The organism is Pseudomonas sp. Q2-TVG4-2, assembly GCF_013620795.1.
GTDB lineage: Bacteria > Pseudomonadota > Gammaproteobacteria > Pseudomonadales > Pseudomonadaceae > Stutzerimonas.
In genome coordinates, this window is record NZ_LGLW01000002.1 from 170749 (window position 1) to 272523 (window position 101775).

Annotated in this window: 103 protein-coding genes (1 of these 103 only partly in view); 65 read left to right on the forward strand and 38 right to left on the reverse strand. The window is 62.8% G+C overall.

The genetic code is table 11. From position 1 onward, the window contains the following. A protein-coding gene (gene argA, locus H3028_RS05830; RefSeq protein ID WP_181296118.1) for an amino-acid N-acetyltransferase crosses the window boundary here: on the forward strand, positions 1 to 39 show its 3' portion. It extends 1263 nt beyond the left edge of the window; only the last 39 of its 1302 coding nucleotides appear in the window; its start codon lies beyond the left edge, outside the window; its stop codon occupies positions 37 to 39. Between the two features lie 36 nt (positions 40 to 75). Here argA and H3028_RS05835 read toward each other — a convergent pair whose 3' ends face one another. The 4 genes from H3028_RS05835 to H3028_RS05850 all read right to left on the reverse strand — a co-directional run bounded on the left by H3028_RS05835 (position 76) and on the right by H3028_RS05850 (position 6459). Further along, entirely contained in the window at positions 76 to 1821 is a 1746-nt protein-coding gene (locus H3028_RS05835) for a CocE/NonD family hydrolase (RefSeq protein ID WP_181296119.1), read from the reverse strand. 228 nt (positions 1822 to 2049) lie between these two features. After that, a complete protein-coding gene (gene gshA / locus H3028_RS05840; RefSeq protein WP_181296120.1) occupies positions 2050 to 3627 on the reverse strand; it encodes a glutamate--cysteine ligase in 1578 nt (525 codons plus the stop codon). A 117-nt stretch (positions 3628 to 3744) separates the two neighbouring features. After that, entirely contained in the window at positions 3745 to 4134 is a 390-nt protein-coding gene (locus H3028_RS05845) for a PaaI family thioesterase (protein ID WP_181296121.1), read from the reverse strand. A 3-nt stretch (positions 4135 to 4137) separates the two neighbouring features. Further along, entirely contained in the window at positions 4138 to 6459 is a 2322-nt protein-coding gene (locus tag H3028_RS05850; RefSeq protein WP_181296122.1) for a Tex family protein, read from the reverse strand. 228 nt (positions 6460 to 6687) lie between these two features. Here H3028_RS05850 and ompR point away from each other — a divergent pair, with 228 nt between their 5' ends. Further along, a complete protein-coding gene (gene ompR / locus H3028_RS05855; RefSeq protein WP_181296123.1) occupies positions 6688 to 7422 on the forward strand; it encodes a two-component system response regulator OmpR in 735 nt (244 codons plus the stop codon). Positions 7423 to 7667: 245 nt separating this feature from the next. Continuing rightward, positions 7668 to 8987 (forward strand): ATP-binding protein, encoded by a 1320-nt coding sequence (locus H3028_RS05860; protein WP_181296124.1) that lies wholly within the window; start codon positions 7668 to 7670, stop codon positions 8985 to 8987. A gap of 60 nt (positions 8988 to 9047) precedes the next feature. Here H3028_RS05860 and rimK read toward each other — a convergent pair whose 3' ends face one another. Next, entirely contained in the window at positions 9048 to 9953 is a 906-nt protein-coding gene (gene rimK, locus H3028_RS05865) for a 30S ribosomal protein S6--L-glutamate ligase (protein WP_025243607.1), read from the reverse strand. Then, positions 9950 to 10447 (reverse strand): ATP-dependent zinc protease, encoded by a 498-nt coding sequence (locus H3028_RS05870; protein ID WP_168422601.1) that lies wholly within the window; start codon positions 10445 to 10447, stop codon positions 9950 to 9952. The genes rimK and H3028_RS05870 overlap by 4 nt, the downstream gene beginning before the upstream one ends. Positions 10448 to 10521: 74 nt before the next feature. Between H3028_RS05870 and H3028_RS05875 the strand changes: the two genes are divergently transcribed. From H3028_RS05875 to H3028_RS05890, 4 genes are all read left to right on the forward strand, one after another. Continuing rightward, positions 10522 to 10917 (forward strand): RNA-binding S4 domain-containing protein, encoded by a 396-nt coding sequence (locus tag H3028_RS05875; protein ID WP_181296125.1) that lies wholly within the window; start codon positions 10522 to 10524, stop codon positions 10915 to 10917. A 135-nt stretch (positions 10918 to 11052) separates the two neighbouring features. Next, entirely contained in the window at positions 11053 to 11946 is an 894-nt protein-coding gene (gene hslO / locus H3028_RS05880; protein WP_181296126.1) for an Hsp33 family molecular chaperone HslO, read from the forward strand. A gap of 164 nt (positions 11947 to 12110) precedes the next feature. Then, complete coding sequence (locus tag H3028_RS05885) at positions 12111 to 13652, forward strand: phosphoenolpyruvate carboxykinase (RefSeq protein ID WP_181296127.1); 1542 nt, start codon at positions 12111 to 12113, stop codon at positions 13650 to 13652. A gap of 194 nt (positions 13653 to 13846) precedes the next feature. After that, positions 13847 to 14449: a nitroreductase family protein gene (locus tag H3028_RS05890; RefSeq protein ID WP_181296128.1), complete on the forward strand. Its 603-nt coding sequence runs from the start codon at positions 13847 to 13849 to the stop codon at positions 14447 to 14449. Positions 14450 to 14514: 65 nt separating this feature from the next. On the opposite strand, the gene H3028_RS05895 is transcribed toward H3028_RS05890, so the two are convergent. Further along, entirely contained in the window at positions 14515 to 14763 is a 249-nt protein-coding gene (locus H3028_RS05895; protein WP_181296129.1) for a DUF2790 domain-containing protein, read from the reverse strand. Between the two features lie 309 nt (positions 14764 to 15072). On the opposite strand from H3028_RS05895, the gene H3028_RS05900 reads away from it, so the two are divergent. After that, complete coding sequence (locus H3028_RS05900; RefSeq protein ID WP_181296130.1) at positions 15073 to 17013, forward strand: ATP-dependent DNA helicase RecQ; 1941 nt, start codon at positions 15073 to 15075, stop codon at positions 17011 to 17013. Between the two features lie 69 nt (positions 17014 to 17082). Here H3028_RS05900 and H3028_RS05905 read toward each other — a convergent pair whose 3' ends face one another. Beyond that, positions 17083 to 17319, reverse strand: a complete 237-nt coding sequence (locus H3028_RS05905; RefSeq protein WP_181296131.1) for a hypothetical protein — start codon at positions 17317 to 17319, stop codon at positions 17083 to 17085. Between the two features lie 289 nt (positions 17320 to 17608). On the opposite strand from H3028_RS05905, the gene H3028_RS05910 reads away from it, so the two are divergent. Then, a complete protein-coding gene (locus H3028_RS05910) occupies positions 17609 to 18526 on the forward strand; it encodes an aldo/keto reductase (RefSeq protein ID WP_181296209.1) in 918 nt (305 codons plus the stop codon). Positions 18527 to 18604: 78 nt separating this feature from the next. Here the strand turns inward: H3028_RS05910 and H3028_RS05915 are convergent, their stop codons facing one another. The 6 genes from H3028_RS05915 to H3028_RS05940 all read right to left on the reverse strand — a co-directional run bounded on the left by H3028_RS05915 (position 18605) and on the right by H3028_RS05940 (position 22396). After that, positions 18605 to 20494, reverse strand: coding sequence for a DUF4105 domain-containing protein (locus H3028_RS05915; protein WP_219919942.1), 1890 nt, complete (start codon positions 20492 to 20494; stop codon positions 18605 to 18607). Between the two features lie 65 nt (positions 20495 to 20559). Beyond that, positions 20560 to 20880 carry a DUF2388 domain-containing protein gene (locus H3028_RS05920; protein WP_181296133.1) on the reverse strand — a complete coding sequence of 107 codons (321 nt, stop codon included), beginning with the start codon at positions 20878 to 20880 and terminating at the stop codon, positions 20560 to 20562. A 25-nt stretch (positions 20881 to 20905) separates the two neighbouring features. Next, complete coding sequence (locus H3028_RS05925) at positions 20906 to 21199, reverse strand: DUF2388 domain-containing protein (RefSeq protein WP_181296134.1); 294 nt, start codon at positions 21197 to 21199, stop codon at positions 20906 to 20908. A gap of 86 nt (positions 21200 to 21285) precedes the next feature. After that, entirely contained in the window at positions 21286 to 21603 is a 318-nt protein-coding gene (locus tag H3028_RS05930; protein ID WP_181296135.1) for a DUF2388 domain-containing protein, read from the reverse strand. A gap of 108 nt (positions 21604 to 21711) precedes the next feature. Next, positions 21712 to 21912 (reverse strand): DUF1127 domain-containing protein, encoded by a 201-nt coding sequence (locus H3028_RS05935; RefSeq protein WP_181296136.1) that lies wholly within the window; start codon positions 21910 to 21912, stop codon positions 21712 to 21714. 169 nt (positions 21913 to 22081) lie between these two features. Further along, the gene (locus H3028_RS05940; protein WP_181296137.1) at positions 22082 to 22396 is read right to left on the reverse strand and encodes a putative quinol monooxygenase; all 315 of its coding nucleotides are present in this window, start codon (positions 22394 to 22396) and stop codon (positions 22082 to 22084) included. 157 nt (positions 22397 to 22553) lie between these two features. Here H3028_RS05940 and H3028_RS05945 point away from each other — a divergent pair, with 157 nt between their 5' ends. After that, entirely contained in the window at positions 22554 to 23138 is a 585-nt protein-coding gene (locus tag H3028_RS05945) for an NAD(P)H-dependent oxidoreductase (RefSeq protein ID WP_181296138.1), read from the forward strand. A gap of 62 nt (positions 23139 to 23200) precedes the next feature. On the opposite strand, the gene H3028_RS05950 is transcribed toward H3028_RS05945, so the two are convergent. From H3028_RS05950 to H3028_RS05960, 3 genes are read right to left on the reverse strand one after another with little or no spacing between them, the layout of a single operon-like run. Next, positions 23201 to 24652: an NAD(P)(+) transhydrogenase (Re/Si-specific) subunit beta gene (locus tag H3028_RS05950; RefSeq protein WP_181296139.1), complete on the reverse strand. Its 1452-nt coding sequence runs from the start codon at positions 24650 to 24652 to the stop codon at positions 23201 to 23203. After that, positions 24649 to 24969, reverse strand: a complete 321-nt coding sequence (locus tag H3028_RS05955) for an NAD(P) transhydrogenase subunit alpha (RefSeq protein WP_021209089.1) — start codon at positions 24967 to 24969, stop codon at positions 24649 to 24651. Before H3028_RS05955 ends, H3028_RS05950 begins: the two co-directional genes overlap by 4 nt. Before the next feature lie 12 nt (positions 24970 to 24981). Further along, positions 24982 to 26103 (reverse strand): Re/Si-specific NAD(P)(+) transhydrogenase subunit alpha, encoded by a 1122-nt coding sequence (locus tag H3028_RS05960; protein WP_181296140.1) that lies wholly within the window; start codon positions 26101 to 26103, stop codon positions 24982 to 24984. A gap of 524 nt (positions 26104 to 26627) precedes the next feature. Between H3028_RS05960 and gspE the strand changes: the two genes are divergently transcribed. The 10 genes from gspE to H3028_RS06010 are packed head-to-tail and all read left to right on the forward strand — an operon-like array spanning position 26628 to position 34275. Then, entirely contained in the window at positions 26628 to 28142 is a 1515-nt protein-coding gene (gene gspE / locus H3028_RS05965; protein WP_181296141.1) for a type II secretion system ATPase GspE, read from the forward strand. Positions 28143 to 28146: 4 nt separating this feature from the next. Then, positions 28147 to 28302 carry a hypothetical protein gene (locus tag H3028_RS05970; RefSeq protein ID WP_181296142.1) on the forward strand — a complete coding sequence of 52 codons (156 nt, stop codon included), beginning with the start codon at positions 28147 to 28149 and terminating at the stop codon, positions 28300 to 28302. Beyond that, the gene (xcpS, locus tag H3028_RS05975; protein WP_181296143.1) at positions 28302 to 29516 is read left to right on the forward strand and encodes a GspF family T2SS innner membrane protein variant XcpS; all 1215 of its coding nucleotides are present in this window, start codon (positions 28302 to 28304) and stop codon (positions 29514 to 29516) included. Before H3028_RS05970 ends, xcpS begins: the two co-directional genes overlap by 1 nt. Before the next feature lie 5 nt (positions 29517 to 29521). Next, complete coding sequence (gene gspG / locus H3028_RS05980) at positions 29522 to 29956, forward strand: type II secretion system major pseudopilin GspG (RefSeq protein WP_019341373.1); 435 nt, start codon at positions 29522 to 29524, stop codon at positions 29954 to 29956. A gap of 3 nt (positions 29957 to 29959) precedes the next feature. Then, a complete protein-coding gene (gene gspH / locus H3028_RS05985) occupies positions 29960 to 30535 on the forward strand; it encodes a type II secretion system minor pseudopilin GspH (RefSeq protein WP_181296144.1) in 576 nt (191 codons plus the stop codon). After that, positions 30532 to 30936 (forward strand): type II secretion system minor pseudopilin GspI, encoded by a 405-nt coding sequence (gene gspI / locus H3028_RS05990; protein ID WP_181296145.1) that lies wholly within the window; start codon positions 30532 to 30534, stop codon positions 30934 to 30936. Before gspH ends, gspI begins: the two co-directional genes overlap by 4 nt. Further along, a complete protein-coding gene (gene gspJ, locus H3028_RS05995) occupies positions 30936 to 31640 on the forward strand; it encodes a type II secretion system minor pseudopilin GspJ (RefSeq protein WP_181296210.1) in 705 nt (234 codons plus the stop codon). The genes gspI and gspJ overlap by 1 nt, the downstream gene beginning before the upstream one ends. Next, complete coding sequence (gspK, locus tag H3028_RS06000; RefSeq protein ID WP_181296146.1) at positions 31637 to 32620, forward strand: type II secretion system minor pseudopilin GspK; 984 nt, start codon at positions 31637 to 31639, stop codon at positions 32618 to 32620. The genes gspJ and gspK overlap by 4 nt, the downstream gene beginning before the upstream one ends. 3 nt (positions 32621 to 32623) lie before the next feature. Then, positions 32624 to 33766, forward strand: a complete 1143-nt coding sequence (gspL, locus tag H3028_RS06005) for a type II secretion system protein GspL (protein WP_181296147.1) — start codon at positions 32624 to 32626, stop codon at positions 33764 to 33766. After that, positions 33763 to 34275 (forward strand): type II secretion system protein M, encoded by a 513-nt coding sequence (locus tag H3028_RS06010; RefSeq protein ID WP_181296148.1) that lies wholly within the window; start codon positions 33763 to 33765, stop codon positions 34273 to 34275. The genes gspL and H3028_RS06010 overlap by 4 nt, the downstream gene beginning before the upstream one ends. Before the next feature lie 58 nt (positions 34276 to 34333). Here H3028_RS06010 and H3028_RS06015 read toward each other — a convergent pair whose 3' ends face one another. The 3 genes from H3028_RS06015 to H3028_RS06025 all read right to left on the reverse strand — a co-directional run bounded on the left by H3028_RS06015 (position 34334) and on the right by H3028_RS06025 (position 38812). After that, positions 34334 to 35737, reverse strand: coding sequence for an aminoacyl-tRNA deacylase and HDOD domain-containing protein (locus tag H3028_RS06015; RefSeq protein ID WP_181296149.1), 1404 nt, complete (start codon positions 35735 to 35737; stop codon positions 34334 to 34336). A gap of 74 nt (positions 35738 to 35811) precedes the next feature. Continuing rightward, entirely contained in the window at positions 35812 to 37887 is a 2076-nt protein-coding gene (recG, locus tag H3028_RS06020) for an ATP-dependent DNA helicase RecG (protein ID WP_181296150.1), read from the reverse strand. A gap of 4 nt (positions 37888 to 37891) precedes the next feature. Continuing rightward, on the reverse strand, positions 37892 to 38812 hold the full coding sequence (locus H3028_RS06025) for a hydrogen peroxide-inducible genes activator (protein ID WP_181296151.1): 921 nt from the start codon (positions 38810 to 38812) through the stop codon (positions 37892 to 37894). A gap of 168 nt (positions 38813 to 38980) precedes the next feature. Between H3028_RS06025 and H3028_RS06030 the strand changes: the two genes are divergently transcribed. The 4 genes from H3028_RS06030 (at position 38981) to H3028_RS06045 (ending at position 43479) form a co-directional block, all read left to right on the forward strand. Then, positions 38981 to 39841 carry an SDR family NAD(P)-dependent oxidoreductase gene (locus H3028_RS06030; RefSeq protein WP_181296152.1) on the forward strand — a complete coding sequence of 287 codons (861 nt, stop codon included), beginning with the start codon at positions 38981 to 38983 and terminating at the stop codon, positions 39839 to 39841. Between the two features lie 519 nt (positions 39842 to 40360). Continuing rightward, positions 40361 to 41533, forward strand: a complete 1173-nt coding sequence (locus H3028_RS06035) for a zinc-dependent alcohol dehydrogenase (RefSeq protein ID WP_181296153.1) — start codon at positions 40361 to 40363, stop codon at positions 41531 to 41533. A gap of 190 nt (positions 41534 to 41723) precedes the next feature. After that, a complete protein-coding gene (locus tag H3028_RS06040) occupies positions 41724 to 42248 on the forward strand; it encodes a transcriptional regulator (protein WP_181296154.1) in 525 nt (174 codons plus the stop codon). Positions 42249 to 42546: 298 nt separating this feature from the next. After that, positions 42547 to 43479, forward strand: coding sequence for an AEC family transporter (locus H3028_RS06045; RefSeq protein WP_181296155.1), 933 nt, complete (start codon positions 42547 to 42549; stop codon positions 43477 to 43479). Positions 43480 to 43539: 60 nt separating this feature from the next. Here H3028_RS06045 and H3028_RS06050 read toward each other — a convergent pair whose 3' ends face one another. Together H3028_RS06050 and H3028_RS06055 are read right to left on the reverse strand one after the other, a co-directional pair. Further along, positions 43540 to 44487, reverse strand: coding sequence for a class I SAM-dependent methyltransferase (locus H3028_RS06050; RefSeq protein ID WP_181296156.1), 948 nt, complete (start codon positions 44485 to 44487; stop codon positions 43540 to 43542). A 33-nt stretch (positions 44488 to 44520) separates the two neighbouring features. Beyond that, entirely contained in the window at positions 44521 to 45966 is a 1446-nt protein-coding gene (locus H3028_RS06055; protein WP_181296157.1) for an iron-containing redox enzyme family protein, read from the reverse strand. A 188-nt stretch (positions 45967 to 46154) separates the two neighbouring features. On the opposite strand from H3028_RS06055, the gene H3028_RS06060 reads away from it, so the two are divergent. Both H3028_RS06060 and H3028_RS06065 read left to right on the forward strand, forming a co-directional pair. Continuing rightward, positions 46155 to 46373, forward strand: coding sequence for a hypothetical protein (locus H3028_RS06060; RefSeq protein ID WP_181296158.1), 219 nt, complete (start codon positions 46155 to 46157; stop codon positions 46371 to 46373). A 175-nt stretch (positions 46374 to 46548) separates the two neighbouring features. Next, on the forward strand, positions 46549 to 46881 hold the full coding sequence (locus H3028_RS06065; RefSeq protein WP_181296159.1) for a PilZ domain-containing protein: 333 nt from the start codon (positions 46549 to 46551) through the stop codon (positions 46879 to 46881). Positions 46882 to 46915: 34 nt separating this feature from the next. Here the strand turns inward: H3028_RS06065 and H3028_RS06070 are convergent, their stop codons facing one another. Further along, the gene (locus H3028_RS06070) at positions 46916 to 48232 is read right to left on the reverse strand and encodes an MFS transporter (RefSeq protein ID WP_181296160.1); all 1317 of its coding nucleotides are present in this window, start codon (positions 48230 to 48232) and stop codon (positions 46916 to 46918) included. 254 nt (positions 48233 to 48486) lie between these two features. Here H3028_RS06070 and H3028_RS06075 point away from each other — a divergent pair, with 254 nt between their 5' ends. Both H3028_RS06075 and H3028_RS06080 read left to right on the forward strand, forming a co-directional pair. Beyond that, entirely contained in the window at positions 48487 to 48924 is a 438-nt protein-coding gene (locus H3028_RS06075; protein ID WP_181296161.1) for an AAA family ATPase, read from the forward strand. 107 nt (positions 48925 to 49031) lie between these two features. Then, positions 49032 to 49727 carry a dienelactone hydrolase family protein gene (locus H3028_RS06080; protein ID WP_181296162.1) on the forward strand — a complete coding sequence of 232 codons (696 nt, stop codon included), beginning with the start codon at positions 49032 to 49034 and terminating at the stop codon, positions 49725 to 49727. A gap of 219 nt (positions 49728 to 49946) precedes the next feature. Here the strand turns inward: H3028_RS06080 and H3028_RS06085 are convergent, their stop codons facing one another. From H3028_RS06085 to H3028_RS06115, 7 genes are read right to left on the reverse strand one after another with little or no spacing between them, the layout of a single operon-like run. Beyond that, on the reverse strand, positions 49947 to 52043 hold the full coding sequence (locus H3028_RS06085; protein WP_181296163.1) for a flagellar biosynthesis protein FlhA: 2097 nt from the start codon (positions 52041 to 52043) through the stop codon (positions 49947 to 49949). After that, complete coding sequence (flhB, locus tag H3028_RS06090) at positions 52040 to 53179, reverse strand: flagellar biosynthesis protein FlhB (protein WP_181296164.1); 1140 nt, start codon at positions 53177 to 53179, stop codon at positions 52040 to 52042. Before flhB ends, H3028_RS06085 begins: the two co-directional genes overlap by 4 nt. Further along, positions 53172 to 53951 (reverse strand): flagellar biosynthetic protein FliR, encoded by a 780-nt coding sequence (gene fliR / locus H3028_RS06095; protein WP_181296211.1) that lies wholly within the window; start codon positions 53949 to 53951, stop codon positions 53172 to 53174. Before fliR ends, flhB begins: the two co-directional genes overlap by 8 nt. Before the next feature lie 20 nt (positions 53952 to 53971). Next, entirely contained in the window at positions 53972 to 54244 is a 273-nt protein-coding gene (locus H3028_RS06100) for a flagellar biosynthetic protein FliQ (protein ID WP_181296165.1), read from the reverse strand. 10 nt (positions 54245 to 54254) lie between these two features. Continuing rightward, a complete protein-coding gene (gene fliP, locus H3028_RS06105) occupies positions 54255 to 55010 on the reverse strand; it encodes a flagellar type III secretion system pore protein FliP (protein WP_181296166.1) in 756 nt (251 codons plus the stop codon). Then, positions 55007 to 55378, reverse strand: a complete 372-nt coding sequence (gene fliN / locus H3028_RS06110) for a flagellar motor switch protein FliN (RefSeq protein WP_181296167.1) — start codon at positions 55376 to 55378, stop codon at positions 55007 to 55009. The genes fliP and fliN overlap by 4 nt, the downstream gene beginning before the upstream one ends. Beyond that, positions 55375 to 56214 carry a FliM/FliN family flagellar motor C-terminal domain-containing protein gene (locus H3028_RS06115; RefSeq protein WP_181296168.1) on the reverse strand — a complete coding sequence of 280 codons (840 nt, stop codon included), beginning with the start codon at positions 56212 to 56214 and terminating at the stop codon, positions 55375 to 55377. Before H3028_RS06115 ends, fliN begins: the two co-directional genes overlap by 4 nt. Positions 56215 to 56646: 432 nt before the next feature. On the opposite strand from H3028_RS06115, the gene H3028_RS06120 reads away from it, so the two are divergent. From H3028_RS06120 to H3028_RS06200, 17 genes are all read left to right on the forward strand, one after another. Beyond that, positions 56647 to 58032 carry a sigma-54-dependent Fis family transcriptional regulator gene (locus H3028_RS06120; RefSeq protein WP_181296212.1) on the forward strand — a complete coding sequence of 462 codons (1386 nt, stop codon included), beginning with the start codon at positions 56647 to 56649 and terminating at the stop codon, positions 58030 to 58032. 41 nt (positions 58033 to 58073) lie between these two features. Further along, positions 58074 to 58394, forward strand: coding sequence for a flagellar hook-basal body complex protein FliE (gene fliE / locus H3028_RS06125; RefSeq protein WP_181296169.1), 321 nt, complete (start codon positions 58074 to 58076; stop codon positions 58392 to 58394). 20 nt (positions 58395 to 58414) lie between these two features. Beyond that, on the forward strand, positions 58415 to 60091 hold the full coding sequence (gene fliF / locus H3028_RS06130) for a flagellar basal-body MS-ring/collar protein FliF (protein WP_181296170.1): 1677 nt from the start codon (positions 58415 to 58417) through the stop codon (positions 60089 to 60091). Beyond that, positions 60063 to 61130, forward strand: coding sequence for a FliG C-terminal domain-containing protein (locus H3028_RS06135; protein ID WP_045160130.1), 1068 nt, complete (start codon positions 60063 to 60065; stop codon positions 61128 to 61130). The genes fliF and H3028_RS06135 overlap by 29 nt, the downstream gene beginning before the upstream one ends. Before the next feature lie 6 nt (positions 61131 to 61136). Next, positions 61137 to 61835, forward strand: a complete 699-nt coding sequence (gene fliH, locus H3028_RS06140; protein ID WP_045160131.1) for a flagellar assembly protein FliH — start codon at positions 61137 to 61139, stop codon at positions 61833 to 61835. A gap of 1 nt (position 61836) precedes the next feature. Continuing rightward, the gene (gene fliI / locus H3028_RS06145; RefSeq protein ID WP_168422552.1) at positions 61837 to 63168 is read left to right on the forward strand and encodes a flagellar protein export ATPase FliI; all 1332 of its coding nucleotides are present in this window, start codon (positions 61837 to 61839) and stop codon (positions 63166 to 63168) included. After that, positions 63165 to 63590, forward strand: coding sequence for a flagellar FliJ family protein (locus H3028_RS06150; RefSeq protein ID WP_168422551.1), 426 nt, complete (start codon positions 63165 to 63167; stop codon positions 63588 to 63590). Before fliI ends, H3028_RS06150 begins: the two co-directional genes overlap by 4 nt. A gap of 200 nt (positions 63591 to 63790) precedes the next feature. After that, positions 63791 to 64066, forward strand: coding sequence for a flagellar biosynthesis anti-sigma factor FlgM (flgM, locus tag H3028_RS06155; protein ID WP_168422550.1), 276 nt, complete (start codon positions 63791 to 63793; stop codon positions 64064 to 64066). Then, a complete protein-coding gene (gene flgN / locus H3028_RS06160) occupies positions 64063 to 64503 on the forward strand; it encodes a flagellar protein FlgN (RefSeq protein ID WP_168422549.1) in 441 nt (146 codons plus the stop codon). The genes flgM and flgN overlap by 4 nt, the downstream gene beginning before the upstream one ends. A gap of 459 nt (positions 64504 to 64962) precedes the next feature. Continuing rightward, on the forward strand, positions 64963 to 66285 hold the full coding sequence (gene fliD, locus H3028_RS06165; protein ID WP_181296171.1) for a flagellar filament capping protein FliD: 1323 nt from the start codon (positions 64963 to 64965) through the stop codon (positions 66283 to 66285). Beyond that, positions 66282 to 66680, forward strand: coding sequence for a flagellar export chaperone FliS (gene fliS, locus H3028_RS06170; RefSeq protein ID WP_181296172.1), 399 nt, complete (start codon positions 66282 to 66284; stop codon positions 66678 to 66680). Before fliD ends, fliS begins: the two co-directional genes overlap by 4 nt. Beyond that, positions 66664 to 66987: a hypothetical protein gene (locus tag H3028_RS06175; RefSeq protein WP_168422546.1), complete on the forward strand. Its 324-nt coding sequence runs from the start codon at positions 66664 to 66666 to the stop codon at positions 66985 to 66987. Before fliS ends, H3028_RS06175 begins: the two co-directional genes overlap by 17 nt. After that, a complete protein-coding gene (locus tag H3028_RS06180; RefSeq protein ID WP_181296173.1) occupies positions 66984 to 68165 on the forward strand; it encodes a flagellar hook-length control protein FliK in 1182 nt (393 codons plus the stop codon). The genes H3028_RS06175 and H3028_RS06180 overlap by 4 nt, the downstream gene beginning before the upstream one ends. Positions 68166 to 68201: 36 nt before the next feature. Beyond that, positions 68202 to 68663, forward strand: coding sequence for a flagellar basal body-associated protein FliL (gene fliL / locus H3028_RS06185; protein ID WP_181296174.1), 462 nt, complete (start codon positions 68202 to 68204; stop codon positions 68661 to 68663). Positions 68664 to 68673: 10 nt separating this feature from the next. Beyond that, the gene (locus tag H3028_RS06190; RefSeq protein WP_168422543.1) at positions 68674 to 69408 is read left to right on the forward strand and encodes a FliA/WhiG family RNA polymerase sigma factor; all 735 of its coding nucleotides are present in this window, start codon (positions 68674 to 68676) and stop codon (positions 69406 to 69408) included. Between the two features lie 4 nt (positions 69409 to 69412). Beyond that, the gene (gene motA, locus H3028_RS06195) at positions 69413 to 70285 is read left to right on the forward strand and encodes a flagellar motor stator protein MotA (RefSeq protein ID WP_168422542.1); all 873 of its coding nucleotides are present in this window, start codon (positions 69413 to 69415) and stop codon (positions 70283 to 70285) included. Further along, positions 70282 to 71193 (forward strand): OmpA family protein, encoded by a 912-nt coding sequence (locus H3028_RS06200; RefSeq protein WP_181296175.1) that lies wholly within the window; start codon positions 70282 to 70284, stop codon positions 71191 to 71193. Before motA ends, H3028_RS06200 begins: the two co-directional genes overlap by 4 nt. A 331-nt stretch (positions 71194 to 71524) precedes the next feature. On the opposite strand, the gene H3028_RS06205 is transcribed toward H3028_RS06200, so the two are convergent. From H3028_RS06205 to flgA, 4 genes are all read right to left on the reverse strand, one after another. Next, a complete protein-coding gene (locus tag H3028_RS06205) occupies positions 71525 to 72007 on the reverse strand; it encodes a hypothetical protein (protein ID WP_181296176.1) in 483 nt (160 codons plus the stop codon). After that, positions 72004 to 72873 carry a transcriptional regulator gene (locus tag H3028_RS06210; RefSeq protein WP_181296177.1) on the reverse strand — a complete coding sequence of 290 codons (870 nt, stop codon included), beginning with the start codon at positions 72871 to 72873 and terminating at the stop codon, positions 72004 to 72006. Before H3028_RS06210 ends, H3028_RS06205 begins: the two co-directional genes overlap by 4 nt. A gap of 344 nt (positions 72874 to 73217) precedes the next feature. Next, positions 73218 to 74096 carry a lateral flagellin LafA gene (gene lafA / locus H3028_RS06215; RefSeq protein ID WP_181296178.1) on the reverse strand — a complete coding sequence of 293 codons (879 nt, stop codon included), beginning with the start codon at positions 74094 to 74096 and terminating at the stop codon, positions 73218 to 73220. A gap of 463 nt (positions 74097 to 74559) precedes the next feature. Continuing rightward, entirely contained in the window at positions 74560 to 75294 is a 735-nt protein-coding gene (gene flgA, locus H3028_RS06220; protein ID WP_309109528.1) for a flagellar basal body P-ring formation chaperone FlgA, read from the reverse strand. A gap of 169 nt (positions 75295 to 75463) precedes the next feature. On the opposite strand from flgA, the gene flgB reads away from it, so the two are divergent. From flgB to H3028_RS06280, 12 genes are all read left to right on the forward strand, one after another. After that, positions 75464 to 75829 carry a flagellar basal body rod protein FlgB gene (flgB, locus tag H3028_RS06225; RefSeq protein ID WP_181296180.1) on the forward strand — a complete coding sequence of 122 codons (366 nt, stop codon included), beginning with the start codon at positions 75464 to 75466 and terminating at the stop codon, positions 75827 to 75829. A gap of 4 nt (positions 75830 to 75833) precedes the next feature. Next, positions 75834 to 76262: a flagellar basal body rod protein FlgC gene (gene flgC, locus H3028_RS06230; RefSeq protein ID WP_168422535.1), complete on the forward strand. Its 429-nt coding sequence runs from the start codon at positions 75834 to 75836 to the stop codon at positions 76260 to 76262. Continuing rightward, positions 76262 to 76942: a flagellar hook capping FlgD N-terminal domain-containing protein gene (locus H3028_RS06235; RefSeq protein ID WP_168422534.1), complete on the forward strand. Its 681-nt coding sequence runs from the start codon at positions 76262 to 76264 to the stop codon at positions 76940 to 76942. The genes flgC and H3028_RS06235 overlap by 1 nt, the downstream gene beginning before the upstream one ends. 50 nt (positions 76943 to 76992) lie before the next feature. Beyond that, on the forward strand, positions 76993 to 78183 hold the full coding sequence (gene flgE, locus H3028_RS06240; protein ID WP_181296181.1) for a flagellar hook protein FlgE: 1191 nt from the start codon (positions 76993 to 76995) through the stop codon (positions 78181 to 78183). A gap of 9 nt (positions 78184 to 78192) precedes the next feature. Next, positions 78193 to 78921: a flagellar basal-body rod protein FlgF gene (gene flgF / locus H3028_RS06245; protein ID WP_181296182.1), complete on the forward strand. Its 729-nt coding sequence runs from the start codon at positions 78193 to 78195 to the stop codon at positions 78919 to 78921. A gap of 14 nt (positions 78922 to 78935) precedes the next feature. Continuing rightward, positions 78936 to 79721, forward strand: a complete 786-nt coding sequence (flgG, locus tag H3028_RS06250; RefSeq protein WP_181296183.1) for a flagellar basal-body rod protein FlgG — start codon at positions 78936 to 78938, stop codon at positions 79719 to 79721. 9 nt (positions 79722 to 79730) lie between these two features. After that, positions 79731 to 80393, forward strand: a complete 663-nt coding sequence (flgH, locus tag H3028_RS06255) for a flagellar basal body L-ring protein FlgH (RefSeq protein ID WP_181296184.1) — start codon at positions 79731 to 79733, stop codon at positions 80391 to 80393. Between the two features lie 25 nt (positions 80394 to 80418). Then, positions 80419 to 81519 (forward strand): flagellar basal body P-ring protein FlgI, encoded by a 1101-nt coding sequence (locus tag H3028_RS06260; RefSeq protein ID WP_181296185.1) that lies wholly within the window; start codon positions 80419 to 80421, stop codon positions 81517 to 81519. A gap of 78 nt (positions 81520 to 81597) precedes the next feature. Next, complete coding sequence (locus H3028_RS06265; protein ID WP_181296186.1) at positions 81598 to 82629, forward strand: transglycosylase SLT domain-containing protein; 1032 nt, start codon at positions 81598 to 81600, stop codon at positions 82627 to 82629. Next, complete coding sequence (flgK, locus tag H3028_RS06270; RefSeq protein ID WP_181296187.1) at positions 82626 to 83993, forward strand: flagellar hook-associated protein FlgK; 1368 nt, start codon at positions 82626 to 82628, stop codon at positions 83991 to 83993. Before H3028_RS06265 ends, flgK begins: the two co-directional genes overlap by 4 nt. 37 nt (positions 83994 to 84030) lie before the next feature. Continuing rightward, positions 84031 to 84945, forward strand: coding sequence for a flagellar hook-associated protein FlgL (gene flgL / locus H3028_RS06275; RefSeq protein ID WP_181296188.1), 915 nt, complete (start codon positions 84031 to 84033; stop codon positions 84943 to 84945). Positions 84946 to 84959: 14 nt separating this feature from the next. Then, complete coding sequence (locus tag H3028_RS06280; protein WP_181296189.1) at positions 84960 to 85991, forward strand: hypothetical protein; 1032 nt, start codon at positions 84960 to 84962, stop codon at positions 85989 to 85991. A 15-nt stretch (positions 85992 to 86006) separates the two neighbouring features. Here the strand turns inward: H3028_RS06280 and H3028_RS06285 are convergent, their stop codons facing one another. After that, on the reverse strand, positions 86007 to 87185 hold the full coding sequence (locus tag H3028_RS06285; protein WP_181296190.1) for a lactonase family protein: 1179 nt from the start codon (positions 87183 to 87185) through the stop codon (positions 86007 to 86009). A gap of 229 nt (positions 87186 to 87414) precedes the next feature. On the opposite strand from H3028_RS06285, the gene H3028_RS06290 reads away from it, so the two are divergent. From H3028_RS06290 to H3028_RS06315, 6 genes are all read left to right on the forward strand, one after another. Next, complete coding sequence (locus H3028_RS06290; protein WP_181296191.1) at positions 87415 to 88578, forward strand: acyl-CoA dehydrogenase family protein; 1164 nt, start codon at positions 87415 to 87417, stop codon at positions 88576 to 88578. Between the two features lie 23 nt (positions 88579 to 88601). Continuing rightward, entirely contained in the window at positions 88602 to 91415 is a 2814-nt protein-coding gene (locus H3028_RS06295; protein ID WP_375154395.1) for a response regulator, read from the forward strand. 117 nt (positions 91416 to 91532) lie between these two features. After that, the gene (locus tag H3028_RS06300) at positions 91533 to 91889 is read left to right on the forward strand and encodes a YciI family protein (protein WP_168422521.1); all 357 of its coding nucleotides are present in this window, start codon (positions 91533 to 91535) and stop codon (positions 91887 to 91889) included. 72 nt (positions 91890 to 91961) lie between these two features. Next, positions 91962 to 92414 (forward strand): nuclear transport factor 2 family protein, encoded by a 453-nt coding sequence (locus H3028_RS06305; RefSeq protein ID WP_181296193.1) that lies wholly within the window; start codon positions 91962 to 91964, stop codon positions 92412 to 92414. 100 nt (positions 92415 to 92514) lie between these two features. Continuing rightward, on the forward strand, positions 92515 to 92871 hold the full coding sequence (locus tag H3028_RS06310) for a YciI family protein (protein WP_181296194.1): 357 nt from the start codon (positions 92515 to 92517) through the stop codon (positions 92869 to 92871). Positions 92872 to 92932: 61 nt separating this feature from the next. Then, entirely contained in the window at positions 92933 to 94150 is a 1218-nt protein-coding gene (locus H3028_RS06315; protein ID WP_181296213.1) for an RNA polymerase sigma factor, read from the forward strand. 240 nt (positions 94151 to 94390) lie between these two features. Here H3028_RS06315 and H3028_RS06320 read toward each other — a convergent pair whose 3' ends face one another. Then, on the reverse strand, positions 94391 to 95755 hold the full coding sequence (locus tag H3028_RS06320) for a sigma-54 dependent transcriptional regulator (RefSeq protein ID WP_181296195.1): 1365 nt from the start codon (positions 95753 to 95755) through the stop codon (positions 94391 to 94393). A gap of 27 nt (positions 95756 to 95782) precedes the next feature. Continuing rightward, entirely contained in the window at positions 95783 to 97546 is a 1764-nt protein-coding gene (locus H3028_RS06325; RefSeq protein WP_181296196.1) for an ATP-binding protein, read from the reverse strand. 379 nt (positions 97547 to 97925) lie between these two features. Between H3028_RS06325 and H3028_RS06330 the strand changes: the two genes are divergently transcribed. Together H3028_RS06330 and H3028_RS06335 are read left to right on the forward strand one after the other, a co-directional pair. After that, a complete protein-coding gene (locus H3028_RS06330) occupies positions 97926 to 99413 on the forward strand; it encodes a SulP family inorganic anion transporter (protein ID WP_181296197.1) in 1488 nt (495 codons plus the stop codon). A 14-nt stretch (positions 99414 to 99427) separates the two neighbouring features. Next, positions 99428 to 100279, forward strand: coding sequence for a universal stress protein (locus tag H3028_RS06335; RefSeq protein ID WP_181296198.1), 852 nt, complete (start codon positions 99428 to 99430; stop codon positions 100277 to 100279). A 50-nt stretch (positions 100280 to 100329) separates the two neighbouring features. Here H3028_RS06335 and cfaB read toward each other — a convergent pair whose 3' ends face one another. After that, positions 100330 to 101511: a C17 cyclopropane fatty acid synthase CfaB gene (gene cfaB / locus H3028_RS06340; RefSeq protein ID WP_181296199.1), complete on the reverse strand. Its 1182-nt coding sequence runs from the start codon at positions 101509 to 101511 to the stop codon at positions 100330 to 100332. Positions 101512 to 101775: the final 264 nt, after the last annotated feature.

Below are 101775 nucleotides of genomic sequence, written 5' to 3' on the forward strand. Positions count from 1 at the left end.
TTTCAGCGCAACTCGAAGATTTTCGAGAAGGCGCTTTGAAGCCGAGTGGCGGGCGCAACGCCCGCCATGGCTTCTTCAGTGCAACGGCAGCTGTACGGTGCCGCGCAGGCTGACAGCGCTGGGCAGTCTGGAAAAGCTCAGGGTGTACTGCGGATGGAAGCCGTAGAGCATCAACCCCACCTCATCTCCATGCTGCAGGCGCGTGCTGATACCGATCAGTTCCGTGCTGTGCGTACCGACGCCCCGCAGCGGCAGAATTTGATCCTGGAGCAGCTCGGTGCGTCCGCTGCCCAGGCGCTTGATGCCAAGACCGACGAACACGCGTGGGTCAAGAGCCGCTTCACCATCCAGGGTCAAATCTGCCAACGGTAGGCCGGCCAGGGTTTGTTCGCCGATGGCGCGATACAGCGGGACGAAGCGCGGCGCGCTGCCCAACTCGGCGATCAGTTGCGGAGGCAGTGTGGCGACCAGCTCGGTGAGGATGGCGCTCACCTGGTCCGGGTCAGCCTTGCCCAGGCCACTGAGCGCGCCGAGCAGGATTTTCACGCTGCTGGCGGACAGGCGGCTGAGCACCTCGGATAATCTGGCCGGCTCCAGCTTGGCCAGCAGGTTCAGCACCAGGTCGATAGACGGCGGGCCGACCAGAAAGTCGCCGCTTTCCACGTTCAATTGCAGCCCTCCGCGCGGCATCTGGTCGACAACGATGCCGTGGTGCTCGCTCTGCGTCAGGCACACTCGCGGCATGTCGATGCTGCGTTGCAACTGGCGAAGCTTGCCGTCGAGGAAGTTGTAGGCCAGATCAGTGATCCGATAGCTGCTAACACCGCATTGGACGTCGGCATCCACCGAGCCGAGAGCACCTTGTTGCATGCCCGGCAGCAGGTGGCCGCCGGTAGATACCAGCAAGTAGGCATCGTTGCCGGCCTGGCGCAAACACTGGTAGTTCCAGGCCGCTTCATTCGCGTTGAACAGCGTGTCATTGGCGCCCTGAATGAAGAACGCATCGACCCGCGGCGCTTGGCCGTCTGGGCCGCAGAAGGCGCCCAGGCCATGGCCGGCAAGGCGCTGTGTCGCTTGTGCATCGACACTGCCCGAGAGGGACTGCGCATAGGCTTCGGTGACCCAGGGTGCCTGGTCATTCAGGGCGAGCCCGCTGAGCAGCGACAGCCAGAGACTTTTCGGTACGCCATTTGGGGTCAAGCTGTAGGACAGGTCATGCCAGGTAATCATCGGCACCAGCGCATCGAAGCGCGGATCGATGCTGGCGCCGACGAGCTGGAAGCCCCCGCCGTAGCTGAGGCCGATGCCGCCGATCAAAGGATCGCCGCGCAGATAGGCCAGGTGCGGTGTCAGGGTGCCTTCGGCCCAGTCCAGCAGGGTCTGGATATCACGCCCCTCGATCGCCGGGTCCTGAACGTTGGCCTTGCCGCCGCTGTCGCCGAAGCCGCGCTGATCGAACGTCATCACGAAGTAGCCAGATTCCCAGGCGCGCCGCGCAGTTACCGTAAGCGAGTCGCTTTCAGTGAGTTCGGTGGAGCGGCTTCCACCCCAGCCATGGCTGTACATCAGCAGCGGCGCCGCCTGGCCTTTAGCCAAAGAAGGCTGAAACACCGTCACTGCGATTGGCGTGCCGTCGAACGAGGTAAGAGTCAGGTCATAGCGCAGCTGCGACAGCGCAGGGCCGCCGCCGCTGATGGCGCCGGCGATCGGGGCAGCAATCGCACTGTTGGTCAGCAGGACCAGACCGACCAGTAGGCCGATGGTAGCCGCCATCGCCAGGGTGCCCCTTCGGGCCGATATCAACATGTCGAGCAAGGACATAGTGCACCTCTCTTTTTATTGTTCTGGTGGCCAACCCAGGCGGCCGGGATGCCGCCGCCTGGGAAGGACGAACAGTTAGAGTGGTGCGCCGACGGAAGATTTCCCGGCTCGCGCGGGCTGGCGGCGTTACGGCACCGCCTGCAAGGTGCTAGAGCGCCTATGACGCCCTATAAATATCAGTGATGGCGTTCTGTAAGCGCCGACATGCGCAGCGAAACGGCAACAGCTTCAGGCGCTGAGGCTGCGCTGGTACTCGGTGACGAAACTATCGAAGTCCAGCTCGTCGCCCGCTTCCATCACTTCCTGCTGTGCCAAGGATTCGCGCGCGGCCTCGTCGAAGAGGTGGATGTCGTCCGCCGACAGCAACTGGTCGCGGAAGTAGGCGGCATGGCTTCGGGTCTGGCGCAGGGCGAACTGACTGAAGCTTTCGCCGTTGCTGCGCAGCTCATGCAGGACGCGTGCAGAAGGGGTCAGGCTACTGTCGTCGATCTTTGCCTGCTGGACGGCCACAGCCTGGGCGTGATGCTCGCCGCGATGGCTCCGGTCCAGCAGGGCTGCCACCTGGCCGATCTCGCCGAGCAGCTCGCTGGCCCAGGCCTGCAGCGTGATGTTTTCGCCGCAGCGCCGTAGTTCCAGCCCCGGCTTACGGCCTTCCTTGACCACTTTGAGAAAGTTGTCGTTGCTGGCGCTGCATTCGCCTTCGGCCAGGCAAGGGCTCTGCTGAAGCGCGCAGAACAGCAGGAAGGCATCGAGGAAGCTGGCCTCAGTGACATCGATGCCCAGCGGCAGGAAGGGGTTGATGTCCAGGCAGCGTACTTCGATGTACTGGATGCCGCGCGCGCGCAGTGCGTGCAGCGGACGCTCGCCTGTAGCGGTGACACGCTTGGGGCGGATGTTCGAGTAATACTCGTTTTCGATCTGTAGCACGTTGGTGTTGAGCTGTTGCCAGTTGCCGTTCGCGTCTTTGATGCCCTGCGCCGCGTACTCGGGGTAGGGCGTCGAGACGGCCTTGTGCAGACTGCTGGTGTAGCTCGGCAGGTCGTCGTAGCAGGGCGTCAGGCCGGCCTGAGCGTTGCTCTGATAGCCCAGATCGCTCATGCGCAGGCTGGTGGCCCAGGGGAGATATAGGGTGTCGTCGTCGAGCTGCTCGAGTTGGTGCGAACGGCCGCGCATGAAGCTCGCATCCAGCGCCGGTGAGGCGCCGAACAGGTACATCAGCAGCCAGCTGTAGCGGCGAAAGTTGCGGATCAGCGCGATATAGCGCCAGGACTGATAGTCCTGCTGCGGGCGGTCGTCGCCCTCGTCGGCCTGGAGTACCGACCACAACGCCTCTGGCAACGAGAAGTTGTAATGAATACCGGCGATGCACTGCATGGTCTTGCCGTAGCGCAGTGCCAGCCCTTGGCGATAGACATACTTGAGCCGGCCAATGTTGGAGCTACCGTACTCGGCGATGGGGATCTGCGACTCTTCCGGCAGGTGGCCGGGCATCGACGGGCTCCAGAGAAATTCGTCACCGAGCTTGCTGTAGGTGTAACGATGGATCGCATCCAGCTCGGCCAGTGTTCTCTGTGGGTCGGTTTCGGTGCCGGTAATGAACTCGAGCAGCGCCTCGGAATAATCAGTGGTGATCTTCGGGTGCGTCAGCGCCGAGCCCAGCGCGCGGGGATGCGGCGTCAGCGCCAGCTGGCCGTGGCCATCGACGCGCAGGCATTCGCGCTCGATCCCGTGCAGGCATTGCGAGAGCAGCGGAAGGTGGGTGTGCTCGGCCAGCAATGCCAGGCGGTGGGAGAGGAGGTCGCTCAAGTTTGAATTCCTTCACGCATCAGTCGGCACAATATGGGGCGGCGAGCGACAAGCTTCAAGCTGCAAGAGAGGGCTCAGTGTGCTTACTTGGCGCTCGTAGCGTGCTGCTTGCCGCTTTCAGAGGCAGGCGAAAGTCGATTGCGCCTTGGCCACTAGCTTTTCGCCCTGGTGGACTTCGGCTTCGAGCACCTGGGTGCGGCGCCCGCCATGCACCACCCAGGCGCGACAAAGCAGTTCGCCGTCGGTCACCGGACGGATGTAGTTGACCTTGCATTCGAGAGTCACGCTGTTCGGTGAACCATCGCCCAGGCTGTGGCTGGCCTGACCCATGGCCGTATCGATCAGCGAGAACAACGCGCCGCCGTGCAGCTTGCCGTGCAGGTTGCGCAGGCCGTCATGCATCTCCAGGCTGAGGACGGCTTCGCCGCCTTCCGCCTTGAGAATTTCGAGGCCCAGCAGACGCCCGAAGGCGCTGCTGCTGCCGATCGCTTCGACTTTCACACTCACGGCTTATTTCCTCATGCTCTTGGCATTGGCGAACAGTGCGGCCATGGCGTTGTTGACCGGTGCCGGCTTGGTCTCCGGTTTGGCCGGCTTGCGCTCGCCGCGCGCCTGGCCGCCACGGTTGTTGCCACCGCCGCGCATGTTGTCGGCCTTTTCGCCAGGCGTGTCGCTCATGCGCATGGACAGACCGACGCGCTTGCGCGGAATGTCCACTTCCATGACCTTGACCTTGACGATATCGCCGGCTTTGACCACCTCGTAGGGATCCTTGACGAACTTCTCTGACAGCGCCGAGATGTGTACCAGACCATCCTGATGCACGCCGATGTCGACGAAGGCACCGAAGTTGGTCACGTTCGTTACCACACCTTCGAGCACCATGCCGGGCGTCAGGTCGCTGAGCTTTTCGACGCCTTCCTGGAACTCGGCGGTCTTGAACTCGGGGCGCGGGTCGCGACCGGGTTTTTCCAATTCCTGCAGGATGTCGCTGACGGTGACCAGGCCGAAGCTTTCGTCGGTGAACTGCTTCGGGTCCAGGCGTTTGAGAAACGTCGAGTCGCCGATCAGCGAACGGATGTCACGGCCGGTATCGGTGGCGATGCGCTTGACCAGCGGATAGGTCTCCGGATGCACGGCCGAAGCATCCAGCGGATTGCTGCCGTTCATCACGCGGAGGAAGCCGGCGGCCTGTTCGAAGGTCTTGTCGCCCAGCCGCGGCACTTTCTTCAGCTCGCTGCGCGCCGCGAAGGCGCCGTTGGCGTCACGGTAGGCGACGATGTTCTGCGCCAACGTGGTGTTCAGGCCGGAGATGCGTGCGAGCAGCGCCACCGAGGCGGTGTTGACGTCGACGCCGACGGCGTTCACGCAGTCCTCGACGACCGCGTCCAGCGAGCGCGCCAGCTTGAGCTGCGAGACGTCATGCTGGTACTGGCCGACGCCGATGGCCTTCGGTTCGATCTTCACCAGCTCGGCCAGCGGATCCTGCAGGCGTCGAGCGATGGACACCGCGCCGCGAATCGAGACGTCCAGGTCCGGGAATTCCTTGGCGGCGAGTTCCGAAGCCGAGTACACCGAGGCGCCCGCTTCGGAGACCATCACCTTGGTCAGCTTAAGGCCCGGCATCTGCTTGATCAGGTCGGCGGCCAGCTTATCGGTCTCGCGGCTGGCCGTGCCGTTACCGATGGCGATCAGGTCGACGGCATGCTTGGCGCAGAGCTTGGCCAGCACGGCGAGGGTGCCATCCCAATCATTGCGCGGTGCATGCGGGTAGACGGTGGCGGTGTCGAGCAACTTGCCAGTGACATCGACCACCGCGACCTTGCAGCCGGTGCGCAGGCCCGGGTCCAGGCCCAGGGTGGCGCGCGGGCCGGCCGGTGCGGCCAGCAATAGATCATGCATATTGCGGGCGAAGACGCCGATGGCATCGTCTTCGGCTTTTTCGCGCAGCTCACCGAGCAGATCGGTTTCCAGATGGGTGTAGAGCTTGACCTTCCAGGTCCAGCGCACCACTTCGCCGAGCCACTTGTCCGCCGCGCGGCCGCGGTTGGCAATGCCGAAGCGCTCGCCGATCATCACTTCGCCCGGGTGCATGGTGCCCGGCGCCTCGTCACCGACTTTCAGGCTGACGCTGAGCACGCCTTCGTTGCGCCCGCGGAAAATCGCCAGCGCGCGATGCGATGGTGCGCTCTTGAGCGGTTCGTCGTGCTCAAAATAGTCGCTGAACTTGGCCCCTTCGGTTTCCTTGCCCGGTACCACGCGCGCGCTGAGGGTCGCGTTGTGGGTAAGAAAGTCGCGCAGCTTGGCCAGCAGATCGGCGTCTTCGGCGAAGCGTTCCATGAGGATGTACTTGGCGCCTTCGAGTACCGCCTTGGTATCGGCAAAACCTTTCTCGGCATCGACGAAGCGTGCAGCCTCGCTTTCTGGGTTCAGCTCCGGATCGGCGAAGATCGCATCAGCCAGTTCGCCAAGACCGGCTTCCAGGGCGATCTGGCCCTTGGTGCGGCGCTTCTGCTTGTAGGGCAGGTAGAGGTCTTCCAGGCGGGTCTTGGTGTCGGCGAGGTCGATCTCATGCTTCAGTTCGGGGGTCAGCTTGCCCTGTTCCTCGATGCTGGCGAGGATCGAGGCGCGGCGGTCATCCAGCTCACGCATATAGCGCAGGCGCTCTTCCAGCAAGCGCAGCTGGGTGTCATCCAGACTGCCGGTGACTTCCTTGCGGTAACGGGCGATGAAGGGCACGGTGGAGCCTTCGTCGAGCAGCGCCACGGTGGCGGCGACCTGTTGCGGGCGCACGCCCAGTTCTGCGGCAATGCGGGAGTTGATGCTGTCCATGAACCTACCTGGGTCAGTCAAACCATGCAGGCCGGGCCTGCGCGAAAGGGCGCGATTATAAAGGCAGCGGACCGCTTGAGGCTGGAAGCTGGACGAAAAAGCCGACGGTGAACTGTCGGTTCATCCTTTCGACCCTCGGCTTACCACCGCAAAATCTGCTAACAATGGCTTTCAGTTGCGTTTATCCACTGCGCGCATAATGCGCCGTCGATCATTCGGGGAGTTTCCATGAGCAGCACTGCGCCCGCCAGCGAAGGCGAAAAGATCCTGATTGTTGACGATGACGCCCGTTTGCGGCGTCTGCTCGAGCGCTTTCTCGACGAGCAGGGCTATCGCGTGCGAACCGTGGAGAGTGCCGAACAGATGGATCGTCTGCTCAGCCGGGAGTTGTTCCATCTGGTCGTGCTGGACCTGATGATGCCCGGCGAGGACGGCCTGTCCGCCTGCAATCGGCTGCGCACCGGTGGCAACCAGATCCCGATCATCATGCTGACGGCAAAGGGGGACGAGGCCAGCCGGATTCAAGGCCTGGAGCAAGGCGCCGACGACTACCTGGCCAAGCCCTTCAACCCCCGCGAGCTGCTGGCACGGATCCGTGCGGTGCTGCGTCGCCAGGCACCGCAGGTCCCCGGCGCACCGGGCAGCGAAGACCAGACGGTAACCTTCGGCGATTACGAGTTGTTTCTGGGAACCCGCGAATTGAAGAAGGGCGATCAGATTCACATGCTCACCACCGGTGAATTCGCCGTGCTCAAGGCGCTGGTTCAGCACGCCCGCGAGCCGCTGACCCGAGACAAGCTGATGAATCTGGCCCGCGGCCGGGAGTGGGATGCCCTGGAGCGCTCCATCGACGTGCAGATTTCCCGCCTGCGCCGCCTGATCGAGCCGGACCCGTCCAAGCCGCGCTACATCCAGACGGTCTGGGGCGTCGGCTACGTCTTCGTACCTGATGGCAACAAATAGCATCCGGTAATGCACTCGAGACTGAACGGGATTGTGGTGCCGCGCTTTTTTCGCTCCGCGTCGCAAGGTGGGCCGGGCGGCGCTCAAAGATGTCATGGTCAATCGCCAGGGCCGTAGAGTGGGCTTCAGCCCACCACGCCCGCTCGCATTGGTGGGCTGAAGCGGAGCGCCGCCCGACTCACTCTACAAAATGAAGCCCACATCGCTGTTTTTTTTTGCTTCTAGCGCTCTTAATCGGCTTTTTTATGAAAACCCCGCTCTGGTTTCCGCAAAGTTTCTTCGCTCGCACCCTGTGGATGGTGCTGATCGTCGTGTTGTTCTCCAAGGTACTGATGTTGGTGTACCTGATGATGAACGAAGACGTCATGGTCGATCGCCAGTACAGCCACGGCGCGGCGCTGACGCTGCGTGCGTACTGGGCAGCCGACGACCAAAATCGCGAGCGCATCGCCGAGGCCGCCGGGCTGCTGCGGGTCACCGCCGAGGAAGTGCCGCCCAGCGAATACCACTGGCCCTACACGGAGATCTTCCAGCGGCAGATGCAGGCCGAACTCGGTGAGGATACCGAGGTACGAGTGCGTATCCAGCCTCAGACGGCGATCTGGGTGCGGGCGCCGAGCCTGGGCTCGGACTGGCTACAGGTGCCGCTCTACGCGTATCCGTTGCGCGGGCAGCGGATCTGGAGCGTGTTGGGCTGGTTCCTCGGGATCGGTCTGCTGTCCACCGCGGCCGCCTGGATTTTCGTCAGCCAGCTCAACCTGCCACTCAAGCGCCTGGTTTACGCGGCCCGACAGATCGGCAAAGGCCGCCGTGTGCGGCTGCCCATCAGCGACACGCCAAGCGAGATGACCGAGGTCTACCGCGCGTTCAATCAGATGGCCGAAGATGTCGAACAGGCCGGGCGCGAGCGCGAACTGATGCTCGCCGGTGTCTCCCATGATCTGCGCACGCCGCTGACCCGTCTGCGCCTATCGCTGGAGCTGATGAGCAGCGATTCTGAACTCACCGAGGACATGGTGCGCGATATCGAGGACATGAATGCGATTCTCGACCAGTTCCTCGCCTTTGTTCGCGACGGCAGCGACGAGCCGGTGGAAAGCGTCGACCTCGGCGAGCTAGTGCGAGAGGTCGTGGCGCCCTACAACCAGTTCGGTGAAACCGTGCGCCTGTGTGTCGAGCCGATGCCGCCGCTGGCCCTGCGCCGGGTATCGATCAAGCGCCTGCTGGTCAACCTCATCGAAAATGCCCTGCGCTACGGTGGTCATGGCGTGGAAGTCGCCGCCTACGTTTCCGGCGACGGCAGCGCGCCCTATGTGGTGCTCAGCGTGCTAGATCGAGGGGCCGGGATTGATCCGAGTGAGCTGGGGGAGATCTTCAATCCCTTCATCCGTGGCGATCGCGCTCGCGGCGGCCAGGGGGCTGGCCTCGGTCTTGCCATCGTCAAGCGCATCGCCTCGCAGCATGGGGGGGTGATCGAACTACGCAACCGCGAGGGTGGTGGGCTGGAGGCCAGGGTCAGTCTGCCGTTAGGCTTGCTGCTGCCAAGGGATGCGAGAAAGCTTTGAAGCCGCTGTAAACATTCGCTGTAGCAGGCGCGGCGGTACTGACGGCTGGATAGGGGCAGCTCAACCCTTCCCCTTGGTTCTCGTCAGGTGTGGGCCGGCGTTCTTTTCGAGATACTGGATGATCAGTCCCGCGACATCCTTGCCGGTGGTTTCTTCGATGCCGGCCAGGCCCGGCGAGGAGTTCACTTCCATCACCAGCGGACCGTGATTGGATCGCAGGATATCGACGCCGGCCACGCTCAGGCCCATGACTTTGGCCGCGCGGATGGCGGTCATGCGCTCCTCGGGGGTGATCTTGATCAGGCTGGCAGTGCCGCCGCGATGCAGGTTCGAGCGAAATTCACCAGGCTTTGCCTGACGCTTCATCGCGGCGATGACCTTGTCGCCGACCACAAAGCAGCGGATGTCCGCGCCGCCGGCTTCCTTGATGTATTCCTGAACCATGATGTCCTGCTTCAGACCCATGAACGCTTCGATCACCGACTCGGCGGCGGTGGCTGTTTCGCACATGACTACCCCGATACCCTGAGTCCCCTCGAGCACCTTGATTACCAGGGGCGCGCCGTTGACCATCCGGATGAGGTCGGCGATGTCGTCGGGCGAGTGCGCAAAACCGGTCACCGGCAGGCCGATGCCGCGGCGCGCCAGTAGTTGCAGCGAGCGCAGCTTGTCGCGCGAGCGGGCGATGGCCACCGATTCGTTGAGCGGGAACACCCCCTGCATTTCGAACTGACGCAGGACCGCGCAGCCGTAGAAGGTGACGGAGGCGCCGATCCGCGGAATCACTGCATCGAAGCCTTCCAGAGGGCGGCCGCGGTAGTGAATCTGCGGCTTGTGGCTGGCGATGTTCATGTAGGCGCGCAGAGTATCGATCACAACCACTTCATGGCCGCGCTGTTGGCCTGCCTCCACTAAGCGGCGGGTCGAATACAAACGTGGGTTGCGCGACAGCACGGCGATTTTCATTGGGCACCGGGAGAGGTAAGGGTCTGGGGTTTTTCCTGCACGTAAGTGCGCGCAGGGTCGACCAGCCATTTGCCGTCCATCAGGGCTTTTGATCCCAACAGCAGGCGATAGCGCATGGTCTTGCGACAGGTAAGGGTGAATTCCACGGGCCACAGATGAGTGCCCAGCGCCAGCAATGTGCGTACCACATAGCGGGTCTGCACATGGCCGTTGGAGCTTTTGATCGTCTTGCGTGCGATTACCGGCGCCTCACAGCGATGGCGCCGCTGTACGAGGGTGCCCAGGTGGGCGGTAAAGCGAACCCAGCGTTTGCCGCCGCGCTCGAATTCGCTGATATCGGTGGCATGCAATGCGGACGTGCTGGCGCCGGTATCGATTTTTGCGCGCAGGCCGACCACGCCGAGCTCAGGCAGGGCGATCCATTCGCGCAAACCGATGACTGTCTGAGGGTCGGGACTGTTCAACAAAAGCGTATCCAGTAGATTTCCGCGCATTCTAGACGGGGTGCATGACAACCGCATCTACCTGTACGACTCTATGACAACACGACGGCTGGCTGAGTTGACCGATGAGCGAAAAAGACGACGGCAAAGTCCGGTTGGACAAGTGGTTATGGGCCGCGCGCTTCTTTAAGACGCGGGCGCTGGCGAAGGCCGCCATCGAGGGCGGCAAGGTGCATTGTCGCGGTGAGCGCTGCAAGCCGAGCAAGGAGCCGAAACTCGGCGAAGAGCTGGTGATTCGCGCTGGTTTCGACGAGCGCACGGTGGTGATTCGAGCGTTGTCTGCTGTGCGCCGAGGCGCGCCGGAGGCACAGTTGCTCTACGAGGAAACTGCTGAAAGCCTGGCACGTCGCGAGAACGCTGCGGCGATGCGCAAGGCAGGAACCTTGGGCGTGGAAACCGACGGTAAACCGAGCAAGAAGCAGCGTCGAGCCTTGCAGCGCTTCCGCTCCGACGCCGGCTGAGCATCGGCAGTTGGACCGTTGCCACTTTCGACCTAGAATGCGGTCCCTTCTTTCAGGCGCCGTGCGTGATGGTCGAGTCGATGAGCTCGGCATCTGCGCAGCGGCACCGGCCTTCAATCTGCTCTGGTTATGCTAATGCTCGATTCCGATTACACCCAGCGATTCCTCTTCGATGACACCGATGTGCGTGGCGAGTGGGTCGGGCTCGAACGCAGCTACGCCGAGGTGCTGGCCAAGCACGACTATCCGGAGCCGGTTGCGCAGCTGCTGGGCGAATTGCTGGCGGCGGCGGGGCTGCTGGTCGGCACGCTGAAATTCGATGGCCTGATGGTCTTGCAGGCGCGTTCGGCCGGAGCGGTACCGCTGTTGATGGTTGAATGCTCGAGCAACCGCGAGGTGCGCGGCATCGCCCGTTATCACGAAGAGCAGCTGACCCCGGGCTCCACCCTGGCCGAGCTGATGCCCGAAGGCGTGCTGGCTATGACCATCGATCCGACCAATGGCCAGCGCTACCAGGGTATCGTCGCGCTGGACGGCGCCAATCTGGCTGACAGTCTGTCGAACTATTTCGCCTCGTCCGAGCAGCTGCCGACGCGTTTCTGGCTCGCCGCCGACGGTCGCCGTGCCTGCGGCATGCTGCTGCAGCAGCTGCCGGCCGATCGCATCCGTGACGGCGAAGCGCGTGAGGCCAGCTGGCAGCATCTGCGCACGCTGGCCGATACCCTGTCGGCCGAGGAACTGCTCGGCCTGGACACCCAAACCGTCTTGCACCGGCTCTATCACGAGGAACAGGTGCGGCTGTTCGAACCACGTCCGATCACCTTCCGCTGCAGCTGTTCCCGTGAGCGTTCGGCCAACGCGATCGCGAGCCTGGGCCAGCACGACGCCGAGTTATTGCTTGGCGAGCAGGGTGGCGTGATCACCATCGACTGCCAGTTCTGCAACCACAGCTACCGCTTCGATGCGGCGGACGTCGCCCAGCTGTTTGCCGGTGCGGGTATCGAAGGCCCCTCCGGCACCCGACACTAACTCGGGTTAAGGTCTCGGGGGGCTAGGAACCTTTTCGCCATCACGGGCTCATACCCAGCGCAGCGTCATTTCTGTCATAATCGCGCGCACTTTTTTCGGTGTAGCCCACTCTACGGAGGGCTACAACAGCATGGAGGAATCGGCCCAGAGCCGACGGGGAACTCATGACGCAAGCCAATAACACCGTGTATACCGATATCAGCACCGCTCAACTGATCGAAGAAGCCATCAAACGCGGTGAGGGTGAATTGGCCGCCAATGGTGCGCTCGTCGTGAAAACTGGCCACCGGACCGGTCGTTCGCCAGCTGATCGCTATATCGTCGAAGAGCCCAGCACTCAGGATTCCATCGCCTGGGGCCCGATCAACCGTCCGTTTCCGGCCGAGAAGTTCGATGCCCTGTGGGATCGCGTCGAGACCTTCAACAAGGCTCAGGATCATTTCGTTTCCCACGTCCATGTAGGCTCGTCCGAAGGTCACTACCTGCCGGTGAAAATGTCCACCGCAACGGCCTGGCAGAACCTCTTTGGCCGCCAGCTGTTCATCAACCCGGCGCAGTACAACCCCGCGGGCAAAGACCAGTGGCAGGTGCTCAACGTCGCCAACTTCGAGTGTGTGCCCGAGCGCGATGGCACCAACTCCGATGGTTGCGTGATCATCAACTTCGCTCAGAAGAAGGTGCTGATCGCCGGCATGCGCTACGCCGGCGAAATGAAGAAGGCGATGTTCTCGGTGCAGAACTACCTGCTGCCCGAAGCCGACGTGTTGCCGATGCATTGCGCCGCCAACATCGGCGAAGAAGGCGACGTCACTTTGTTCTTCGGTCTGTCGGGCACCGGTAAGACCACCCTGTCGGCCGACGAGTCGCGCTACCTGATCGGCGATGACGAGCATGGCTGGGGCACCGGTGTGGTGTTTAACATCGAAGGCGGTTGCTACGCCAAGTGCATCGACCTGTCCGAGAAGAACGAGCCGGTAATCTGGAAAGCCATCCAGTTCGGCACCGTGCTGGAAAACGTTGTGCTGAACGACGAGCGCGTCGCCGATTACACCGACGACAGCCTGACTCAGAACAGCCGCGCCGCCTATCCGCTGGAGTACGTCGAGAAGCGTTCCGAGAAGAACCTCGGTGGTGAGCCGAACGCGGTAATCTTCCTCACCTGTGACCTGACTGGCGTGCTGCCCCCGGTATCGGTCTTGAACAACGAACAGGCCGCGTACCACTTCCTGTCGGGCTACACCGCATTGGTGGGTTCCACCGAAATGGGTTCCGGTAGCGGTATCAAGTCGACCTTTTCCACCTGCTTCGGCGCACCTTTCTTCCCGCGCCCGGCCGGTGTCTACGCCGAGTTGCTGATCAAGCGCATCCAGGCGTTCGGCTCCAAGGTCTATCTGGTCAACACCGGCTGGACCGGCGGTGGCTACGGTGTTGGCAAGCGCTTCAACATTCCAACGACCCGTGCGGTGATCGCCGCGATCCAGAGCGGCGCGCTGGTGGGTGCCGAAACTGAGCATCTACCAATCATCAACCTGGACGTGCCAAAGGCCGTCGAGGGCGTCGATACCCAGTTGCTCAATCCGCGTAACACATGGGCTGACCAGAACGCCTACGACGAAGCGGCCAAAGAGCTGGCGAACAAGTTCATCGACAACTTCAAGAAGTTCGATGTATCCGAGGCCATCAAGGCCGCCGGTCCACAGCTGTAACACCCGCTATATCGAAACAGCCGCCTGCGGGCGGCTTTTTCGTGGGCGACCGCTTCTCGGTCGGCGCCATTGTCGACGTGCTATCAGGTGACGGATCGACGCGGCCGATGAATAACATCGATGAAGGTGCATGGATTCGATCAGTTCAGGCGCATAGCATGGCGTCCACCATTTTTACCAAGCGGAGCCACCCTATGCAGATCGAAGAAGCCATCCAGACCCGCCGCGCCGTGAAGGCCTATGACACCAGCTTCAAGCTCAGCCGCGAAGAGAAGGATGAGCTGCTGCAAATGGCGCTGCTGGCACCTTCGGCCTTCAACCTGCAGCATGTGCGCCTCGTCGAAGTCGGCGATCCGGCGCTGCGTGCGCAGATACGCGAGGTGGGCTGGAACCAGGCGCAGATGACTGACGCCTCGATGCTGGTGGTGGTCTGCGCGCAGCTGGATAGCTGGGAAAAGAATGTTCGCCGCGTCTGGGAAGGCGCACCGAACGAAGTGCAGGAGTACATGGCCGGCGCCATCGACAACTACTACCGCGGCAAGGCGCAGGTACAGCGTGACGAAGCCATGCGCAGCTGCGGGCTGATGGCACAGACGCTGATGCTCGCCGCGCGTGGTAAGGGCCTGGATTCCTGCCCCATGGATGGTTTCGATTTCGATGCGGTTGGCAAGCTGATCAATCTGCCGGACAACCACGCCATCGCCATGATGGTCGCGGTGGGCAAGCGTACCGTCGAGCCGAAGCCGCGAGTCGGCAAACTACCGTTCGATGAGGTCATCATTCGCGACCGGTTCTGAGCGCCCTCAGAGACGCTCAGTCGAGCGTCTCTTTGCGGATTGGCCAGCGCCGGCTGATGGCCTTGTCAGTTCTGATTCTTGCAGCTGTCGGATAGGGTCCGATACGAGAGTTTGCGCAGCTCACCCGAGGAGTCCCGATAGGTCATCACCGCGTCGGTTACTTCACAGTAGGGTGTGGGCTCCAGCTTGATTGAGGCCACCGACGCGACGTCGAGTTTGGTGCCGTAGGTGTAGGGCTCGGGTTCGGCGCTGTTGGCATGGGTGAGCGAGGCAGTGGACAACAGCAGGGCAGTGATAGCGAGAGTAACGCGCATGGTGGGTGGGGTCCTGTTCGGGTTCGTGAGTATTTCCTGGTTCGCGAGCCGTATCACCTGATCCGGCTTCGCTTATGGTTCTTCTCAGGAGCCCGATCATCGTATTGTTAGTAAGCTCACTAACGATAATTGCCGATCTCAATGGCTCTGATTGACTGAACCTCTGCTCCCTTTTTTGTCCGTTTCGCGAGGCTGCGCTTGTCTGCCGGGCCCCGGGCCGACGGCTGGCCGTGCCTCGGCGACTGCCATGCATTACCGTCTCCCTCCTTTTGCTAACCTCTGGCTCCCCAGTCAAAGGAGTGACTCACGATGATCGAACAAACCCTGGCCCGGACCTTCGGCTACGACGGCTTCCGCGCCGGACAGGAACAGGCCATCCGCGCCGTGGTGGCGGGGCGCTCGGCCGCAGCGATCTTCCCTACCGGTTCCGGGAAATCGCTGTGTTACCAGTTGCCCGCGCTGCTGCTGCCACACCTGACCCTGGTGGTTTCGCCGCTGTTGGCGCTGATGCAGGACCAGCTGGCATTCCTGCACCGACACGGAGTCGCCGCCGCCAGCATCGATTCGGCGCAGAGTCGTGAGCAGCTCAGCGAAACCATGAGCCGCGCCAAGTCCGGCGAACTGAAGATTCTGATGATCTCGGTGGAGCGCCTGAAGAACGAGCGCTTCCGCACCTTCATCGCCCAGGTGCCGATTTCTCTGCTGGTGGTGGACGAGGCGCACTGTATTTCGGAATGGGGCCACAATTTCCGCCCGGACTACCTCAAGCTTCCCGACTACCAACGCCAGTTCAACATCCCCCAGGTGCTGCTGCTGACCGCCACGGCTACACCCCCGGTCATTACCGATATGCAGGCCAAGTTCGCCATCGACGCAGGGGACGTGGTGACCACGGGCTTCTATCGCGCCAACCTGAATCTGCTGGTCGAGCCGGTTGTCGGCATGAACAAGCAGCGCCGGCTGGTGGAATGGCTGGCGGACAAGACCGGGCAGCCGACCATCGTCTACGTCACCCAGCAGAAGACGGCCGAACAGGCCGCCGAACATCTGGCGCAGCGCGGCTTTCCGGCGAGCGCCTATCACGCCGGGATGAACCATGAGCTGCGTGAATCGATACAGCGGCGCTTCATGGCCGGCGAGCTGAACTGCATCGTCGCCACGATCGCCTTCGGCATGGGGATCGACAAATCCGACATCCGCAACGTGGTGCACTACGACCTGCCGAAATCGGTGGAGAACTACAGCCAGGAGATCGGTCGCGCCGGCCGCGACGGTCAGCCGTCCGACTGTCTGGTGCTGGCCAATCGCGACAGCCTCAACGTGCTGCAGAACTTCGTCTACGGCGATACGCCGGAGCGTGAAGGTATTCGCTGCGTGCTCGACGAGCTGTTGCAGTCAGCCCCGAGTGGACAATGGGAGCTGATGCTCAACCAGCTTTCCGATCAGAGCAACATCCGCCAGTTGCCGCTGAAAACACTGCTTGTGCAGCTGGAGCTGCGCGGCATCATCGCGCCTCGCTTCGCTTATTTCGCAGAGTATCGCTTCAAGTACCTGCTCGAACCCGAAATGCTGCTTTCGAAATTCGAAGGCGAGCGACGGCAATTCGTCGAGGCCATCGTGCACACCTCGGCGCGCGCGAGAACCTGGTGCACGCTGGATTTCGATGCGCTCTATCAGCAGCACGGCGCCGATCGCGCACGGGTGGTCAAGGCGCTGGACTATTTTCAGGAGAAGGGCTGGATCGAGCTGGAGAGCAAGCAGATGACCGAGGTCTATGCGCTGCTGAATTCGGGCTTCGACCCGCAGCTGCTAAGCGGCGAGCTGCACGCCTATTTCAAGCAACACGAAACGAGTGAGATCACTCGCATCAACAACATGCTCGGGTTGTTTGAATCCGATGAGTGCCTCAGCCAGCGTCTGGCTGCCTATTTCGGCGATGCGCAAGCACCACAGCAGTGCGGGCATTGCTCGGTATGCCAGGGGCGAGTCGCACAACTGCCCGAGCCGCCTGCACTGACGCCTTTGAATGAACAGGACATGGTGGCTCGCTGCGTCCAGTTCAATCAACGTTATCGACAGCTCAAGGACCGCGCGCCCAGCACCGAATGCCTGACGCGTTTCCTCTGCGGCATCAGCGTGCCGGTGTTCACCAAGCTCAAGGCTCGCAGTATTCCAGGATTCGCGTCGCTGGAAGCCTATCCCTACGCCGAGGTGCGTGAGCGGGTCGTGACGGCACGAGAGAGCCGCTAGCACGGCCGCAGCCCTTGGCCTGCCAGGCTCTGGATGGAAGCCGGGGACGTTGCGTGGCGCTCCGCCAAGTCACAACGCCTGGCGTACACCCTCGTCTTCACCCCACAACAGTTTGCCGAGGCCGGTGTCGGCGGGCAGCAGGAGCAGGCTGAGGATGAAGACCAACAACAGGCCCAACACATAGGCCAGGCTGATTAGCCTGTGGCGTCGATGCCGCTGCGCCTTGGGCCGCCGGGCGGCTTGCTCCGTGCGCTCTCGCGGGTTGGACGGCGACTGCTTGGTGGGCTTGGGCGAGTGATTGGACATGCTGTCTCGATCTGTTGCGAGCCTGCGACGCTTCTCTGGACGCGATGCAATGGGCGGTAGCCATACGGCTGCGCGAAGTAGAACCGAAATGGAGGCCTTTTGCCAGTACGTCGCGTCGACACGCTGCATTGCCCGTTGCGTAGCGTCCCTCTGCACCTGCACCTGCGCAGCGGCATGCTGGCTTCATCTGAAACAAACGGAAAAGCTCTGCTAGGGCGATGCGCCGAAGAGTCGGATGAAGTCGACCATACTCAAGCGTCGCTGTGCCACCGACCTGGAGAACCCATCCATGCAGACGCGCCGCCAGCTGCTTCACCGTACCGCCTTATTGGCGGCGATAACTGCCCTTGGGTCTCTGGTCCCGGGCGCTGCCAAGGCTGCGGAGCCACTGCGCCTGCGCAAGATTCCGTCCACTGGCGAATGGCTCCCGGTGATCGGGCTGGGCACCTCGCGCACGCATGACATCCCCCTCGATGATGCCGAAATGCAGGACTTGCTCAAGGTGTTGCGGGTCTTCGTCGAAGGTGGTGCCAGCCTGATCGACACCGCTCCGAGCTATGGCAACGCCGACCGGGTGGTGGGTGAGTTGGTCCAACGACAGAGGGCGCGCGCGCAGGTCTTTCTCGCCACCAAGGTATCCGCCACCGGGCGCGAACGTGGCCTGGAGCAGATCGAGGACAGCTTCGAGGCTCTACAGACCGACGTCATCGACCTGATCCAGGTGCATAACCTGCAGGACACCCGCACACAACTTGGCCTGCTACGCGAGCTGAAGGAGCAAGGCCGCATTCGCTACATCGGGGTGACGCACTATGTCGAATCCGCGCACGACCGGCTGCTTGAGGTGCTCAAGCAGGAGCCCGTCGACTTTGTCCAGTTCAACTATTCGGTCAGCGAACGCAACGCCGAGAAGCGCCTGTTGCCATACTGCGCCGATAACGGTATTGCCACGCTTATCAACCGCCCCTTCACCCGGGGCAGTTTGCTATCGCGGGTCAAGGACACACCGCTGCCAGCCTGGGCGGGCGAGATCGACGCCAGTTCCTGGGCGCAGTTGCTGCTCAAATTCATCCTCGCCGAGCCCGCGGTCACCACGGTGATTCCTGCGACCTCCAATCCGCGATACATGGTCGATAACGTCTTGGCCGGGCAGGGCCGTTTACCGGATGAACGCCAGCGGCGATTGATCGTCGAGGCGTTTCGCTGAACGCCTCGCAATGCGTCGGGGATTGAATGACCACCCGCACACCGGACATACCGTTGTACGCTCGAACGCTGCCGACAATCAGGGTAGCTGCAGGCCGCCGGCTGCCCTGTGCAGGCCGCGCAGGTGCTGGCCGATCTGCGATAGGTTGGCTTCGATGCTCTCCAACTCCCGCCGGCGCTCGTCACCTAGCAGCAGTCGAACCTCAGCGTTCAGTGCCTCGGTGAGCTGGCTCAGGCGCGCTTGGCGCTGGCTGCTTTCTTGCTCCAGGCGTTGCCACTCGCTGGCCTGCGGCAGGCCGTAGCCGACGCCATCGAGCAGCTCGGCCGGACGGCTGAGATAACCGCTGTTGGCGAGAATGTCCTGCAGGGTTTCGTCAGCCTTGGCCAGGCTGGTATCGCCGCGCTTGCGGTCGCCCAGATAACGCTTCTTGAGCTCCTCCTGAGCCAGCAGCAGATGTCGGCGCAACGCTGCTTGCTCCACCAGCAGCAGGGCGGCGCTGGCGCGCAGATCGGCTTTGTCGATCCATGGACGGCGCTCCTCGGCGTCGAGCTCAAGCCATTGCTCGACATCGGCCTGCGGCAGACCCAGACGCTCACGAAGCACGGCGAACATCGCCTGGTAACGGTCGCGGTAGGAGTCGAAACGATAGCCCAGGCGCAGCGCCTCGCGTGGGTTGTCCAGCACGCTGGCATCGGCCAGGCCGCGCTTGATCAGCATTTCCAGCAAGCCGCTGGGCAAGATGCTATCCAGTGCCGTCAGCTCGGGGCGGGCCGTGCCGCTGCGCAGCAACTTGAGCGTTTCCACCGCGCAGTTGTTGGACAGGAAGTAGTAGTCGCCGTCATAGCTCCAGTGCATCTCCGCGCTGCGCTCGACCAGTCTGTCGATCTCGTCGCGCTGTAGCTTGAGCGGGATCGAGGCGAGGCTGCGCAGCTCGACCTTGGTGTACTCGTCGATTACCTGGCCCAGTGGCAGAACGAACAGTCGCGAGGGGTAGACGCCGGTCAGGCCATCCCAGCTGGACAGTTGCACATCTCCGACGAAGGCGCGGAAGGACAGCACCAGATGATGGTCGAGATCCAGCCGGCAATCCGGCCCGCGCGGGCGGCCCGGTGCGCAGATCACCAGGCGCAGCATGCTATGGCCCCAGCGGCTGACCCAGGCATCGTTGGCTTCGGCGAACAGGTAATCGACCTCATAGATCCGCTGTGGATCGAGTTTGACCAGGGGCGTGCGGGCGAAATCATGTCCAGCATTGAGAATCGGCAGTCCGGTATTACAGACGGTGACGTCGGCTGGCTGCCAGCCGAAATGCTCGCGGAAATAGCGATGCAGCGAAGGACGCCGGCAGGCATAGCTGGGGTCCAGGACAAAATACTCCAGGTTCACCGCGACGAATTCCAGCGGATTGGTCAGCTCATAGGCGTCCGGACTACGGGCAGCCTGGGCATTGCTGACCTCCCGCTCGCCTCGCTGGCCGACGCGCTGGGGCCAGCCGGCAAGATCGAGCAGGCGCGGGTCGTCGCTGAGGGTGAAGCGGCGTTCGGTCTGGCCGCGGCAGCTGTCCGGCAACCCAACCAGGCCGAGGCTGGCGGCTCGCTGGCTGCAGAAGGCGAGCTGGCGGTGGCTCTCTGGCGACCAGAGCCGAGACCGGTCGTAGAGGTGTCCCACTTCGTGAATCAGCGTCGCCAACAGCTCGCGGCGAACGCTGCCATGCGGACGACTCGTGAGCTTGCTCGTCGCGGAGCCATCGGTCAGTGTCGGGAGCAGACGCCGGTTGAGCAACAGAACACTGCCGCCCGCGCTGCCATAGACATCATGGGTCAAGCCATCATGCCAGCGAACGTGGACTTCACGGTCGAGCCGCTCGATGACCCGCGGCGGCAGGGCGGCGACGGCTTCGTCCAGCAGCTGCTGGCTGGCCGCGCGTTCGGCCTGCTGCAGATCGCTAGCGTCCAGCGTTAGGCGCAGGTCGGCCTGACAAAGGTTGACGAGCGTGGTGAGCGCAACGGCTGCCCACCAGGGGCGAGGCGATTTCACTGGGCGAGAATGGTTTCAGCCAGCACCCGATCGCCGGCGCCGCGGACGTCTGGAAACTCGTTACGCAGACTGGCGAAGGCCGCTTCCAGGCGTGCGCCACGAATGGCTCCGCCGCTCGCGACAAAGCCGGCGGCCTCGTCACGGGCTTCGCTGACGACCTTCATATCGCTGATGCGGCTGGTGACGTCGGACGTGAAATTGATGCTGCGATCCAGCGCGTTGACCACGATGTTGCTGGTGGCAACCAGCGTTTGTGCCTGGGCACCGCTGGCGAGCAGGGTCAGTGCGAGCGGCACGGCAAACAGCTTCAGTTTCATGTGAGAACTCGTAAAGAGGGATGGGTTATTGGACGAGGATGGCTGCGGCCAGTTCCAGGTCGCTTGCGGCCAGTTGCGGCTGATGCTCGTGCAGCCAGCGCAGGGCCGCCTCCAGCCGTGCGCCACGGACTTTGCCTTGGCTGGCGACGAAACGGGCCGCGTCATCGCGCGAGTCGAGGATCCGCTTGTTATCGAACGGGGCGCTGGTCACCTGACTGGCGACATAGGTGGAGGCAACGGAGCCGGCGACAGTGGTGTCGAATGCCTGGGCGCTACCGCAGAAGCAGCAGCTGGCGAGTACAAGGTAAAGCGAACGCATGTAAATCCTGGAGCTGAAAAGTCAGCCGCCAAGGCTAGCGAAACGCCAGCGCCAGGGCCAGCGTCGCGCTTGATGAAGCCTGTAAATCAGCGCGTCAGGATGGCGCTGGCCAGCTCAAGATCGCTGGTGTGCAGGTCTGGCGCCTGAGTGCGAATGTAAACAAGCGCTGCCTCCAGCTGTGCACCGCGCGCTTCGCCATCAGACGCAACGAAGCGGGCTGCGTCGTCGCGTGCTGCGCGTACCAGCTTGTTGTCGCCCAGATTCGAGGTGATGTCGGAGGTGCCTTCGACGGTGTTGACCAGCGAGGCGCCGATGGCGTCGATGGTGCCGGTGACGCTTCCGGCCGATGCGCTACCGGCGGCCAGGCAGGCCGCCGCGGCAACGGACATTAGAAATTTGTTCATAGACTTCTCCCAGTGCTAGACGCGGCTACCTGCCGACTTCCGGTTCGACCATCGGACAGGCTATGCCGTTCAGCTTAGGCCCCACGGTCCCGGCTGGGAAGCACAACGTCAGCGCCAGAAGGGTCTGCCCACCTCGGCCATGCGCTCGCTGCGGCTGATGCCGATGTCCGACAGCTGATGGTCGTCCAGTGTCGCCAACTGGCGACGTGTGCGAGACCGCTGACGCCATAGTCGTACAACTTGAACCAATCGGCCCAGCGATAGCCGGCTGATGCCGAGCGTGAGCGTGCGTGGCAGTACGCGTTCCATCTGCCTCTCCTTCCCGCCGGTTCGCGGGGATGGGTTATGGGCAGATAGGGTCGCGCGCCGGGCTGTTGCGTAACAGTCACAGGGGCTGTGGATTGTGCCGGTTCAGTTACGGTCGATGGCAAACTGTACCGCTGTTGCGCCTGGCAAACTGTTCGGCGCTGTCCGGCCTTCAGCGTATGGCGAATGAAGGGCTGAGCATCTCGATCGGACGAATCTCGAAGTCGCGGGTCAGGAAGTCCATGCGCTGTTCATGGAAGCGCTGCATGTGTGGCAGCGCGCTGTGCACGTGCAGATGCTCGGCCGACTGCCAGACCTCATAGAAGATGAACAGCGTCGGGTCCTCGCGGTCGCGCAGCATGTGGTACTCAATGCAGCCGTCCTCGGCCCGGCTTGCATCGACGTAGCGGCTGAACAGCGCTTCGAACTCGGCGGACTTTTCCGGCCGGGTGTAGGCGTATAGGAGGAAGGCATAGCGTTCGCTCATCAGGTGCCTCCTATGGATTGATGCATGCAGCCTAAGGCATGAACGAGCCTAGCATTCGTGACTTGAAGTCAAATCGCTTTTGCCTGAGGCGCTCTGTTTTGCCGCGATGAAGATCGTTAGGCTGCTCGCCATTCTCACTTGCTGGATGCGACGCCCCATGAAAAAAGTCCTGCTGTTGAACGGCGCTAAGCAGTTCGCTCATTCCGATGGGCGCTACAACACCACCTTGCACGAGGCCGCACTGAGCTTCCTCGACCGCGCCGAGTTCGATGTCAAGCAAACCCAGATCGATGCTGGCTACGACCTGGCCGAGGAAGTCGCCAAGTTTCTCTGGGCCGACGTGATCATCTACCAGATGCCCGGCTGGTGGATGGGCGCCCCCTGGACCGTGAAGAAGTACCTCGACGAGGTGTTCACCGAAGGGCATGGCAGTCTCTACGCCAACGACGGTCGCACGCGCTCCGATGCGTCGCAGAAGTACGGCAGCGGCGGTTTGTTGCAGGGCAAGCAGTACATGATCTCGGCGACCTGGAATGCACCGCAGCAGGCTTTCGACGACCCGACCGATTTCTTCGAAGGCAAGGGCGTCGATGCGGTGTATTTCCCTTTTCACAAGGCTAACGAGTTCCTCGGCATGAGCGGCCTGCCGACCTTTCTCTGCGTCGACGTGATGAAGCGGCCTTCGATCGAGGCCGATATCCAGCGCTACGAAGCGCATCTAGCGCAGGTCTTCGGTTTCTAGCGTCTAGAAAAACAAAACCCCTCGCGGCGATGCCGGAGGGGTTCTGGTGGCGCCGGGTGCGGTTATTCCACAGCTTTGACCATGTCCTCGACGACCTTCTTGGCATCACCGAAGACCATCATGGTCTTGTCCATGTAGAACAGCTCGTTGTCCAGGCCGGCATAGCCGCTGGCCATGGAGCGCTTGTTGACGATGACCGTCTTGGCCTTGTATGCCTCGAGAATCGGCATGCCGGCGATGGGCGACTTGGGATCGTTCTTCGCCGCCGGGTTGACCACGTCATTGGCGCCGAGCACCAGCACCACGTCGGCCTGGCCGAACTCGGAGTTGATGTCGTCCATCTCGAAGACCATCTCGTACGGCACCTCGGCCTCGGCCAGCAGCACGTTCATGTGCCCGGGCATGCGGCCGGCAACCGGGTGGATCGCGTACTTCACGGTCACGCCCATGTGGGTCAGCTTCTCGGCCAGCTCCATCAGCGCATGCTGCGCGCGAGCCACCGCCAGGCCGTAGCCGGGGACGATGATCACGGTGTCGGCGTTCGACAGCAGGAAGGCGGCGTCATCGCTGGAGCCGGATTTGACCGGGCGCTGTTCCTTGCTGCCCGTCGCCGGGCCAGCATCGGCGTCGCCACCAAAGCCGCCGAGGATGACGTTGAAGAACGAGCGGTTCATCGCCTTGCACATGATGTAGGAAAGGATCGCGCCGCTCGAGCCCACCAGCGAGCCGGCGATGATCAGCATCGAGTTGTTCAGCGAGAAGCCGATCCCGGCCGCCGCCCAGCCCGAATAGCTGTTGAGCATCGAGACCACCACCGGCATGTCGGCGCCGCCGATGGGGATGATGATCAGCACGCCGATGACGAAGGCCAGCGCCACCAGAATCATGAACGCAGTGAAGTTGCCGCTGAAGGTATAGATCAGGCCCAGTACCAGAATCGCCACGCCAACGGCGAGGTTGATTTTGTGCTGGTTAGGAAACGACACAGGCGCGCCCTGGAACAGGCGGAACTTGTACTTGCCCGACAGCTTGCCGAAGGCGATCACCGAACCGGAGAAGGTGATGGCGCCGATGGCTGCACCAAGGAACAGCTCCAGGCGGTTACCGGCCGGGATCGGGTAACCGATGGCCTGGACGATGCCCAGCGACTGCGGCTCGAGCACTGCGGCGATAGCGATGAACACTGCCGCCAGGCCGATCATGCTGTGCATGAAGGCGACCAGCTCGGGCATCTTGGTCATTTCGACGCGCTTGGCCATCAGCGTGCCGATGGTGCCGCCAATCAGCAGGCCGAGGACGATGAAGCCGAGGCCGCTCCAGGCACTGGCGCTCTCAGCCAGCTGCTCGCCGAGCTTGAACACCAGGAACACCGTGGTGACCACAGCGATGCCCATGCCGATCATGCCGAACAGGTTGCCGCGGCGTGAGGTGGTAGGGTGCGACAGGCCTTTCAAAGCCTGGATAAAACTCACCGAAGCGATGAGGTAGAGCAGGGTGATCAGGTTCATGCTCATGGCTTGGACTCCGCCTTAGCGCCTGCGCGCTCCTTCTTCTTGAACATTTCCAGCATGCGCCGGGTAACCAGGAAGCCACCGAAGACGTTCACGGCGGCCAGGGTCACCGCCAGGGTGCCCATCAACTTGCCCATCGGGGTGACGGTCAGGGCGGCGGCCAGCATGGCGCCGACGATGACGATCGCCGAGATGGCGTTGGTCACCGCCATCAGCGGGGTGTGCAGCGCGGGGGTGACATTCCAGACCACGTGGTAGCCGACGTAGATCGCCAGCACAAAGATGATCAGGTTGTAGATGCCATCAGAAATCATGTCCATGTTCGGGCTCCCTTAATCGTTGGTGCGCACGACCTGACCGTCGCGGCACATCAGGCACGCGGCGACGATGTCGTCTTCGAGATTGAGCTGAAACCTGGCTTCGCCATCGATCACCAGCTTGAGGAAGTCCAGCAGGTTGCGGGCGTATAGCGCCGAAGCATCCGCCGGCACGAGGGTCGCCAGGTTGGTGTAGCCAACCAGGGTCACGCCATGCTTGACCACCACCTGGTCGGCTTCGGTCAATGGACAGTTGCCGCCCTGGGAGGCGGCGAGGTCGATCACCACCGAGCCGGGCTTCATCTGCTGCACGGTTTCTTCCTGCAGCAGCGTCGGCGCCTTGCGGCCCGGAATCAGCGCGGTGGTGATGATGATATCGGCCTGCTTGGCACGTTCGTGCACGGCTTGGGCCTGGCGCGCCATCCAACTCGCGGGCATGGGACGGGCATAGCCACCGACGCCTTCGGCGCATTCGCGCTCCTCGTCGGTCTCGCACGGCACGTCGACGAACTTGGCGCCAAGGGACTCGATCTGTTCTTTTACCGCCGGGCGTACGTCCGAGGCTTCGATCACCGCGCCCAGACGCTTGGCCGTGGCGATGGCCTGCAGACCGGCGACGCCTGCACCGAGGATCAGCACGCGAGCGGCTTTGACCGTACCGGCGGCGGTCATCAGCATCGGCATGAAGCGCGGGTACTGGTTGGCGGCAACCATCACCGCCTTGTAGCCGGCGATATTGGCTTGGGATGACAGCACGTCGAGGCTCTGCGCGCGCGAAGTGCGCGGCGCTGCCTCTAGCGCGAAGGCGGTGATGCCGCGTTCGGCCATGCGGGCGATGTTGTCGTTGTCAAAAGGGTTGAGCATGCCGACCAATACCGTGCCTGGCTGCATCTGCGCCAGCTCGGTTTCGCTCGGTGCGTTCACCTTCAGCAGGATCTCTGCTGCGAACGCCGCAGCGGCATCGGCGATGGTTGCGCCTGCCGCCTCGAAGGCACTGTCCGGGATACTGGCCTGTACGCCAGCCCCGCTCTGCACCGTCACCCGATGCCCTTGCCCGATCAGCTTCTTGATGGTTTCCGGTGTCGCGGCGACGCGCGTTTCACCGGGCCTGGTTTCGAGAGGAACACCAATGTGCATTGTTCTTATTCTCCTGCTTGATCGTAACCAGCGGGCTGCCCGGCCACCCGGGCAAACGCACCACTGGCGTTACTTTTCGCCCGACCACTGTAACGGCGGTCGAGCGTGGATCGGCTAAGGCCCTTGCACCGCGGCTTGAAGCCTGGTGCGGCGCGGCATTCTGCAAGGGCTGAAAAAATCAAACAACTGTTTTAATCAGAACGCGAAGCTGCCGCTTCGTTCGCGACGTGACCGTTAGGTTGATTTGTATCGTTGTAGGCTGCGTCAGTATTGGGTTCGACCTTCGTCTAAGGTTCCGTGCCGGATTATGCGAGGCGCAATCATGAATGACCGGCCATAGACGCGGTATTCCTCTGCAGCCTTGGCTATATTCGACCTTGGTGCCGGTTTGTCGACGGCCCGTAGCGATACGGAAAAAACTGCCAGAGGTTTGCAATGTCATGCATTCCTTGTAGTCCAAAGCGGTTGGTCGCGCTGGCTTCAGAGCGACCTCCTTCGATTGAATGTCCGCAGGAAAATTCAGCATGGCCGAACTGGACGTGAACGAGATAACCACTCTGCTGGACGAGCCGGCGCAGCGGCGGTTGCCTTTCGCCTTTGCCCGGCGCCATGGAGTGATACTGCTGGAGCGCCCGGACGGGCTGCGCTTGTGCGCGCGCGAGGGCGCGCCATTGACCGCGCTACAAGAGGCGCAGCGTTTCGCTGGCGGCCCGCTGGCGATGCAGTGGCTGGCTCAGGACGAGTTCGAACAGGCGCTCAGTGCGGCGTACCAGCACGATTCTTCGGCGGCGATGCTGATGGTTGAAGGCCTGGGCGATGAGATGGATCTGCACAGCCTGGCCGACCAGATCCAGGAAACCGAGGATCTGCTGGAGCAGGAGGATGACGCGCCGATCATTCGCCTGATCAATGCCATCCTCGGTGAGGCAATCAAGGAAAACGCCTCCGATATCCACGTCGAAACCTTCGAGAAACGCCTGGTGATTCGCTTCCGCATTGACGGCATCCTGCGCGAAGTCGTGCAACCCAAGCGCGAGCTGGCGGCGTTGCTGGTGTCGCGAATCAAGGTCATGGCGCGGCTGGACATCGCCGAGAAGCGCGTCCCCCAGGACGGCCGGATTTCACTGCGGGTCGGTGGTCGTGAGGTCGACATCCGCGTCTCGACGCTGCCGTCCGCCAATGGTGAACGCGTGGTCTTGCGGCTGCTCGACAAGCAGGCCGGTCGCCTCACCCTTCGCCACCTCGGCATGAGTGACCGTGATCGCAAGGTGATGGAACATGCGGTGCAGAAGCCTCACGGGATCATTCTGGTCACCGGCCCGACCGGGTCTGGTAAGACCACCACGCTGTATGCCAGTTTGGTCACGCTCAACGACCGCACGCGCAATATCCTCACCGTCGAAGACCCGATCGAATACAACCTCGAGGGCATCGGTCAGACCCAGGTCAACACCAAGGTCGATATGACGTTCGCCCGTGGCCTTCGCGCCATCCTGCGTCAGGATCCAGATGTGGTGATGGTCGGCGAAATCCGCGACCAGGAAACCGCCGACATGGCCGTGCAGGCCTCGTTGACAGGCCACCTGGTGCTATCGACGCTGCACACCAATAGCGCCATCGGTGCGGTAACACGCCTGGTAGACATGGGCGTCGAGCCATTCCTGATTTCATCGTCGCTGCTCGGCGTGCTGGCCCAACGCCTCGTCCGCGTGTTGTGTAATGACTGCAAGCGCGCCTATGTCGCCGATGAAGCCGAATGCGCGCTGTTCGGCCTCGATCCGAGCGAGGCGCCGACGCTGTACCACGCGGAGGGTTGCGATGTCTGCCGCCAGCTGGGTTATCGCGGGCGGACCGGCATCTACGAGCTGGTGATATTCGATGACACCCTGCGCAGCATGACCCATACCCGCGCAGCCGAACAGGATATGGTCCGCCATGCTCGCCGGCTGGGCCCGAGTATCCGTGAGGACGGCTTGCGCAAGGTACGTGAAGGCGTGACCACCATCGAAGAAGTGTTGCGCGTGACCCGCGAGGAATAAGCGCATGAGTTGTACCGGCAGAAGGATCGCTACCCTGGCCATGACCGCCTTTGAATACCGCTTCGTTGTTGCTGACCACGGCAATCCGGCCGTCTCCATGACCTGGTCTTTCCAGGTTGGCGCCGCGCTGTGGCGGCCGACGCGAATGGCAGAAGGCTGATGGCGGCGTTCGAATACATCGCCCTCGATCCTCGTGGTCGTGAGCAGAAGGGCTTGATCGAGGCTGACAGCCCGCGGCAGGCGCGTCAGCTGCTGCGCGAGAAGCAGTGGTCGCCGCTGGAAGTCAAGCAGGCCAAGGCCAAGGAAGACAGCGGTGGCGGCGGCTTCGCCTTCGGGCGTGGACTGTCGGCGCGGGATCTGGCATTGGTGACCCGCCAGCTCGCCACGTTGGTGCAGGCCGCGTTGCCCATCGAGGAAGCCCTGCGCGCCGCCGCGGCGCAATCGACGTCGCAGAAGATCAAATCGATGCTGCTGGCCGTGCGGGCGCGCGTGATGGAAGGCCACAGTCTGGCTGGCTCGTTGCGCGAATATCCGTCCGCCTTTCCCGAGTTGTATCGCGCGACCGTCGCCGCTGGGGAGCATGCTGGCCACCTCGGGTTGGTGCTCGATCAGCTGGCCGACTACACCGATCAGCGCCAGCAGTCGCGGCAGAAGATTCAGCTGGCGCTGCTGTATCCGGTGATCCTGCTGGTGGCGTCGCTGGCCATCGTGGTGCTGCTGCTGGGTTACGTGGTGCCGGACGTGGTCAAGGTGTTCGTCAACACGGGCCAGCAGCTGCCAACGCTGACCACCGGGCTCATTGCCGTGAGCGAGGCGGTACAGCGCTGGGGCTGGTTGATGTTCGTGGGCATCGTCGCCGCTGCATTGGCCATGCGCCAGGCGCTGCGTGACGACAAAATCAAGCGTCGCTGGCATGCGTTGATCCTGCGTATTCCGCTGGTAGGGCGGCTGGCGCGGGCGACCAACACCGCGCGTTTCGCCTCGACGCTGGCGATCCTTACCCGCAGTGGTGTGCCATTGGTGGATGCGCTGGGGATTGCCGCGGCGGTGATCGCCAACCTGCGCATTCGCGACAAGGTCATCGAGGCGGCGCAGCGGGTGCGCGAAGGCGGCAGCTTGACCCGCGCATTGGACGCCACCGGTGAGTTCCCGCCGATGATGCTGCACATGATCGCCAGCGGCGAGAAATCCGGCGAGCTCGACCAGATGCTCGCCCGCACCGCGCGCAATCAGGAAAATGACCTGGCTGCGCAGATCTCGCTGCTGGTGGGGCTTTTCGAGCCCTTCATGCTGGTGTTCATGGGCGCTGTGGTATTGGTAATCGTCCTGGCGATCCTGCTGCCGATTCTTTCTCTCAATCAACTGGTGGGCTAGTAAGCATGACCTTGAACGAACGCAAGCAGAGGGGCTTTACCCTCATCGAAATCATGGTGGTGGTGGTGATCCTCGGGATCCTCGCCGCGCTCGTGGTGCCGCAAGTGATGAACCGCCCGGACCAGGCCAAGGTGACCGTGGCCAAGGGCGACATCAAGGCGATCAGCGCCGCCCTCGACATGTACAAGCTGGACAACTACGCCTACCCCAGCACCCAGCAGGGCCTGGATGCGCTGGTGGAAAAGCCTGGTGGCAATCCGCAGCCGAAGAATTGGAACCGCGACGGCTATCTCAAGCGCGTGCCGAAGGACCCTTGGGGCAACGAGTATCAGTATCTGTCGCCGGGCACCCAGGGCCAGTTCGATCTGTATTCCTATGGCGCCGATGGCAAGCAGGGCGGGTCCGACCTGAACGCGGATATCGGTAACTGGGACCTCTGATCGATGCCTCGGGCGCGCCGGGAGGGCGGCTTCACGCTGATCGAACTGCTGGTAGTGATCGTCATCCTCGGCAGTCTGGTGGGCTTGGCGGTGCTCTCGATGGGCAGCTCGAGTTCGTCTCGTGAGGTGCGTGACGAAGCGCAGCGACTGGCGACACTGATCAGCCTGATGGCCGATGAAGCCGTACTCGACAGCCGTGAATACGGCCTGCTGGTCAGCCGCGACGGCTACCGGGTAATGCACTACGACGAGGCCGATGCGCGCTGGCGCGATGCCGGAGACGGGAAGGCGCACCAGGCGCCGGAATGGATGCGGCTGGAACTGGAGCTCGATGGCTCGCCACTGAAGCTGGTGGCGCCGGTCAAGCGCGAGGACGACCCGATCGGCCTTTCCGATGATGATGACCGCGAGCGCCGCCGTGCGCCCCGCGTTCAACCACAGCTGTTGATCCTGTCGAGCGGTGAGCTTTCGCCCTTTACCCTGACCTTCTCCGACGAACGACCGGGCGGCACCGGCTGGGTGGTCTCCAGCGATGGCTTCAGCATGCCCCGCGCAGAGCCGCAGGAAGCGCGCCGATGAGTCGCGACCGGCCCCGTTCACACGGATTCACCTTGCTCGAAGTACTGGTGGCATTGGCGATCTTCGCCATCGTCGCGGCGGTGGTGCTGACTGCGGCCGGGCGCAGCGTGAACAACGCCGGGCGATTGGAGGCATTGACGCTGGCCGGTTGGATCGCCGACAACCGCCTCACCGAACTGCAATTGCAGCAGCCGGCACCGAGCATTGGCCGCGAGGACCTGAAACTGGATTTCGGTGGCCGCCAGTGGCAGACGCTCAGCGAAGTGGAAACCAGTGGAACACCCGGGCTGTTACGCATTCAGGTCTGGGTAGCAGCGGCCGATTCGCGCCGAGACAATGGTGGCTCCATCGAAAAGCGCGCCGTGACCAGCCTCACCGGCTTCGTCGGGGTTGACCCGTGATGCGTCGTGCCGTGGCCGGCTTTACCTTGCTGGAGCTGCTGATCGCCATCGCCCTGTTCGCGCTGCTGGGACTGGCGACCTACCGCATGCTCGAGGCCGTACTGCGCAGCGACGAAGTGGTGCGGGCCCAGGAAACCCAGCTGCGTCAACTCGGCCGCGCCGTGTGGCGCTTGGAACGGGACCTGATGCAAGCGGTGCCGCGACCGGTGCGAGATGGTTACGGTGATGAGCAGAACGCCTTCGTCGGTCAGCTCGCCGGCTTCGAGGGCGGTGCGGCGTTGGAGCTGACCCGCAGCGGCTGGCGCAACCCCACAGGGATGCGCCGGGCCAACCTGCAGCGGGTGCGCTGGCGACTCGCCGGAGACACGCTGGAGCGGCTTTACTGGATCGTGCTGGACCGGGATTTGGACAGCGAACCACGGGTGCAGCAGGTACTCGATGACGTTATCGAGCTGCGCCTGCGTTATCTCGATGCGGAAAACAGCTGGCACGAAGAGTGGCCGCCGTTCGTATTCGGCCGGGGCGATCCGGAAGAGCAGGCGCGCCGGTTGCCGGTAGCCGTCGAGGTGTCGTTCGATCATCAGCGTTACGGCACCATCACCCGGCTGCTGCGTCTGCCGGATGGCCCGACACCGGCGCCGCAGTTCATCCAACCGGATTCCCAGGGCGTGCCTGAGCCGGTGACCGAGGATGAGCTGCAATGAGGGCCCAGCGCGGCGTCGCGCTGATTACCGTGCTGCTGGTGGTGGCCATCGTCACGGTCGTCAGTGCCGGCATGATTGCCCGTCAGCAGCTGTCGATCCGCGGTACCGCCAACCAGGCGCAGGCACGCCAGGCCTGGCACTACGCCCTGGGTGGAGAAGCCCTGGCGCAGTCGATACTGCGCCGCGATCTGCAGACATCAGGCAACGGCACCGGCCAACCCGCCGTCGATCATCTGCTCGAACCTTGGGCACTGCCGCAGCCGGCCTATGACCTCGACGAGGGGCAGGGCCAGGTGCAGATCCGTATCGAGGACCTGGCCGGGCGCTTCAACCTCAACAGTCTGGTGCAACAGCAGCAGCCAAATGCGGCGGCGCTGGCGCAGTTTCGGCGGCTGCTGTTGCGTCTGCAGATCAGCGAACCTTATGCCGAGCGCCTGCTCGATTGGCTGGACAGCGACCAGCAGCCCAGTGGCGAACAGGGCGCCGAAGACAATGCCTATCTGCTGCTCGATCCGCCCTATCGCACCGGGGGGCGGCGCCTTGAGGACTTGTCGGAGCTGCGCTTGTTGCTCGACATGCGCGACGAGGATTTCCAGCGCCTGGCGCCCTTTGTCGCCGCGCTGCCGGCGGACACCCCGTTGAACGTCAATACGGCCAGTGCCATGGTGCTGTCGAGTCTCGCCGATAGCCTCAGCCTGAGTGCCGCCCAAGCGCTGGTGCAGGCGCGACCGGCAGGCGGGTTTCGCGATGTCGCGACTTTCATGGCGCAACCCGCGCTTGGCGGTGTCCAATTGCAGGGCACCAGCGTGGCGGTGACGAGTCAGTTCTTCCAGGCCATCAGCGAGGTGCGTCTGGCTGATCGCCGACTGGCTCTGGTAAGCCAGCTGCGACGTGAGGAAGACGGCGAGGTCCGTGTCCTTCAGCGAAACCTGGGGCAACCGCCACGGCTGCCTCGCCAAACCACCGATGGAGAGCGATAGCTGATGGACTGTCTGTTTCTGCCTGCCGATTGCGGCACCCGGCTCGGCGCCGACACCCAGGTCTACTGGTTGCCGGGCGAGGGCAAAGGTGGCTGGATGCCCCTGGCGAGGTGCGCCGAGCGGGCCCCGGCGGCGGTGACCCTGGTGCTGCCGGCCGAGGTCTGCAGCTCAGTCGCGGTCAACCTGCCGACGCGCAAGGCGCGCTGGGTCAACCAGGCGATGGCTTACGCGGTGGAAGAGCTGCTGGCCGAAAACGTCGATGATCTGCATCTAACCCATGGCGATGCGCTGGAAGACGGGCGTCGCCGGGTCATCGCCATTCGCCGGCAGCTGCTGGCGGACTGGTTGGAGGATCTGCATGCGCTGGGGCTGACCATCGTTGCCATCCATGTCGATGCCGATCTGCTGCCGCGTGACGGTACCCAGCTGCTGTTCATCGATGGGCGCGCGTTGCTCGGCGGCGCCCCGGAAGCCCGGCTCGCCTTCGACAGCAGTCAGTGGCCGCACCTGGCCGCGCAGTGCACCGCGCCTCGCCATGGCCGTGGCACTCTGGAAGAAGCACCTGAGCCGCTGGATGACTACCAGCGACTGGACGATCCATACCGCTTCCTCGCGTCGGGGCGTGCCGCTGCGCTGAATCTGGCCCAGGGCGACTTCGCCGTACGGGCCGCCGGCAGCGGACTAGGCCCGTGGAAGCCGGCGTTGGCGGTGCTCGTGTTGGTGCTGGCGGTGCAGTTGATCTTCAATCTGGTCCAGGCGTGGTCTCTAGAGCGTCAGGCCGAACGTTATGCCGACGCCAGCCGCGCCCTCTACAGCGAGCTGTTTCCCGAGGATCGGCGCATTGTCAACCTGCGTGCACAGTTCGACGAGCACATTGGCCAGCGCGCAGGAGGCTCGGCCGGGTTCATGCGGCTGCTGGACGAGGTGGCCCTGGCGATGGCCGAAGGGCTTCCCGTGTCGATCAGTCAGCTGGACTACAACCAGGCCCGTGGCGACCTGGCCCTGCAGGTGCGCGCTAGCGATTTCGCAGCGTTGGAACAACTGCGTCAGCGTCTGGGCGAGACCGGTGAAAGTGTTCAGCTGGGCTCCGCCAGTCGGGACGGCGATGCAGTCAGCGCGCGCGTAGTGATAGGAGGTCAAGGATGAATCTGAGACAACAGATGCGCGTACGCCTGGCGGAATCCCCGTTGTGGGTGCGCTGGCAGCGCCTGCAGCCGCGCGAGCGGCTGTCACTGAGCCTGCTCGGGGCCTTCCTGCTGGTGGTGCTTTTCTATGTACTGCTCTGGCAACCGGCCCAGCAGCGCGTGCGTGATGCACAGGCCTATTTTCAGCAGGAGCGCGAGCTGCATGCCTATCTGGAGCAGAACACCGAACTGGCCCGGCAGATGTCCCGTAACAACCCGGTATCGCTGGCACCCGAGCAGTTGCAGGGGCTGGTGACGCAGAGTGCACAGCAGAGCGGTCTGACCATCGAAAGCTTCGACATCGGCAATGACGGCAGCGTGCAGGTGAGCTTGCCCGGCGCGTCCTACGCCACGCTGTTGCGCTGGTTCGATGAGCTGCAGGCGGCAGGCGCTAGCCTCGCCGAGGTCAGCATCAGCCAGGTCGGGGAGGGGCTGGTGGATGCTCGGGTGAGCTTCCGCGCGGGCGCGTAGCTCACGCGGAGGTCGGTGGGTTCCGTGAAGCAACGCCGTGCCCGACGCTGCGTTCGGATCATTGCGGCGGCTGAATCTGCATCGCCAAAGCGCGTAGCGCCGCTTCGGCATCGAGCACCTTGTTGACCACGTCGTTGGCTTTCTCGCGGCTCAGCCCGAGGCGATCGAACAGGTCCTGAGGAATCTCACTGTAGGGGCCGGAGCCGATGCCGCGGTTGCGCAGCAGGCGTACCGCCAGGCAGACCAGATTGGCATGGGCGGCATGCTCGCCCTGGTAGCGTGGGTCATGCTGGAAGCGCAGCGCTGTCGACAGCTCGTCCGGCATGCCCCAATAGCGCATCAGCCAAGCGCCGATCTGCTCGCGGGTAATACCGAGCAGATGCTGTTCGATGATGCTGTGGTTCAGGTGTGGGTTGACCTCAAGGTGCCGGCAGATCAGCGAAAAATGCGGTGGGAACACGTGCGCCAACACCAGATAGCCGAAGTTGTGCAGCAGGCCCGCCAGATAGCTGAGCCCGGCCTCGGGGCGTTGAGCACGGGGAATAGCGCGGTTCAGGCCCTCGATCACCGCCGCGGTGTAGATTGATTGCTGCCAGTACGGCGTCGCCTGCTGCGGCTGGTCCTTGGGCAGGCTCAGCGTTTTGCCCAGCGCCAGGCCCAGCGCCAGATTGATCACCAGATCGAAACCGAGCACCCGCACGATGGCATCTTCCACCGAGCGGATCTTGCCTGGTGCGGCGTAGTACGGCGAGGCGGCCCAGCTGACTACTTGGGCGGCCAGCGCCGGGTCGGTTTCGACGACGCCGGTAATGTCGTCCACCGTGGCGTCCGGGTTGACGCGCAACTTAATGATCTTCTGCGCCGTCTGCGCCAGCGGCGGAATCTCGATGGTTTCTTCCAGGCGCTTCTGGATGCGTCGTGCGGTAAAACTTTGCACCGCCTGGGTGATTTCGGCGCTGTCTTGTTCGGGGCGGTCGAGGTTGGGCTGGATGGCACTCAGGGGCACGGCGAATTGGCCGGCGCTGGCCTTGCTGAGCAGCGTCTTGAAGTCATTGCTCGCCATCGCCAGGAGCATGCCGGGCTGACCGGATTCGACCAGCAGTTCCGGTTGCTGCAGCAGACGCTCCTCATAAAGACACGGCGAACTGGTCAGCGGAGGTAAGCCGGGCAGCACCTTGAGATCGTGCTTGGTCAGCATGCGCATCAGCCGTTCGGGCTTGACGGCTACCAGCTGGCGCCCGGTCAATTCGACCAGGCGCGGCAGGTCGAGCAGATGGTCGCGGGGATGGAGCACCAGCAGCGCACCGATGGCATCGTCAACCAGTACGGCCTGCACGCGTTGGGCCGGTTCCAGATCCGAGCGGTCCTCGCAGATGCGGTAGGGCAACGCCAGTTTATCCAGCAATTGGACAATCATTGGCGGTAGCGAGATGTCATTGTCGCTTGCGGCAGCCGTGTTCATAACAGGTCCGTGTTTATTCCCGATTGGCGCAGTATAGCCTTAGGTTTAGTGCGGTTTGAGTTTACCGACGAGCGTCAAACCTGCCCGTATTGCTGGCCGTGGCGCAGCCAGCGTTCCAATAGCGGGCTGACATGTTGCGGCCAGCGCGCCAGCAGAGCCTGGGCCGCGTCGCGCACCGCAGGCAGCAGATCGGCATCGCGCATCAGGTCGGCGACCTTGAACTGCAGCAGGCCGGTCTGCCGGGTGCCCAGCATTTCGCCAGGGCCGCGCAGTTCAAGATCCTTTTCCGCGATGATGAAACCATCGCAGGTTTCGCGCATGATCCCCAGCCGTTCGCGGCCGATCTGCGAAAGAGGCGGGTGATAGAGCAATACGCAATGGCTGGCTGCGCTGCCCCGGCCGACCCGCCCGCGCAGCTGGTGCAGCTGAGCGAGGCCCAGTCGCTCGGGGTTCTCGATGATCATCAGGCTGGCGTTGGGCACGTCGACGCCCACTTCGATCACCGTAGTCGCCACCAACAGTTGCAGCCGGCCTTCCTTGAATTCGGCCATCACAGCGGCTTTTTCGGTCGGCTTCATGCGGCCATGAATCAACCCTACATTGAGGCCGCCAAGCGCTGCCGACAGATCCTCGGACGTGGTTTCGGCGGCCTGGCAGGTGAGCTCCTCGGACTCTTCGATCAGCGTGCAAACCCAATAGGCCTGGCGCCCTTCGTTGCAGGCCGAGCGCACCCGCTCGATGACTTCCAGGCGACGGCTGTCGGTCACCAGCACGGTGTTTACCGGGGTACGGCCGGGCGGCAATTCGTCCAGAATCGAGGTGTCCAGATCGGCATAGGCGCTCATCGCCAGGGTCCGCGGAATGGGCGTGGCGGTCATGATCAGCTGGTGCGGACAGAGCCTACCGTCGACGCCCTTGCGGCGCAGGGCCAGGCGCTGCTGCACGCCGAAGCGGTGTTGCTCGTCGATGATTACCAATGCCAGACGCGTGAATCGCACCTCATCCTGGAACAGCGCGTGGGTGCCGACCACCATCGGGCAGCCTTCGGCGATGCGCTCCAGTGCCGCGGAGCGTGCCTTGCCTTTGAGCTTGCCGGCCAGCCAGGCGACCTCGATGCCCAGCGGCTCGAGCCATTTGCAGAAGGTGATGAAGTGCTGCTCGGCGAGAATCTCGGTCGGCGCCATGAGCGCCACCTGGTAACCGGCTTCCAGTGCCTGCAGCGCGGCCAACGCAGCGACCACGGTTTTGCCTGCACCGACATCGCCTTGCACCAGGCGCAGCATCGGCTCGTCCTGGGCGAGGTCATAGGCGATTTCGGCGCCGACCCGCTGCTGCGCGCCGGTGGGCTGGAAGCCGAGGTTGTGCAGGTAACGCTGCGGCAGGCTGCGCGCCGTTGGCAACGGTGGCGCATGTTGTGCACGAACGCTTTCCCGCAGCCGCTGCAGCGACAATTGATGGGTCAGCAATTCCTCGAACGCCAGGCGATGCTGCGCCCAGTGGCGGCCCTCGGCGAGGTCTTCGAGATCAGCATCCGGGGGTGGCCGGTGGAGGTAGCGAATGGCCTCGTCCAATGGCGCTAGTCGATAATCGCGTGCGAGCTCGTCGGGCAACCAGTCGGGCAGGCTGTGCGGGCCGAGCCGAGCCAGCGCCTGTTGGGTGAGCTGCCGCAGACGCTGCTGGGTCAGGCCTTCGGTGGTTGGATAGATGGGGGTGAGCGTCTGCTCCACGACAACCGTTTCACTGTCACTGAGCGCGCGATATTCCGGATGATAGATTTCCAGCCCCGAGGCGCCGGGCCGGGCCTCTCCGTAGCAGCGCAGCTGGGTGCCGCGCTTGAGGCCTTCCTTCTGCGCCTGGCTGAAATGATAGAAGCGCAGGCTGAGGCTGCCGCTGCCATCGTGCAGACGCACCAGCAGGCTGCGGCGTCGACCCATGACCACGTCGGCACCGGTCACCGTACCTTCGACCACCGCATCCTGGCCCGGCCGTAGCGCACCGATCGGCACGATGCGGGTGCGATCTTGATAACGCAGAGGCAGATGGAACAGCAGGTCCTGCAGGGTTTCCAGGCCGACCTTGGCGAGCTTTTCGGCCAGTGCCGCGCCAACGCCCTTGAGTGCGGTGACCGGGACCGCCGCCAGCTCGCTCATCGGTTCACGCGTTCGCAGCAGGCGGTTTGGCGACCGAGCACAGGCGGATGGAGTCGGCCAACACCTCGATTGCCTTCGGACGCGGGAAGCTGGCGCGCCAGGCGATCGCCACGGTGCGGAACGGCACCGGCGCGGTCAGCGGACGAATGTCCAACACCCCTGGGGAATAGTGATGGCTGTCCACCGCCGACAGCGGCAGGATCGATACACCGAGACCGGAGGCGACCATGTGGCGGATGGTTTCCAGCGACGAAGACTCAACCGTGGTGTGGCTCGGGGCCTCGCCCTTGCGAGTGGTCGGGCAGGCTTCGAGCACCTGATCGCGGAAGCAGTGACCTTCACCGAGCAGCAGCAGGCTCTTGTCGTTGAGCATCTCGGAATCAATGGTTTCTTTTTTGGTCCACGGATGGTTGGCCGGCATCAGCACATAGAACGGCTCGTCATACAGTGGCAGCGTCAGCACGTCGGCTTCCTGGAACGGTAGGGCGATGATGATCGCGTCCAGCTCGCCGGTGCGCAGCTTGTCGCGCAGCACGTGGGTGAAGTTTTCCTCGATATACAGCGGCATGTCCGGCGCCACGCGATGCAGCTGCGGGATCAGATGCGGAAACATGTACGGACCGACGGTATAGATGGCACCGACCTTGAGCGGCGCCGCCAGCTGATTTTTGCCCGCCTGGGCCAACTCGCGAATGCTTTGCGCCTGCTCGAGCACCTTCTGTGCCTGGGTGACGATGCCTTCACCGACCGGCGTCAGCCGGACCGCGCTTTTGGTCCGCTCGAAAATCAGCACGCCGAGCTCGTCCTCGAGCTTTTTAACTCCCACCGAGAGGGTTGGCTGGCTGACATGACAACGCTCGGCGGCGCGGCCGAAATGTTGTTCCTGGGCGAGCGTGACGATGTAGCGCAGTTCGGTCAGTGTCATAGTGAGTTTCCATCAGGGTGCGGGCTAGCATAGCCTTTGCTCGAGTTCGAACCAACTGGACAGCGCCCGTTCATGGCCAGCTGATCAGCGGCAAAACTCACTGGGCAGCGGTACACTCCAGTAAGGCGGGCCGATTGAGTGACCCGCAATGGTTACGGAGCAACCGCCATGGCAACTCGTCCCTCTGTAATGATCGCCGGCTGCGGCGATGTCGGCATCCGTCTCGGGCTGCAGCTGAGCCGGACGGGCTGGACAGTTTACGGCCTGCGTCGCCAGGCAGCGGGTCTGCCGGTACCGATCTTACCGGTCAAGGGTGACCTTTCCGCGAGCGAAGTGCCGCGCAGCTGGCCCAACGGTACGCTGGACTATCTGGTATACGCGGCATCGGCCAGTCAGCATGACGAAGCGGGGTACCGTGCCGCCTATGTCGACGGGTTGCGCAATGCCCTCGGCTGGCTACAGCAGCGCGGGCAGCGACCCAAGCGGCTGTTTTTTCTTTCCAGCACCGGCGTCTACGCGCAGAACGACGGGGAATGGATCGACGAGACCTCTCCCACCGAGCCCACCGGCTATACCGGTCAGGTGATGCTGGAGGCCGAGCAGCTGGCACTGGATAGCGGCATTCCGGCCACACGGGTGCGCATGGCCGGGCTCTATGACCCGGCGCGTCCTTGGATGCAGAATCAGGTCCGTGCCGGCCTGCGTGTCGACCGTGAACCTCCCCAATACAGCAACCGCGTGCACCGTGACGATGCCGCAGCGTTGCTGGCCTGCCTGCTGCAGACCGATCTGAGCGGGGGCGATCTGGAGGATTGCTATCTGGGGGTCGACGATGATCCGGCCCCGCTGCACGAAGTCATCGATTGGCTCCGTGAGCGGCTCGGGGTGACCCATTGGGCCGAGCAGACGATGACCCGCCGCGCCGGTAGCAAACGTTGCAGCAATGCCCGCGCCCGTGCCCTGGGCTGGACGCCGCAGTACGCAAGCTATCGCAACGGCTACGCTGCTATCCGCCCCGGAAAAAGCTGAGCGCAAAAAAGGACCGCCGGGAGGTGTGAGCAGGCGGTCCGTGATTATCTTTGTGCCTCTGTACGAGCCAGCTTGCTGGCGATCCGTGCTCCACCATTGCTCCGAGCCGACGCCAACCCCGGATCGCAAGCAAGCTCGCTCCTACGAAAAGCGTGACGTGCTGATAATTCCCTCCGCGATTCCTCCGCGCCTCTGTAGGAGCCAGCTTGCTGGTGATCCGTGCTCAGCCATTGCTCCGAGCCGCCGCCAACCCCGGATCGCAAGCAAGCTCGCTCCTACGAAAGGCAGATATAACGTCTCAATCCAGCGCCATTTATCGCAGTCCGTCGGTGATTTCGCCTCATTGCGCTGGAGTCAGGCAACTCTCCCGCAGTCGCGCTTACTAAAAATTTGATAGCGCGCACGCCGTAGCTCTGCCGCATGGCAGCAATCGGACCAGGAGCAGCTGCCGCCCAGCGGCGACATATCAGGAAGAACCACCACGGCGGCGTTTCCAACACCCGACCAGGAGATTTTTCCATGAGAGCGCTTCGCTGGCACGGCAAGCACGATATCCGCTGCGATAACCACGTCCCGGACCCATCAATCGAGGACCCGCGCGACGCCATCATCAAAGTCAGCTCCTGCGCCATCTGCGGCTCGGACCTTCACCTCTACGACGGCTTTATGCCGGGCATGAAGCACGGCGACATCGTTGGTCACGAGTTCATGGGCGAGGTCATGGAAGTCGGCTCAGCCAACCAAAAGCTCAAGGTCGGCGACCGTGTGGTGGTGCCCTTCACCATCGTCTGTGGTGAATGCGACCAATGTCGGCGCGGCAACTTCTCGGTGTGCGAACGCACCAACCGTAACAAGGACATCGCTGACAAGGTCTTCGGCCACACCACCGCCGGTCTGTACGGCTACACCCACCTCACCGGCGGCTATGCCGGCGGTCAGGCGGAATACGTGCGCGTGCCCTATGCGGATGTCGGCCCGGTCGTTATCCCGAATGGGCTTACCGATGAGCAGGTATTGTTCCTCGGCGACATCCTGCCAACTGGCTGGCAGGCCGCCGCCCAGTGCGACATCCAGCCCACCGACACCGTCGCCATCTGGGGCGCCGGGCCGGTCGGCCAGTTCGCCATTCGCAGCGCGGTCATGATGGGCGCCGAGCAGGTGATCTGCATCGACAACGTGCCCGAGCGGCTGTCCATGGCCCGCGCCGGTGGCGCCATCACCATCAACTTCGATGAGGAAAGCGTGCTCGAGCGGCTCAAAGAGCTGACCCGCGGTAAGGGGCCGGAGAAGTGCATCGACTCGGTCGGTATGGAAGCGCACGCGGCGCGCTCCATCGACTCCATGTACGACCGCGCCAAGCAGGCGTTGATGCTGGAAACCGATCGTCCCCACGTACTGCGCGAGATGATTTACGTCTGCCGCCCGGCCGGGATCATTTCCATTCCGGGCGTTTATGGTGGGCTGATCGACAAGATTCCCTTCGGCGCGGCGATGAACAAAGGATTGACCTTCCGCATGGGCCAGACCCACGTCAACCGCTGGACCGACGACCTGCTTAAACGCATCCAGGAAGGGCAGATCGACCCATCCTTCGTCATCACTCACAGCGTCAGCCTCGAGCAGGGGCCCGAGATGTACAAGACCTTCCGCGACAAGCACGACGGCTGCATCAAGGTGGTTCTCAAACCCTGAGCCAGACCCTGTGAAAGCTACTGCGCTCGGCCATGCTGCGTTGAAGACAGGCTAAAAGATGCTCATTTACGGCCCGTAAACTCTGCTTTTTAGCCTGTCTTCGCCTCGCCTGATCGTCGCTTTCTACGTTTTCACCGGGTCCGCTGGTGCAGTTGTCTCGCTATCTAGTCGGCTTCTTGAGGAGATATTCATGAGCGTTCCACATCGAGTAACCCGTACCAATCATTCCGCCCGTTCACTCGCGCGCAGCCTCGGCTGGTTCAGCATCGGGCTGGGCGTTGCGCAGCTGGCCATGCCGGGCAAGCTTGCTCGCTTTCTTGGCGTGCCCGGGCATGAGGGGCTGATTCGCGCCTGTGGGGCCCGCGAAGTGGCCACCGGTATCGGCCTGTTGCTGAGCGATGATCCGAAACCCTGGATCTACGGCCGCATCGGCGGTGATGTGCTGGATCTGGCTGGGCTCGGCATGAGCATCGAAAACGGCACCGAGCAGGTCAACGCCGCCATTGCTGCGGGCGCTGTGGCAGGCATCACCGCGCTGGACCTGTCCTGCGCCAAAGGCATTTCCGCTGAAAGCGAATGGGTGACCGAATGGGATTACAGCGATCGCAGCGGTTTCCCACAGGGGCCTGATGCGATGCGCGGGCGCGTCGAGGCCGAATTCGCTGCGGCGCGCGCCGAACCTAACGGTTACAGCCCATCGACCATGCTGCACTGAGGTTTGGTGAATGGCTGCGAAGTGCGGCGCTGGAGTTATCCGGGGTCGAGGCTCTCTTCGCTTAGGAGCGCTGGTGATGTTGGGGTTGATATCGGATTGGCAAGCTTGATTGTTGCTGCTGGCTTGAAAGCAAAACTGTCAGACCAGCCGCTACAGCCGTCTTGTCAGCCCTGTATCACCCCTGACTTCCTAATAACCCGCGAAGAACCATTCTTTGCTAAGGTTTGCCGTCGGCCATCTGGCCGCACACCTTCCCGCGCCGCCAGCCTGTTGTCGGCGAGCCTGCTGATGAGAATTCATGTCCGCTGTCGTCAACGTCGTCCTACCGGTTTTTGCGCTGATTCTCCTGGGTTATCTCTGCCGACGCACCGGCCGCATGGGGCCGAATGGCGCCTCCGAATTGAATCGTTTCGTCGTCTGGCTGGGGCTGCCTGCGCTGTTATTCAGCGTGGTTGCCACCTCGACCTGGGAGCAACTTTGGCAGCCGGGCTTCATCACAGCGTTCGCCGTTGGCTGCCTTGGCGTGTTCGGTTTCACCTTGATCTATCGACTGGCGCAGAAGCAGCCGCTGGCCGACGCTAGTCTCGACGCGCTCGGCGCGTCATACGCCAACACCGGCTACGTCGGCATTCCGCTGACCATGCTGGTGCTCGGTGACGAGGCGCTGCAGCCGGCCATGGTGGCGTCGATCATCGTCGTCTGCGTGCTGTTCGCCATTGCTCTGGCCTGCGTGGAGACCGGTTTGCATGCCGGCCAGGGTTTCAGCCGCACGCTGGGCAAGGTCAGCGGCGCGCTGTTGCGTAACCCGCTGGTGGTGGCGCCGCTGCTAGGTGGCTTCTGGGCCGCGAGTGGATTGGCTCTACCGGTTCCGCTGGCGACCTTGCTCAGCTTGCTCGGCGCGGCGGCGGCACCTTGCGCATTGGTGTCGCTGGGATTGTTTCTCGCCCAGCCGCAGCCTGGCGGCAAGGTTACGGGTGTCTGGCCGCTGGTGGCGTTGAAGCTGGTGGCTCAACCGCTGATCACCTGGTACCTGGCGTTTCAGGTCTTCGAGCTGCCGACCCTCTGGGCCTATTCGGCGCTGCTGCTGAGCGCACTGCCCACCGGTACTGGCCCCTACATGCTCGCCGAGTTCTATGGCCGCGAGGCCTCACGGGTATCGCGTGTAGTGCTGTACTCGACGCTGGGCTCGCTGATCACCCTGTCGGCCTGCCTGGTGCTGCTGCCGGTGTAGGGTGGAAAACCGCGAAGCGTTGTTTTCCACGCGGTGTCTGGTATCGCGCGGCGCGGCGCTTCAATTTGCCGGCCGGGTCACTTCCAACACCACCGCGGCGATGCGATCACATTCGGTATACGCGCCCTCCAGCAGCTCTTCGCCGAACACATCCGGGTCGACTTCACGGTAGGTCCATTGCAGGCCGCGGCCCTCTAGACGCTGGCTGACTTCGCGGAGGAAAGGGTCCTGGTTGCCCACCATCGCCACCCCGGTGTAGAGCAGCAGTGTGCCGCATGGGGCCAGGCGTTCCAGCGTGTTGTCGAAGATCGCCAGCGACAACCCGGCGCCCAGCGGACCGCCGCCGTGGCGGTAGGCGCGCTCGCCCGGATCGACAAGATAGGGTGGGTTGGCCAGGATCAAATCGAATTCGCCCTCGACACCGTTTAGCAGATCGCTGTGTCGAGCCGCCAGGTTGTCAGCGCCCGCCAAGGCCGCGTTGATGCGCGTCAGGCGCAGCGCCGACGGATTGATATCCACGGCCAGTACTTCAGCCTGTGGCCGCGCCAGCGCGGTGAGGATGGCGCCGGCACCGGAGCCGCAGCCAACATCCACGACGCGGCCGATATGGCCTGGATGATTGTTCAGGTGCGCCTGGATGGCATGGGCGAAACGGTAGGTGTCCGGGCCGAAGAACACCGCGTCCGGTGCATCGGTGGGGTAGGCCGAATGCACGAACAGCTGGCCGTCGAGACTCGACAGCCGCACCCGGCTACGCCAGCGCGAGCCGCAGGGGGCCAGGACGCCAGCCTGGTCCATCAGGCTGAATACCGTTGGCGGTAACAGCTCATGCTGAAAGGGGCGGCTCCAGCCGAAGACCCCGGCCAGGTCCTTGGCGAGCGCGTTCTCGATACGGCTGTTGACCCGTTGGTGGGTGAGTGGCGTGGGTGTGATGAAGTGATAGCCGCGCTCGTGGAGCGCCTGAGCCAAGTGCAGCAGCGCGCGGTCCTGGGCTGATTCCGTTGTCATGCTGTTTCGTTTCCCTGGCGAGCGTTCGCCTTCTCAGTTGAAGAGTCCGCTGAAGATTCTGGTGGCGAGCAGACCGGCGGCGCTGTGGTGGCGGGTCGGCGCTAGCAAGGGCAGCAGATGGCGCATGCGCGCCTCGCGAGTCGGCAGTTGCACCACTTGTTGTTCGAGCAGCTGGGCTTCCTGATCGAAGTCGCTGATGGCCTGTTCCGGGCTCTGCACCAGAGCGGGCCTGGAGCGTTCGCCCGATGCGCGCCGCCGGCCACTGAACTGACCCTGGCGCTGCGCCAGTGCAGGATGCGGCTTGCCACGGGTTGGGGCCTGTTCGGTCAGCCAATCTCCGGCGATCCAGTCGTGAATCAGCTGCTGCTCATGCGCGCTGAAAACGCCGAACATCGGTGCCTGTTCGCCGGTGATCAGCTGCCAGAAGCGGCTGTTTTGCGGGTCTTCGTGGCGCTTGATCCAGCTGCGCTGCTGCAGCGTGTCGAGGAATTGCGGAATCAGCGCCGGCTCGGCCAGCCACTGATTCACGGTGCGGCCATCGAAACGGCAGTAGTCCGAGTGCACGAACTGGCCGACGCTCGACTTCTTCTCCAGCACGCGCAGCACTTCCTGCTCCGGGTCGAAACCGGCAATCACCGAGAGCGTGCTGGCGCCCAAGTCGTTGAGGCGATAGCCGTTGATGACCCGGCGATAGAAGGCCTCGCTGTCGCCCACCTGCGGCCAGGCATCCAGCAGACCCTGTATGGCCTTTTTCGCATGACCGTTGTCGGCGTTGTCGACGGTCACATGCAGCGTGAAATAGTAGGGGTCGATGCCCAGCTCGGTGAGCTCGTAGGCGCTGATCAGCAGGTGCAGCGGCAGCTGTTCATAACCCAGGTTGAATCCGATCACCTCCGGCAGGAACTGTTCGGCGTGCTCGGCCAAGGCCAGCTGGATTGCGCCCTGGACGAAGTTGTCGTCCTCCAGGTTCTGCCAGTCGTCGCAGCCTTGGCTGGCAAGCAGCTTGCGATAGAGCACTACATGGTTCTTTTCCGGCAGGCCTTCGCCGAGCTCTTCCAGGTACGTCTGAATCAGTGCGGTGAAACGGGCGTCATCCCAGCGCTGCAGCAACCCGTATAGCCAGGCGCCGTCGACCAGTTTGGTGGGCGCCACCCCACGCAGGAAATGCAGTGCGTGGGCCTTGCTGGAGAAATAACGGCGCGGCGCACCGGCACGACGCTCGTCGAGGTAGGTCTGGTACTGGCCGCCGATCTTTGCGGTATGACCGCCGAGCCAATCGCCTAGCTCAGCCGGATCCTGCGGCAAATCGCAGGGCAACGCTGCCGCGGCTTCCAGCTGGCTGTTGAGGTAGTCCGCCGCGTTGGCGCGGGCGCTATCACTGCCCGGTGCCTCGAGCAGCGCGAAATAAAGCGTCCGGGAGGGCGCCGCTGTCTCTGCGACGGGAGTGATGTCTACGGGCAGGCTTCGAGTCAATTGCATAGGTTCACACGGCGGCAGTTGGGGAAGTCCCCAGATGGTTTTTTGGCTGTCGCCCTGCGGGTAAGTTCAGCGCGCCTGCCGAATGGCCGGTCATCCGGCAGGCACGGTTTCCATGCAACTTCCAAGACGGGTCGTCTTCCTAACTACAGGGGCACCGAGCAGTGTCCGATCAACCAGACGGAGGTCCCATGAATCCATCCGAGCGCGGCAAGGAAAATCTCGAAACCATCAACGACCGCAACGAGGACCGGGCGGACCGGGCGAGCGGTATCAGCAATGGCGAAGCCGCCGGCGGCGATCGCAACGACGTGCCGGGAGGTGCCTACAATGTGCCGCCGGGCATGGCTGACGAAGTCAGCGAAGAAGACGCACTGAAGCATCGCAAACCGCAGAATCCCGAGCGCTAGCGCCGGGCGCGGAGAAGTCTGTGTACTGCTCCGCAGGGCTGAAAAATAGTTTGTTCAGGCATTAAGTTTTACCGTGCTCTGGTCGCCTGCTGCCTTTAAGCACACCGCCAGCCGCCGTGCCGGGAGGGACGCTCCCAGGCGCCGGATGCGACCAAAGGACTGCCAGAGCCTCGCTATGCGCCAACACAGCCGCCTTACCTTCCGCCATCTCAGCCGTATCCAGGTGACCAACCGCCTCAGTGGCGATCCCATGGGCTACGTCGGCGACCTGTCCATGGGCGGTCTGCGGCTGGTGGCCCGGCAGCCGCTGTCCATCGGCGGTTGCTACGAGATGTGCCTGCATGTACCGGATCACGGCGAGCAGCTGCGGGAAATCGACGTGGTGGTGATCTGCCAATGGGTGCGCAAGGATTCGCGTCGCGATTCGTTCGAGATGGGTTTCGCCCTCGACCGGCCCAGCCCGCCGTTCGTCGAGATGGTGGCGCAGCTGCTGCCGAGACGGCGCTGACTCAGGGCCCCGCGAACGAAACGGGAACAGACCTCTAGCGGTTGACCACCTTCGCCGGCAATGCGACGACCAATAGCGAGCCGAGTACCAGGCAGGCAGCGAAGAACCACAACGCTCCGCCGCTCTTACCGGTGATGTCCAGCGCCAGCCCGATCAGGGTGTTGCTCACCAGGCCGGCGATGTTAGCCAGCGAGCAGGCGAGGGCGAAGCCGGTCGCCGCGGCGGTCCCGGTGAGAAAGGTCGCCGGCAGGCTGAAGAACACCGGCACCGCACCGATGATGGTCGCCTGGGCAATGGAAAACAGCAGCACGGTTGCCACCACGCTATCGGTGAACGCGGTACTCGCAGCCATGGCGGCGGCGCCAATCCAGAATGGCAGGATGATGTGCCAGCGGCGTTCGCGAAAACGGTCCGAGCTGGCCCCGAGGACGAGCATGCCGAACACCGCGGCGATGCTCGGCAGCGCCGTCAGCAAGCCGATATCGGACGCATCGACGACGCCGGCGTTGCGAATGAACGTCGGCAACCAGAAGCCCATGGCATAGGCGCTGAGCAGAATCGCGAAATCGATGCCGCCGAGCATCCAGACTTTCAGATTGAAGAAGCCTTGGCGAAAGCTTTCTCCGCTATCGGGACTCTGCGCCTCGTCCACCGTCAGGTCGCGCAATACTCGGCCCTGCTCGGCCAGATCCAGCCATTCGGCCTGTTTCGGCCCCTCAGGCAGCAGGCGCAGGGCCAGCAACCCGAGCAGCACGCTGGGAATCCCTTCAAGCAGGAACAGCCACTGCCAGCCACGCAGCCCTCGTACCTGATCGAAAGCGTCGAGGATCCAACCCGATAACGGTGCACCGATCACGCTGGACAGCGGCAGACCGATCATGAACAGCGCGATGATCCGACCACGCCGGTAGGTCGGGAACCACAGCGTCAGGTAATAGAGCACGCCCGGGAGGAACCCCGCCTCGGCGACCCCCAGCAGAAGGCGCACCAGATAGAACTGCCCTGGCGTGGTGACCAGCATGGTGCAGGCCGAGAGCACGCCCCAGGTAATCATGATCCGCGCGATCCAGACCCGGGCGCCGACCCGTTTGAGGATCAGGTTGCTCGGCACTTCGAAAAGGATGTAGCCGACGAAGAACAGCCCTGCGCCAAGACCGAATGCCGCTTCGCTGAGCTGCAGCTGATCGGCCATCTGCAGCTTGGCAAAGCCGACGTTGATGCGGTCCAGATAGGCTGCCAAGTAGCAAAAGCAGAGAAACGGAATCAGCCGCCAGGCGATCTTACGGTACAGGCGGTGGCTGTCAGGATCATTACTCGGATGAAGAGCATCTGGCGCGGGCGCCTGAGGCATCGGTCGTCTCCGTCGGATATTGGGTGGACGGCGCGAGGCTCGATATCGCCACGAAGAAGCGTTCTCTGATCGAAGCTTCTACGGTTAGCAGGTCGTTTTTCAACAGCCTGTTAGCACTTCGACCCGGCTGGCGCGGCTGATTGTTCCTCGTGGCGTCCCCAGTGTGACGGGCGGAGTGCTGATCCGCTGAACGCCAGACCGTATTCGCCGCCCAATAGGCATCGTGCAGCTATCGCAACCGCTACGGCAACCCAATGGAAATGATCCTGTTCGTCGGTATTCAGGCCGCGGGAAAATCGACGTTCTACCAGCGGCAGTTCTTCGATACGCATCTGCGCCTCAACTTGGACATGCTGCGTACCCGCCATCGCGAGCGCACCCTGCTGCAAGCCTGCCTGCAGACCCAGCAGCGGCTGGTCATCGATAACACCAACCCCACCATCGTCGAACGCGCGGCCTATATCGGCCCGGGGCGGGCAGCGGGATTTCGTGTGATCGGCTATTTCTTCGAGCCGGACCCGACTGGCTGCGCAGCGCGAAACAAGAGCCGTGCCCGTCCAATCCCACCGGCGGGCCTGTTCGGAACGCTCAAACGGCTCGAACGGCCGACGCCTGACGAAGGTTTCGACGAGCTGTATCGGGTGCTACTCGACGTCACGGGTGAGTTCATCGTTTCGACCTACGGCCAGTGACCTGATGCGAACTCCGCCTGTCGGGGCCTGTCGCACTGTTTCGGTGGCGCTCTTCAGCGCGCCGTGCCTTGTGGTCGGCAATTCAACGCAACCCAAAGGAGACGAGCATGAATTCACAGTGGATCGACATTCCCGCGCAGGACGGTAACCGCTTCAGGGGCTACCTCGCGCTGCCGCCGGCCGGGCATGGCCCTGGCATTGTCCTGATTCAAGAAATCTTCGGGGTCAACGACCACATCCAGGCTGTCGCTGACCAGTACGCGCTCGATGGCTACGTGGTGCTGGCACCGGATCTGTTCTGGCGCAGCGAGCCGGGGGTCAAGCTCGGCTACGACGAATCCGATTGGGAGCGCGCATTCGGCTTGATGCAGGCGCTGGATTTCGACCTGGCCGTCGATGACCTGCGCCGCACCGCCGAAACGCTGCGTGGGCGCGACGATTGCAGTGGTCGCGTGGCTTCGGTGGGTTACTGCATGGGCGGTGTGCTGTCATTCCTGAGCGCGGCCAATGCAGGGGTGGATGCCGCCGTTTGTTACTACCCCGGCAGCATCGAAAAGCGTTTAGGCCAGGCCGATCGAATCCAATGTCCGACCCTGTTCCACTTCGCTGAAGAAGACGAGCACATCGACAGCGACGCGGTAGCCGCCGTGCAGCAGAAGATGGCCCAGGTCGGCGGGGCGCAGATCGAGACCTACCCAGGCGTCGACCACGGCTTCAACTGCTGGGCGCGGCCCATGTACAACCAGCCTGCCGCGGCATTGGCCCATGGGCGTTCACTAGTGTTTCTGGCAAACAGCCTCTAAGCGAGGTGCCCCCGGCTGTCGCTCAACCAGGCGCATGCGCGCCCGCGCGAGTTGCTCCCATCCTTACCCGGTGACCCAGGTAATAACGGGGCGCTTTAATGCGCATTCGCCGCGAGGCGCGCCTCCCACCGGTTCAGCGCTTATCTCGAGGAATAGTGTGGGAGGCCCGCCCTCGGGGCGAAGCTTTTGGGCCCAGCGGCCCGGGCAGGTGCGGTTGGCTTAACCAAGCGTGCCGAGAATGTTCACGCCGACGCGATCCGGAATCTCGTTCTGCGATAGGACATGCAGCCCGGGGCTGAACACCCGCGCGTAGCGCGACAGCAACGGGCGCAGCTGCGGCATCACGGTGAGGATCGGTGGGTGGCCATCCTTGCGCAGCTTTTCCTTCACCACCGGCATGCTGTTCTGCAGTTGGTTGAGCAGACTCGGCTCCACCGGAATGTTGTCCAAGCTCACCTGGCCCGCCTGCTGGGCAATGGCCAGGGCGTTGAGCAGCGTGTTTTCCAGGGCGTTTTCCAGCACGAACACCGCCAGTTCTCTGCGATCACCGGCAATCATCGACACGATGCTGCGGCGCAATGCGTAGCGCACGTCGGCGGCCAGCAGCACCGGGTCCTTGGTGGTCTCGCTGCATTCGAGCAGGGTGCTGGCGATGGTTTCGATATCCCGCAGCGGCACTTCTTCCAGCAACAGCTGGCGGTAGACGCGCATCTGCTGGGTATAGCTCAGCGCGCCCTTGAGGCTTTCAGCGAGCTTGGGTGCCTGCAAGGTGAGGCGCTGCATCAGGTGCTCGACGTCGTCGTGCTTGAACAGGTCCGGCAGGTGCTCGCGCACCACCTTGTTCAGGTGTGTGGCGACCACGCTGGCGCAGTCGATCACCTGATAGCCGAGGTTCAGCGCGCGCGGTTTGTCCGATGGTTGAATCCACACCACCTGCATGCGATAGGCCGGATCGGTGCCGAGGATGCCGTCGATCTCGCCGTACAGCTCAGGCGAGGGGATCGCCATCAGGCGGTCGGCGTGCAGCTCGGCGCCATCGATCTTCTCGCCATTGATGTAGATGTCATATTGCGAAGCCTTGAGCCGCAGGCTGTCGCGGATCTGTATTTCCGGCAGCAAGAAGCCCAGGTGTTCGGAAAGCGTCTGGCGCACGCCGCGCACCCGCGCCGGCAGTGGCGCACCGGAGGCTTCGTTGACCAGCCCGACCAGTTTGTAGCCGAGGGAAATGGACAGCCGCTCGACCATCGGAATGTCTTCCCAGGCCAGGGTCTGTGCGCGCTCCTTATCCATCGCCTGCCCGATGGCCTGGATCTCCTTGAGATCAGCCCCGGCAGCCGGCGGCTCGTGCAGCGACACCCGCCAGCCGATGAAGCCGATCAGTGCGGCAAAGCCAATGAAGGCCAGGTGCGGCATACCCGGCACCATGCCGAGCACGAACAATATGCCAGCCACGGTGTACAGCGAGGCCGGGTTGGCCAACAGCTGCCGCTGCACCTGGCTGGTAATGTCGCTGGACTCGTTGATCCGGGTGACGATGATTGCCGCCGCGGTGGACAGCAACAGCGCGGGAATTTGCGCCACCAGGCCGTCACCGATGGTCAGCAGGGCGTATTGCTTGAAGGCTTCGCCCGCGGCCAGGTCGTGAACGAACACGCCGATGGCGAAACCGCCGAAGAGGTTGATCAGCAGGATCAGAATGCCGGCGATGGCATCGCCACGGACGAACTTCGAGGCACCGTCCATCGCGCCGTAGAAGTCGGCTTCCTTGGCCACTTCCTGACGCCGCGCCTTGGCTTCTTCGTTGGTCAGCAGGCCGGCGTTGAGATCGGCGTCGATAGCCATCTGCTTGCCGGGCAGGGCATCAAGTGTGAAGCGCGCGGTGACTTCGGAGATCCGCTCGCCGCCCTTGGTGATCACGATGAAGTTGATCAGCATCAGGATCACGAACACCACCAGACCGACGATGAAGTTCCCGCCGATCACCACCTCGCCGAAGGCCTCGATCACCTTGCCCGCCGCGCCCGTGCCCGTGTGACCTTCAAGCAGCACCACTCGCGTCGAGGCGACGTTGAGCGTCAGGCGCATCAGCGTGGTGATCAGGATCACCGTCGGGAACAGCGAGAAATCCAACGGGCTTTTTGACGACACGCTGACCAACAACACGAGGATCGACATGGCGATGTTGAAGGTGAACAGCACGTCCAGCATTTGCGGTGGCAAGGGCAGGATGATCATCGCCAGGATCGACAGGATGATCAGCGGAATGCCTATCCGCCCACTGCTGAAGGTCGGCGTCAATTTCTGAATCAGGCTCATGTTCGGGCTCGGTTGAACAATTCTTCGGGAATATGGATGTCACTGGCCAGCTTGGGCTTTGCGCGCCGACCCTGCTTCCAGGCCTTGAGCTGGAGGATGTAGGTCAGCACGTGTGCCACCGCGGTGTAGAGCGGTGCCGGTATTTGCTGGTTGATTTGGGTACTGAAGTAGATCGCCCGCGCCAGCGGCGGTAGCTCGATCACCTCCAGCCCGTTGGCCTGGGCCAGCTTGCGGATATACAGCGCCGTCTCATCAACGCCACGGGCGATGACAAAGGGTGTTTCGGCCTTTTTCGGGTCGTACTTGAGCGCCACCGCGTAGTGCGTCGGGTTGACGATCACCACATCGGCATCCTTGATCACCCGGCTGATCTGGCGCTGCGCCAGCTGGCGCTGAAGCTGCTTGATGCGCGCCTTCACCTCGGGGCGGCCTTCCTGGTTCTTATGCTCTTCCTTGCGCTCCTGCTTGGTCATGCGCATCTTTTTCAGGAAGAAGAAGCGCTGCAGCGGAATGTCGATGAACGAGAACAGCACGAACACTAACAGCAGCGTGATCGCCAGATCGAAGGTCAGCGAGAAGGCGCTGCCAATGGCGTTGCTGATATCGCTGCGCTGCAGGGCGATCAGCTTCGGCGCCGCGTAATACAGCTGGCCGACGGCAATGCTCAGCAGTGCGCTGATCTTCAGCAGCGACTTGAACAGTTCGGTCCAGTTCTGCGCGCCGACCATCCGCCCCAGCCCGGTGATGGGGTTGAGCTTGCTGAACTTGGGCGCGAAGTTCTTCGAGGCGAACACCCAGCCACCCGGCACCAGCGCGAAGGCGATGACCAGGATCGGCGTGATCAGCAACGGCAGCAGCACGCTGATGAACACCAGCAGGTTGTGCGTGAGGATCAGCTGCAGATCGTCGACGCTCATCTCGCTTTCATGAAAATTGATGTACGAATAACTGAATGCCTGCTGCATGCCGTCGAAGAAGAAGCCGATGCTGAACTTGAGCACCAGTAGCGTCGCCAGCAGTGAGACCGTGGTGGCGACGTCCTTGGAACGGGTGACCTGGCCATCGTCGCGACTCTTCTTGAGTTTCTGCTCGGAGGCCTCTTCGGTTTTTTCCTGGCTGCTGTTCTGCTCAGACATCGCGCCCGCTCCGCAGAATTTCGCCGATGTTACCCAGCAGCTCGCGTGTCAGGTGCAGATAGGCTTCCGACAGGTTCGGCACGGTTAGGTAGATCAGCACCAGTCCGGCGATGATCGCCATGGGGAAGCCCAGGGAGAACAGGTTCATCGCCGGCGAAATGCGGTTGAGCAGGCCGAAGCAGAACTGCACCAGCGTCATGCAGAATACGATCGGCAGGGCGATCAGCAGCGCGGCGGAAATCACCCAGCTCAGCGACAGGGCGATGGTCTGCAGGCCATCGAAATGGATACCGCTGCCGATCGGCCAGAGGACGAAGCTCTGGTAGATGATGGTGACGATCACCAGATGCCCATCGGTGGCGAAAAACAGCAGCGCCAGCAGAATGAAATACAGCTGATAGATGATCGACGCCGACGAGACGCCGTTCATGGGATCGTTGAAGACCGCCATGGACAGGCCCAGCTGCGTCGAGACGATGTCGCCGATCAGCGTGAACACGGTGAACACCAGCATCAGCGCCAGGCCCAGCAGCAAGCCCATGGCGATCTGTTCGAGCGCGGTAAGGATGCCCTTCATGGATAACGGGTCGATGGGCGCCGTAGCGGGCAAGGCCGCGGTGAGCACCACCGTCAGCGCCATTGCCAGCAGCACCCGCACCCGCACGCTCAGCGACTTATGGCTGAACATCGGCGCTAGGCTGAACACAGCCATGATCCGGCAGAACGGCCACCAGTAGCCCAGCAACGATTGCAGGTACTGACCGACCTGCATGATGGGTTCGTTGCCCATGGCTAACCGACCAGCCGCCCGGCTTGGGTGAAGGTTTCGATGAACAGATCGCTCAGCGTGCTCAGAATCCAGTGGCCGGCGAATACCAGCATGCCGAGGGTAATCAGCAGGCGCGGCAAGAAGCTCAGCATCTGTTCGTTGATCTGCGTTGCCGCCTGGAAAATGCTGACCAGCAGACCGCCGAGCAGGCTCGGCACCACCAGCACGCAGACCACCAGCACGATGATATGGATCGCGTTGGAAACGATAGTGACGGCGGTATCCGGGGTCAGCATGGCAGCGGCCTCAGAAGGGTTGAATGCTGGTGGTCAGCGTGCCCATCAACAGCGCCCAGCCATCGACCAGCACGAAGACCATCAGCTTGAACGGCAGCGAGATCATCATCGGCGACAGCATCATCATGCCCATCGCCATGAGCACGCTGGCCACCACCAGGTCGATCACCAGAAACGGCACGAAGATCATGAAACCCAGCTGGAAGGCAGTCTTCAGCTCGCTCAGCACGAAGGCAGGCAGCAGCAGGGAAAAGTCCAGATCCTCAAGGTTCTCGGGGATTTCCTCGCCGGCCAGCGCGACCATGGTTTCCAGCGAGGTCTTGTTGGTCTGCGCCAGCATGAAGCCGGAGAGGCTGCCCTTGGATACGTCCAGCGCCTGCTCCAGGCTGATCTCATCGTTCTGGAACGGCTCGAAGGCTGCGCTGTGAATTTCCTGCCACACCGGGCGCATCACCAGCAGCGTGACAATCAGGGCAATGCCGATCAGCACCTGGTTAGGCGGGCTCTGCTGCAGGCCGATGGCCTGGCGTAGGATCGCCAGCACAATGATGAAGCGGGTGAAGCAGGTCATCATCATCAGCATCGCCGGCAAAAAGCCGAGCAGCGTCATGATGATCAGAATCTGCAGCTTGATGCTGAATTCCTGACCATTCTCGGTATCGTTCAGGTTGAACAGGGTGATCTCGCCGCCCGCGGCCTGAGCCATCAGCGGAAACAGGCCGACCAGCAGCAGGCACAGCAGTAACAGCCCGCGACGCAGTTTCATTGCGTCAGCGCATCCAGGCTGGTGCCCGACAGCTCGACGATGCGCAGGCCATAGCTGCCATTCATCACGACCACTTCGGCCTTGGCGAACAGGGTGCCATTAACCTTAACGTCCAGCGGCTCGCCGGCCACTTTGTCGAGGACGATGACACTGCTGGTGTCGCATTCCATCAGTTCCTTCAGCGAGATCTCCGCCGAAGCCACTTCGAGGGTGACATTCACCGGGATCTTGCCGAAGAAGCTCAGGTCCTGGCGGGGCGCCTGGGGCTGGGCGGCGGGCGCAACGGTCGGCTCTTCGGCCGCGTCGAGGCTCAGGTCGCCCTCGTTGATGAGGTTCTCGAATTCGTTATCGGACAGTTGACCGGTCATTGGGATTTCACGCTTTCAAGTGAAGTGAGGAACAAGGCGCCGTCTTCTTCGAAGACAGTCCCCCGGAATAGCTTCTGCTGGTTGATGCGCACCTCGTAGCGGTCCAGCGGACGCACCATGACAATGTCGTTGAGCTGCAGCCCGAGTACCTGCGACAGCGGCATCTGCACCGAGGCGACTACACAATCCAGACGTACCGGAAGATGCTTGATGTGATCGACCGGGTTGCCACTCAGCCGAGCCGGCAGCGGGCCGGCAAGGCGACTGGTGAGTTCATCGACCAGATCGGTGTCCAGATGAATGAAAACGGACGAGCGGCTATTGGTCAGGTGGCTGACGTATTCGAACTCGGCCACATACTCCCAGCTGGTTTCTTCATAATCGTTTTCATAGCGCTCGAGCTCGCCGAAGGTCTCACCAGACAAAATCGAGCGCGCGAATATGTAAGTCAGATCCAGGCCCAGCCGATTGCGCATCCGTTGCTCGGAAGTGCTGATCGGCGGTGTTTCCTGGCTGGGCACTATCGTGCCGCCGTAATAACACTCGAGTGCTTCGGTGAGGAGGGCGCGGTCAATAGAGAAACCGACTTTGCCCATCGGCGAGCGATAAATGCAGTCCGGCGCCTTTTCATTAGGTTCCTGAACTTCCACTTTGCTCAACTCGAGGCTGATCCGGTAATTGCGCAGGAAGTAGTCACCAATCAAGCGTGGATTCTTGTTGGTGGTTTCTTTGATGAACTGCGGAATCTTGTGGTGATGCCGCCCAAGCTTCTGCGGTTTCAATACAGTCAGGCTTTGGGCGGGCACGCCATGATGGACTTTGGAATTGCCAGACATGTGCGACCTGTATGTCCTGGTTCTTGCGCGGTCGGTCAAAGCCTGCAGCGCGGTATAAGCAGAAGGTTGTTTGGCCAGGGCGGGTTTGCATGACGTGAGATTGCAGGCACGGCTCTAGCGTGCCGCCAGTCTAGGCATAGGCGCGAGGAAGGATTAAATCAATAGGTATCAAATGATCTTTTTTGAGATCACTTGATAAGGACTGATTTAATTTTAGCGGAACTGATTGGGCGGTTCCGGGCGAGCTTGTTAACGTGCGCGCAATTGTTTCGGGGCAGTCGGCTGTCGATACTCAATCTCGTTCGGCGAGTTGGACAGACAAGGCGACGGAAGTTCCGGAAAGCTTAAATCTTTTTTTTATCGAAATCCGGCGTTGTGTTCGAACGGCGTATCAGCGCCAAGGTGGTCCCATTGAAAAGTGTCAGTCATGCAATGAACTACTCATGCGAAGAGCTTTTTGCTCCAGCGCCGGCACGCAAGAAAATCGTTATTGTCGGTAATACCACCGAGGCGGGCGGCGAATTCCTCAACGCCGGTTTGCGCAAGGAAGGCTGTGCGGTCTTTTCTTATACCGGTCTTAATGATCTGGATAACGCCGCGCTGAAAGACGCATCGCTGGTTTTCGTATTCATCGGCGGCGTGGCAGAACAAGCCTTATATGCGCAGGTTGATTCGCTGATGCGGCGTGGCCGCAATGTCAGTGTTATTCCGGTCGTGCAATACGCGGATCAGCAGAAGGCCGCCGCGTTACTTGAACTGGGTTGTGTCGATTACCTGTTGTCGCCGTTCAGCGAAAGTCAGCTCAGCGCCCTGCTGCGCCGCCAGGAGTTCGCCGATGCCGCCCAGGAAAGCTTCGTTTCATGCTCTCAGGCCGGCCGTCGTTTGCTGGCCATGGCCCAGCGCGTCTCGCTGACCCGCGCGCCGATTCTGATCACCGGCGAAACCGGTACCGGCAAGGAGCTGATGGCGCGTTACATCCATCGGTTCTCGGCCAGCGCCGATGCACCCTTCATTGCGGTGAACTGCGCGGCCATCCCCGAGCAAATGCTCGAATCGATCCTTTTTGGTCATGAGAAGGGCGCCTTTACCGGTGCGGTGGCGGCCCAGCCGGGCAAGTTCGAACTGGCCAACGGCGGCACGCTGCTGCTCGACGAGATCGGCGAACTGCCGCTGGGTCTGCAGGCCAAGCTGTTGCGCGTGCTGCAAGAGCAGCGTGTGGAGCGCCTCGGTGGGCGCAAGGAGATCGAACTCAACGTACGCATCATCGCCGCAACCAACCGCGATCTGCAGCGGGAAGTGGCCGAGGGGCGTTTCCGCTCCGACCTGATGTTCCGTCTCGACGTGCTGCCGCTGCACATCAGCCCGCTGCGCGAGCGCAGGGATGACGTACTGCCGCTGGCCCGCCGTTTCGTTGCCAAGTACGCGCCGCAGGAAGCCGGTGAAGAGCTGTTCACCGCCGAGGCCTGCCGAGCATTGCTGCAACACGACTGGCCGGGCAACGCCCGCGAGCTGGAAAACACCGTGCAACGCGCCCTGGTGCTGCGCAACGGTCTGTTCATCCAGCCCCAGGATCTGGGTCTGGCGGCGCCGGCGCAGGCCGAAGTGCGGATGGAAAAACCGCAGGTGCTGTCCGCCGAGACCGGCAAGGCCGCGCTGCGTGCCAGCGGCAAGTGGGCCGAGTACCAGCACGTGATCGACACCATTCGCAAATTCGACGGACACAAGTCCAAGGCCGCGGCGAGCCTCGGTATGACTTCGCGCGCCTTGCGCTATCGCCTCAATGCCATGCGTGAGCAAGGCATTGAGCTGAATTTCTGATTTCAGACACTTTTGATTGCGGATACAGGGGAGAGCCAGCGATGAGTTCAATCATGCAGGTGCAGCAGGATTTGCTGGGCCGGATGCAGCAACTCGCGGAGGTTGCCGGGAGCCCGGCGATCAAACCGGCGAGCCAAGCGGCCCCCGATGCGGGAGGCCTGTTCATGGCCGCGATGCGTTCGGTGGATACCCAGCAGCATCAAGCGAGCACGGCGATGGCGGCGGTCGACAGCGGCAAGAGCGATGACCTGGTCGGCGCGATGATCGATAGCCAGAAGGCCAGCGTGTCGTTTTCCGCGTTGCTGCAGGTGCGCAACAAACTGACCTCGGCGTTCGATGACGTCATGAGAATGCCGCTTTGATCGGGCGTGAGAGCTAAAACGTGTTGCAGAAAATCAAAAGCAAGCTACCCGCCGGTGGCCTCCAACTCGATCCGCGAGTAACCCTCGCCGGCATGGCGGTGATCGCCGCTGCGCTGGCTGTGGCCGTGGCCTTCTACCTGTGGCGCGACAGCGGCTCGTTCCGCCCGCTGCATGGTGCCGGTGAGTCCTTCCCGGTCGCCGAAGTGATGCAGGTGCTCGACGGCGAGGCGGTGCAGTACCGCATCCACCCGCAGAGCGGGCAGATCCTGGTGCGCGAGGATCAACTATCCCATGCGCGCATGCTGCTTGCCGCCAAGGGTGTGAAAGTGGCGCTGCCGGCCGGCTATGAGCTGTTCGATAAAGAAGAGCCTCTGGGTACCAGTCAGTTCGTGCAGGATGTGCGCCTCAAGCGCAGCCTGGAAGGCGAGCTCGCCCGTACCGTGATGTCGCTCAAGGGCGTGCAACATGCCCGCGTGCACCTGGCGCAGGAAGAGAACAGCTCCTTCGTGATCAGCAAGCGCGCGCCAACCAAGGCGTCGGTGATGTTGCAGCTGGAGCCCGGCTACAAGCTGGGCGCCGATCAGGTCGGTGCCATCGTCAATCTGGTCGCCGGCAGTGTGCCCAACCTCAAGCCCGAAGATGTCGGCGTGGTCGATCAGTACGGCGCGCTGCTGTCGCGCGGGCTGAATGTTGGCGGTGGTCCGGCGCAGAACTGGCAGGCTGTCGAGGATTACCAGCAGAAGGCCGTTGCCAATATCGAGGAAGTGCTGGCACCGGTGCTGGGCAACGGCAACTACCGCATCAGCGTCGCCGCCGATATCGATTTCAGCCAGAAGGAAGAAACCGTCCAGTCGTTCGGCGAAACCCCACGCCTGCGTCGCGAGGTGCTGAGCAACGAAAGCGCGCTGGATCAACTGGCGCTGGGCATTCCCGGCTCGCTGGCCAACCGCCCGGTAGCCCCTCCGCAGGAGGGCGAGGAGCCTCCGGTCAAGGGCGAAACCAAGGGCGCCACCTCGCTGCGTGAGGAGTCGACCCGGCAGCTTGACTACGACCAGAGCGTGGTTCACGTGAAACACGCCGGCTTCACCCTGCGCCAGCAGAGCGTGGCGGTGGTGCTAAATGCTGGTGCCGCGCCCGAAGGTGGCTGGAGCGACGAGGCTCGCGCTGAGCTTGAGGCCATGGTGCGCAGCGCGGTGGGCTTCCAGCAGGCGCGTGGTGACTTGCTGACCCTCAGCGTGCTGCCTTTTGCCGCGGTGGAAACCGTTGCGCAAGAGGTGCCCTGGTGGGAAAACAGCCAGGTCCACGCGTTGGCCAAACTGGGCGTTGCTGGCCTGATCGCGTTGTTGCTGTTGCTGATCGTGGTACGCCCCGCCGTGCGCAGCCTGACCCAGCGCAACACCCCGACCGAGCCTGAGGCGGTTGCGCTGGAAGGCGCCCTGCCGGCAATGCCGGCGCCGGCCCCGATCGAAGCCGAGATGCGAGCAGCCCTGGCCAGCCCGCGGGCCAGCGGCGATGGCATACATATATTCGGCGAGCTCAACCCGCTGTCCGAGATTCGCCTGCCAGCGCCCGGTTCGGGCCTGGAGCTACAGATCGAGCACCTGCAAATGCTCGCCAAGAACGACCCGGAGCGTGTTTCGGAAGTCATCAAGCACTGGATAGGCCGCAATGAAAGAGAACTCAACCCAGCCAGCTGAGTCGGCTACCGGCTCAAGCAAGGAGATCAAACCGCGTCCGGTACAGCTGCGCTCGGTGAGCTCGCTGGACCAGGCGGCCATCCTCATGCTGAGCATGGGCGATGACATCTCCGCCGGCATCCTGCGCAACTTCTCCCGCGAGGAAATCATCAGCATCAGCCAGGCCATGGCGCGCCTGTCCAACGTCAAGCAGCCGATGGTGTCCGACGTGATCAGCCGCTTCTTCGACGATTACAAGGAGCAGAGCAGCATCAAGGGCGCGTCGCGTACCTACTTGTCAGGCATGCTCGGCAAGGCGCTGGGTGGCGACATCACCCGCTCGCTGCTCGATTCGATCTATGGCGAGGAGATCCGCGCCAAGATGGCCAAAATGGAATGGCTCGATCCGAAGCAGTTCGCGGCGCTGATCGCCAAGGAGCACGCGCAGATGCAGGCCGTGTTCCTCGCGTTCCTGCCGCCGGGCATGGCCACCGACGTGCTCGAGTGCATGCCGGCTGAGCGCCAGGACGAGCTGCTCTACCGCATCGCCAACCTCAACGAGGTCAACAGCGACGTCATCGCCGAGCTCGAGCAGCTCATCGATCGCAGCCTGCAGGTGCTGTCGAACCAGGGCTCACAGGTGCGCGGCGTGAAGCAGGCGGCGGACATCATGAACCGCTTCAAGGGCAATCGTGACCAGATGTTCGAATTGCTGCGCGCCCACAACGAAGAGCTGGTGAGCAAGATCGAAGACGAGATGTATGACTTCTTCATTCTCTCCCGGCAGAACCAGGATGTGCTGCAAACCCTGCTGGAAGTGATTCCGCTGGAAGAATGGGTGGTCGCCCTCAAGGGCGCCGAGCCGGAGCTGGTCCGCGCGATTCAGGGCGCGATGCCCAAGCGTCAGGCGCAGCAGATGGAATCGATCAACCGTCGCCAGGGCCCGGTGCCGCTGTCGCGGGTCGAGCAGGTGCGCAAGGACATCATGGCGGTGGTCCGCGAGATGTCTACCGATGGCGACCTGCAGGTTCAGTTGTTCCGCGAACAGACGGTCGAGTAAGCGCCGATGAGCATCAAGATCATCAAGGGCGAAGGCCGCTCCTGGCGCCCGTTCCGCTTTCCGCCACGGGTCAGAACCGCGGCAGAGCTGGCGGACAGCGTTGCCGGCGACCCGGCCGCGCTGCAGCGCGCTGTTGCCGATGGCTTTCAGGAAGGCATCGACAAGGGTTACGAACAGGGTCTGGAGCAGGGCCGTGAAGCCGGTCACCGTGAAGGCTTCGAGCGTGGGGTGGAGGATGGCAAGGCGATCGGCCGAGAAGAGGGCCGCGCCCTGGGTCGCCAGGCTTTCGACCAGGCGGCCCGGCCGATGGACGATCTGGTCGAGCGCTTCGAGCGCTTTCGGCAGGAATTTGAACAAGCGCGTCGTGAGCAGCTGCTCGAGCTGGTGCAGAAGGTCTCCAAGCAGGTGATCCGCTGCGAGCTGACCCTGCATCCGACGCAATTGCTGTCGCTGGCCGAGGATGCCCTGGCAGCCATGCCCGGCGATCAGGACGATGTGCGCATCCTGCTCAACCCCGAAGAATGCAACCGGATCAAGGAGTTGGCGCCCGAACGCGCCGCTGCATGGCGTTTGGTGCCGGACGACAAACTCGCCCTCGGCGAATGCCGTGTGATCACCGCCGAATCGGAAGCCGACATCGGCTGTCAGCAGCGTCTGGATTCGTGCATGGATACGCTGGCCGAACACATCAGGGCAGAGGGCTGATATGTCCCTGCGCGAGAGCTTCCGGCTCGACGAGGCATTGCGCTCGCTGGATACGGTGCAGCTGGCCAAGGTCAGCGGCCGGCTGGTGCGGGTGTCCGGCATGCTGCTGGAAAGCCTCGGCTGTCAACGCATGACAGGGCAGCGCTGCTTCGTCGAACAGGGCGACGGCAGCATGCTCGAAGCGCAGGTCGTGGGCTTCAATCGCGACATCACCTATTTGATGCCCTTCAAGAAACCCGTCGGGTTGACCTCCGGCTCCCGCGTGTTCCCAGCGCCGGACGACGCCAAGCTGCACATCGACGAATCCTGGTTGGGGCGGGTAGTCAACGGTCTCGGCGAGCCGCTGGACGAAATGGGCAAGCTCAGCGGGCGTGACCCGCTGCCCACCGAGCTGCCCTCGGTCAACCCGCTCAAGCGCAAGCCGGTAAGCGAACCGCTGGACGTCGGGGTGCGGGCGATCAATGCCATGCTCACGCTCGGCAAGGGCCAGCGCGTCGGCCTGTTCGCCGGTTCCGGCGTCGGTAAGAGCGTGCTGCTGGGCATGATTACGCGGCAGACCAAGGCCGACGTCGTAGTGGTCGGGCTGATCGGCGAGCGCGGCCGCGAAGTGCAGGAGTTCCTGCTGCATTCGCTGGGCGAAGAAGGCTTGAAAAAAGCCGTGGTGGTGGTCGCGCCGGCCAATGAATCGCCGCTGATGCGCCTCAAGGCCACCGAGCTGTGTCACAGCATCGCCGCCTATTTTCGCGACCAGGGCAACGATGTGCTGCTGCTGGTCGATTCGCTGACCCGCTATGCCATGGCCCAGCGCGAGATCGCCCTGGCGCTGGGTGAGCCGCCGGCGACCAAGGGCTATCCGCCGTCGGTGTTCGGCATGCTGCCGGAACTGGTGGAAAGCGCCGGCAACGGCGCCAATGACAATGGCAGCCTCAGCGCGCTGTATACGGTGCTCGCCGAAGGCGACGACCAGCAGGACCCGATCGTCGATTGCGCGCGGGCGATTCTCGACGGCCATATCGTGCTGTCGCGGCGCCTGGCCGATGCCGGCCATTACCCGGCCATCGACATTTGCGCCTCGGTCAGCCGCTGCATGAGCCAGGTCAGCCAGCCGCCGCACCTGGGCGCTGCGCGCCAGCTCAAAGAGTTCTACAGCACCTACGAGAAGATCAGGGAGCTGATCCCGCTGGGTGGTTACAGCCCGGGTGCGGACATCAAGACCGATCGCGCCGTGCAGCTGGCGCCCACTATCGAGCGCTTCCTGCGCCAGGAAGTGGGCGAAGCGGCGGAGCTCGAAACCAGCCTCACCATCCTGCAGAGCATCATCAGGAAACCATGAAGCAGCAGATCGAAACGCTCACGCGCCTGGCCAGCCTGCGCGGCAACCGGGTCAAGCAGATGCTCGGCCAAGTTCAGTATCAGCAGAACCTCTGCCAGCGCTATCGCAACAACATTGCTGGCTTGAGCCGTCTCTGTGGCTTTAGCGTGCCGATGAATACCCCGCTGCAGCGCGACAACCAGCAGCGCTACAAGGCCACGCTGTACAAGATGGTCGAACTGCAGCGCCGTGAACTGGCCGTGGCCGAGCAGGCCTTAGGACGCATCCAGCAGGAGTTGATGCAGGCCATGCGCAGCGAGAAGGTCGTCGAGCATGTGATCGACGCGAAGATGCAGCAGTGGCAACAACTGCTGGCCGCGCAGGAGCAGAAGATTCAGGATGGTTTGGCGGCGCAGAGCTGGTGGCGGAACCGGATCGCCTAGGAGCATCGGTCGCTTCGGCCCGGCATTGTAGGCGCCCGCTTGCTGGCGATCATGGGCTTGCGCCACGGCGGATCGCCAGCAAGAGCTCGGCGACGAGGACCCGCCCCGTACCACTCGTCCGTGCGTTTGCAAAAAAGATTTAAGTTATCCGCCCGAGCGGTCGCTTGTTAGGCAGTAACCACCGAGTTGGAACGAAAATCATGGAAATCAGCCGGCACTTCAAGCCCGCCTCCGTCACCCCTACCGAGCTCGCCTCGGTTCGTCAGGCCTCCGCCCGTCCCGCTGCCCAGCCGGCGGCCCGTCAGGCCGAAAGCCTGCCGCTGGAGCAGATGCACGAAGCCTTGCGCGCCATGCCCGAGGTCGATCTGGATCGCGTCGCGGCGATCAAGCAGGCCCTGCAGCGCGGCGAGATCAGCACCAATCCGGGCGAGCTGGCGGGCAGTATGCTCAGCTATCACCGCGGGAATGATGCGTGAACCAGCGTGACAAGCTGCTGACGGTTGTCGATGACGATCTGCAGCAGGACTGTGGCGACTACCTCGCCCTTCGCGAACTGATGCAGGCGCTCTACGGTCACCTGCTGGAGCGCGACGTTCCTGAGATCGATCGCATCAATTTGCAGATCACCGTTCGCGTCGAAGCCATCGCCGCGCGGGCACAGCGCCGCAGCAAGGTGCTGGCTGCCTTCCGCCTCGAGCCGACCGGTGTCGGCATGCGCCGCCTGCTCTCCAGCTGCTCGGGTGAGCGCGGCGAATCGTTGCAACAGCACTGGCAGCAGGTCGGCGACCTCGCCATGCAATGCCAGCAGTTCAACGAACGCAACGGCAAACTGCTCGCTATGCACCACGACATTCTGCAACAGCTGCTTGCTGGCGGTCAGGACGCACGGCTCTATTCGCCGCAGGCGTACTGAGGCAAAAAAAGCGCCCCCGTACTCTTATGAAAATGCTCAGGCCTGTGGGTCGCCAGCAAGCTGGCGCCTACGGGGGCGGCTGTCGCATCCGCCTGTTCTGACATCAATCCGCACGCCGCCCGGCAGGTTTGGCACTGATCATCGAAGCACACGCTGCTTTTCGTAGGCGCCAGTTCGCTGGCGATCGAGGTTTGCAGGCGCAACTCTGTCTGGGCACCACTTCGCCTTTCTGGCGAAGAATTAATCCTTTTCGGTCGCCGCTTTAACTAGCGCGCCTCTGACGTCGCCTTTACCGAGAGATGCTCCGCCATCGGCACAGGCGGAAACGGCCTTTCCCCGTTTCCTCGTCACGTCGCGTTGCGGAAGCCTTTTTTCTGCATGGTTGCCGTCGAATGCCCCTATACGGGCTTTCCCGACCTGGCATCCATTTTGCTCTACCAAACATAAGAGGGGATGGTGATGGCTATAAATTCCGATTACGTACAGCAGATGTCGACGCAGTTGGCCACCTACGAAGTTCAGTCTTCGATGGATCGGCTTAACCGCAACGAGCTGCGCTACCAAACTCAGCGTGACGCGTTGAGCGCGCTGCGCACTGCCCTGAGTACGTTCAAATCGGCGGTCACTAAGCTCAACGGCGGCAGTTCGAGCATGCTGGTCAACAGCGCGACCTTCAGCAACGACGGTTATGCCACTGCGACTGTCGGCACCACGGCGCAGCCCGGCAGCTACGATTTCTTCACCGAACAGCTGGCCAGTGCCCATCAAGTCGCGCTGAACGGGCTCACCTCGGCCGACATCGGCACAGGGACGCTCACAATCGGCCAGGCGGGCGCTTCGTTCGACATCGACCTGAGCACCATCGACAGCGATGGCGATGGCAGCAACTCGCTGGACGAGCTGGCGGCGGCTATCAACAACCATGCGGCCAACACTGGCACGCAGGCGACCCTGGTGCGCAGCAATGGGGAAGTCTCGCTAGTGCTGTCCAGTGAGGCGAGCGGCGCGGCCAACGCGATCACCGTAAGCAGCACGGGCACCAGTGCCGGGCTGGACGCCTCCATCACCAATATGCTCGAACTGACCAAGGCACAGGATGCCAAGGTGCGTCTCGGTGGTGAGACCGGCATGCTGCTGACCAATTCCAGCAATACCTTCGACAATGTGATCGAGGGCGTCAGCGTGACGTTCACCAAGACCCATGCAGCCGGCGAGCAGCCGTTGAACATGGTGATTGGTCAGGACAAGACCGCGACCAAGACCCAGGCACAAACCTTCGTCGATTCGTTCAACGCGCTGATGACCAGCTTCGACAGCCTGACCGCCAGCGGCAACGAAACCGCGAAGCGCGGCCCGCTGGCTGCCGATTCCAGCGTGCGCTCCATCGAGAGCCGCCTCAACGGCCTGCTGCGGACCGATTTCGGTGGCAACAGCCTGATCGACTTCGGCATCAGTTCCGACCGCAACGGCAAGCTGGTCATCGACGCCAAGCGCTTTGACGCTGCCGTGGCAGCCGACCCGGCAGGTTTCGAGGCGCTGTTCACCGGCAAGGACAACCTGCTCGACAGTATCGACAAGACCGTCACCAGCTACACCAGCACGACCAACGGCATGCTGAAGAACCGCATGGACTCGCTGGATATGAGCCTGCGCCGTGTCGACGAGCAGTTCGAAAACCTGCAACAACAGTACGACACGCACTACAGCCGCTACCTCAAGCAGTTCACCTCCATGATGCAGACCATGCAGACCATGGAACAGACCTACGGATTGTTCGGATGAGCACTTATCTCCAAAACGACAGTTACGACAGCTACCGCTCGGTAGATCTGGAGGCCCGCGCGGCCTCCGCTTCGCCTTACGAGCTGGTGCTGGTGCTGATGGATGGCCTGCTTGACGAGCTGGCCCGTGCCCGTGGCCATATCGAGCACAAGCGTTATCAGCAGAAGGGCGCTTCCCTGGAGAAGTGCATGAACATCCTCAACGGTCTCAATGGCGCCCTCGATGAAGAGGGCGGCGGCGAAGTCGTACAGGGGTTGGCGCGCCTCTACGAGTACTGCATCTACCGCCTCTCCGACGTCAGCGTGACGCTGTCGCTCGAGGGGCTGGATGAAGTGGTCAACCTGCTCGGCATTCTCCGCGAAGGCTGGGAGGGCGTCAGTGCCGCCCGTAAGTGATTGCGACCGCCTGACCGCGCTGCACGAGCAGCTGCAGCAGGCGTTGCAGGCCAGCGACTGGAACGCCGTGGCGAAGGTGGACGGTGATATTCGCCGCTGCCTCGAAGCGCTGCCTCGGCAGCACGAGCTCGACGAGTCAACGCTTGCCGCCAAGCAGCTACTCAAGCAGCTCCATGGCGAAGGTGTGCAAGCCTGCGCCGATGAATGTGAGCGTCTGCGCCTGCTGCTGTTACACCACCTCGAGTACGCCGAAGGGCGTGCCGCCTACCAGCGCATTGACATGTTCCAAGCCGGAGAGAGGGGATGATCCAGTCGATTTCAGCCACGCGCGCAGCCGGCGCAAGCGCCGAGTCCGCGCTGCCAACGCCGGTACGCGCTGCCAACGGCGGCCAGCCCGCCGCTGGCCGACAGCTGACAGGCGACACCATGCGTGGTTTCGGTGAGCGTATGCAGCTTGCATCCAGCGAAAGCGAGGCTCTGCCGGGCGGGCTGCCTGCGGCCTTGTTGCAAGGCGCACTGCCGGCCCCGGCAGCCGAGCAGGGACAGGTCATGCAGCTGGGCGGCACCGCCACCCAGGGCGCCGAGGCCCCGCAAGAGCTGACCCCCGAACAATGGCTGCTGGGCATGATCGATCAGCAGCTGGCCGAAATTCAGGCCCGTGATGCGGGGCGACTGGGTGCGACATCTGATCCGGTCCCGCAGGCGCTGCCAGAAGCTGTCGTACCGCCGGCGGAGGAACTGCTCGCCTGGTTGCCAGGGCAAGCCCCGGTTGCTGATCAGCCGTTCGAGAACACACAGGCCGAGCGGCTGCAAGCTCTGATGACAGGTAGCTTTCAGCGCCAAGTCGCCGAAGCGAACCGGGTCATGCCGGCCATGCCGAAACCCACCGTCGAGGTGAGCCTGGCACTGCCCGCAGTCGCACCAGCGCTGGCCGAGGCCTTGCCGACAGCCTCGCTGGAGCCGCTGCTGAGCGCGGCCGAGCCGCTGGAAGGCGGGGAGCCGCTGACCAGCACGGTCGAGCGTGGACAGACGACGCCGGCCCAGGCGGCTGATCGTGCGCTGAAGCTTCAGGCGCCGGAGACCAAGTGGGGCGAGCAGATGCTGCATGCGCTGCGTGAGAACGTCGATCTGCAGATCCAGCAGAAGATCCAGAGCGCCACCATCCGCCTCGATCCGCCAGAGCTGGGCAGCATGGAAATCATGCTCAGCCATGAGTCGGGCCGGCTGAACGTTCATCTGTCCGCGGCGAACGCCGATGTGGCGCGACTCCTGCAACAGAGCAGCGACCGCCTGCGCCAGGAACTGGTGGGGCAGCACTTCGTGCAGGTCAACGTGCAAGTGGGTGCCGACAGCGGCGGCCAGCAGGGCCAGCAGCGCCAGCGCGCGGCGCTGGCCGGTGAGGAGTTGCCTTTGGCGGCGCGGCCGCACGAGCAGGAACAGAGCCGGGAGAGCGGTCGCCTCCGGGATGTATTGATCACGGTTTGACCCGAATCAACCTAATTAGCCAATTGTGAGTGTGTTATGTCGACGCCCCGTCTCGTCCTGCTGATGCTGCTGCTCAACGTCCTGACCGTTGCCGGTGGCGTCGGTGTCAGTTACTGGCTGCTCAAGCCCGGCCTGGAAGGCACTGCCTCTGAAGAGACGGCAATGGCTGAGCCGGTCGTGCCCTCCGAATACGTGTTCTTCCCGGTGGAAAAGGTCATCGTCAGCGTGCGTGGCGACGGTCGCGAGCACTACTTCGTGCTGGACCTCGCCTTGCAGGCGGATGCTTCCGACGAGCCGAAGCATTTCGAACAGGCCGAGCCCATCGTGCGTAACTCGGTGGTGGGTTACCTGTCATCGCTGCCATTCGAAGAATTGCGTGGGTTGAAAATCAGCGATCTGCAGAAGCGTCTGGAAACGGTCCTGTTCGCCGACTTCGCCAGCAAGAACGCAGCGGTGCCCTTCAAGCACGTGCTGGTCAACAAGCTGATCGTGCAATAAAGGCCCCGCCATGAGCGCCACTTGCCCCATCGACTACTACGGCGCCACGCCGGCCGCGCCATCGGTGTTCGCGCCGGCGGTCGAGCAGCGCTGGCTGATGCAGTATCTGCCGCTGGTCAAACGCATCGTCCGGCAGCTTTCCCTGCAGGCCAACCAGGTGCTCGACCGCGAGGACATGGAGCAGATCGGCATGATGGGGCTGCTTGAGGGGCTGCGGCGCTATGGCGAGCCGGATGAGCAGTTCGGTAAGTTCGCCTCCCTGCGCATTCGGGGTGCGATCCTTGACGAATTACGCCGTCAGGATTGGCGTCCGCGCCAGGTTCGGCAGCAGGCGCACAAGGTACGCGATGCGATTCGTGACCTGTCGCGCCAGCTAGGCCACGAGCCCAGCGACGAAGAAATCAAGGCGCACACCGGGCTGGGCGAAAAGGATTATCAGGACTTCCTCTGGGCCGACTCGTCCGAAGCCATCGAAAGCCTCGATGAGTTGTTGCAGAGCGGCCACGAGCATTTTCCCGACACCACCGAGCTGTTCGAGGAGCGCCTGATCAAGGAGCGCGTGCTGGAACAGGCGCTGGCGCGCCTGGACGAACGCGAGCGGCTGGTGCTGACGCTGTATTACCAGCACGAATTGAGTTTGAAAGAGATTGCCCTGGTGCTGGAAGTCAGCGATGCCCGGGTCTGCCAGCTGAGCAAACAGGCGATTGGTAAGGCCTGTCGCTTCCTAACCGAGAAGAGTCAGTAACGTCATGCAGAAAGTAATAGGTGCATTCATCATCATTGGCGCCGTGCTTGGCGGCTACGCTATGGCGAATGGCGACATGCGCATGCTCTGGCAGCCGGCCGAGGTGGTCATCATCCTAGGTGCCGCACTCGGCAGCCTGGTGGTGGGCAACCCCAAGGAAGTCCTGATCGAGATGCTGCACCAGATCAAGGGCGTCTTCGCCTATCAGCGTCGCGGTGAGGAGTTCCAGCGCCAGCTGCTGATGCTGCTCTATGAGCTGCTGGAAATGGTCGATGTCGGTGGTCTCAAGGTACTCGATTCGCATATCGAGGAGCCGGAGCAGAGCGATCTTTTCGTCCGCTACCCGCTGATCCTGCAAGAACGTAACCTGATGGCATTCATCGCCGACAACTTCCGGCTGATGGCCATGGGCAAGATTACCGCCCACGAACTGGAAGGGTTCCTCGAGCAGGAGCTCGAAGCCATGGAGCACGCTTTGCTGCAGCCGGCGCGTTCCCTTCACAAGATCGGTGAGGCCATGCCCGGCTTCGGCATTCTCGCCGCGATCATGGGCATCATCATCACCATGGGCAGCATCGGCGGCAGCGTTGCGGAAATTGGCGCCCACGTGGCGGCGGCCCTGGTTGGCACCTTCCTCGGCATCTTCTTCTGCTATTGCCTGATGGATCCGCTGTCCAACGCCATGTCGCAGCGGATCAAGACCGAGCTGTCGGCGCTCGAATGCGTTCGCACCACGCTTGTCGCTCACGTCGCAGGCAAGCCCACGCTGCTGGCAGTGGACGCGGGTCGCAAGTTGATCGAACAGGACGTCAAACCCGCCTTCCGTCAGCTGGAAAAGTGGGTGACCCTGTATGAGGAAGAAAGGGACGCCGCATGAAAAGCAGGGGCAAGGGCGGCGCCGGAGGCGAGCACGAGATCATCATCAAGCGCCGTAGCAAGAAGGGCCACGGCGACGAGCATGGCGGTGCCTGGAAGGTGGCCTTTGCCGACTTCACCCTGGCGATGATGGCGCTGTTCATGGTGCTGTGGATCATCCAGCCGCAAATGGAGAAATCCAACCCGTCGTACGGCGAGATGGAAAGCAATCCGCTGGTCGATGGCGGCGCGGGGATCTTCGACGGCACCAGCCGGTCGCCGCTGGAACTCGACGGGATGCCGGTGCGTCCGCCTCAGGCCGAAAACACAGAGGATAGCGAGTCGAAGCGCGAGCAAGACGGCAGCCACAACTATGGTTCGACCGAGGAACTTAAAAAGCTCGCCGACCTGATGCGCCAAGTCGCCAGCGAAGTCGACGCTCTGGCCAACCTCGAAGTGGATGTGGTCCCGCAGGGGCTGCGCATTTTGATCAAGGATGACCAGCAACGCTTCATGTTCCAGCGCGGCAGCGCCACGCTCAATCCGCATTTCCAGAAGCTGCTAGGCGTACTCGCCGGCGTCCTGGAAAAAGTGGATAACAAGCTGATCATCAGCGGCCATACCGATGGCACGCCCTATAGGCAGAAGAACGGCTACAACAATTGGAATCTGTCCGGCGATCGCGCTCTGCGCGCGCGCAATGCCCTGGTCGATGCCGGCCTGGCTGAGCGCTCGGTGCTGCAGGTGACTGCGCAGGCCGACGTCATGCCACTGCACCCCGAAGACCCACAGAACGGCGCCAACCGCCGGGTGGAAATCTTGCTGCTGACCGCCTCGGCCGAAGCGCTGTACAAGGAGCTGTTCGGCGACAGCTACGGCCAGGTGCGCTTCTCCGAAAGCGGGGCGAGCTATAACGGAAAGGGCAGCTAAGGTCTAGCGGCTGTGCTACGTGGGCCATCGGCGGGTTGCACCCGCCCTAGTCTTTAACAGTGGTTCGCGAGCAAGCTCGCTCCTACGGGTGTGCACCGGCTACGCCTTTATAGGAGCCAGGGGACGCCGAGTTTTTTTGCTGGCGGTCGATGGGGCCGGTGCGGCCAGATCGCCAGCAAGCTGGCGCCTACGGACTCGATAAGTTCGCAGCCGGAAAGCCCGCCTGGGTCGGGGGCGAATCTAGCCCATGCTGGGCTGTCGCTGCCTTTGTAGGAACAGGGGGACGCCGAGTCCTGCTGGCGACCGGAAGCCCAATTAGAAAACGCGTGCTTCAGCCGCGGTGAGGGTGATCGTCGGCGCAGTAGACCTGCTGGGTTTCGACACCGTATAGGCAGGCACCGACCTGTTCGAGCGTAATCCGGGCGCCCTTGTGAGAGCCGTAGAACAGGTTGAACATCAGCTCGTCGTCCAGCTGATCCTGCGGTCCCAGCCCATGAACCTGGCCTTCTTCCACCACCAGCGATGCCCGGCCCAGCAGATCCGTCTCCAGCCGTCCGGACGCCTCGACGATTGCCGGCGAGTTGCGGGTCATCGAGTAAAAACGGCCTTTGTTGAAGACCAGGCTCTGACTGACTTTGACCGTTGTACCGTCGCTCAGCAGGACGTGTCCGCTAGAACTGTAGCGACCGTCGAACTTGGTCGAGGTATTGCCACTGGTGCCCATCGCCACGAACGCCCATAGCAGCAGCGCGGTGGGTACCATCACTCGCAACATGCGCTTGCCTACCGCACCGGCTTCGTTCTGGCTGTTCATTGGAGGCACCCTTGTAGATGGTTGCTGGGAATCGTCTGGATCTGGCTCTTGTGAACCTTCAACCAATTGACCCGGCCGTCGCCCTGCAGGCAACGAATCTCATAGAAACCCGGGGACATATTGACGATCAGTCGGGTCGACTCGGTACTCATATCACCCATCGTATCGACCAGCAGTTGTGTTTCCTTAACCAGCGAATCGAGCATCCGCTGACTCTTTTCCACATAGAGCACTTCGAGACCGTTCAGATCGAGCCTCTGTGTGAAGGACGGCGTTGGTGTGCTGGCCAGGCGAAAGCCGAGGGTCGCCAGCCCCAGCAATACCATCATGCCGGTGCCGGCAAGAGCAGCGACCTGCCATGAACGAGCGCGTCGTGCTGGTTTGGCCGCGCTTTGCGCTGCCGTCGTGCTGGGTGCAGGCAGTTCCATCAGCAGGGTGGCCGGCGCCTCGGCAACGGGCGCGGGCACCTCAGTGATCGCCGGAGCTGCTTCGTCGACGACCAGGTATTGCGGATTGAACAGGTAGCCCCGTCGTGGCAACGTCTGGATGATCTGGTTGCGGCTGTCGAACAGTGCCTGGCGCAGGGTGTAAATCTGCTGATTGAGACTGCCCTGGCCGACGACCCGCCCTTCCCAGGCGTAAGCCATCAACTCATCACGGGACACGACCTCGCCGGGGACTTGCAGCAGGCGCTCGAGTACGCGGCTGCCGGAAAAACCGAGGTCCAGCCTCTCTTCACTTTCTTCATGTTTCTGCACGAGTTGGTAGCGAGCTGGCTCGAAACGAGCAGCACAACCGTCTCGGCCAGTTTTCAATAGGGGGCAGATGAGGGCATCGGTGGCCGAGGGGGACAAAGATGAGGTCATGAGCGCCTGACTCGAAGAGGAAAGAGAACTTCCGGTGTGATGAGGTTCGCATACCGGACGGCGGCATATTGGCGTCGTTTTTTTGATACTACAAGCCGATTGCTACAGGAAAGTGCCGAACGGACACTGCCTAAACCCATGCCAAGATCGTTGCCGATAGGCATATATACGGCTTGAAACGGCATAAGAGGGATTAATCGGGCATATCTTGTGTATGGGCGGTCCCGGCAAAAGGTTCGCCGTTGGTCGGAAGTAAAATTTCCTTCACCCGAAAAACAAAAAAGCCCCGAACCAGTCGGGGCTTTTCGAGGCCGGTCGTTGCGACCGGCAGTGGTGCGTGCGGCTTAGCCCAGCAGGCCCATGACCATGCCTGGCATCTGGCCAGCTTGCTTGAGCATGGAGATACCCGACTGCATGAGCATGGAGTTCTTGCTCATGTTGGCGCTTTCAACGGCGAAGTCAGCGTCCATGATCCGGCCCTTGGCCATCTCGGTGTTGTCCTTCATGTTGGCCAGGTTGTTGGAGACGTGGCCCAGACGGTTGATGGTGGCACCGAAGGTGGCACGCAGCGAACCGATATCGTTCAGGGCGGTAGCCAGGGTGTCGATCATGCCGTTAGCGCCAGCTTCGGTAGCGATCTCGGTACCAGCAAGGCCTGGAGCCGTGTAGTTGGTCGACAGACCATCAAGTGTTGTACCCAGCGCGGCGGATTTGGCAGTGGCGTCGAGGGTCAGCTTCTCGGCAGTGGTGGAACCGATCTGGAAGTTCACCGCGGCTGCGCCGAACTTGCCGGTTGCGCCGGTCAGGCCAAACAGCTTATCGCCTGCATAGCTGGTGTTGGTCATGATGTTGGCCAGTTCTTTGCCCAGCTCATCATATTCGGATTGCAGCGCGTCGCGATCAGCCTGGGCGTTGGTGCCGTTGGCGGATTGGGTGGCCAGGTCCTTCATGCGCTGCACGATGTCGGTCATTTCACCGAATGCGCCTTCAGCGGTCTGCAGCATGGAGGTGGCATCGCCAGTGTTACGCATGGCAACGCCCATACCGCGGCTCTGCGCGTTCAGACGGGTGGCGATCTGCAGGCCAGCGGCGTCGTCGGCAGCGGAGTTGATGCGCAGGCCGGTGCCCAGGCGCTGCTGGTTGGTCGACAGAGCGCTGTTGAACTTGTTCAGGCTGGTGTTGGTGGTCAGTGCGGAATAGTTAGTGTGAATGGACAGAGCCATGATGATCATCCTTCGTGCGATTGGGCTGTTAGGAGCTGGCTTGACTGCCTGCTGAAAAGGTAAGGCGACAACACGGAGCGAAGGATTAAATCCTGACGTCAAATATTTTTATGATCTGCCTGTAGGAGGCGCGCCCCGCTGAGAACGCACGCCTATTAACCGCGAAATAAAAGATTCGCCAGGGCGGGCCTTCCAGCACAACTCACTAAAGCCAAAGCCAAAGCCAAAGCCAATGCACATTGCGTAAGCCTCGGCCGCTCCGCTTCGGTGGGAGGCGCGCCCCGCGGCGAAGACGAGCTCTCTGCCGGCTAAAAGCTAAAAAGCTTCGCCCCGGGGCGGGCCTCCCACAAAAGCAGGGCAAAAGCTCCGCCCCGGGGCGGGCCTCCCACAAAAGCAGAGTAAAAACTGCCCCCGCCCCGTTTGCGTAGGCGGACCTCGCGATGGTTTCGCGGTTGGCGGCGCTTCAGAACGTACTCGTAACAACCCCTTCTTCTATCACCTTCGCATCGATCACTTTGCCGCTGCGCGTGTTGCGCACGCGGATGACGTCGCCGGGCTGGCCGTCGCCCAGGGCTTCGCCGGAGGCGGACGCTTCGATGCCGTCGTTGCTGGCAACGATCTTTACCGGCTCCCCGCGTTTGACCGCCATGGCCTGCTCCAACAGCGATGGAGTGATGGTCTGGCCTGCGCGGATACGGCGTTTGGCGGCCATGCCGATGACTTCATCCAGGCGGTTGTAATAACCGCGCCGGGCCTTGGCGATGTTGATGCGCTCCAGCCGGATATCGCCGGGGCGAATGGTCTGGCCACGGTCGATGATCCCCTCGGCGTGTACGGCGGGCAGGAACACGTGCGCCTGCGCGGTAGCGTTCAGCGACCAGCCGGGCGTGTCCGGGCAATTGATCTGCAGTTGCTGGCGCTCCATGGCCGAGGGCGCATCGCCGGTGGCACGTATCTGCAGGACGTTCGCGCAAGGCGGCAGGTTGGCAGTGCTCGCCGGTAGGTTGGTTTCGTAGCGCAGCTGCATGCTCTGCCAGCCCTGGCGCTCCGCCTGCCGTTCGAGCATCGCGCGCACATGATTTTCCAACGCCTGTTGCACTTGTGCGGTGGCGTCCCCGTGCGCCTGGGTAGCACCGGCCAGCATGAGCAGGGCGGCGACGAACCAGGCGGAAACGGCCTTTCCGCTTCGCTTGTCCAAGACCTTTCGATGCGGAAGGCGGGGCTCTGATGGGGCGCTGCAGTTGAAGTAATTAGTCATGTAAAACAGCCAGTTACCTACGTTCGATGGTTCGGCACGGATTCTGCAGACACTCCTGCAAAGCTGCGGACTGTCATTCGGTCCGCTCGTGCTGCAAAGGTATCGGTGAATGAGTATACGGATTGATGACGCCCTGGGCGTTCACGAACGCGCGCTGGGTTTGCGCATGCAACGCAGCGAGATTCTCGCGGCGAACCTGGCCAACGAAGACACCCCGGGCTTCCAGGCACGGGACATCGACTTCAGCAAGGAAATGCAGCGGCTGCAAAGCGCTACATCGCCGCGCATGAGCCTGGCCGGCACCGATCCAAAGCTGCTATTTCGCGTTCCTGGGCAGGCTTCGCAGGACGGCAATACCGTCGAGCTGTCAACCGAGCAGGCGCAGTTCTCGCGCAATTCCATGGATTTCCAGACCAGCCTGACCTTCGTCACGATGAAATTTCGTGGCTTGAAGCAGGCCATCGAGGGACGTTGAAGTCATGTCATTCGATTCGATCTACCGCATCGCCGGCTCGGCCATGAACGCGCAGACCGTGCGCCTCAATACCGTGGCGAGCAACCTGGCCAACACCGATTCGGCGGCCAACAACGCCGCCGATGTTTATCAGGCACGCAAGCCGATGTTCGCCGCCGTGTACGAGAACAACTCGCTGACCCGGGGCGTGGGCCTCGGCGGTGCCCATGTACAGGTGCTCGACGTGGTCACCTCCGGCGCCGAACCCAAGCGCCGTTACGAACCAGGCAATCCGCTGGCTGACGGTAACGGCTACGTTTACTACCCCGACATCAACGAGATCGAAGAGATGACCGACATGATGTCGGCCACACGCAGTTTCGAGACCGGCGTCGAGGTGCTCAACCGCGTGAAAAGCATGCAGCAGAGCCTGCTCAGACTTGGAGATTCCTGATGACTACAGTCAATGCGAGCCAGGGCAGCGGCTTGTCCGGTAGCGGCACAGAGCAGATCAAACAAGCGGTGAACGTCAGCGATGCCACGCAGATGGAGAACAACTTCATCAGCCTGATGGTCGCGCAGATCAAGTATCAGGACCCGACCAAGCCGGTCGACAGCACCGAGTTCCTCAATCAATTCTCGGCAATGTCGCAGGTCAAGAGCATGGAAAACCTGGCGACCCTGGCGCAGAACAATCTGGTGCTGACCGACAACCTGCAGACCCTGACCGCTGCTGGCCTGGTCGGCCAGCAGGTGAGCGTGGCGGTTGAATCGCTGGACTTGAGCGGGCAGACCGTCAGCGGTCAGTTCGATTTGACCCATGCATCGACTCGCACCGCGTTGCTGTTGACCGATTCCAACGGCACGCAGACCCGTATCGAGCTGGGCGCGCAGTCCGCCGGTAAGGTCCCCTTTGTGATCGATCCGGCCAAGCATGGCCTGCGCGACGGTCAATACAGCGTCAGCATCGAATCGGAAAACGGCGAATTCCCGCAGGTGGAAGTCGCCGGCCAGGTCTCCAACGTGCGCGTCAGTGCCGAGGGGCCGGTGCTTCAGGTTCAGGGCGTCGGTTCGGTGCCCTTCTACAACATCCTTGAATTCGCCCAGGCCGACGCTGGGCTGCTCGGCGGCTGAGCCTCGCGGTTCGCCAGTCCTCATTTCAACTTACGTATCGAGATCAGCCCATGAGCTTCAATATCGCCCTGACCGGCCTGTCCGCCGTCAACGAACAACTCAACACCATCGGCAACAACATCGCTAACTCCGGCACCGTCGGCTTCAAGTCTTCGCGCACCGATTTCGGCAGCCTCTATGCCGAGACCCAGGCGATGGGGGTCGAGGTCATCGGCACCACCCAGAGCATCAGTCAGGGCGGTGCGCTGACCACCACCAACCGCAACCTGGACCTGGCGATCTCCGGCGGTGGCTTCTTCGTCACCCGCGCCAGCAATGGCGATGTTGCCTACACCCGCGCCGGGATGTTCGGTACCGACAAGGACAGCTACCTGACCAACAGCCTGGGTCAGCGTCTGCAGGGCTACCCGACCGATGCGGCAGGCAATCTGCAGACCGGTGTGATCGGTGACTTGCAGATGAAAGCCGGCGGCTTGCCCGCAAAAGCCACCGATGAGCTGAGTTTCGTTGCCAACCTCGACGCCAACCAGGCAGTGCCCGCCGTGGCCTTCGATCCGCAGGTCGCCGACAGCTACAACTCCACCTACACCACCAAGGTGTTCGATTCCCAGGGCAAAGAACACACCCTGACCCAGTACTTCGCCAAGACCGCCGATAACAGCTGGGATGCCCACTATTACGTTGACGGCACGGCCATTGCCGCCAGCCCGCAGGCGCTGTCCTTCAATACCGACGGCTCGTTGGCCGCGCCGATCGGCCCGGTAGCGCTGGCCGCGACCCTTGGCGGCGGCGTCGATCCGTTGAATATTCAGCTCGATTACAGTGGTACCAGCCAGTACGGCTCTCAATTCAACGTCACCGGCAACCGCGCCACTGGCTACGCTGCGGGCGAGCAGACCGGGATGAGCGTGGAGAAGGACGGCAAGGTCTACGCCAGCTTCTCCAACGGCGAGCGTCTGCTCCAGGGCCAAGTGATACTGGCCAGCTTCGTCAATCCTGAAGGTCTGAAGAACATCAGTGGCACCGCCTGGACCGAAACCGCCGCCTCGGGCGTGGCGCTGGTCGGTGCGCCGGGTGTTGGCCAGCTCGGCAGCCTCTCGGCCGGCGCGCTGGAGAGCTCCAACGTCGACCTCACCCAGCAGCTGGTAGGCCTGATGGAAGGCCAGCGTAACTACCAGGCCAACACCCAGGTCATTTCCACCAACAAGGAACTGACCCAGGTTCTGTTCAACGCGCTCTGAGGCTGATCCATGGATCGTTTGGGATACACCGCGATGACCGCCGCCAGCCGCACGATGATGTCGCTGCAGGTGCGTTCGAACAACCTCGCCAACGTCAATACACCGGGCTTTCGCGCCGACATGGAGCGTGCGCAGGCGGTAGCGGTCGAGGGCTACGGCTACGACAGTCGGCACATGGCCGTGGTGCAGAACAATGGCGTCAATCTCGCTGCCGGTCCGCTGATGGCCACCGGTCGCGGGCTGGATTTCGCCGTCAAGGGCACCGGCCTGATCGTTCTGCAGGACGGGGAAGGCGAGGCCTACACCCGTCAGGGCAGCATGCAGATCGATGCCGAAGGCCGCCTGACCCTGAACGGCCGCGCTGTCATGGGCGAAGGCGGGCCGATCGAATTGCCCGAGCATGACCGGGTGGAAATCGGCAACGACGGTACCGTGTCGATCATGGCGCCGGGTGACTGGATGATGGCCGAGGTCGATCGCATCCGTCTGGTCGACGTCGCCGCGGCAGACCTGATGAAGAACGAGGCCGGCCTGCTGGTGACGCGCAACGGCGAACCCGCCGCACCCAGCGAAGACGTACGCCTGGCCAGCGGTTTCCTCGAGTCGAGCAACGTTTCGGCAATCGACGAGCTGGCCTCGACCATGAGCCTCAACCGCCTGTTCGAAACCCAGGTAAAGATGATGAAAGCCGCCGAGGACCTTTCCGACGCCGGCAACCGAATGATCCGCGGCAGCTGATCGGGAGATAACGCATGAATTCCGCACTTTGGGTCAGCAAGACCGGTCTGGCCGCCCAGGACACCGCCATGGCGACCGTCGCCAACAACCTGGCGAACGTCAACACCAACGGCTTCAAGGCCGACCGCGCCGTCTTCGAAGATCTGTTCTACAGCATCGAGAAGCAACCTGGCGCTCAGGCTGACGAGATCAACACCGTGCCGTCCGGTATTCAGCTCGGCAGCGGCGTGCGCGTGGCAGGCACTCAGAAGGTGTTTACCGAAGGCAGCATCCAGACCACCGGCCAGCCGATGGACCTGGCGATCGTCGGGCGTGGCTTCTTTCAGGTCGAGTCGCCCAACGGCGACATTCTCTATACCGAGAACGGCCAGTTCCAGCTCAACGCTGAAGGCGTGATGGTCAATGCTCAGGGCCTGCCGCTGGCGCCGGCCATCGAAGTGCCGCAGGGCAGCACCGGCTTCACCGTGGGTTCCGACGGCATCGTCACCGCTGTACTGGCGGGCGACACCCTGCCGTCCGAGCTGGGTCAGATCACCCTGGTCAACTTCACCAATCCGGGTGGTCTGGAAGCGCTGGGCGGAAACCTCTATCGCGAAAGCGTCGCCAGCGGCGAAGCCGTGGAAGGCGTGCCGGGCGAGGAAGGCCTCGGCCAGCTCAAACAGGGCGTGCTGGAAGGCTCGAATGTGCAGGTGGTCGAGGCCATGGTGGCGATGATCGCCATCCAGCGTGCCTATGAGGCCAACGCCAAGGTGCTTGACGCCGCGTCGGGCATGCAGCAGTTCCTCAACCAGACCGTCTGAGTGCTGACGATGCGTATTTCGATCCTGCTCGCCGCACTGCTCTTGCTCGGCGGCTGCGCCAGCTTCAACGAGATGCTGCCGGAAGAGCCGTCCAGCGAATACGAGCCGCTGGAGCTCGACTACAGCTTGCCGCCGACCACCGGTGGCGGCCTGTTCCGCTCCGGCTACAGCGGTTCACTGATCAGCGACAATCGTGCGGTGCGGGTTGGCGACATCCTCACCGTGGTGTTGGACGAATCCACCCAGTCGAGCAAGAGCGCCGGGACCAGCTTCGGCAAGGAATCCAGCGTCGGGATCGACATTCCCACGGTGCTCGGCAAGGCCTACCCCAATGTCGAAACCTCGGCCGGTGCCGAGCGTGACTTCAAGGGCTCGGCCAAGAGTTCACAGCAGAACACCCTGCAGGGCTCCATTGCCGTGACCGTGCACCGCGTACTGCCCAACGGCACGCTATTGATTAAGGGTGAAAAGACCCTGCGTCTGAACCAGGGCGATGAGTTCATTCGCCTCGCGGGTCTGGTACGGGTCGACGACATCAACCGCTACAACCAGGTGTCCTCGCAGAGCGTGGCTAACGCCAAGATTTCCTACGCCGGGCGCGGTGTACTCAACGACAGCAACTCGGCCGGCTGGCTGACGCGCTTCTTCGCCTCGCCGCTGTTCCCTCTTTAAGTGAAGCCTTGAAATGACTAGCCCGATGCGATCCCTGAAGCTGTTTTTCGCCGCCGTCGCGCTGTGCTGGCAACTGCCGGCTCAGGCCGTGCCACTGATGGACCTGGTGGATGTAGAAGGTATCCGCGGCAACCAGCTGATCGGCTATGGCCTGGTGGTCGGCCTGGACGGCACTGGTGACAAGAATCAGGTGAAGTTCACCAACCAGTCGGTGGTCAACCTGATCAAGCAGTTCGGCGTGAACCTGCCGCCGAACGTCGACCCGAAGCTGAAAAACGTCGCCGCAGTGACCATTACCGCCACGGTGCCGCCTTCCTACAGCGCCGGTCAGAGCGTGGACGTCACGGTGTCATCGCTGGGTGATGCCAAGAGCCTGCGCGGCGGCCAGCTGCTGATGACCCCGCTGCAGGGCGTGGACGGTGAGGTCTATGCGCTCGCCCAAGGCGCGGTGATCGTCGGCGGTGTCAATGCCGAGGGAGCCAGCGGCTCCAAGGTGGCGATCAACACCTCGAACAGCGGCCTGATCCCTAACGGCGCCACCATCGAGCGGATGATTCCCAGCGACTTCACCGAGCGTCCGGACGTGATGCTCAACGTACGCCAGCCAAGCTTCCAGACGGTGACTCGGGTGGTCGATGCCGTCGACGCCTACTTCGGCAAGGGCACCGCTACCGCACTCAACGCGACCAAGATTTCGATTCGCGCGCCGGTTACCAGTACCCAGCGCATGAGCTTCATGGCGATGCTCGAACGTCTGGACGTGGAGGAGGGTCGCACCCGGCCGAAGGTGGTGTTCAACAGCCGCACCGGCACCGTGGTCGTCGGTCAGGGCGTGCGGGTGAAGGCCGCCGCGGTTGCTCATGGCAGCCTGACCGTGACAATCAGCGAGCGCCCGCAGGTTAGCCAGCCGAACGCCTTTGCTGGCGGCGAAACCGTGGTCACGCCGCAGTCGGACGTCGCGATCGAGCAGGACCGCAAGGCCATGTTCAAGTGGCCCGAAGGCGCCAGCTTGGAAAGCATCATCAGCACCATCAACAGTCTCGGCGCTACGCCCGACGACGTGATGAGCATCCTGCAGTCGCTGGAGCGTGCCGGCGCGCTGAACGCCGAACTGATCGTGATGTAAGACCGGGCTGGCGATCCAGCTGTTGTTAACAAAGCAGGCCCGACGCGCAGCAGATTTTGAACAGGTTCCATGACGACCATGAGCATCGTTTCCCTCCCCCAGCACCTCAACACCCTGCGCAACCGCGCAGACGGCCCGGCCGCGGCGCGGCGCGAGCAGTTGGAAGTCGTCGCCGAGCAGTTCGAGGCGATGTTCCTGCAGCAGATCCTCAAGCAGATGCGCAAGGCCGGCGACGTCCTTGGCGCCGGCAACCCCATGCGCAGCCGCGAGCTGGACACCATGCGCGATTTCTACGACGAAGTGCTGGCCGACACCCTGGCCGGCAAGCGGCAGACCGGGATCGCCGACATGCTGGTGCAGCAGCTGAGCGGCGAGGCATCAGGCACAGTGCCTGCGCCCACTGCCCTGGCCGGGCATACAGGTGGCGGGCTACAAGGTGGCGGTCTGCATGCGCTGCGCGGCACCTGGCAGCGCGGCGTCGATGCGCTCGACAGCGCGTGGGAGAGTGGCAAGGCCGGCTTCAAATCGCTGGTCGATAGCGTGATCAAACACGAATCCAGTGGCAACATCGCCGCCGTATCGCCCAAGGGCGCACGTGGCCTGATGCAGCTGATGCCCGGCACCGCGCGGGACATGGCGGCCGAGCTGGGCCTGCCGTTCAGCGAGGCGCGGTTGACCAGCGATGCCGAGTACAACAAGCGCCTGGGCAGCGCCTACCTGAACAAGATGCTGGATCGCTACGATGGCCATCAGGCGCTGGCGCTGGCCGCCTACAACGCCGGCCCCGGCAAGGTCGACGAGTGGCTCAAGAGCCACGGTGACCCGCGCAAGGGCGAAATCGGCACCGGGGCCTGGGTACAAAAAATCCCCTACGCGGAAACCCGTAACTACACCCGCAATATCCTCAACGACCTGCGTGCTGCGGCACCGAAGCCGGTCGAGCCGCGGGCGCAGATCCAGCCGCTGAGCGATCCTCTGCAGCCGACACTTAATTCCGCTGCCGATGCGGTCGCTCTATCCACTCAGCACCATCGTGTTGTCGGCGGCGGCCACCTGTCCGTGGCGTTCGCGCAACCGATCCGGATCGAGCCGAAGGAAGTCGTGTCGTGAGTATTTTGGGTCAAATTGGCTACAGCGGCGTTCGCGCCTCGCAGATTGCCCTGTCGGCGACCGGGCAGAACATTGCCAACGTCAACACCCCCGGTTTCAGCCGCCTGGCGGCAGAGCAGCGCTCGCTCGGCGGGCAGGGTGTGTTGAGTGTCGGCGGTGGCGTGCAGGTCAGCTCCATCCGCCGCTTGTCCAACGATTTCCAGAACCAGCAACTCTGGCGCGCCAGCACCGACAAGAACTATTTCAACACCAGTCAGCAATACCTCACCGCGCTCGAGGGGCTGATCGACAGCGAAGGCTCCAGCATCAGCGTCGGCTTGGACAACTTCTATGCCGCGCTCAGTGAAGCCAGTTCGACGCCGGAATCCATCGCCCTGCGCCAGCAGATTCTGGGCGAAGCCAAGCAGTTGGGTCAGCGCTTCAATGGCCTGAATTCCAACATCGGCATCCAGCTCAACGCACTGCAGGGCCAGCGTGTGGCGATGGCCACCGAGATCAACGGACTGTCCGGCAACATAGCCGAGTTGAACATGCAGATCCGCGAGATGGAGTCTTCCGGACGCGACACCGCGACCCTGCGTGACTACCGGGAGAACCTGATCAAGGACCTCAGTCAATATGTCGGGATCCGAGTACAGGAGGCGCCGGACGGTACCCTTAGCGTGTCGCTGGTCAACGGCCAGCCGCTGGTGGCGGGTGGCACCGCCGGGCAGCTGAAGGTCACCGCTAACCCGGCGGGTGAGCAGGACGTGTCACTGGTGTTTGCCAAGACATCGTTCCCGTTGGTGCAGAAGGGGCTGGGCGGGTCGCTGGGCGGCCTCTACGACATGGAATACGGCGCGCTGCGCCCGGCTCAGGACGATCTTCACGCGATGGCCGGTGCGCTGGCGCAGGCCGTTAATGACACCCTGGCGACCGGCTTCGATCTCAATGGAAATCCCGGGCAGCCGCTGTTTGTCCACAACCCGGGCAGCACCAACGCGATGCTCACGGTGAACCCGCTGTCGCCGGAACAGCTGGCGTTCTCTTCAGAGAACGATGAAGTCGGCAATAACCAGGTGCTGCTGGCGCTGCTGGAAACCAAGCTGACGGACGTCACCAGTGGTGGCAGCCAGGTGCCGCTCAACGATGCCTACGCGGGACTGATTGGCCGAGTTGCGAGTGCCAGCCGACAGAACCAGGCGGACCTCAGCGCAGCGACTACCGTTGCCGAGCAGGCCCAGGCCCAGCGCGACAGCGTCAGCGCGGTCAATCTGGACGAGGAAGCGGTAAGCCTGATGGCTTACGAGCAGGCCTATCAGGCCAACATGAAGGTGATCAGCACCTCCAACGATCTGTTCAACGCCGTACTGGCGATGTTCTGAGCCGGCCCATTCCGGCTCGATTGACGAGAAAAGACCCATGCGCATCTCCAACGCCCAGATCACCGCCATGATGCACGGCTCGATGAACACCAGCTCGGCCAAGCTCGGCAAGCTGATGCAACAGATGGCCACCGGTGAGCGCATGCTGCTGCCGTCCGATGATCCGATTTCTGCCGTGCGGGTGCTGCGCATCCAGCGCGAGGAAGCGACCCTGACGCAATACCGCACCAACATCGCCAACGTGTCGAGCAACCTGTCCAAGCAGGAAACAAATCTCAGGTCCGCCTCGGACACCATGCTCAGTGTGCGGGATCTACTTCTGTGGGCCGCAAACGGCAGCAACACCAGCGAGGACCTGGCGGCGATCGCCAACGAGCTCGGCAATCTCGAGAACGCCATCGTCAGTTTCGCCAACGTGCGCGACGAGGAAGGACGCTATTTGTTTTCCGGAACCCTCAGTGACAGGCCGGCGCTGACCTTCGACGCGGCGAGCGATACCTACCTGATGACCGGCAACGACAAATACCGCCAGGCGGCAGTCGCCAATGGGGTGCTGGTGGAGGAAAATGTCACCGCCGCGCAGGTCTTTGGGGGCGGTGTAGACATGCTCAACGACCTGCATGCCTTGGTCCAGACGCTTGCCGATCCGGCGCTGGACGCCTCCGATCCAGCAGTGCGCGCAAGGATTACGGCTAGCATCGACAGCCTCGATGTGACCCATGGCAACCTGCTCGGGGCGGTTTCCGAGCTCGGCGGTCGGCAGAACACCCTGACGCTGCTTTCCAGCAGCAACGAGGACGTGTCTCTGGTCAACCAGAAGATCGAAGGCGAGTTGTCGCAGCTCGACTACGCGAAGGCCAGCATCGATCTGAACAACTATCAGTTGTCGCTGCAGGCGACGCAGAAGACCTATTTGAAGATCAACGGGCTGTCGCTGTTCGGCATGCTCTGACCGAGGTAGCGTGAATGAAGATTGGCAAGCAGCTCCCGGCTGTTTCCGCAATCAACCCGCAGGAGCGCCGTGAGGCGTTGCTGCGGGATGCGCCTGCGCCGCTGCGTACGGGTGTGCCAGGCGACACCCTGCCGGCCGAGACCACCACCAGCAAGACCACCGGTTTCAGCCTGCAGCTCAACCAGCAGCTGTCTTCGATGCAGTCGGCCGACAGCTACCTGGGCGACCTGCAGACGCGTCTGTCGCAGCTCAAACTCAACCTGAGCCGCCAGATCAGCTCGCCTCAGCCCGACGGCGAGGAAGTCATTCAACAATCGGTTCATCAGATTGGTGAGCTGCTCAAGGAGCGCAGCAAGCGTTCCGGCAACTCGCTGGACGCCAACCTCAAGCTGCGTCTGACCGAGCCAGTGCGCAGCCGTTTCAGCCTGCAGGGGCTGGAGTCGCTGGACAAGATCCGCCAATCCGGTCGCGAGACGCTGCTGTTCAGCGGCGGCCGCCAGCTGGCCGAGCCGGTGGCGGTGGTGCTCGATGACGAGATGAGCGACGAGCAGATTCTGCGCCGCTTCAACGGCAGCCTCGGGCAAGCCGGCATTCGTGCCGAGCTGGATCAGCACGGCGAGCTGAAGTTTTCCGCGCGCGAGGGGGATTGGCAGAGACTCAAGGATCAACTGGCGGTACAGGGCGAGGGGAAACTGTTCGACAAAGGAAAGTACGTCCGCGTGCAGAGCCAGGAAGAACAGCTGCTGAACTTCCCCGAAGAGCTGCAGCTGGATTCCTTCCGCGAGCTGCGACGCCTGCTCGATTCGGTGGTCGCCGGGCTCGACAAGGTCACTTCGCTGCGCGAGCAGCTGAGCAACCGCCAGCAGGAGATCCGCGAGTTTCTCGCCCGTCAGGTGCACGCCGACGAGAAACAGTGGGCCATGGACTTCTCCCGCTCGGTGTTCAATCTGATGCAGCGCAGCCCCTCCAGCTACGCCGCCGTCACCCAAACCGTGGTGGCCCAGGCCACCATTAGCCGCTTTGCGGTGGTCAGCCTGTTGTCCTGATCCGGCCTCTGCCGGTCATTGACCGGTGCGATCGATGAATTTCACATCCGATGGCCGGCCCATTGGCAGCGTCTGCAGGGTATCGCCCAGCAGGCCGCTGTCGGGATCGCGCTGCAGCACCACCAGAGCGTCGCTTTTCTGATTGGCGATGAGCATGAAACGCCCGCTTGGATCGATGGCGAACTCTCGCGGCTCCCGGCCTTCGCTGGAGCGCTGCTGAATCTCGCGCAGGTTGGCGTTCTCCTCGATGGCATACACCATGATCCGGTTCTTCTCGGCGCGATCGCTGACATAGAGAAAACGGCCGTCGGCCGACGGGTGGATGGCGCCCGGCGAGTGCAGCGTGGTGTCACCACCAGCCGCCAGATCGACCAACTGGCGCTGCACCAGGCTGCCGTCGACATGATCGAAGCGCGCCACCTGGGCGCTGAGCTCCAGCGTGGCATATGCCTGGAGCCCGTCCGGGCTGAACACGAGGTGGCGCGGGCCACTGCCGTCCGGCAGGCTGATGAAGGCTGGATCAGCCGGGGACAGCGGGCGTTCCGCCTTCGCCGGGTCATAGAGATAAACGAAGATATTGTCGGCGCCCAGGTCGCTGACAAACAACGTCTTGCCATCCGGCGACATCACCGCCGAGTGCACATGGGCCGATTGCTGTCGTTCGGGGTGCACTTCGCTGGCCTTGTGCGCGGCGATCTGAGTGACCGGCAAGAGCGTCCCGTCCTTGGCCGTCGGCATCACCGCCAGGCTGCCACCGGGGTTGGCGCCGGAGCCGTAGTTGGAGACGAACAGATAGCGCCCGTCGCGGCTCTGGCTCAGGTGCGTGGGCTCGTCGCCAAGCGTGATCTGCTGGGCCAGGGGTGACAGCTGGCCGCTGGATGGCGCAATGATGAAGGCACTCACCCGGCCCACTGGATCGGGATGGCCTGGGCCGTTTTCGTTCGCGGCATAGAGTCGGTTGCGGTTCAAATCCAGCGTCAGCCAAGAGGGGTTGTCGGAACGTACTACCTGCAACGGCTGAGGTTCTATGTAGCCGCGCTCAGCGTCGAACTGCATCCGATAGATCCCTTCGCTGCCGCCTTCGCTGGTATAGGTGCCGACCAATATTTGCTGCATCGGTGCTGCCACTCCCGTGATGCTGAAAGCCAAGAGCGCCGCGGCGAGGCCGAGGCGTGTTTTCAATAGACCGTACATAGGCGGATACCCGTATCGCTATCAGTGTCGGCCGAAGTAAGGCCTATGCTTGTTGAACACAGCGACCTGCCAGGGTTCTGATCAATTGATGACGATGGGCTTCCGCGCCGAACCCCCTGGAATGATGCAAGGTCTATCCGCAGCCGATGCGGCGATAAATCCGATCCTCCGACGTAACACTGCCCATCGGCATCGAACCCAAGCACCTATCAGCGTGGCTCACTTTTTTATGGAACATCTATTACCCGCTCGGCTCAACGAGCTGCAAGGCCTCACCGCCTCGCTGGTCGAATCGCATATCGCCCCGCTGGCCGCGCAGGTTGACCAGAAGTGCGAATGGCCAGCCCACTCGATGAAGGCGCTGGGCGAAGCCGGACTGCTCGGGCTGCAAGTGCCGGCGGCGCTGGGTGGTCACGGCCAGGGCCTGCTCGGTTTGAGCGTCATCACCGAAACGATCGGCAGGGTATGTCCGTCCTCGGCGCTGTGCTTCGGCATGCACTGCGTCGGCACTGCGGTGATCGCCGCGAAGGCCACACCGTATCAGCAGGATCACTACCTGCGCGCCATTGCCGAAGGCCGCCACATCACCACGTTGGCCCTTTCGGAGCAAGGTTCGGGCGCGCATCTGTACTTGCCGGAAACCCGGATTGAGACGGACGGAAAGCACTACCTTGTCAGCGGCACCAAGCAATTCGTTACAAACGGCGGTCATGCCGATTCCTACGTGGTGTCGACGGTGGCCAGCGGCGAAAGCAACGAATCCGGCGACTTCAGTTGCCTGGTCATCGACCGCGACAGCCAGGGCATGGATTGGCTGGATGCCTGGGAAGGCTTTGGCATGCGTGGCAACTCTTCTCGGCCGTTGCGCCTGGATCAGGTGCCCGTACCGATGGAAAACCTGCTGGGCGAAGAGGGTGATCAGGTCTGGTACGTGTTCGAAGTGGTCGCGCCATTTTTCTTGATGGCCATGGCTGGCACCTACCTGGGTGTGGCCCAGTCGGCGCTGGACGCTGCAGGCGAGCACTTGCGTGCACGGCGCTATTCGCATTCGGGCGAGGCGTTGCGCGATGTCGAGGCATTGCAGATTCGCTACGCCGAAATGTGGATGGAGCTCGAGAAAACCCGTGCATTGATCCGCGAGGCGGCCCGGCGGGGTGATATGGGCGATCCCGATGCGCTGCCTTTTATCCTGTCCTGCAAGGCGGCCGCAGGCGAAACCGCGGTGACGCTCGCTAACGAGGCGATGACTATCTGTGGTGGCGCTGCATATCGTGACAACAGCCGGGTCGCGCAAATCCTGCGAGACGCCCGCGCCGTGCATGTCATGACGCCGACCACCGATCTGCTGAAACTATGGGCAGGCCGCAGCTTGCTCGGCCTGCCGCTGCTTTGAGTGCGCCCGTGGATAGCCAGTCGATAATCCTGATCGTTGCGCAAGACACAGCCGGTGCGGTGCAACGGCTGGTCGAAGATATCGCCGTTTCGCAGCAACTGCAGCTGACCACGATCGATCAGGCGCAGCTCACCGCCAGCCCGTCTGGGCCGTTGGCCGCCGCAGAGCCGCCGCTGTTGCTACTGGCGCCAGGACTCAACCGGCCGCTGGCCGTGGCCCGGACCATACGTGGCCAGTGGCGGAACTGCGAACTCATCTTTCTCTGTCCGGTGGGCGGTATCGAGCCGCTGCGGCGCGAGTTTGGCGTGGCCCCGCTGATCGGCCCGCACTGGTCCATCGTGGAGCTCAGCCAACCGTTGCTGGCCCGGCAGATAAGCCAGACGCGCGCGGCGACTCAGCGCCGGCGCCGGTTGCGCACCACCCTCGACTTGGCCAACGCAGCGCTCGGTGCGCCACGCCCGTCGGTGGAAAGCACCTATCAGCGTCGGCTGAATGCCAGCCACTACTTGCACAACTTCATCGATGCGGCGCGAGATGCCATCGTCGGCCTCGATAACGCGCTCAACGTCCTGTACTGGAGCGCGGGTGCCGAAGAGCTGTTCCGGCTGCCGGTCCGCGAGGCGGTGCAGCTCAACGCCGAGCAGCTGCCGTTCTGGTCGCCGGCGCTGCACGCAACTGTTCAGCAGGTGCTTGCCGGCACCGTCTCGCGCCCCTTGGAATGCTCCTGCATGCTGGGCGAGTCCGAGAGCACGCTGGAAGTCTTGCCCTCCGCCGTGCGCGATGGAAATCAGCAGGTCATTGGCGTATCGCTGACGGTACGCGACATCTCCGCGTTGACCGCCGAGCGCCGCGCCAATGAACAGCGAGGGCGCGAGATAACCGAGGAGCGCCAGCACCTGCATCGCTTGTTCGACCAGGCGCCTGGCTTCATCGCCATTACCCAGGGTCCACAGCACATACTGGAAATCGCCAACCGCGCCTTCCATCAGCTGGTCGGCCAGCGCGACGTGATTGGTAGGCCGGCACTGGTCGTTTTCCCACAAACCGAGGGGCGTGATCTGGGCGGACTGTTGGATCAGATCTACGCCACCAAAAGGCCCTATGTGGGCCGGGCAATCCCTGTTCTGGTCAGCCGTCCGGGCAACGAAGGGGCGCAACGGCGTTTCGTCGACTTCATCTTTCAACCGGTATTGACCGAACAGGAAGAAGTGACCGGAATTTTTTGCCAGGGCCATGACGTGACGCAGCAGATTCTCGCCCAGCAGGCGCTGCAGCGATCCCAGGACAATCTGCTGGAGCTGGTGAACGAGCGCACCCGCGAGCTTGAGCAAAGCCGCCATGCGTTGTACCAGTCGCAGAAGCTGGAGGCGATTGGCAAGCTGACCGGTGGCGTGGCGCATGACTTCAACAACGTGCTTCAGGTGATTGCCGGCAACCTTCAGCTGATGCGGCCAATGCTTGCGGCTGCATCGCTCGGATCGGCGCGCCTGGATGCTGCTGCGCAGGCGGTCGACCGCGGGGCCAAGCTGGCGGCCGAACTGCTGGCCTTTGCGCGGCGGCAGCCGTTGCGGCCGATGCCAACCAATCTGGGACGCCTGTTGCGCAGCATGGACGAGCTGTTGCGTCAGGCGCTGGGCGAGCGGGTGGAGATCGAAACGGTTGTCTCCGGTGGCCTTTGGACCACCATGGTCGACCCGCACCAGCTCGAGAACGTCCTGCTCAACCTGGCGATCAACGCCCGCGACGCCATGCGTGAGGGCGGTAAGCTGACGCTCGAACTCAGCAACGCCATGCTCGACGAGCACTACACACAGACCCAGATCGATGTCGCGCCAGGTCAGTACGTAATGCTGGCGGTCTCCGACACGGGCTCCGGCATGACCGAACAGACCCTCGAGCGGGCCTTCGAGCCCTTCTATACCACCAAGCCGGAAGGCGAGGGGACGGGGCTCGGTCTGAGCATGGCGTATGGGTTTGCCAAACAGAGCGGTGGTCATATCCGTATCTACAGCGAGCTGGGCAGCGGCACCACGGTCAAGCTGTACCTGCCGCGTACCGAGCAGCCTGAGGTGGTTGCCGTTGCGTCGCCGATCGGGGCCGCTGAGGGGGGGGACGAGACGATTCTGGTGGTCGAGGACGACCTTGCCGTACAGGCGACGGTCATCGAGCTGCTGTCCGGTCTCGGCTATCGGGTGTTGCGTGCCAATGATGCGCAGAGCGCGCTGAGCATCCTGCAGAGCGGCATGGCGATCGACCTGCTGTTCACCGACGTGGTCATGCCGGGCAAACTCAGCAGTACTGAGCTGGCGCGGCAGGCGAAGTTACTATTGCCGGATATCGCTGTGCTGTTCACCTCGGGCTACACCCGAAACGCGATCGTCCATGGTGGCAAGCTGGATGCCGGGGTCGAGTTGCTGAGCAAGCCGTATCGACAAGAAGACCTGGCACGCAAGGTCCGCCAGCTACTGGGCCCGCATGATCATCCGCAGGCATCGGCGACCCCCGTTCGCCGCCATGCGCTGGTGGTTGAAGACCAGCTGCCACTGCTGGAGCTGACCTGCGAAATGCTCGACGAGCTGGATATCGCAACGGTTGGCGTGCCCTCCGCCGAGGACGCTTCGCGGGCATTGGCCGAGCGGCACTTCGATTATTTGCTGGTGGACGTCAACCTGCCAGGGATGTCCGGCCCCGAGTTTGCCGCGCTGGCGCTAGAGGCGCATCCCGGGCTGCGCGTGGTGTTCATGTCGGGAGACGGCGTGATTGAAACGGAGCTGCCCGCTCGCTCGTTGCCCAAGCCCTACTCCTTCGAGCAACTCGAAGCGATTCTCGCCGACTGATCCGCATCGTTGCGCCCACGTCGGGTGCTGGGCGCAATTTATTTTGCGATACCTGTCGATTCTGCATCCGATGACTCGACTAGCAGGTAACAACCCGCTCCTTCGAGGGATGCAGCGATGCGTTATCTGTGTCTGGTCTATCTGGATGAAAACGCTCTGGCGGGTCTGCCGCCCCGGGCGCAGGCCGCGCTGGACGCCGAATGCCGCGATTATCGCGAGGGGCTGCAGCGCAGCGGGCGGCTGATCATCGGCGAAGCGCTGCAATCGGAACTCAGCGCCACCACCGTACGCGTACAAGGTGATCACGTCTCGCTGCGCGATGGGCCGGTTGCCGTCGGCCGCGAGCAACCCTTCGCCATCTATCTATTCGAGGCGTCCGATCTCAATGACGCCATCCTGCTGGCTTCGCGCATTCCGCCGGTCCGCCTGGGCTGTGCCGAAGTGCGGGCGTTGCATCCGCGTGCGCCTCCCTGATCCGTCGTCCTTCCGTTTCGCAAAGCGCCTCTATTTCACCGCCACGTCCATCTAATCGATGAGGAAACGAACATGAACACGGCAAGCGATACTCAGAACGGAGAAGCTCGTATCCGTGAGCTGACCGCCGAATTCCAACAGGCGGTCGGCGTCAAGGATCTCGACCGGATCATGTCCCAGTATGCGCCCGATGTGGTGGCCTTCGATGCGGTCGGCGAGCTGCAGTTCAAGGGCATCGAGGCCTATCGCGCTCACTGGCAGCGCTGCTTCGACTTCTGCCAGGGCGATGGTTTCTTCGAGACACAGGATGTCAGCATCACCGCCAGCGGCGACCTCGCGTTCAGCCATTCGCTGAGCCACTGCGGAGGGACCAACGACAAGGGCGAGATGCAGACAGCCTGGATGCGCGGTACTCGCTGCTGGCGTCTGCAGGGTGGCGACTGGAAGGTCGTCCACGAGCACTTCTCGATGCCTTTCGATATGGAAAGCGGCCAGGCCTGCTTCGGTCTCGAGCCCCGAGGCTGAAGACCGTCTATAGCCCGGTAGCTGGCGCGTCGCAACGCCCTCGTGCTTTCGCCGCCAGCTGCTAAGGTTGTCTCTCGGCATGGACGTGATGGAGAACTGCATGAAATACCTTTGCCTCGTCTATTACGACGAACAACGAGTGGATGCCATGACTGACGAGCAGTGGGCCGCATTGGTCGACCAGTGCATCGCCAACGGTGAGCGCCTGCGCGAAAGCGGGCATTTCATCGCCGGTGAGCCGCTGCAGTCGGTGCGCACCGCCAAGACCGTGAGGGTGCGTGAGGGCGCGGTGTCGGTGGTCGATGGCCCGTTCGCCGAAACCCGGGAGCAACTGGCCGGTTTCTATATGCTGGAGGCGGCCGATTTCGACGAGGCGGTGCAGCTGGCGGCGAAGATCCCGCCAGCCGCCCTCGGCAGTATCGAGGTTCGCCCGCTGCGCCAGCTGCCTGAACGTTGAATCGCCGAGACGCGCTTGCGTGACGGCCACCTCGGGCGGAGACGCAGCGGGCCAGCGGGCTATCGAGGCCATCTACCGCAAGGAGTCGCGGCGCGTGCTGGCGACCCTGATTCGCCTGCTCGGCGACTTCGATCTGGCCGAAGAGGCGTTGCACGACGCCTTTTACGCCGCCGTACGGCAATGGCCACGCGATGGGATACCGGCCAGTCCGCGCGCCTGGCTGGTGTCGGCGGGGCGCTTCAAGGCCATCGACGGCCTGCGTCGAAGGGCACGTTTCAATGCCTCGCTGAGCCTGCTGGCCGATCAGTTGGACACCGCCGAGGAACCGGACTGGGACCGCGACGACCTGGAAGACGATCGCCTGCGGCTGGTCTTTACCTGCTGCCACCCGGCTTTGCCGGCCGATGCGCAGGTGGCGCTGACCTTGCGCGAAGTCTGCGACCTGAAGACTGAGGAGATCGCCCGCGCCTTTCTCGTGTCGCCCAGCACCATTGCCCAGCGCATCGTGCGCGCCAAACAGAAGATCCGTGATGCCGCAATCCCTTATCGCGTGCCGTCCCGTGACGAGTTGCCGTCGCGCCTGGATAACGTGCTTCGAGTGATCTACCTGGTATTCAACGAGGGCTACTCGGCATCCAGCGGCGCCGAGCTGACCCGGGCCGATCTGAGCGCCGAGGCGATCCGGTTGGCTCGGCTGCTGCAGGAGCTGTTGCCTGATCCAGAGCTGATGGGGTTGCTGGCGCTAATGCTGCTGCACGATGCCCGCCGCGCCGCGCGCACCGATGGCACGGGCGAGTTGGTGCGCCTCGACGAGCAGGATCGCAGCCTCTGGAACCGAGCGCAGATCGAAGAAGGCTCGGCGCTGGTGCAGCGTGCCCTGGCCTCGCGGCGTTTTGGCCCCTACACCTTGCAGGCTGCAATCGTCGCCGTACATGCCGATGCGCCCAGCGCGGCGCAGACCGACTGGGCGCAGATCGTCGGGCTCTATGACGTACTGTTGCGGGTCAGCCCTTCGTCGGTCATCGAGCTGAACCGCGCGGTGGCGATCGCCATGCGCGAGGGACCTGAAGCTGGTCTGGCACTGATCGATGACTTATTGGTCCGCGGGCTGCTGCACGATTATCACCTTCTGCATTCGGCCCGCGCCGATTTCTGCCGCCGCCTTGGCCGCCTGGACGAGGCACGAGCCGCCTATCGGAGGGCACTGCAGCTGGCGCAGCTAGAGCCGGAGCGGCGTTTTCTGCAGCAACGGCTGGATGAGTTGAATGGTGCGGATTGAGGTTCTTGCGGCGTTCCCACGCAGAGCATCGAGATGGTCAACACCGCGCCGCGCCTGGCCTGTAGGAGCGAGCTTGCTCGCGAAGCTGTGCGTCACGCGGTGCACTCTGGATTGTCGATGGTGAATTATCAACAGAGGATCCCCGTAGGGTGGGCCGGGCGGCGTTCCGCTTCAGCCCACCGTATCGCCGCCTTAGCCGGAGGAGGAGCGTTCGCGAGCAAGCTCGCTCCTACCAAAAGCTCAGCCGTCGCCGCTGCCCACTGGCAAATAATCGCTGCGACTCAACCCATGGCGCTGCATCTTTTCGTTCAGGGTGCGGCGCGGCAGCTGCAGCTGGTTCATCACTTCGGTGATGTTGCCTTTGTGCTGTTGCAACGTGTTGTGCAGGCACTGCGCCTCGAAAGCTTCCATCTGTTCGGCCAGCGAAGCGCCGGCGGCAGGGCTGGCTGTGGTGCCCACACTCGTGGACGGAGGCGGCGTCAGGCCCAGCGCGTGACGTTCGGCGGCGTTGATCAGCTCGCGGACGTTGCCCGGCCAGTCATGGCTGAGCAGCTGCGCCAGCTCGGTGGGGCTGGCCGTTACGGGTTCGCGACCGTGGCGCTGCGCCGCTTGGTTGACGAAGTGATCGAACAGCAGCGGAATATCCTCGCGACGATCACGCAGCGGCGGAATATGCAGCTCGGCAACGTTCAGCCGATACAGCAGGTCTTCGCGGAAACGCCCACCACGCACCTCTTCGAGCAGGTCCGGCTTGGCCGCGCTGATCACTCGCAGGTCCACCTCGATGCTGCGGTTCGAACCTAGGCGTTCCAGGGTTCTTTCCTGCAGCACGCGCAGCAGCTTGACCTGCTGCGCCAGTGGCATGCTCTCGATCTCATCGAGGAACAGCGTGCCGCCATGGGCATGCTCGATTCGGCCGATGCGTTTGGCCTGCGCGCCGGTGAAGGCGCCGCTCTCGTGGCCGAATAGCTCGCTCTCAAAGATGGTTTCGGGGATGGCTGCGCAGTTCAGCGCGACAAAGGGGTTGCGGGCGCGCGGGCTGAAGTCATGCAGGCAGCGCGCAACCTGCTCCTTGCCACTGCCGGTGTCGCCGCGGATCAGTACATTGACATCGGTGCCGGCCAGCTCCAGCACCTGACGCCGGAGGTGCTCCATGGCTCGCGAGACGCCCAACAGCATCGACTCGATGCGCCCCTTGCGAGTGAATTGCTCGCGCAGCTGGCGGTTTTCGCAGACCAGCCGGCGCTTTTCCTGGGCACGGCGCACGCTGTCGAGCAGGCGCTCCGGGGTGAAGGGTTTCTCGATAAAGTCGTAGGCGCCCTGATGCAGCGCCTGCACCGCCATCGGCACGTCGCCATGGCCGGTGACCATGATCACCGGCAGCTCTGGATCCAATGCCACGAGCCGCTCCAGCAGGCCGAGGCCATCCAGATCAGGCATGCGCACGTCGCTGATCAGCACGCCAGCGAAGTCCCGGTCAATCAGGGCCAGTGCCTGCTGAGCGCTGGCACAGGTGCGCACACTGAAACCGGACAGCTCCAGCCACTGCTGAACTGCCTGGCGTATCGCTGCTTCGTCGTCGATAAAGATGACCTGACCGCTCATGTCTCACTCCTTATGCCTGCTGTCAGTCTACTCGTCGACATGCTGTTCGGCTGCCGGCAGATGCAGTACGAACACCGCCCCAAGGGCATCGTTGTACACCTCCAGATCGCCGCCAAGGTCGCGCACGATGCCGTAGGAAACCGCCAATCCCAAGCCGAGGCCCTGGCCGACCGGTTTGGTAGTGAAGAAGGGCTCGAAAACTTGGTCCAGATGCTCGCTGGCGATGCCGCCGCCGCTGTCGGCGACGCTCAGCGTCCAGCTCTGGCGGTCGCGATGGCAGTCGACGCGCAGTTGACGGATCTGACAGCCCTGCATGGCGTCGAGCGCGTTGGTTAGCAGGTTGATCAGTACCTGTTCCAGTCGGATGGCGTCGCCGCTGACCCAGGCGTCGGCCGGCATCTGACGCAACACCTCGACGCCGTCGCTGCGGATCCGTGGGCCGAGCAGCTGTAATGCCTGCTCCAGAACATCGGCCAGGTTCAAGCGCTGGCGCAGCCCCGCAGGGCTCTTGCGAGCAAAGGTTTTCAGGTGACTGGTCAGCGCCGCCATCCGTTCGAGCAAACCTTCGACCTGGCCGAGGCCTTCACGCACAGCCTCGGTGCGGCCGTTGTCGAGCAGCAGCCGCTGGCTGGCCAACTGCATGCGGAGGGCGGTCAGTGGCTGGTTGATCTCGTGGGCCAGTGCGGCGGACATCTGCCCCAGCGCTGCCATGCGCGCGGCATGCACCAGCTCGTCCTGGGCGGTGTGGAGTTCGCGGGTGCGCGCCGCCACGAGGCGCTCGAGTTCGCTGCGATTGCGCTGCTCGGCGCGGCGTGTCTTGCGCCGCTGGGCCAGGTAGAGCAGCAGAAACGCCAGGGTCATCCATACGCCAGCAGCGGCCAGGCGATAGCTGCGCACATTGGCGGCGATCAGCTGCGGCTCCTGTAGCAAATGCAGCGTCCAGTTTTCTTCTGGCAGCTGCAACCGCTGCCAGAGGTAGTTGCGGCGGCCATCCGGGCCATCCACCTGGCGCCGTTCGCTGTCTTCGGCGATGCGCTGCAGCGTGTGATTCGGCAAGGGTTGGAGATTCTGCTCGGCGTAGCGCCGCGCGGCGACCAGACGATCGCGCACCTCGTCGCTGAGCGGACGCAGATAGCGGAAGCGCCAGGCGGGGCGGTTGGTAAGGATGACGATATCCAGCGAATCGGTAATCAACAGGATGCCCGACTGTCCGACCCACTCGCGCTGCATGTCTTCCAGTTCAAGCTTGACCACCAGCACACCGATCACCTCGCCAACTCCGTTTTTTACTGAACTGGAAAGAAAGTAACCGGGGATGCCGGTGGTCACGCCGACGGCGAAGTAGCGTCCGGAGTCGTTTGCCAGCGCATCAAGGAAATACGGGCGGAAGGCGTAGTTGTTGCCGACGAAGCTGGTCCAGTCGCGCCAGTTGCTCGCCGCGAGGGTTTCGCCGTTGCGGTCTAGCAGATAGAGCACCGAAGAGCCCGCCGCCTGGTTTTGCTGCTCCAGACGCTGGTTCAGCTGTTCGCGCAGGGTCAGGTCGTCGGGGTTGCTCAGCAGCCGCTGGATATCGCTATCCAGCGCCAGCAGCGCCGGCACCGAGCGAAAGCGTTCCACCTGCGTATGGATCGCCTGGGCGTACAGCTCGAGTTGCCCGCGCGCTTCCTGGCTGCGCTCGCCCCAGGCTCGCTGCTCGGCAATGCGTCCGGCCCCGTACATGCTCAGCAACAACCCAACGATTATCAGCAGGACGATGAGAACGACACGGAGGCGGCTGGAAAGGGCAGGCATGGCGGGCTCGCTATGAGGATTTCGCATGGTAAGCCAAAGTGCCTGCATGATGGTTTCCGCGCCGGCAATCGGCAATCGGCGAACGAGCAGGTGCGGGTCGCGAAAACCGGTCGGTTTCGGTATCCTTGCCAGCCCTTTCGGCGTCCCGACCGCCGAGGCCTCCATGAGAGACGAAATCCATGATCTGGCTGCCTAGTCCGCCATAGCGCAACACCCCCCCTACATCTGACTGCGACCGCCTGTCATGGGCGCGGTCGTGTTCTGCCGTGCGCCGCGCCTTATGCGCGTGGATTGCACCCATACTTGAATTTGAAACTAGCCTCGTATCAGCCGCGTACCGTTTCGGCCCGCAGGTTGTGCTTTTGCTCTGGATACCCTGATGCTCCACACGATCAAACAAAACTGGTTCTGCAACATCCGTGGCGACGTGCTCGCAGGTCTCGTCGTTGCCCTGGCGCTGATCCCGGAAGCGATCGCCTTCTCGATCATCGCGGGGGTCGATCCGCGGGTCGGTCTCTACGCATCCTTCTGCATCGCGGTGGTGATTGCGTTCGTCGGCGGCCGTCCCGGCATGATTTCCGCCGCTACCGGCGCCATGGCGCTGCTGATGGTGACCCTGGTTCGCGATCATGGCCTGCAATACCTGCTGGCCGCGACCCTGCTTTGCGGCCTGCTGCAGATCTTCGCCGGGTACCTGCGCCTCGGCTTGCTGATGCGCTTCGTCTCGCGTTCGGTGGTCACCGGCTTCGTTAACGCGCTGGCCATCCTGATCTTCATGGCGCAGCTGCCGGAGCTGACCAACGTCACCTGGCATGTCTATGCGATGACCGCCGCGGGACTGGGCATCATCTACCTGTTTCCCTATGTGCCGAAGCTTGGTCAGGTTATCCCGTCACCGCTGGTCTGCATCCTTACGTTGACTGCGGTGGCCATGTACCTGGGGCTGGACATCCGCACCGTGGGCGACATGGGCGATCTGCCCGATACACTGCCGATTTTCCTCTGGCCTGAAGTGCCGCTGACCTTCGAAACCCTGGCGATCATCTTCCCGTATTCCGCCGCGTTGGCAGTGGTGGGCCTGCTGGAATCGCTGATGACCGCCACCATCGTCGATGACCTGACCGATACCGGCAGTGACAAGAACCGCGAGTGCAAGGGCCAGGGCATTGCCAATATCGTCTCCGGTCTGTTCGGCGGTATGGCCGGTTGCGCCATGATCGGCCAGTCGGTGATCAACGTGAAATCCGGTGGTCGCACGCGGCTGTCGACACTGATCGCCGGTGTCGTATTGCTGTTGATGGTGGTGTTCCTCAACGAATGGGTCAGCCAGATCCCCATGGCCGCGCTGGTGGCGGTGATGATCATGGTGTCCATCGGCACCTTCAGCTGGGATTCGCTGCGCAATCTCAGGCATTACCCGCTCTCCACCAATATCGTCATGGTGGTGACCGTGGTGGTGGTGGTGTTCACTCATAACCTGGCGTACGGCGTGTTGGCCGGCGTGTTGCTCGCTGCGATGTTCTTCGCCAACAAGGTCGGGCACTACCTGCATATCGGCTCGGAGCTGGATGACGAAGGCAATCAGCGCACCTACCGGGTGGTCGGGCAGGTATTCTTCAGTTCGTCGGACAAGTTCACCGCCGCCTTCGACTTCAAGGAAGCCGTCGCAAAGGTCATCATCGACCTCAATCAGGCGCATTTCTGGGACATAACCGCAGTTGCGGCGCTGGACAAGGTGGTCGTCAAGCTCCGTCGAGAGGGCACCGAGGTCGAGGTGCTGGGTCTGAATGAGGCCAGCGCGACCATCGTCGACCGCTTCGGTGTACACGACAAACCCGACGCCATCGACAAGCTCATGAGCCACTGATCAGGAGAACGACAATGAACCAAGTATTGGCTTGCATCGACGGCTCCCCGCAGGCTTCGGCCGTCTGTGATTACGCGGCCTGGGCCAGCCTGCAGCTGGATGCGCCGCTGACCCTGCTGCATGTGCTCGATCATCAGCAGTATCCGGCGGCCGGCAACCTCAGCGGCATCATCGGGCTGGGCAGCCGCGAATACTTGCTGGAAGAGCTCGCCGCGCTGGATGAAAAGCGTAGCAAGCTGGCGCTTGAAGAGGGCCGGATGATGCTCGATGCAGCGAAGCAGCGGGCGCTCACTGCGGGCGTGGCGCAGCCGGAGTTGCGCCAGCGCCACGGTGATCTGGTGGAAACGCTGCGTGATCTGGAATCCGACACCCGTCTGCTGGTGATCGGCAAGCAGGGCGAGGACAGCGGCAATGACTTTCAGCTCATCGGCAGCCAGCTGGAAAGCGTAATTCGCACCATGCACCGGCCGATCTTGGTCACCCCGGCCAATTTCAGTGTGCCGACCAGCGTCATGCTGGCCTTCGATGGCAGCGAGACTACGCGCAAGGGCGTCGAGATGTTGGCCTCCAGCCCGCTGTTCAAAGGCGTACCGATTCACTTGGTGATGGTGGGTGCCGACACCAGCGATAGTCGCGTGCCGCTGGAATCTGCGCGTGGCGCATTGACCGCTGCGGGCTTCGAGGTGCATATCGCGATCCGCGCCGGTGAGGTCGAGCCCACGCTACATGCCTACCAGGCCGAGCACGGTATCGACCTGCTGGTGATGGGCGCCTACGGCCATTCGCGGATTCGCCAGTTTCTGGTCGGCAGCACCACCACCAGCATGATCCGCTCGACCACCACGCCGTTGCTGCTGCTGCGCTGATACACCCCGGTATCGCGCGCGTCGTCGAGGCGCGCCGCTAGCCGCTCGGGCTAGCGGTAGATATCCGCCCGCGACCAGGGCAGCTCATGGGAGCCGTCCGGCAAGGGCTTACTCGCCAGAATCTGGTGCAGGTTGATCCAGTTGCGGCGAAAGCCATAGGCACAGCCGGCCAGATAGACCCGCCAGATGCGCAACGCGCGCTCTGGCACCAGCTGCTGCGCCTCGGCCAGGTTTGCCTCAAGTCGTTCGCTCCAGAACTGCAGCGTGCGCGCGTAATGCAGGCGCAGGCTTTCCACGTCGACGATTTCCAGGCCTGATTCGCTGATGCAGGCGCTGATTTTCACCAGATGCGGCAGCTCGCCGTGAGGGAAGACGTAGCGATCGATGAACTCGCCCGCGCCATGAGCCACCGGCCGACCATCGATATACCGCGAGGTGATGCCGTGGTTGAGCACCAGGCCGCCCGGCCGCACCACATCCGACAACTGCTGGCAGTACAGCGGCATGTTGGCGTGCCCGACATGCTCGAACATACCGACACTGACCACCTTGTCGAACTGACCGTCCTTGGGTAGATCACGGTAGTCCATGAGCTCCAGTTGGACCTGATCTTCGAGCCCCTCGGCGGCGACGCGCTCGCGGCCGAGTTTCAGCTGCTCCGCGCTGAGGGTGATGCCGAACACCTGGGCACCGTACTCACGCGCAGCAAAGCGTGCCAGGCCGCCCCAGCCGCAGCCAACATCGAGCAGGCGATCGCCAGGTTTCAGCCGCAGTTTGCGGCACAGGTGACGCAGCTTGGCTTGCTGGGCCTGGTCGAGATCTTCCGTTCCGGTTTCGAAGTAACCGCAGGAATAGACCATGTCACGATCAAGCCAGAGCTGATAGAACTCGTTGGACAGATCGTAGTGGTAGGAAATGGCCTCGGCATCGGTGGCCTTGTCATGTGCCTGGCGAACCGGCAGTGCCGAATGCGCCTCGCCCAGAGCACGGGTGATCTCATCGCCGATACGGATGACTTCTTCAAGCGGGCCGTGCAGATCGATCCGACCTTCGACATAGGCGCCGCCAAGCAGCGCAAGGCTGGGGTGGGCCAACTGCGGAACCAGATTAGGGTCCTTGATCTCCAGTGTCACGCTGGGCGCGGGGCCAATGTCAATTTGGTTGCCGTCCCATAGCCGCAGGCGCAACGGCAATTCCAACTCTCGAAGGGCCGGAAGCAATGCTGCCAACATGCTCATTCTCCTCTGTCAAGCTTGTTGGAAAGGCTAGACCAAGAATCAGCGTTTGCGGGCAGTCGAAAGATAGTTTTTGTCTATGGCGAAATGGAAGTCGCTCGGATAAGGCGCTTTGGTTGTGAAGCAGTCAGGCTGAGTTCGTGCGAGCCGATGGCCAGGAAAGTCCGGGCGGGAGAGATATGGCGGAAGGCAGTGGGAGTCGAACCCACCCGGGAACGGCTGCCGCCCCCAACCGGGTTTGAAGCCCGGCCGCACCACCGG

Coding starts and splice junctions, on each gene's coding strand:
- H3028_RS05835 (WP_181296119.1), bottom strand. CDS start 1,821: ATGTCCTTGCTCGACATGTTGATATCGGCCCGAAGGGGCACCCTGGCG.
- H3028_RS05850 (WP_181296122.1), bottom strand. CDS start 6,459: ATGGACAGCATCAACTCCCGCATTGCCGCAGAACTGGGCGTGCGCCCG.
- ompR (WP_181296123.1), top strand. CDS start 6,688: ATGAGCAGCACTGCGCCCGCCAGCGAAGGCGAAAAGATCCTGATTGTT.
- H3028_RS05860 (WP_181296124.1), top strand. CDS start 7,668: ATGAAAACCCCGCTCTGGTTTCCGCAAAGTTTCTTCGCTCGCACCCTG.
- rimK (WP_025243607.1), bottom strand. CDS start 9,953: ATGAAAATCGCCGTGCTGTCGCGCAACCCACGTTTGTATTCGACCCGC.
- H3028_RS05870 (WP_168422601.1), bottom strand. CDS start 10,447: ATGCGCGGAAATCTACTGGATACGCTTTTGTTGAACAGTCCCGACCCT.
- H3028_RS05875 (WP_181296125.1), top strand. CDS start 10,522: ATGAGCGAAAAAGACGACGGCAAAGTCCGGTTGGACAAGTGGTTATGG.
- hslO (WP_181296126.1), top strand. CDS start 11,053: ATGCTCGATTCCGATTACACCCAGCGATTCCTCTTCGATGACACCGAT.
- H3028_RS05885 (WP_181296127.1), top strand. CDS start 12,111: ATGACGCAAGCCAATAACACCGTGTATACCGATATCAGCACCGCTCAA.
- H3028_RS05890 (WP_181296128.1), top strand. CDS start 13,847: ATGCAGATCGAAGAAGCCATCCAGACCCGCCGCGCCGTGAAGGCCTAT.
- H3028_RS05895 (WP_181296129.1), bottom strand. CDS start 14,763: ATGCGCGTTACTCTCGCTATCACTGCCCTGCTGTTGTCCACTGCCTCG.
- H3028_RS05900 (WP_181296130.1), top strand. CDS start 15,073: ATGATCGAACAAACCCTGGCCCGGACCTTCGGCTACGACGGCTTCCGC.
- H3028_RS05905 (WP_181296131.1), bottom strand. CDS start 17,319: ATGTCCAATCACTCGCCCAAGCCCACCAAGCAGTCGCCGTCCAACCCG.
- H3028_RS05910 (WP_181296209.1), top strand. CDS start 17,609: ATGCAGACGCGCCGCCAGCTGCTTCACCGTACCGCCTTATTGGCGGCG.
- H3028_RS05920 (WP_181296133.1), bottom strand. CDS start 20,880: ATGAAACTGAAGCTGTTTGCCGTGCCGCTCGCACTGACCCTGCTCGCC.
- H3028_RS05925 (WP_181296134.1), bottom strand. CDS start 21,199: ATGCGTTCGCTTTACCTTGTACTCGCCAGCTGCTGCTTCTGCGGTAGC.
- H3028_RS05930 (WP_181296135.1), bottom strand. CDS start 21,603: ATGAACAAATTTCTAATGTCCGTTGCCGCGGCGGCCTGCCTGGCCGCC.
- H3028_RS05935 (WP_181296136.1), bottom strand. CDS start 21,912: ATGGAACGCGTACTGCCACGCACGCTCACGCTCGGCATCAGCCGGCTA.
- H3028_RS05940 (WP_181296137.1), bottom strand. CDS start 22,396: ATGAGCGAACGCTATGCCTTCCTCCTATACGCCTACACCCGGCCGGAA.
- H3028_RS05945 (WP_181296138.1), top strand. CDS start 22,554: ATGAAAAAAGTCCTGCTGTTGAACGGCGCTAAGCAGTTCGCTCATTCC.
- H3028_RS05950 (WP_181296139.1), bottom strand. CDS start 24,652: ATGAGCATGAACCTGATCACCCTGCTCTACCTCATCGCTTCGGTGAGT.
- H3028_RS05955 (WP_021209089.1), bottom strand. CDS start 24,969: ATGGACATGATTTCTGATGGCATCTACAACCTGATCATCTTTGTGCTG.
- H3028_RS05960 (WP_181296140.1), bottom strand. CDS start 26,103: ATGCACATTGGTGTTCCTCTCGAAACCAGGCCCGGTGAAACGCGCGTC.
- gspE (WP_181296141.1), top strand. CDS start 26,628: ATGGCCGAACTGGACGTGAACGAGATAACCACTCTGCTGGACGAGCCG.
- H3028_RS05970 (WP_181296142.1), top strand. CDS start 28,147: ATGAGTTGTACCGGCAGAAGGATCGCTACCCTGGCCATGACCGCCTTT.
- xcpS (WP_181296143.1), top strand. CDS start 28,302: ATGGCGGCGTTCGAATACATCGCCCTCGATCCTCGTGGTCGTGAGCAG.
- gspG (WP_019341373.1), top strand. CDS start 29,522: ATGACCTTGAACGAACGCAAGCAGAGGGGCTTTACCCTCATCGAAATC.
- gspH (WP_181296144.1), top strand. CDS start 29,960: ATGCCTCGGGCGCGCCGGGAGGGCGGCTTCACGCTGATCGAACTGCTG.
- gspI (WP_181296145.1), top strand. CDS start 30,532: ATGAGTCGCGACCGGCCCCGTTCACACGGATTCACCTTGCTCGAAGTA.
- gspJ (WP_181296210.1), top strand. CDS start 30,936: ATGCGTCGTGCCGTGGCCGGCTTTACCTTGCTGGAGCTGCTGATCGCC.
- gspK (WP_181296146.1), top strand. CDS start 31,637: ATGAGGGCCCAGCGCGGCGTCGCGCTGATTACCGTGCTGCTGGTGGTG.
- gspL (WP_181296147.1), top strand. CDS start 32,624: ATGGACTGTCTGTTTCTGCCTGCCGATTGCGGCACCCGGCTCGGCGCC.
- H3028_RS06010 (WP_181296148.1), top strand. CDS start 33,763: ATGAATCTGAGACAACAGATGCGCGTACGCCTGGCGGAATCCCCGTTG.
- H3028_RS06015 (WP_181296149.1), bottom strand. CDS start 35,737: ATGAACACGGCTGCCGCAAGCGACAATGACATCTCGCTACCGCCAATG.
- recG (WP_181296150.1), bottom strand. CDS start 37,887: ATGAGCGAGCTGGCGGCGGTCCCGGTCACCGCACTCAAGGGCGTTGGC.
- H3028_RS06025 (WP_181296151.1), bottom strand. CDS start 38,812: ATGACACTGACCGAACTGCGCTACATCGTCACGCTCGCCCAGGAACAA.
- H3028_RS06030 (WP_181296152.1), top strand. CDS start 38,981: ATGGCAACTCGTCCCTCTGTAATGATCGCCGGCTGCGGCGATGTCGGC.
- H3028_RS06035 (WP_181296153.1), top strand. CDS start 40,361: ATGAGAGCGCTTCGCTGGCACGGCAAGCACGATATCCGCTGCGATAAC.
- H3028_RS06040 (WP_181296154.1), top strand. CDS start 41,724: ATGAGCGTTCCACATCGAGTAACCCGTACCAATCATTCCGCCCGTTCA.
- H3028_RS06045 (WP_181296155.1), top strand. CDS start 42,547: ATGTCCGCTGTCGTCAACGTCGTCCTACCGGTTTTTGCGCTGATTCTC.
- H3028_RS06050 (WP_181296156.1), bottom strand. CDS start 44,487: ATGACAACGGAATCAGCCCAGGACCGCGCGCTGCTGCACTTGGCTCAG.
- H3028_RS06055 (WP_181296157.1), bottom strand. CDS start 45,966: ATGCAATTGACTCGAAGCCTGCCCGTAGACATCACTCCCGTCGCAGAG.
- H3028_RS06060 (WP_181296158.1), top strand. CDS start 46,155: ATGAATCCATCCGAGCGCGGCAAGGAAAATCTCGAAACCATCAACGAC.
- H3028_RS06065 (WP_181296159.1), top strand. CDS start 46,549: ATGCGCCAACACAGCCGCCTTACCTTCCGCCATCTCAGCCGTATCCAG.
- H3028_RS06070 (WP_181296160.1), bottom strand. CDS start 48,232: ATGCCTCAGGCGCCCGCGCCAGATGCTCTTCATCCGAGTAATGATCCT.
- H3028_RS06075 (WP_181296161.1), top strand. CDS start 48,487: ATGGAAATGATCCTGTTCGTCGGTATTCAGGCCGCGGGAAAATCGACG.
- H3028_RS06080 (WP_181296162.1), top strand. CDS start 49,032: ATGAATTCACAGTGGATCGACATTCCCGCGCAGGACGGTAACCGCTTC.
- H3028_RS06085 (WP_181296163.1), bottom strand. CDS start 52,043: ATGAGCCTGATTCAGAAATTGACGCCGACCTTCAGCAGTGGGCGGATA.
- flhB (WP_181296164.1), bottom strand. CDS start 53,179: ATGTCTGAGCAGAACAGCAGCCAGGAAAAAACCGAAGAGGCCTCCGAG.
- fliR (WP_181296211.1), bottom strand. CDS start 53,951: ATGCAGGTCGGTCAGTACCTGCAATCGTTGCTGGGCTACTGGTGGCCG.
- H3028_RS06100 (WP_181296165.1), bottom strand. CDS start 54,244: ATGCTGACCCCGGATACCGCCGTCACTATCGTTTCCAACGCGATCCAT.
- fliP (WP_181296166.1), bottom strand. CDS start 55,010: ATGAAACTGCGTCGCGGGCTGTTACTGCTGTGCCTGCTGCTGGTCGGC.
- fliN (WP_181296167.1), bottom strand. CDS start 55,378: ATGACCGGTCAACTGTCCGATAACGAATTCGAGAACCTCATCAACGAG.
- H3028_RS06115 (WP_181296168.1), bottom strand. CDS start 56,214: ATGTCTGGCAATTCCAAAGTCCATCATGGCGTGCCCGCCCAAAGCCTG.
- H3028_RS06120 (WP_181296212.1), top strand. CDS start 56,647: ATGAACTACTCATGCGAAGAGCTTTTTGCTCCAGCGCCGGCACGCAAG.
- fliE (WP_181296169.1), top strand. CDS start 58,074: ATGAGTTCAATCATGCAGGTGCAGCAGGATTTGCTGGGCCGGATGCAG.
- H3028_RS06135 (WP_045160130.1), top strand. CDS start 60,063: ATGAAAGAGAACTCAACCCAGCCAGCTGAGTCGGCTACCGGCTCAAGC.
- fliH (WP_045160131.1), top strand. CDS start 61,137: ATGAGCATCAAGATCATCAAGGGCGAAGGCCGCTCCTGGCGCCCGTTC.
- fliI (WP_168422552.1), top strand. CDS start 61,837: ATGTCCCTGCGCGAGAGCTTCCGGCTCGACGAGGCATTGCGCTCGCTG.
- H3028_RS06150 (WP_168422551.1), top strand. CDS start 63,165: ATGAAGCAGCAGATCGAAACGCTCACGCGCCTGGCCAGCCTGCGCGGC.
- flgM (WP_168422550.1), top strand. CDS start 63,791: ATGGAAATCAGCCGGCACTTCAAGCCCGCCTCCGTCACCCCTACCGAG.
- fliD (WP_181296171.1), top strand. CDS start 64,963: ATGGCTATAAATTCCGATTACGTACAGCAGATGTCGACGCAGTTGGCC.
- fliS (WP_181296172.1), top strand. CDS start 66,282: ATGAGCACTTATCTCCAAAACGACAGTTACGACAGCTACCGCTCGGTA.
- H3028_RS06180 (WP_181296173.1), top strand. CDS start 66,984: ATGATCCAGTCGATTTCAGCCACGCGCGCAGCCGGCGCAAGCGCCGAG.
- fliL (WP_181296174.1), top strand. CDS start 68,202: ATGTCGACGCCCCGTCTCGTCCTGCTGATGCTGCTGCTCAACGTCCTG.
- H3028_RS06190 (WP_168422543.1), top strand. CDS start 68,674: ATGAGCGCCACTTGCCCCATCGACTACTACGGCGCCACGCCGGCCGCG.
- motA (WP_168422542.1), top strand. CDS start 69,413: ATGCAGAAAGTAATAGGTGCATTCATCATCATTGGCGCCGTGCTTGGC.
- H3028_RS06200 (WP_181296175.1), top strand. CDS start 70,282: ATGAAAAGCAGGGGCAAGGGCGGCGCCGGAGGCGAGCACGAGATCATC.
- H3028_RS06205 (WP_181296176.1), bottom strand. CDS start 72,007: ATGAACAGCCAGAACGAAGCCGGTGCGGTAGGCAAGCGCATGTTGCGA.
- H3028_RS06210 (WP_181296177.1), bottom strand. CDS start 72,873: ATGACCTCATCTTTGTCCCCCTCGGCCACCGATGCCCTCATCTGCCCC.
- lafA (WP_181296178.1), bottom strand. CDS start 74,096: ATGGCTCTGTCCATTCACACTAACTATTCCGCACTGACCACCAACACC.
- flgB (WP_181296180.1), top strand. CDS start 75,464: ATGAGTATACGGATTGATGACGCCCTGGGCGTTCACGAACGCGCGCTG.
- flgC (WP_168422535.1), top strand. CDS start 75,834: ATGTCATTCGATTCGATCTACCGCATCGCCGGCTCGGCCATGAACGCG.
- H3028_RS06235 (WP_168422534.1), top strand. CDS start 76,262: ATGACTACAGTCAATGCGAGCCAGGGCAGCGGCTTGTCCGGTAGCGGC.
- flgE (WP_181296181.1), top strand. CDS start 76,993: ATGAGCTTCAATATCGCCCTGACCGGCCTGTCCGCCGTCAACGAACAA.
- flgF (WP_181296182.1), top strand. CDS start 78,193: ATGGATCGTTTGGGATACACCGCGATGACCGCCGCCAGCCGCACGATG.
- flgG (WP_181296183.1), top strand. CDS start 78,936: ATGAATTCCGCACTTTGGGTCAGCAAGACCGGTCTGGCCGCCCAGGAC.
- flgH (WP_181296184.1), top strand. CDS start 79,731: ATGCGTATTTCGATCCTGCTCGCCGCACTGCTCTTGCTCGGCGGCTGC.
- H3028_RS06260 (WP_181296185.1), top strand. CDS start 80,419: ATGCGATCCCTGAAGCTGTTTTTCGCCGCCGTCGCGCTGTGCTGGCAA.
- H3028_RS06265 (WP_181296186.1), top strand. CDS start 81,598: ATGAGCATCGTTTCCCTCCCCCAGCACCTCAACACCCTGCGCAACCGC.
- flgL (WP_181296188.1), top strand. CDS start 84,031: ATGCGCATCTCCAACGCCCAGATCACCGCCATGATGCACGGCTCGATG.
- H3028_RS06280 (WP_181296189.1), top strand. CDS start 84,960: ATGAAGATTGGCAAGCAGCTCCCGGCTGTTTCCGCAATCAACCCGCAG.
- H3028_RS06285 (WP_181296190.1), bottom strand. CDS start 87,185: ATGTACGGTCTATTGAAAACACGCCTCGGCCTCGCCGCGGCGCTCTTG.
- H3028_RS06290 (WP_181296191.1), top strand. CDS start 87,415: ATGGAACATCTATTACCCGCTCGGCTCAACGAGCTGCAAGGCCTCACC.
- H3028_RS06300 (WP_168422521.1), top strand. CDS start 91,533: ATGCGTTATCTGTGTCTGGTCTATCTGGATGAAAACGCTCTGGCGGGT.
- H3028_RS06305 (WP_181296193.1), top strand. CDS start 91,962: ATGAACACGGCAAGCGATACTCAGAACGGAGAAGCTCGTATCCGTGAG.
- H3028_RS06310 (WP_181296194.1), top strand. CDS start 92,515: ATGAAATACCTTTGCCTCGTCTATTACGACGAACAACGAGTGGATGCC.
- H3028_RS06320 (WP_181296195.1), bottom strand. CDS start 95,755: ATGAGCGGTCAGGTCATCTTTATCGACGACGAAGCAGCGATACGCCAG.
- H3028_RS06325 (WP_181296196.1), bottom strand. CDS start 97,546: ATGCCTGCCCTTTCCAGCCGCCTCCGTGTCGTTCTCATCGTCCTGCTG.
- H3028_RS06330 (WP_181296197.1), top strand. CDS start 97,926: ATGCTCCACACGATCAAACAAAACTGGTTCTGCAACATCCGTGGCGAC.
- H3028_RS06335 (WP_181296198.1), top strand. CDS start 99,428: ATGAACCAAGTATTGGCTTGCATCGACGGCTCCCCGCAGGCTTCGGCC.
- cfaB (WP_181296199.1), bottom strand. CDS start 101,511: ATGTTGGCAGCATTGCTTCCGGCCCTTCGAGAGTTGGAATTGCCGTTG.